Here is a 113520-nt window from a genome sequence, read left to right as displayed (position 1 = left end):
GACACGCGCGCGGCAGGGGGCAGGGCGGCGATGCTCTCCCCATCCCAGCACAATGCACCGCGGGACAATGTCTTCAGGCCCATCATGGCCTTCAACGTGGTGGACTTGCCGGCACCGTTGGCGCCCACGAGCGCGACGATCTGACCATCGCCCACCGTGAACGAGACGTCATGCACGGCTTCAAGGGGACCGTAATGTACGGCAATCTTCTGGCCTTCAAGCATGGGCATAGTCGGGGGCTCCCAGATAGGCTTCGATAACGGCTGCGTCTTGCCGAATGGCGTCGGGCGTGCCCTCAGCGATCTTCTGACCCTGCACCAGCACCACAATGCGCTGACACAACTCCATGACGAGGGCCATGTGGTGCTCGACTAGCAGCAGAGACACGTCGCGTTCACGCTGCAGGCGGCGCAACAAGCGGCCAAATTCCATGCACTCTTCGCCATTGAGGCCAGCGGCCGGTTCGTCGAGCAGTAAGATGGCGGGGCGCGTCGCGATGCCGATGGCTACGCCAAGTTTCTTCTGGTGGCCATACGCGAGGCCTCCGGCCAGTGTGTCGCGCCACGGACCGAGTCCCGTCAACTCCAGGACGTCATCCACTTCCCGGGCGATGCGCGCCAACGCCGCGCGCCGGTCAGTCGTGGTCACCATGTGGGTCCAAATCGAACCTGGCAGCGTTGAGAGCGCCCCACGATGGATATTTTCGGCGACCGTCGCCGACGGGTACACCGACGCTGATTGGAACGTACGGGCGAGGCCGTGCCGGACAATACGGCTTGGGGGGAGGCCGGTGATATCGCGATCGTGCAAGAGCACGTTGCCGGCACTCGGCGCGATAGTGCCGCTGATGAGGTTAAAGGCGGTGCTCTTGCCTGCCCCATTGGGGCCGATCAATCCCACGACTTCTTGCGCGCCGACAGCGAAGCTCAAATTCGATACGGCCTTTAGCCCGCCGAAATTCTTGGAGAGGTTACGTACTTGCAAGAGGGGTGTCATGGCGCATTCCTCCGGAATCTCCCCAGGGTCGAGGCAAGCGAAATGGGGAGGCTGGCGAGTCCCTGAGGGAGAAATCGAAGCATAAGAATCAGCGCTACACCGTAAAAGATCGTCTGCGTCTGCACGGCGCCTCGGAACAACTCCGGCAGGGGCGTCATGACAAGCGCGCCGACGAGCGGCCCCAGCAGGGCCTTGCGCCCCCCGACCACCATCATGATGATCACCGCGGTAGACAGATGAAGGCTGAACGATTCTGGCGAGATATAGCCCAGGTAGTAGGCGGTGAGCGCGCCACCAAGCCCGGCTAGGACGCCGCTGGCCGTGAAGGCAAACAATTGCGTGCCGCGAACGCTGACGCCACTGGATTCCGCTAACGCGGGATTCTCGCCAACGGTGTCAACGGCCTGGCCAGCGGGGGAACGCAGCAAGATGGCCAGCAGTGCTGTCACGCCAACCGTCACCAGTGCCACCACGGTGTAGAACGCAGGCTTGTCCTCGAGTGAATAGCCCAGGAGGGTCGCAGCGGGAATGCCGGCGATACCATTTGCGCCACCCGTGACCGTGTCCCATTCCAATAGTCCAAGCCGGACGAGCTCCCCGAACGCAAAGGTCACCAGTACGAAGTAGACGCCGGACAGCCGGAGCATGATGGCGCCCAGGAGGAACGCGCAGACGCCGCCCGCCATCATTGCTGCCACCACTGCGACGGGGAACGGTAGATTGGCGCCCATTCCGGTAAAGACGGCAACGTAGGCGCCGATCCCGACAAAGGCCCCATGGCACAGCGAAACTTGCCCAGCCCGCGAAAGGATCGTCAAGCCGCTGACGACGATGGCATTGATGCAGACGAGAATGGCCAAATGGATGGTGAAGGGGTCCCCTGCAACCAGTGGCGCAAGCGCCAGGGCGATCATGCCTGCCGCCCGCAGCAGGGTGCCGGTCCCGGTGCGCTGCAGGGCGGGTTTTGGCATGGATGGGGAAAGGATGCTTTTGCTGTCATTCATGTCAGGCCTCCGCGCGGCCCAGAAGGCCGGTGGGTCGGATCACAAGCATCGCCATGACGAGCGCGAAAATCAGGATCTCGGCAATGCTGTTGCTGAGAAAGGTGCTGGCCGCGCTCTCGGTCACGCCGAGCAGGAGGCTCGCCAGCGCTGCGCCGGGGATACTGCCAAGCCCACCCAGGATCACGACGATGAATGCCTTGAGTAGCGGTGTGGCACCGATAAAAGGTGAGACGGAGAACAACGGTGCCATCAGCGCGCCGGCTACTGCGGCCAATCCCACACCGATGCCGAAGCCCAACGGATAAATCAGGCGTGCACGCACCCCCTGCGCTGTGGCGATTTCTGTGTCCTGCACCACCGCCCGCAGCGCGCGGCCGGTACGGGAATGCCCCAGGAACAGATAGAGCGCGAGAAGCACGACGACTGAGAACCCGACCACGTACAGGCGCGACATGGGCAGCGTGACGGCACCGATCGATACATTGCCGTCAGCGACGGATGGCATGAACTGCGGGTCCGGGCCGTAGATCATGAGCGCCACAGCCTGAAGAATCATGCCCAGACCGATTGTGGCAATCATGCCGTTGAGCTCATCGTTTCGAAATGGCTTCAGTACCAGCTCCTCGACGAGCCACCCCAGAAGGACGGCCAGAACGAAGGCAATGCCAACGGCCGCGATGAAAGGCAGGTGCCAGTTCGCGACCAGCACGTAGGCGAAGAACGCGCCGAACATGTAGAACTCACCATGCGCAAAGTTGACAATGCGCATGACACCGAACACCAATGTGAAGCCAATGGCCATGAGTAGGTAAAGCAATCCGATGATGACGCCATTGACCAGTGCCTGCGCAACAAGGCTCGTTGTATCCATGGCGTTCACCGTGCATCCGTTTCACAGACGTTGACATTGCATCGGGCACGGACCACTTCCCTGCCGTCCTTTACCTCCGAGATGAAGAACGGCGATTCGATTTGGTGATCGATGCCATACTTGGCTTTGCCGCCCCAGTTCAGCGTGCCCTGGATACCCGGGTAATTCTTGATACTCTCGAGTTCCTTGCGTACGCGTTCAGAATCGGTCACCGTTCCGGCCTTCTGCATGGCGGCGAAAAGCATATTCGTGCCATCGTAGAACGCGGGGCTGAAGCCGTTCATGTTCTTCTTGTACTTTTCGCTGTAGCGTTGGGCGTAGTTGGAAACCGCTTTGTTGTCAGGATCGGTGAGGGAGCTGACCAGCATGCCCTCCGTCGCTGGCTTGCCGGCGACGGCGACGATTTCAGGCGTGGCCGGACCGCCGTTTCGCACGATCGGCCCTTTGAAGCCCAGTTCGCGCGCCTGGCGAACGATCAGCCCGGCGGTTTGCGGTGAGTTACCGTCAAGCTCGATGGCGTCGATGCCCGACGCGATCATTCGCGTCAACAACGGAACCATGTCAACGCGCTGCCGTTCGAAGAACTCCTTGGCCGACAGCGATGCGCCCGCCTTGGCGTAGGCGTTCTCGAGATCGCGCGAGATTTGCTGCCCTGACTCGTCGTTCGGGAACAGCGCCCCGACCTTCTTGAGCTTCAGGTTCTTGACGAGCCAGACGATGGACGGATACGACGTCTCCTCGGTGGTCAGATTGGGGCGGAACGAGTAAGGCTTCTCCGGGCTGAGCGCCTTGGCGGTGAAGCCCAGCGTCATTATGATGACCTTGTTGCGCTCGGTCAGGGGCGCCACGGCCAGTGCGGGTGCCGAGCCCATCGGGCCGATGATGTATTTAACCTTGTCCTCGGAGATGAGACGGTTGGCTGCGGTCACGGCATCACTGGACTGGTACTTGTCGTCGTACGGGATGACCTGCACCTTGTAGCGCTTGCCGCCCACGTCCAGGCCGCCCTTGGCGTTGACGTCATCGGCGGCCAGTTCCGCGCCATAGAGCAGGGCTTGGCCCCACGCGGCGCCGGCCCCTGAAAGCGTCACCAGCGCACCGATTTTCAGGGTTTCCTGGGCTTGGGCTAGGCAGGGAAGCAGCAGCACGGCGGGCAGCAGGCGCTTGATCGTTGCGGTTTTCATAATGTCTCCTCGTTGTGTTGTATTTGAGCGGGGGCGCACGAGATATGTGGAACGCTCAGGCCGGTGGCGCAATAGGAATCTCGATATCGAGCAGGGGTGCGTGCTGCTGGGCACCATAGACGTCGGTGTCGCCCACCGCGCCGGACGGAATCCGGCGCGGCAGCGTGGCCTTCCACGCCAAGGCAGGCGGGTATTCGGTGAACAGGACCTGCTCCACATCCACCTGGTAGAGGCTGGCGATGAGATCCGGCGTGATGACACCGGTGCTGCGAACCTGCTCGAACAGCGCAGCGTTGTCGAACATGATGTCCAGCGTGACGTGAAATGGCCCGGCGTTCTTGCTCTTGCACGCCTTGGCGATGTCCTTGAGTTTGACCATGCTTGGAGTTTCCTGGTGGCGGCGCGGATTAGACCTGCTCGTATTCGATGGGGAACATGCGCAGCGGATCGTTGATTTCCAGCACGTGCTGCAGCATGAATTCGTAGATGGGGCCTCGCTCGATGTCGGACGGGGAGAACGGGAATGCCATATTTCCCTCGCGGCACATGCGACCCGGAAAGTCGGAGTGGAGGAGCGTGACGCGTGCCAGCGAGAGCGCCGCGTTGGCAATGTCCTGAGTGCGAGCCACCACTTCAGCGATGATGCTGACCTCCACGGGCGCGGCGCTTTGTTCGGGCTCCCACGCACCCATCACCCCGTTGCGGCCGTACTGGCGAAGCACCAACCGATAGTCATCGGGACCGATGCCGAGCGCGGCGACCTTTGTGGCCGTTGCGGTGCGTACGCTGGACATGAAGCTGTCGATTTGGCTAATCAACCCAGGATCACGGGTGGCAGCCAAGGCGATCGCGCTGTAGCCGGCATGTCGGACGCCTTCCAGCTTGATGGAGTAGGGGCGCGCCAGCCACCGCATGCCGCTGATACGCACCCGTCGGTCCGTCAATGCTTCGATACGGCAGTCACTCGAGTCGACAATGCCGCCTGGTTCGTATCGGGTGATCGGGCTCGCGTTCTCGTGCAGTGCCTGCACGGCGACGGATAGTGGCGTGCAGCGCAGCTCCGGATTGAGTGGCTCGGTTTCGACAAAGTCTGGGCCGACGGTCACCATCAGGCAGTCGTGCTTCTTGGGGATGGCGGCATTGCACGCGCATTCCAGGATCTTGCCCGCGTACCATGCGGGGGCTTCGGGCAAGCCGTGATGCATGGCTAATGCCACCCATGGTGCCGGGTCAGTGCCGCGCCCACCAAGAATGACCTGTGCGCCGGCGGCAAGGGCTTGTCGATACGGTTCGGGACCCATCATCCCGACAACGCGCACTGCCTGCTCGAGTTCGGAAGCATGCAAGTCCGGCGCGCCGCCGATCGGCTTGATGTGGCCGGCGGCTAACTGCTCGAGCAGGAATGGTTTGTCCTGCTCGGCGTGAATCAGCGCCATCTTGAAATGCAGATCGTGCTCGGCGGCAATTTCGCGAATGATCTCAGCGCAAGCCTTGAGATGCGGCTCGCCGCCCGCACCGCCGCAAGTGCCGACCATCATGGGAATGCCGTTGGCGATGGCGCCACGCAGCAGCAACGAGAGATCCCGTTTCATGGCAAGGCGCGAGTTCAGCGTCTTGCCAGACCCAAGATAGTGGGGACCGGGGTCTGAGCTGCCGCCGTCAACACCAATCATGTGCGGTTTCAACGCCAGCGCGGCTTGCAACGAGCTTTCGGGAAATCCATAGCCGAGAATGCCACTGGCGGACATCATGCGTACAGTTTGCGTCATGATGACTCCCGCTCAGGCCGCAACGCGACGCCAGTCGCCTGCGCCTGGGCGCGCCATCCCCAAATTTCCGCGTAGCGTGCTATCGCCGTACTCTTTGCGGAACAGGCCACGTTTTTGCAGTTCTGGAATCACCAGGCGCACGATGTCCTCGTACGTGCCCGGCACTGACGTGGCCGACAGCACAAAGCCATCGCACGCCGTCTTGAACCACTCCTCCATCTGGTCGGCCACCTGTACGCCAGTGCCGCAGAACACGGGGCCGTCGTTAAGCGTGCCGCGGCCCGAAGCTTCAACGAAGTCCTTCACCGAAGGATTGCGCTTGCCGCTCACTTGCACGACCTTGTCGCGCAGACTTTGCCAGGACACTGCCGCTAGTTCCTCGTCAGTGAACGGTTGATCGTAGGGGCGGCCCGAGAAATCGATATTGAGGGTCTCGCCAATCATCGTCAGACCGTCGATGGGGCGAGACAGGCTGGCGATGAGTTCGCGCTGCTCCTGCGCCTGACTTTCGCTATCTGCCACGATAATCTTCAGTTCCGGAGCGACCTTGAGCGAGTCGGGATCTCGCCCGGCGTTAGCCACGCCGTCTTTCAGCGCCTGATACTGCTTTTTGCCGTTTTCCAGCGTTGGATACTTGGCGAAGACGACTTCGGCCCAGCGCGCCGCGAAGGCGAGGCCCCGGCCGCTTTGGCCGGCTTGCAGAATGACAGGATGGCCTTGCGCCGATCGAGGTACGGTGAGTGGACCGCGGGATTGGAAGAACTGCCCGACGTGGTCGAGTCGACGCACCATGTCGGGATCCGCGAACAGACCGGTCTCCTTGTCCGGATTCATCGCGCCCTCACGCCAAGTGTCCCAGTGACCCATCACCACTTCCATGAACTCGTCAGCACGGTCGTAGCGCAGGTCATGCTCCAGATGCTCTTCATGTCCGAAGTTCGCTGCCTCAGAGTCGTTCATCGACGTCACCACGTTCCAGGCCACCCGCCCCTTGGTCATCAGGTCAAGGGTGGCAAAAAGGCGAGCGACATGAAACGGCTCGTAATAGGTTGTCGAGTACGTGGCGCCCAGGCCGAGTTTTGAAGTCACCATCGCCATGGCCATCAGCACCGATGTGGGTTCGAGCTTGACTGCGCGCACCCCGTACTTCACCGTGTCACGATGGCTCGCACCGTAGATGTCGGGCATGGCCAGGCGGTCATCGAAAAACGCCATGTCGAATTTGCCGTCTTCGAGCGTGCGCGCAATGCGCTGGTAGTACTCTGGCGACAGGTAGTCGGTCATACTGGAAGGGTGCCGCCACGAGCCCACATAATTGGAGCAGTTTTGGGCTTGCAGGAAGGCGACGAGGGCCATTTGTCGAGGCGTTTTGCTCATGTTCGGTCTCTTCTCTCGGTCGAAAAACACAACGTGTTGAGAGCGCAGTATTGGCGTCGATCCTGATGTGCACAATTTCCCGGGTGTGATAGTTTTATAACGACCATGAATAAATCGACCGACCGCCCCTCGCTGACCCGTCTCGACCTTGCTGAGCTGGAGACTTTCCTTTGGGTCGTACGCGAACGCAGTTTTAGCGTCGCTGCACAGAAGTTGCATCTTTCACAGCCAGCGGTGACGAACCGAATCCGTCGGCTGGAAGACAAGCTCCGCGTGAAATTGCTGCAGCGCACGACGCGCTCCATGGAACCGACGAAGGAAGGGTTGCTGCTTAGCGAAGCGGCAGAGCAAGCGGTCAGTGGATTGCGTGATGTGCTCAAACGCTTCAACGTGGTCTCGGAGACCGAGCGAAACCGCGTAGTGGTGGCTGCCACGCCCATGTTGTCGGCAACGGTCTTGCCCCGCCTTATCCATACCTATGCGGAGCGATATCCTGACCTGCAGATTGTCTTGCGTGACCTGCCCTACGAACGGGTCATTCGCAGTGTTGTGGAAGGGCAAGCCGATATCGGCGTGACGGCGCTGGATGGCACGCCGCGTGGACTGAAGTTCCAGTCGCTTGCCGAGGAAAAGATGCTCCTGGTTGTGCCCGCAAAGCATCCGTTGGCCAGCGTGAAGACGGTCACCCTGGAAAAGCTTGTGCCCCATCGCCTCATGTTCCTAGACCGCTACGAGACGTTGCGCCAGCAGTTGGCCGAGGCTTTTCGCAAGCGTGGCGTTGATTTCGACCCGGCAAAGGCGGCGACCGTCGCAACCCTGCCAACGTTGCTCGGCATGATCGATGCGGGGCACTGCATCACGTTCTTGCCGCGTTCCATGGTGCAGAACAATGCGAAGCGAACGCGTGTGACGGTGACGGTCACCGACCTCGAGGCGTCGCGTCGCTACGGTAGCGTGGTGTTACGCAAGGCGGATTTGAGCGCTGCGGCTCAAAACTTCCAGGCGTTCCTGCGGCAGAACTTCAAGACACAACTCGAAGCACAGGACTGACTGTCCGCCGTAACGGCGCTGCCCTATTTATTACGGTTCGATATAGATCCATTCACCTCCGCAATTTGTGCCCGGCCCCGTGGCGAATCTAGACTTGGCCTGTCAAACACAAGGGAGACAGGCCATGGAGGCCATGCAGATACAGACGTCGCACATCGTTCCCGCGAACGTCGCACAGGACCTTGATAGTGTCGAAGTCGCCATCGCGGCTATTGCGCGCGGCGAGTTTGTTGTCGTCATCGATGATGAGGACCGCGAGAACGAAGGGGACCTCATCATGGCCGCGAGCGCGATGACGCCGGCCGCCATGGCCTTCATGGTCCGTCATACCAGCGGCGTCGTATGTGTGTCGATGCCAGGCAGCGTGTTGGATCGTTTGGCGCTGCCACTGATGGTCGAGGCGAACACCGAATCGTATCGTACGGCCTTTACAGTCAGTGTCGATGCGTGCGCGGGCATTACCACGGGCATCTCAGCCGCGGATCGCACGGCGACTATTCGTGCCATGGCTGATCCAACGAGTGGCCCCACGGACTTTGCACGACCGGGCCATGTTTTCCCACTGCGGAGTCGACCAGGGGGCGTCCTTGAACGCCCCGGTCACACAGAGGCGGCCCAGGACCTCGTGCAAATGGCGGGTCGAGGCATTGGCGGAGTCCTGTGCGAGGTCGTCAACGATGACGGCAGCATGGCACGTCGTGCTGACTTGATCCGATTTGCAGCAAAGCATCGTTTGACGATGATCTCCATCGCACAGTTGGTGGCGTTCCGCCGGGCCGCCGCCGCGCCAGCCAACACCCAGGCTGTTGTCCCTGCGCTTTGAAAGGACCTGCCATGAACCAAATTGACCGCCGCGAGTTGCGTCGGACGCTCGGCGCCTTCACGACTGGCGTGACCGTAGTCACTACAGTGGACGGCACCAACAAGGCGTTTGGCGTGACCGCCAACTCTTTTAACTCCGTATCGCTGGACCCACCGCTCATCTTGTGGAGCCAGTCGCTGACATCAAGCAGTTACCCGGCATTTCGAGATGCAGATCGATTTGTCGTCAATATACTGGCGGAGCACCAGATCCATGTGTCGAACCAGTTTGCTAAATCCGGCGACGACAAATTTCGGGACATCGCCGTGACGTCCGGCTTAGGCGGGGTTCCTATTATCAATGGCGCTGCCGCCTGGCTGGAATGTGAAAAGGTGGCTGCGTATCCGGGTGGAGATCATGTGGTGTACCTCGGGCGTGTAGAGCGGATGGGACGCTCGGCGCATCGGCCGTTGGCTTTTGGTGATGGTCGCTACATGGTCACCTTTGCCCATGACCTTGGTGAACTGGCCGGCGCAACCAGTCAGTCTTTGGGCTTGCCGGGCCTTGACGCCTTGCGCCTGGCCGGCGCGGCGCTGCCAGAGATCTGCGAGCAAATTGGCCAACGCACAGTAGGCCTCGCCGTATGGGGGAATTTGGGGCCAACCATTGTGCGATGGGAGCCGTCGACCGCGCCTGTCAGCCCCTATCTGCAAACAGGCGTCGTTGTGAGTCTCACGCAATCTGCAACGGGGATGGCATTTGCGGCTTTCCAGCGTCCCGAGGTTGTTGAGGAAGCCTTGCGGCGTGAACTGGGGGCAGACGACCGAGAGGCGTTCGCTGAACGACTCACTGAGGCACGTGCACACGGCTTGGCACGCGCGGTCGGTGCCGCGCCATCCGCGCGGCACAAGGTGACCGTCAATGCTTTCAGCGTTCCTGTGTTCGATGCGACCGGTGAGATGGTGATGGCATTGTCCACAACATGTCCCAGTGACCGTTTGGATCCTGAATGGACGGGGCCTGTCCCGGATGCATTGAAGGCTGCCGGGCAACGCCTCTCGCGCCAGTTGGGCCGTCGCTGAGTGCTATTGGCGCCGCCATGCGGGCTCATAGCGTTAAGGCGGCGGGTGCTTGGGAAAAACGGGAGCGATTTTGATGAGGGCATTCAACTGATGCTTGCGTTCTTCCGGGGTGGTTAAACAGTGCGCGAGACAGTAGGCGGCTCTCTCACTTCTGCTGTTGCCTACGGACTAGCCTCGCCGGTGATTGGATGATTGGATCGAGATTATGCTCGGTGCCGTCGGCTCGACGCACTCTTCATCGTACGCGATAGCGATGCGCTGCGGTACGGGCCAAACCGGCTGCTTGCCAATGTATCTGACCTGGCCAATGTCGCTCTGCGGAGCGGGAGCGGACGTCTGAATGTCCACAAACTCGACGCGTGAGGGGCGGTTGATGGCCGGTCCCGGCCGTCGGCCCACGATCACAGGCTGGCCTGGCTCAGTTGGCGGCTCGCGACCCTGAGCGGCCCTTCGCCTTTCCCGGAAGCGGACGTTCCCAGGCTGTCTACGTTGGCGCCTTATCGTTTCCCCGGCCGCACCGCAAAGCGGGCGCTTGGGCTGGGCTCGTGCATTGCTTTGTCGGGTTCGTCCCCGATTTCTTCGATCTCCCGACCAGGTGACCGCAAGCGCAAACCTCATTGATCGGCAATTCCCTAGAAAGGTAGCCAGTTGGTGTTACTGCATAAAAGAATCTTGTTCTCCAATTCATCGGGCATCTGGCAGGATGGTGGAAAACAACTGTTAGCCAGCTTGGAATGCTTTGCGGAATCCTCAATGCCTTGCTGGCGCGCAGCGGCAATGGCTGTGGGTTCTAACTTACCGAGGCGCGGGAGCAAATAGCGTTGCGTCCGCGTAAGGCGCTCTCTGTCTTCCTCCAACATTGTGGCTGTGCTCTGCCTCAAAGAGACATAGGAGGGATCGCCGGCGAGCACTTTCATATTATTTTCTCCTGCCTTAACCATCCCAGATAGAACTGGAATGCAATAGGCTGCCTTTAGGTCCGCATTATTTGGTAACGGTACTTGCGCCGTCGCGCTGACGCTCCAGACTCCCAAAACGCCAAGCGTCAGTGCCATCGGCATTGGCTTCGACGTCCTTCCGGTTCTCTCTCTCGGGAACTCTATTGTCGGTTCTGTCTTTCGTATCATGCTCTTTGCGCGCTTTGGCTGGGTTCGGGGCGGGTGCCAGTATAAATGTTGTAGGAGGCGAGGCCCAGCGCCTGGCTCCCTCTCGATAACGCTTCCAGACCAACCCTGTCAGGCTTCGGCCGACTGCCCAGGCCCGAGTGGTCAACCGTCTCTGACCGACCCCTCTGGGGCACTCGGAGCCTGAGGCAGTGTGACTGGACAGAACCAGTAAGCAGCCATCCATCGCCTGGCTCCGGAAGGATTGGAAGACTGCGGTCGGCAGCGCCGCCTAGACGTGGCCGAAGTCGCTGGCCACGCCTCCATCGCCAGTTTCGTGCGAATCTAGCTGGTCATGCAGAGCACACGCTGGTTTCAGTACCTTCCAGCGCCTGATGCGACGAGCCCCGCATCGTCAAACACGATCCGTGCGAATCGCTCGCCGATGCGCCGATGTGACGGCCCGTCCGGATGCAGTTGGTCAGGAAGAGGCAGATCGGCGAAATCCTCCGCGCCGTAGAGAACGCGTCCGTCGATGTAGTAAAGGTTGGGGTCACTGGCGGACCGCTGCTGCACGACGCGGTGCAGTTCGTCACGGATGACGGACAGCGTTAGCTTTCCCTCTTTCCGTGCGGACGGATCGCCGGTGGCGACGAACGAAAGCTTGCCCGCAGCCAATGCATTGGGATCGAATGCGCCCGGGCCGGGCGTGTCCTCGTGAATCGGGCAGTAAATCGGCGAGATGACAAGCAATGGCGTGTGCGGGTGGCCGTCGCGTATCGTATCGAGAAAACCGTGCACGGCGGGTACGAACGCGCGAACGCGCATCAGGTCCAGATTGACGAGATTGATGCCGATTTTCACGCTGATGAGGTCAGCGCGGGTATCGCGCATCGTGCGTGCCATGAAGGGGTCGAGCAAGGCGCTGCCGCCCAACCCAAGATTGATTAATTCCACCCCCCCGCGAAGCGCGGCAAGCGCGGGCCAGATCGCGGTGGGGCTTTCCGCATTGGAGCCATGGCTGATGGAACTTCCGTGATGAAGCCACACCTTGCGTCCGGTGTCGCCAATGGGTGATGCTGTCGGTTCGATGGGTGCCGTGGCGCGCAGTGCCACGAGCTCGGTGGTTTCGTTATGAGGCAGCCAAATTTCGATTGACTTGTCATAGTCGGGCAGACCCGCGAACTTGATCGTACTGACGGCCCCCGTCTGCTTTGACGCCGTGCCAGTGGACATGTCAATCGTCACGGTGTCGCCGCCGGTCGTACTGCACTGCCAGGCCAGGCGGCCGTTGACAAGCAAGTCGTACACGCCTGCCGGTCGGGGCGGTGCACCCAGGTAAACGCGCCGCGTGGGCATGACATCCAGTTCGATTTCCGTGGCCCGAGACCTGAACACTAGCCTGACGCCGGAAGGTTGGGATTCGGCCATCGCCAGTTGGGGATCGTTGCATTGCGCGCGCGCCCAGGCGGGCAGGCGATGCGGCATCACGCCGCGTCCGGTTTGCTCGATCTCGATGGCGCCGCGCAGAATTTGCTCGGTGATGGGGATGGTTACCCACGTGGCGACTGTGTTGGATGCATTGTTCATGTTAGAAAGCTTGATGTTCGTGCGCCTATTTGCGCGGCGGGCTCAGTGCGATGCGTGCCCGAGCGCGTCCATGGCAAACCGCACGATATGGTGCTGCCATTTGCGCTTCATGTCGGCCCGCACGGCTTGCATGGCCGCGATGCCGAGCCCACAAAACGCAGTAGTGACGCGCACGATCCGCTCGATATCGATGCGTTTGAGGTCGATGCCCAGGGCTTGGTAAAGAATCAGTCCGATCTCCACAAGTTGTGGATCGCCGTCGGGTTCGTTCTCGGCAATGCGGTTGGCCAGCGCGGACACGCCGGGCCATTCGTAAGTGAACTGCACGGCAGTCCTCGACGATCACCCTGTCGCGCTCGATGCCGACCGGCATGTCCTCCACACACGTCAGTAGCGCCAACATGTGCGCGCGCTGTGTCGACCGCGGCCGAGTAGATCGCCATTTTGCTTGAAAAATGATGAAGCAACCCGGCTTTCGAATAGTTGACAGCATTGGCAATTTGCTGGAGCGACGCGTGATCGAACCCATGGCGGGCAAACAGGGTTGCAGCGCGGTCAAGATGTCGGCGTTGATTTCTGACTTGGTCGGCTCGGGCATGGATTCAGTGGCGCAAAAATGAACGCGCCGATCGGCCCGCTCGCCCCTTCAAGAACGTCTGCTTCCGAGTGCGAAACGGATATGACTCATCGACGCAGAAACCGCTCTACAAGGCCAACAAAATATGCCCCCCCCCACGCAATCAGTTCATCGTTAAAGTCATAGGACGGGTTATGGACCATGCACGGTCCGTCTCCGTGTCCGGGCAGCCTGTGGTCGCCAGCGCCGTTTCCTATCAGCACATAGCAGCCCGGCCTCCGCTGCAGCATGAACGAAAAGTCTTCTGAATTCATCAGCGGCGGTACGTCAACCTGCACGCTATCGGCACCAAATAGTTCATAAATAGTCTCCACGGCGAAATCGGTCTGCTTCACATCGTTGACCAGTGGTGGATACGAGCGTTCGAATTCGAGCGTTGCAATACAGCCGAGCGCTTCGCCCGTCCCGCGCACGATTTCTTGCATGCGGCGCTCGATAAGGTCCAGCACTGCGGCATCGTGGCTACGCACTGTACCAGCGAGCCAGGCACGGTCAGGCATAACGTTGACCGCGTCGCCACCGTGCACCTGCGTGACCGACAGAACCGACGCATCGGACGGCGGCCGATTGCGCGAAACGACAGTCTGCAGTGCAAGTAGAATCTGCGCCGCACACACAAGCGGATCACTGCCGGCATCCGGCTGTGACGCGTGTGCACCGATGCCCTCAACTTCAATGCGAAAGCGATTGCTTGAGGCCATGAAGGAGCCTGCCCGTACACCGAAGTGTCCCAATGGGCGACCTGGCGAATTATGCATCGCGAAGATTGCGTCGCACGGGTAGCGCTCGAACAGGCCGTCGTCGATCATCGCCTGCGCACCGGCCTGCCCACCTTCTTCGGCGGGCTGAAAAATGCAATGGACCGTTCCGTCGAAGTCGCCATGGCGTGCAAGGTACCAGGCGGCGGCGAGTAGTGTCGCGGTGTGGCCGTCGTGACCGCAGGCGTGCATGCGTCCATCATGGAGGGAGCGGTGTGCAAAACGATTGGATTCCTGCATCGGCAGCGCATCCATGTCGGCGCGCAAGCCGATTGCACGTGTGCTGGCCCCCCGCTGCAGGGTGCCAACGACGCCCGTGCGGCCGATTCCCTCTGTCACCGCCCAGCCCCATTCACGCAACCGTTCTACCACCAGCTTTGCGGTGCGATGCTCTGCAAAGCCAAGCTCGGGGTGGGCGTGCAAGTCGCGCCGGATGCGGATGAACTCGGGGTTGTCCGCGATTGTCTCGAATGCCTGCATTACCGCACCTTCACCGTAAGGCTCCGTGCCTTTGCCTCGTCACGCTCGACTTGCTGACCAAAATGCTGACGCTCGTCAGGCCCAGAGACCTGCATGCCTATCGCCGATAGCTGCCTAATGATCTCCTTGTCTGCAAGTGCCGCGTACAGAGCACTTCGCAGCCGTGCCGCGCGATCGGCGGCCAGTCCCTTGGGCGCAAAGAGCCCCATCCAGCCTGCCGCATCGATTCCGCTGACGTGCCGGCCTTCATTAAGCGTAGGAATCTGCGGGAACTGAGGCAGCCGCTGCGACTGCGCCAGCCCTATTACCTTCAGACGCTTGGCCTGAATATGTGGCAACGCGGTACTGGGCACCATCACAGCCAGGTCCACTTGCCCGCCAAGTAGGTCATTGACGATCTGTGCTGAACCCTTGTACGGCACATGCACCATGCGCACGCCCGCGCGCGTTTCCAGGTCTTCCATGACGAGGTGCTGGAAGGTCCCAATGCCCGGACTGCCGTAGGTCAAGCTCTCAGGCTTGCTGTGCAGGCGCTCGATGATGGCGTCTATCGAATCGGCAGACAGGTCCCTGCGCGCAACAAGCAGCGACGGCGTGGAGCCAATTATGCCCACCGCCATGAAATCCTGCGGCTTATAGCGAACGCTGCGGTTGAATACGGGCGCCAGAACGACGTCATTGATCGTACCAGCCAGCAATAAGTAGCCGTCGTTTTGAGCCATCGCCACCTTGGATGCACCTAACGCCCCGCTTGCACCACCAACGTTCTCGATGACAAGAGGCTGGCCGAGTTCCTGCATAATGCGCGGCTGCAACAATCGCATGATCGCATCCACGGAGCCGCCGGCCGGGAAAGGCACGACGACCGCGACCGGCCGCTCTGGGTAAGCGCCAGCCGCCATGGCCAACGGCGCTACCACCGCAAGACTCAAAGATAGGACCATCGCGCGTCGTGTTGGCATCTTGCATTCCTCTGGTTTCCTGAGATGGCCTAGTATCAGGCTCGACGTCAATCACGCACAAATGTAATATCGACATCAGCTATTCGATATGTGAATATGTCCAGCCAATCTCCCGTGGCCCTTGCCTCCACACTGCTCAATCGCCTGCTTGCTGGTACCCGGCTGCGGCATATGCAACTTCTTGTTCGTGTGGCGGAACTTGGAAGCATCCAGCGCGCCGCGAGCGATATCGGCATGAGTCAGCCCGCAGCCACGAAGGCCGTGACAGAAATCGAGCAACTTGTCGGAATGCGGCTGTTCGAGCGCCACGCACGCGGCGTAAGACCGACTCCTGCCGGTGCCGATCTGCTGCCCTCGCTGCGCGGTCTGCTGCGCTCCGCCACTGACTGCGCCGAATCGCTCGCCGCAAGTGCCTTCGGCGGCGCGGGCCTTGTTCGAGTAGGAGCGATTACCGGAGGTGTGACGGGTGTGCTTAGCGTCGCCCTACCAACATTCACGCACCGTCATCCGCAGTTGCGCATTGAAGTTACAGAGGAATCTCGCGAGGCCGTGCAGGCGGGTCTTGCGCAAGGCTTGTTCGACGTGGCGCTTCTGCGCGCGCCGTCGTCGACCGCCGTCGGTTGGGCATTTACGCCATTGCTCGAAGATCGGATCCAGGTATGCGCGCCGCCGGATCACCCGCTATCGAGGCGGCGCATCATTCGGCCCGAGCACTTACTTGACTACGAGTGGTTGCTGCCACCACTGGGTTCGCAAATGCGGCAATCCTTCGAAGGCCTGTTCGAGCCATGTGGCTCCGTGCCGGAGCGCACGTCGGTCACTACCCGCTCGCTGCCGATGCTATTGCTTTACATGCGCGAGCGACAGGCGCTTACGATCTCGCCGCGCAGTATCGCGCAGCCTTTTACGGATGCCGGGCTCCTGCATTGCCTGCCGGTGCGAATAAGCGACGCACTACCACCCATTGGCCTGCTTGCCCCAGACCAACCGACACACCGCGGCGTGGCATTACTGTGCGACTATCTGCGCAAGGGGTAAGAAAAGAAATACGCCGACAGGTGCGCGCGGCCTCAGTGCGCATCGACCATGCTTAAGACCCGCCGAATACACGGGTCGGCGGACGCCTGCTGCTCGCGGGTGTTCTTCAGCAGGCAATCGATGAATGTGATCACTGGTCCCGGCATGGGCTCAAAGCGTCTTGTCACCAGGCAAGTCGCGCTTTCACCCAGCTCTTCTGTCAGGGGCAGGGCCGTGAAACGATCACGCATTTCATGCGTCTCGATCAGTGGCCAAGGCACGATTGTCAGCATGTCCGTGGCGCGAACAATCGCCAATGCCGCCTGGACCGACCGCGCAACGTGAAAGCGCTCCACCTTGCCACGCTGGGCCGCACGGAAGAACTCACGCAAAGCTTGCGATAGATGGCCAACTGAGCGACTCACCAGCCAGTCGTACCCCTTCAGTTTGCTCAACTCGCGTACATCGGACGCAGGATGCCCAAGCCGCCCGACCACCGCATAGGCGTAGCTGAAAAGCCTCCGGACGTCCAACACGCCTTGCTGCGATGCGTCCGGAGGCGGGCCAAGCGCGACATGCAGGCTCCCATCTCGAACGCCGGGGTACTCATCGCCGAGATGTTCGCTGATGAAGAGCTTTACATCGGGCCGCAGCGTCCGGTACTCGCGAATCGTTGCGGGCAGCACACTCTGCAGCAACCATGGCGTGACAGCCAGGCGCACGGATCCACCTGTGCTAGGGCCAAGGTGCGTCAACTCTTCACCGGCACGATGTAACTGTCCTAATACGAGCCTCGCGTGAGCCAGTAGCGTCGCTCCCGCATCGGTAGGTGCGATGCCTTGTGCGTGCCGTTCGACAAGCGGAGTACCCACCTGCAACTCCAGCTCGCGTATGGACTTGCTGACGGCGGTGGCAGACCGCTGCAACTCAAGCGCTGCCTTGCGTACGCCGCCACGGTCCACCAAGGCCACGAAGCATTCGAGCTGATGCAATTTCAAGCCAATCGTCATGCGTCTCCCCATGGCGTCAAGGCGCCTTTTCTCGTAAGTATGCAGTGTCCGAAGCATGTCGACGTGGAACAAGCGTGTCAACCAGCGGTTGACACGCCGGTTCGGGCTCGGCTTCCTGCCAAATGTCCATGTGGCTACGATTCGCTGCAATTCGCTCACCGCGGACAGGATATCTCCACAACGATCAGTGTGACGACATGCGCATCCCCACGTATCACCGCCTCGATGCACTACAACATCCCGCAACTGCCATTCTTGCCACGGCTTGTGCGTTCGCGCCATGCCCAGCGCACGCGTTGGGTGTCAGCTTGTACGGTGCAGTCGACAGCTATGTCAGCTTTGATTCCGGTGGCCGGGGCAGTTCAGTTCAGATGTCCAGCGGCGCCGGCTCGACATCGCGCTTTGGTATGACAGGCGCAGAAGACTTCGGGCGTGGCTGGTTTGCGGGATTTCGTCTCGAGTCCGGGTTAAACACCGACACCGGGACGCTGCAAAGCGCAGGCACGCTATTCAATCGCGAAGCCAACTTGTGGCTAGGCTCTCGTGAGTTCGGAATGCTCAAGCTTGGTCGGCAATTTCCGACTATCTTCCCCCTGTCGTCACAAGTGGACCCCTACGCGCTCACAAAGCTGTCGATCATATCGAACGTCGCATATGTGGCGAGCGACCTTGGGGGCAACGCCGTAGCCATAGACTCCCGAGTGCCTAGTGCCGTGAGCTACACCACTCCGAATTTAAATGGCTTCTCGGCGCAGGGACTGTACGGGTTTAACACATCGAACACCACCGGATCACCCGCTCACTACGCAGGCGGGTTGGCCCAGTATGAAGGTGGGCCACTCTACGTTGGGATCTCGGTGAATACCGTGCGCAGCGCACAATCCGACGCTACCGACCACTACGGTGCGGGCGTGGCATACCGCCTCGGCGACAACACAATTTCGCTCGGCTACAACCTCGTTGTGCCAAAGCAAGCCACCGGACACGTTGCCAACGCGTACCTGCTGGGCCTCACGCTACCCTACGGCCCACATATCATCAGGCTATCCGTGGTCGGGCGTGTGGTATCGGGCGCTGACAATCACACCGTCGCCGCGCTGCTGGGCTATGACTACCAGTTCTCCAAGCGCACCGCGCTCTACAGCCGGCTGGCCTACCTGGCCAACAGCGGCAATGCAACGTTGACGCTGGACAGCGCCCTTACCTCTGCGGGTCGCGATGTGCTGGTCAGCGCGTTTGGAATCACGCATCGGTTCTGATGCTCGGGATGGAGGGTACGGCGTCGCCGCAGTCAAGGAGCCGATTCTCTGCAGGGCGAGATGGCTTGTTGCCATGCTAAATCCGATCGTACACATATCGCCAAACACGGATCACATGCAACTTGAAATACCTTCACTCTGTTAGAGAAGCAGCCCTTTTACCAACGGTAAATCGGTGAAAGTGGATGTTACGCACTTGCCGGACTCTGGGGCACCATGCTTTATAAGCAGGCAGATCCTCTGGAAGCGCGTCTCTTGCGGGAGGAGTAGCAGTCGGCCGTGTCCGGTTGAATTGGACCTTCATACTCGCCCAGGCGAGTGGCGGCTCCTGGCCTATTTGGGGCTGGGCCCGCCGGTGCCAGTGGCGACTTGACAGTCGTTCTGAGCCACTCACGTATGCGCGGCGGCCTCGGCCTCCACGATTCTCTGTATTCGCTAGTAGCTGTCAGCTATCCTTGAAGCCGGAAGGCGCCTTACAGCGCGGTCGCGCGCCTCACCCTGTGCCTGGCTCCTCTGTGTCCGGCGGTCAGCGCCACCGCCCGCAGCATCCCCATCAGGAAGGCCCCCGCTCCTGCACAAAGCGCACGCCCGTGCCGACATTTCAGAAGAGCCTCCGCCCCGACTTTGATGCTGGCCTAAGCAGGCCCTTGTCGACTCTCACTGGCGCGCTTGATCTAGCGTAAGAGTTCCACCATCACGACATCTGTGTCGTCTAGCGCTCTCAACGTGAGCCACCTTTCACCCCTAATGGCAATGCCATCGCGTCGCGCCAGCCTGATCGGCCCTACGTCCAGTCGCCCATGATCTGCGACCAAATAAGCAGAACCGGACATCGGCAAACCGTGCTGCATCACCGTGCCTTCACGCAGCGTCGCGATACGCACCCGCGCATCGGCGTGAATAGCCAGGGCGCCGGCGCGGACATCCTCCGGATCGCCGCTCGCCAGCGTCACGAATCGGCCCTCGCGACACCCGAGCGAACACACTCGCGTCGAGCAGCGCGGCGTACCGGCCAGTGTGCGCGGACGTAGCCAGATCTGGAACTGCCTGGCGGGTAGATTTTCCTGGTTGCGCTCGGCGTGATGGATTGCGGCTCCGGCACTTATTACATGGATGGAATTTGCGACCAGACGCGCGCGATTGCCCGCGTCGTCTTCGTACGTGATGGCGCCTGAACGCACCCACGTCACGATCTCGACGTCGCGGTGCGCATGTAGGCCGAGGTTCGCGTGGGGCGCGAATTCAACGTCGTTCCATACGTGGAGCGGACCGAGTTGCGTATGGTCGTCGCGTCCGGATTCGTCCACGCTGAAATGCTGGCGCGTGTGGACATCATCGCGTGGGATGGCGCCAAGGGAAAGAAAAGGTCGATGTTCAGTCATGACGGCGTTCGGTTCGGGTACGCAGGGTGCGGCTTTGCGAGCGGCAGAGGCCGCCTCCACCGCAACCCACGGACCCTCGCTACGCTCAGATCTGCTGTTGGCCGCCATCAACAAACAATTCAACGCCGTTCACGAAGCTTGCGTCGTCCGAGGCCAGGAACAGAGCCGCGCTTGCGATCTCGCCAGGCTCGCCGAGGCGCCCCATCGGGATCTGGGCTGCCAGGTAGTCGGCGAGCCCCTGGCGCTGGGCAGTATCGTCACCGGCAAGATCCAGCAGGCCAGGGGTGCGGGTCGCTCCCGGGCTGATCGTGTTCACGCGGATTTGACGGTCCTTGAGATCCAGGATCCAATTGCGTGCGAAAGCGCGCACCGCAGCCTTCGAAGCCGCATACACGCTGAATGCCGCCGTGCCCGCGCTACCTGCCGTCGATCCCGTGAGAATCACCGATGCACCCTTGGCGAGCAGCGGTAGCGCCTTTTGCACCGTGAACAGCACACCCTTCACGTTGCGATTGAAGGTATCGTCGAAATGGTCCTCGGTAATGCTGCCGAACGACAGCATCGAACCGCCGCCGGCGTTCGCGAACAGCACGTCCAGACGGCCCTGTTCTTCCTGGATTTGCGCATACAGCGCGTCTAGGTCTCTCAGCTTCGTCGAATCGACGCGCACGCCGGTCGCCTTGCCGCCCGCTTCTTGAATGCTTTTCACGGCGGCATCGAGCTCGGCTTGACGGCGACCCGTGAGATAGACGTGTGCGCCTTCGGCGGCAAAGCGCTGAGCGGTGGCGAGGCCGATGCCGCTGGTTGCGCCGGTGATGAGGGCGATCTTGTTGTCGAGTTTGCGTGCCATGGTGTTGCTCCTTGCGTTCAGTCAGTGGGTGTTTGCGTGGGTGTTGCGTGCTGCGATGTGAGGAGAATATCGACGGCCTGACCTTTTCGAAATAGAATTGATTGCAATCCATCGTTGCAAAAATGAAAAGATGAGAGCAAATGGCGAAGCTGCCTGATTTCGAGGGACTCGCGATGTTCGCGAAGGTGGCCGAGGAGGGATCGTTCGCGGCTGCGGGGCGTGCCATGGGTGTATCGGTGGCGACGGTCTCGCGTGCCGTGGCCCGCCTGGAAGACCGGCTGGGTGCGCGGCTTTTCAACCGCACGTCGCGCCAACTGTCGCTCACCGAATTTGGCCGGACGATCTGCGACAAGGCCGGTGAGATCTATCGCCAGGCCGAGGAGGCAGAAAGCGCCGCGCGCGAGATGTCGGTGCAGCCCCGCGGACTCGTGCGCCTCGCTGCTCCGATGTCGTTCGGGCTGCGCTGGGTCGCGCCGCTGTTGCCGGGCTTCTTCCGCATGTATCCGGAGGTGTCGATCGACCTCCATCTATCCGATGCGTCGGTCGATCTGGTGGCCGATGGCTTTGACGCTGCACTGCGTATTGCTGCGCTGCCGGATTCCTCACTGGTGGCGCGGCGGTTGTGCGCGGTGACGCAATTCGTGGTGGCGTCGCCAGAGTATCTGAGGCGTGAAGGACGGCCCATGCATCCGCGCGACCTGATAGACAGGCCATGCCTCTCGTATGCGTATCGCGCGCGCAGCGATGTATGGCGCTTCACGAACGACGCAGGCGAGGAGGAACCGGTGATGCCGACGGGACCGCTGCGCGTGACGAACTCCGATGCGCTCTTGCCTACGCTGCTCGAGGGCCTTGCCATCGCAGAACTGCCTGAGTTCATCGCGGGGGAATATCTCACCGATGGCCGTCTTGAAGCGATCCTCACTGACTGGTCGCTGACAAAGGGCGGGCTTTATTTCGTCACGCCGTCGGCGCGCGCGCGACCCGCGAAAGTCGCGGCGCTGTCCGATTATTTCGCCGCGCATCTCAGCGATCCAACATGGCGATGGCCGAAATGATGCCGTGGCGCAGTTGATCGGTCGGCACCCCTCATTGCATTCACGCAATGATCGATCTCAAACGTTTCCATTTCGAAAGCATCTTCAGATCTAGTCTTGGAGGGCGAGGCTGCCAAGTGGGTGAAAAGTTGGGCTGGTGCCTACACATCGAGGGCGCAGAACCCGTTCTGCAAAATCTCGGCCAGCACGCACATTTCAGTGGGACTGCTGGAACGGGACACCGCGGGCCTTGGGCGGCGACTGTCTGTTCCAGCGAGGGTCGAACCAGCGGCGCAAGAGCAGGCCGCAGACGGTGAGGCAATGGCCGGGCGGCGGGCGCGACGCCCGCTTGCTATGGCGCAACCGCGGTCACGGCGAGCGTGGCCGATGTAACATCGCTGGTGTTGCGGATTCACACATAGCGCAGAATCATGAAAGTAAAAATGCGAGCTTCCGTCGTCTGCATTCGGGGCGAGCGGGTCTTGCTTGTTTCCAAGGATGGGCAGCGATGGGTGCTTCCGGGCGGACGGCCGGGCAAGGGCGAGACATTGGCCGACGCGGCGCTTCGCGAGCTCGAGGAGGAGACCGACTTGCAGGCACGCGGCCTGTCCTTCCTGTTCCAGGTTGTGGGCGCCACCACGGTCCACCATGTGTTCGTAGCCAACCTTGCCAAGGCGGCGGCACCCCGGCCCCTCAACGAGATCGCGTACTGTGACTGGGTGTCTCGGCATGATCTCGGGCAGCTCGGCGTGAGTCCGGCCACGCGCCGGATCGTGAGCGACGTCTTTCTCGTATGCGATCGCTAGTCGCTAAGGCACGCTGTTTGCTCTTGTCTGCCTTATCAACTGTCAGGCCATGACAGAACGCGATCAGGCACTGGGGAGAAGCCAATGAAACGGGTAATTCACCATTTCCATACCGAGCTGCCATGTCATGGTGCGCGGTACTACCTTTGCCTGGCGGGAGGGATCATTGCCGTGGCCGTCATGTACGTCTGCGTAGCGTTGGTGCGCCATACGGCCTTGGGGTGATCGGCGTCGGTGCGCTGAGGGAACGTGGCTCGAGCAAACTTGCGATCATGCGTTCTCGTTGCTGGCGTGAGATCGCTGTCTGATGTAGCACGGTAACGGTCTAAGGGAGAACTGAAGTACGGGCCGCACTTCATACCGTGACGCCTGTGGAATGTGCATCCATAGGCTGAAGAGTTATCAGCCGAAAGCCGCATTGCCGTAAAACTCATGCGCTGTACGTGTAGACAGAGTTCAATCTTGCGTCTGGCTTTCAAACTCCCAGAGTTCCCGGAGTTGGGATTCAACGCTCGCAAGGATGCTCTGTTGCTCAGACTGCGAACGAGTTCTCAAATAGGCAAGCGCTACCAACGTAAGCGGATGTACGTTGAGAGCGTCGGCGATGGAGTCGATCTTGTCGAGCGTCGGACTTTTCAATCCCCGCTCCAGGCTGCTGACATACGTCCGACTGGAGACCACGTCCAGCGCCTCTTGCGGAACTCTACGGAATCGCCTCACAGTGCGCAGCGCACTACCAAAATTCTCTCTCAGCGTCATGGGAAGAGCAGCGCAAATCCCACAATCTCGCCTCGATGAACACTATAGGGCTACAATCTATAGTGTTCAATACGTGATGGTCACGGAATGACGACTACTTTGCCGAGGGCGCTCTAAGGAGCGCCCTTCAAGAAAAGTGGCCTATTCGTTTTAAGGCATATGTTTCTGATTCAGGACGAAAATCGGTTGCCGCTTCTGTCGGCGCTGGCCGGCGACGGTGCAGGTGTGTGGGCAGTAATGGAGCAATGGACCCCCGGCGACTTACTGGTTCTCCGAGTGTCGGAGAAACGAGCTCGGGGCGTACCACGAATCGTTTGGATGGATCTCAACCGCGGCGCCGTCTCCCTACAACAGTTCCTCGATGGCACAGAGGTGTTGCGCGGCGCCGCAGTGGTAAGCACCGGTGGGGCCCGTCAGAGTGAGAACTGGTATTTGGATCCGTTGCGTGAGATACGAGTCGGGGTAAGTGAATACAGCGAAACCCACGAAGCATTCTTAACCGCCACCTATTTCACGACAACGGCCGGCCGGGAATTTTCAGTGCCGCACGGCTTTGCAACGCGCTATGCGCGGGGTCGGCGCGTCTGGCAGGCCCCGCAAACCTAGTGCGCGAATGCGATGACTGATACGCGATTTCATGATGCAATGCACTGGTCAATGTCGCCCGAGAACCACTATGGGTGGGGCAACCGCTACTTTATTGACACAGAGTTCAGCGACTTTCAGGCCCCTGAATTGCTCAGCATCGCTCTCGTTGGGGAGACCGGGATTGAGTTCTACGGTGAGCGCACGGATTTCAATCCGGAGCGCTGTAGTGACTTCGTTCGAGCGGTTGTGGTCCCGCAATTCGGTCAAATCGACGGCAGGGCGATGGTTCTGGACAGCCTAAGACAGGAACTGCGTGAGTGGGTCGCAGCCATCCCTTCCATATTCAAGCCGGTGATCTGCTACGACCATGCCGTGGACCTTGTCATGCTGCAATTTCTACTTGATGGTCAGTTGCCCCATCATTGGGCGTTCGAGAGTATCAGCGGGCGACTCAACGCAGCACGCCGGGCGGCATATTTTCGAAAGAACGGCGGCGAACATCACGCGCTGCATGACGCCCGGGCAAATGCCTACGCCTGCGGTTTCTAGTATCTTTGAGGACACCTATACGGTGCTGGCCAAGTCTCAGCTACCCGAAACGTAAAGTGATGCGTGTAGTGACAAAAAAGTCTGAGAACCAAGCCAGACGCAAACCAAGCTTTCCAGGCCAAGCGTTCTCAGACTTTATTGTCACGATTTCTCGGACTTTATTGTTCAGTCACAGTGGTGTCGTACCGGAAGAGAGTTCTGCAAGGCTTGCGAGATTCTTGGTCTATCGACCGGAAACCCATAGCCGGAGCGCCATTCCGAGTAGAAGTCCTGGCCCGAGCCATGCCAAGGATCTCAGCCCCGATGGAGAAATTTTGGCCCAGATACAAAATTCTCGCCGACGGATCAGAATTCTGCAAATGCCCATTTCAGACTCGTGGACATGCCGAACAGCGCAGAGCAAGATGCGTTCTTCAACTCAGGCAACGAGCCACCTCCACAATGAATCTGGGATGCGATCGACTCTTGCCGGCCAACAGCGGTCATCAGCGCTGTGAATGCGAATGACCGCTACGCGCGAACCTTGCGTCAGCCGTGAGCCCGTGGATGAATATCTCAGAAATTCCACAGCACACCAACCCGCACCGTACGCGGCTCGGCCGGATGGATATGGTGGTCGTTGATGCCGGTGGCCACGCCATCCGCATTGAGCGGCGAGGTTTCGCCCTTCAATAGCGACGCGTAGTAGTAGTCCATGTCGTTCACGCGCTTGCCGAACAGGTTCAACACTTCGGCAAAGACCCGCACGTCCTTCAACACGCGGTAGCCGAGCTTGAGGTTGACCAGGAACGATGACGTCGAGCGGACGCTGTTGTCCTCGATCAGCGGCCGCGGACCGAAGTAGCGGCCGCGCGCGCCCACCGACCAGCGCCCCCAGTTGTACGAGACGCCCATCGATGCCGTGGTCTGGATCGACTCGGGAATGTAGTCGCCAATATCTTCATGATCGCGGAAGCGCGCGCGCGAGAAGGCAGCGTCGGCATCGACGATCAGGCCGGCCAGCGGACCCTCGGGCGGCGCGTAGTACGCGGCCAGCTCCACTCCGCGGCGCCGGCTCGGACGGCTTGGCTCCGTGGTACCGGCATCGCCGGAGTACACGAGCTCGGAACCGATATCGAGCTGCCACAGCGATGCCGACAACTGCAGCCCCGGCGCAAAGCGCTGGGTGCGCACACCCACCTCGTAGCCTGTGGCGGGCACCAGGACGCTCACCTTCTGCGCGGCTTCGCCTGTCGCGGGATCGATGGTGGTGGTCGCGCCGCGCACATCGTTGCTATGGAAGCCGCGCCCATAGTTCAGGAACACTTCGGTGCGATCCGCCGGAGACATGATCACGCTGAACTTGGGGCCGAGGATATGATCGCTGCCATTGCCCGAGTTGGCGGGGTTGTTGCTCGCCACGTCATACCAAAACTGGTCGGCACGCAGGCCGGCGACGGTGCGCAGCCAGGGCAGCCATTCGGTGGTATTGCGGATATAGAGCGCCGCGCTGGTCTCGTTGACCTTGTCCGTGCGCACCATCTCGTAGATCTGGCGCGATTCCGAATTGGCGAGCGTGATCGGATCCAGGCGGTCGTAGCGCACCTGCACGCCCACTTCGGTTTCCGTATCGCGCTGCCCCAGCTTGCCGAACCACAAGCGCGATGCGTTGACACCCGCGGTCACGCGATTCTCGAACTGCTGGAACTGATCGCCGCGCTCCGGATTGTTCAGCGCATACGTGAAGTTGGAGAACAACTGCAGCCGGCTCTTGATGACGTAAGCGTTGGCCTTGAACAGGCCCGAGTCCAGCGGCCGCAGCCAGTCCGCCGACAGGCTGTAGCGCGACGCATAGCCACCATCGCTCGGATCGATATAACCGTAGCGGGAGATCAGTCCTTCGCTGATCGCGCGCTGCGGCACCTGATCGGTGGCATCCCAGCTATTGCGATAGGCCATCGCGGTCACGCCGATACGCTCGCCGCCGCCCAGCGGCATCGTATAGCGCAGCACGCCGTTCAGCTTGTGCACGCCCTCCGGCAAGGCCCACGGGCCATTGTTCCCCATCCATTCGAAGCCATAGAGCATGGTGCCCGGCCCGACCTCATGCGAGTTAGCCAGTACGCCACGGCGGTAGTCGTGCTGCCCCACCTCGATCTGCGCGATGCCGGCCGGCAGTTGGTACACGTAGTCCATACTGACCGCACCCGCCGCCGAGAAGTCGCCCTCCTCGGCGTAGTACGTGCCCTTCTTGTAGACAATACCGTTGACCAGTTCCGGGATCACGAAGTTGAGGTCGGTATAGCCCTGCCCATGCGCGTTGGTCCGCATGTTCACCGGCATCCCCGCCACCGTCGTGGAGAGGTCCGTACCGTGATCGAGGTTGAAGCCGCGCAGGAAATACTGGTTCGCCTTGCCGTCGCCGCTATGCTGCGTGACGATCAGCCCCGGCACCGATTCGAGCAGTTCACCCGGCCGCAGCAACGGACGGTTCTGCAGTTGCTCGCGGGTAACGAAGCCCTGATTGGCGGATACACCGGTATCGGTGGTGGTGATCTCGCCCGCTTTGGCTTGCACCTCAACGGGGGGTAATTCCTGAATGCCGCCCGCCCTGCCCAATGATGGTGCAGTCATTGCGGAGGCGGCGAGGAGGGTGGATGCAGTGGCAAAACGGCGCCGGCCCGGCGCCGAGCGGGATAAAAGCGATTGGCTCATTTTTTGTTTTATGAAATCGTATGAGGATTTAAGCAAACCTCATACCAATCCGCCAGCCCTATCCTGGAGCGCGTTCGCCCTCGTCGAGTTCAGTCGTGTTTAGCGGTCAGTCGTGGGAATGATGCGGGTGACTGTGCGGATGTCCATGCGACTCATGCCGCATCGCATCCGCCTCGGTCATGACCAGATTCAGTTGCCCCTGATGGACACCGCGCTCGCTGCTGATCGCGTTGGCCAGCTTGCGCACCGCGCTGGCCGGCCCCTTGAGGATCACGGTTTCGATGCAACGCTCGTGGTCAAGGTGGGCATGCATGGTCGAGACCGTCAGGTCGTGCCGCTCGTGCTGGATTACCGCCAGTCGCTCGACCAGGTCGCGCTCGTGATGGTTGTAGACGTAGGACAGCGTGGCCACGCATGGACCCTCGCTGTCGTTGGATTCGCGCCAACGGTCCAGATGCCGGCGCAGAATGTCGCGCACCGCTTCGGATCGGTTGTCATAGCCGTGCTCGGTGATCAGGCGGTCGAACTCCTCTGCGAGCGAGTCATCGAGGGAGATAGTGAAGCGTTCCATGTGGGGCAGCAGAAAAGCGGACGATCGGTAAAGGTATCACGGCGTCAACGCGATCCACCTTCATCGACGATAGCCCTCGAACGCTTCCTCCCAACGTCCGTTGTACACCCCATTCCCGTCGGATGAGACTCGGCACGCGGATGGCTGCGATGGGTCGACCAGAGACTGCCCGCCATGACCGCAGCCAGCCGGTCTGCTGAAGCCGGCCAGAAGCCGCCGTCCACCAACACGCACCGAAAGACCGCTCTCAGCCAAGTGCCGGCCATTCATGTCTAGCTGGTTGCCTGTTTGCGGCTGTGCCACGACGGCATCCACCGGCTACGTAACCTTTTCAGATCGCGCGCGAAAAGATTGAATTCGCGCGCCGTTCATGGCGATGCACCATAAGGCATCCAGTGGCGTCGACGGTTTCCATTACCCGCGCTCCCGGACTTCAACCACCCCTTGTAGCGAGCAATCTATGGATCGACGCGAGTTTCTCATCTCGACGGCAGCCGGAGCCCTTGCAACCACCGCTGCCGTACCGGCCGGAGCACAGCCGGCTGCTCCAGCCAATGACCGTGGCGCGCGCGAGCCGCTGGGGGGACAGCCACCCCAGGGGGCGGCCCCATCGATCAAGGATTTCGACTACCAGATCAAGTACCACCGCGCCTTTGAAGCGGTGCTTTGGAACATGCCGGCCATCGCAATCTATTCCTTCCGGCGAGCGGCGTTCACGGACCTCGGCCTCAAGGACAACGACATCATTGCCTATTCTGCGCCGGCAACGCCGAAGCTAGAGGCACTTACCGCCAACAGTTCGACACCCTACATCGCCGCCTACACGGATCTACGCAAGGGGCCGGCGGTGCTGGAAGTGCCAGTGGCCAGTGCGGAGGGCAGCTTGTACGGTCAGGTCGTTGACGCGTGGCAATTCACGATTGCCGATGTCGGGCCGTCCGGTCTCGACAAGGGCAAAGGTGGTAAGTATCTCTTTACCCCACCTGGCTACAAGGGTTCCATCCCGAAAGGCTACATCCACGTTGCCTCACCGAACTACCGCATCGCTTTGGCATTCCGATCGGTACGGGCCCCGGGCAAGTCGATCGAAGACGCCTACCATTACGCGCAGAAGCTGCGCCTGTACTACCTCTCCGAGGCCACGAGTCCGCCGCGCCAGCGATTCGTCGATCCCGCGGACCGCCGCTACGCCACGCTACCTTTCTACGACGAGCGGCATTTCGAAGACATGCACGAGATCATGAGCGTCGAGCCGGTGAAAGAGCAGGATAAGGTGATGATGGGCATGCTGACGTCACTGGGCATCGCGAAGGGCAAGCCGTTCACGCCGGACGATACGGCAAAGCGCGCGATGCGCCAGGCCGCTATCGACGCCTGGTTCTTCTTGCAGCACTGGTTCGATACCGAGATGGTCAAGCGTGTCTACTGGCCCGAGCGCCACTATGTCTCCTTGCTGCAGAGCGATGCCAACCGAAAGTTCACCTTCACCTACGACGACCGCATCGACCTGATTGAACGGGCCGCCGAGTACTTCTGGTGCACCTATATGCCCAAGGTGCTCACCGATGCGCCGGCAACTCAGTATCTGATCGCGCTTTCGGACAAGAACGGCAAATTGCTCGAGGCCGCAAAACTGTACAAGCTGGACGTCCCGCCCAATATGCCCGTCAAGCAGTTCTGGGCGCTGACCGTCTACGATCGCGCCACATTCTCGTTCATCTACAGTGACTCCAATCGCACGACCTTGTCCTCATACGATCTGGACAAGATGAAGCGAAATTCCGATGGCGGTGTGACCCTCTACGTTGGCCCGAAGGCACCGGCCGGACTAGAGTCGAACTGGATACCGACCGAAGGCAAACGACCCATGCCGACAATGCGCCTCTATGGCGCAACGGAAGCCTTGAACAACAAGACCTTCAAATTGCCGGACTTTGAGGTGATCGGCGGCTAGGTGACTGATCTCCGGCCGCGAACGGTCGTTCCTCTACTGTTCGGGAATGGCGGTGAAGGGTTGCGGATTCAACCGGTCGATGCAACACCTAGAATCTGTGTGAGCAGTGGAGGTGTTGCAAATGAAGCAGAGGCCGAGGATCTATTATTCCGAGACGCAGAAGGCACTCATGTGGGATCGCTGGCGCAAGGGTGACACGATCCATGAGATCGCCAGGCTATTTGATCGCGGGCACTCTTCAGTCCAGAGGATCTTGTCGGACGCGGGAGGCATTCGACCAGCACAACGCCATCGCGCCGCGCGAGCGTTGACGTTTGCCGAGCGTGAGGAGATATCGCGCTCGCTGGCGTTAGGGCTTTCGATTCGGGCCATTGCATCGCGGCTGAATCGCGCTCCGTCTACCATTAGCCGTGAGCTCGAGCGCAATGGCGGGCGGCAGAGCTATCGCGCGAGCCAGGCCGACGCACTGGCCTGGGAGCGAGCGCGTCGTCCGAAGCTTTGTAAGCTTGTCAGGAACCGGGTGCTGGCGCGGGTCGTCGCCGGCAAGCTGAGGCTGCAGTGGTCCCCCGAGCAGATTGCGGGCTGGCTCAAGCATGTCTATGCGGTCAACAAGGACTACCAGGTGTCACACGAGGCGATCTATCGTAGCCTTTACATTCAGGCGCGTGGCGCTTTGAAGAAGGAGTTGCTGGAGCATTTGCGGCGCTCGAGAGTCATGCGTCGGTCGCGCCAGTACACAATGAAGACTGAGGGACGCACCAACATCGCGGACGCCATCTCGATCAGTGAACGTCCTGCCACGGCCGAAGATCGTGCGATACCAGGGCACTGGGAGGGCGACCTGCTATTCGGCGACGCTAACAGCCAAATCGCAACGCTGGTTGAACGCCAGAGCCGGTTCGTGATGCTGGTGAAGACGGCTGGCAAGGATTCTGAGGCCGTGGTCAATGCGCTGATCAAGCACGTCAGGAAGCTGCCGCAGGAGCTCTACAAATCGCTGACCTGGGATCGGGGCACAGAAATGGCCGGGCACAAGCGCTTCACTGTGGCGACAAATATTCAAGTCTATTTCTGCGACCCTCAGCATCCCTGGCAACGCGGTTCGAATGAAAACATGAATGGACTGCTGAGGCAGTATTTTCCGAAGGGCACCAACCTCTCAGCATATTCGCAAGCGAAACTCAACGCCGTAGCCCGGCGACTAAACGAGCGCCCTCGCAAGACGTTGAACTTCGATACGCCGGCTGAAAGGTTTCACCAGTACGTTGCATCGACCGGTTGAATCCGCAGTCGGTTTGAGACCCTCGCGAATCCATGGCGGCAATGACCAGTCATGAGCTTTCCTCGTCAGACCATCGGGGAGTTTCGAATTAGTACGGTCTTGAGTACAAAGCTCGAGCGAATATGTTCGACGCCAGGAATGCGCGTCAGTGTCCGCGTCAGAAAGTTCTGGTACGAGCCCATGTCTGGGACGACCACGCGCAGGATGAAGTCGGCGTCGTCGGTCATGGTGAAGCAACTCATAACCTCCGGTGCGACAACAATTTCCTTCTCGAAGCCCTTGATGACAGCCTCCGACTGATTCACCAGCGTGACGGCGACGAATACATTCAGATCCCCGATCAAGGAGTTGTCCCCATCGAATGGTGATAAAGCTGTGGAAAACGCGCGACGGCCCTTTTCTGGCCGAGGTTTGCGGGCAATGCCCAACGATTAAGCAGGCCCCACGTGTGCCCTGCATTGCTCGCAGAAGCGGCCAATCCAATGCATCTCGTTGTGCACTTCACTCCACGGTCGAGTTTGCGGTGGCAAGTCGCTGTGCTACGGCCCCTCGGGTGCGAGAGGCCGCCCCCCGACGTCGGTACAAGAGTCCGCTGCACATTCATTTTTTCGCTCCGCTGACAGTGATCTATGCTAATCCCATCGAGGAAGCGGCCGGAGTTGAAAATGGTAAAACTGCGCTGGCTGGCAATTTTGCTCACGACGCTGGCAATCGTCTTGGCAGGGTGTGGTAATGGCGGCAGCGATAGTGGGGACAGTACGACCAATGCCCTGACACCACCGGCCGGTCTGGTCGAGCGCGACGAATCGCCGATCTACGCAGTGGGTGTTCCAATTGTCCCGGAAACGGTGAGCAACAGCGGGGGTGCTATTTCGCAATGTACGGTCTCTCCGCCGTTGCCGCCAGGCCTGAGCCTCAATCCCCAGGATTGCACGATCAGCGGCACGCCTACTGGCAGTAGCCACGCGACGGTTTATACGATCACGGCGACTAACGCTGCGGGCAGTACGACCACCCGGGTCGAAATCGAAGTCAAGGACGTTCCCATTGCACCAGACGGACTGGACTACCTGGACCGGTCGGTCATTTACCCGACCAATGCCCCCATCACACCCAACACGCCGCTCAGCACGGGGGGCGAAATCACACAGTACAGCGTTTCGCCGGCTTTGCCGGCGGGCCTTGCCATGGACCCTCAGACCGGCATTATCACTGGCACCCCCACAGCAGTGACCGCATCAGCGGTCTATACGGTGACGGGCACCAACAGCGTGGACAGTGTCCAGGCCCTGCTGACGATCGAAGTGGCTGCGGCGGCCGTGCCGCCGGTTGGCCTCGTCTATGTGGATCCACTTCCCGAATATATTGTTGGCGCGCCGATCACGTACAACGAGCCTGCCTATTCCGGCGGCGAAGTCACCCAGTTTTCGGTATCCCCTGCGTTGCCGGCAGGATTGAGCATCAACACGCAGAGCGGGGTCATTAGCGGCACGCCCGCTGCCGAACTGGCTCAGACGACGTTCTTCGTTACCGCCAGCAATAGCGCCGGCAGCGTTACCGCGCGGATCTCCCTTACTGTGGCCGCAGCCCAGGTCGGTCGGTGGCAACCCGCCGATGCCATGAATCTAGGGCGCTTCCGGCATACGGCCACACTGTTGCCCGACGGTCGAGTCCTGGTGGCGGCAGGGAACAGGAAGCAGGCGACCTCCTCTACCGAGTTGTTTGATCCGTCCACGAACGGCTGGACACGAACTGGCAGCCTTGCGCGGAGCCGGCAAGCGCACTCCGCCACGCTTCTACCCGACGGGCGAGTCCTGGTGGCGGGGGGATTCGGCACCGGTGGAGGGAACGCGCTCAACTCGGCCGAACTCTACGACCCCGCCACCGGCGGTTGGTCGCAGACCGGCAGCCTGGGCCAGCAGCGTGACAGCCACACCGCCACGCTGTTGCCCGATGGCCGCGTGCTGGTGGCAGGCGGCGAGGGTCAGGGAGGCAGTACGGGCGCCCTGGCGTCGGCCGAACTCTACGATCCAGCCGCGGGCACCTGGTCACCGACCGGCAATCTTGGTCAGGCGCGCAAGCAGCACACCGCCACGTTGCTGCCCGATGGCAGGGTCCTGGTAGCCGGCGGCGAAGATGCCAGCGGCGGCGCACTGGCCTCGGCCGAGCTATATGACCCCGCCACGGGCACGTGGTCGTCGACTGGCAGCATGAGCCAGGCCCGCAACGCCTATGCCGCCGCGAAACTCACCGACGGCAGGGTGCTCGCAGCCGGGGGATTCAATGGCACCCAGGCACTCGCAACCGCTGAACTTTACGATCCCACGACGGGTACGTGGTCAGCGACAGGCAGCTTGCAACAGGCACGTGACTTCCACACTGCCACGCTCCTGGCCAACGGGCGAGTGCTGGTGGCTGGCGGTACAGCCGGGAGCGACTTGTTCGTGAGCGAGATGTACGACCCCACGACTGGAAGCTGGTCCCAAGTCGGCAGTCTTGAGCAAATGCGTGAGCAACACACAGCAACGTTGCTCGCAGACGGCAGGGTCCTGGTAGCGGGCGGAATTGGACGCGGCATCTTGTCCTACACAGAACTGTTTCACTAGATTGTGAGGGCGCCAAGGTCGTGGGCCGAATCTGATCCGAGGCCGTTCCGCAGAGCGATTTAAACTGGCCGGCAAGCAACCGAAAGCTGAATTCCCTCGAGGAGGGCGAAATCATGAGCAAACTCTTCGTAGTGTCGTTCAAGGTTTTTGTCGCTAACAGGCTGAACATCGAGTCCGTTTTTGTCGGCCTATCCATTGCTCTCACACTTGCACTGCAAGGGTGCTCAACTACGCCCGGACGATTGCCAGCAGTCCCACGCGAAGTAACAAGTAATGCTGAGATTCCAGGTATGCCTGGTGTGCGCTACGCTGCGGGTGCGGATGCCCCCGGCCTGACTGAAGCGGCTTTTGACGCACTGAAGAGGGAAAGGGATTATCTCGCCCGACAGGGGCAGACTGGCCCGATGCCACCGGCGGTATATCTCGCGATTTCGGGTGGCGGTGACAACGGCGCATTTGCTGCGGGCTTGCTGAATGCATGGACGGAGACAGGAACAAGGCCAGAGTTCAAGCTGGTCACCGGCATCAGCACAGGTGCGCTGATCGCGCCTTTCGCTTTTCTCGGAGCGAAGTACGACGCGACGCTGAAGCAGGTCTACACGACTATCTCCCCGAAGGACGTCCTGGAACAGCGTAGTTTTCTCGGGGGCGTGCTAAGTGACGCGATGGCTGATAACCGACCGCTACTGACGCTGACCCGAAAATTCATGACTGAGGATCTGCTCAAGGAGATCGCAGCCGAGTACGCCAAAGGCCGCATGCTATTAGTCGCGACGACCGACCTTGATGCGCGTCGAGGAATCATTTGGGACATGGGAAAGATCGCGACCTATGGCGGTCCCAAAGCACTGGACCTGTTCATAAAGGTCTTGGTCGCTTCCACTTCAATTCCAGGCGCCTTTCCCCCAATGATGATTGACGTGGAAGTCAATGGAACCCGCTACCAGGAAATGCACGTTGATGGTGGTGTCGTGGCACAGGTATTCGCCTACCCCGCGACACTCCGTGTACAAGAGGAGGCGGCTTCGGTCGGCGTCCGCCGCGACCGCCAGCTTTACATTATTCGCAACGCTCGACTCGACGCGGACTGGGTGCAGGTGGAACGCTCTACGATGAGCATAGCCTCTCGCGCGGTCGCATCGATGATTCAAAGCCAAGGCATCGGCGATCTTTACCGCATCTACGCGACTGCCAATCGCGATGCCGTTGACTTCAATCTTGCCTTCATCCCGGCAAGCTTCAACGCTCCTCATAAAGAAGAGTTTGATACCGAATATATGCGTGCACTCTACGACACCGCCTATAAGATGGCATTGAAGGGCTACCCGTGGGCTAAGGCACCGCCCGGATTTGCTTTGCCGCGCGTCACGGCAACGGAGAAATAGCGCATTTATGGCATTGATTGGCGCGCTCCACTCCGCGATCCAGGATCTCCAGCTCGTTCCATTCTCCGCATAACTGATGCGAGCGACCTCCCGCGGGCCGAGCAAGCCTGGCGGCCAGGCGTTGCGCCTGTCCCGGTGCGGGGGCCAGGACGAAAGCGGTACACAGCTTGATGCGGGTGCGGCCGACAATACGCCCGAACTGATCTATTCATGAGGTGCAGGAACGTACTCTCTAATGACCATGTGTAGCCTCGGAAAAGAGGCGGCTATTGGCCGGACCCGGTCGTCGACACTCATTCACGAGCCGGGCCCAGCTCAATCGGCGGTTCGCGACCCAAGGGAGCCATTCAGTTGCGTTGAATCGAATGACTGCAGCGGGCCACAATCCGGCCAATGATGGACCGGCGCGAAGTGAGCCTCACTCTGGCTTACCATGCGGGATTCCAGGCGACGGGCTTTGCGCTCACAGCTATTCCGTAGCACTCAGATCTAGTTCCCGACCATTCGGACGCTGGTCAGCGGCGAGGGCGAAAACGCCCGCACCACGCCGCACTCGTCCAGCGCGCAGAAACCGTGTTGCTGAATCTCTTGCAGCACAAGCGGCGGATGGATACCGGGCATCGGTGTATCCAGGGTGAGTTGCGTGGTGATCTCTGTCTGGGGTGGTCCGAACCAGAGACGGACGACGACGGGACAGTCGAGGAGAGAACGGCCAGCCGGCAAGAGCAGAGCCCTATTGCCGTGCCGCAACACGACGATGTTCATGATGACTGCAAAAGCGGACTGTCGCGCCTGGGTTCCCGAGCCGCCCGGTTAGGGAAAGAGCCCGCCCGCGTCTGGGAGCGTCGGGCGGCCAATAACCGAGGCGCCGATTGCGAAACGCCTCGAAAATGACCTTAGTACAGCCGCTCCCGCTTTTTGAGCGGGGCGAAACGCGTGATCCCTTTCCGCGCGCGAAGGACTGCGCGCCGCCGCGCGTAGCGTGAGTCTCCATTACTCGGACGGCAAGACGCGTGCTGCGGCGCATTCGCACCCCAGGTGGTCCACCAGGGCGTAACTTGATCAATTACGTACCGTGAATTACGTACCGTGCAAGTGTGTGTGTCGAGTCTGCCGGATGGTACCGATGCGGCATTTCAACCGTACCATCCGCGGTAGGGAGAAAGCGCAAAGTGTGAAGCCACCGACTTTTACAGGACGTGGCTATATATCCGCCTTCTTGAATTCCGGCTCATCTCAGACGTATATTTATTCTGCTCAGACGAGCTCACCGGCAAAGCTATTCAATGTTTCCTGTGCTGAGGTCGCCATGTTCATCACACTGCACCGAAACGGGGCCCGCGCATTGTTCGTCCGTGCTGGCACGCCTCTTACTGAAATTCCTCGCGATGCGCTACAGTGGCTCGGCACCATCGAGACGTCAGCCGACGCAGAACTCGATGACAAGACGCCAACGTTGGGCCTCAGCCCATCGGCAGTCCTGTACGACATCACGGTCCATGGATACTGCGCACTAGATGTGCCTGAGCATATTGGCTCGCCGCCCCGTGCTGGGTCGTCGGAAATAGTTCAGTCTGGCTGACGCCTCGTCGGCCAACTTGTTGGCGATGGCAAGATCTGCGGGAGTAGGTGTCAGCACGCCCCGCGCCATGGAAAGTGCAAAAGGTTCGCCGGTGAGCCCATAGCGCCGGATTAAGGTGGCTTCGACATCCAGAATGGAAGTCATGGTCGGGTGCCTATGCCACGATTGCGCAGCGCAACACGCTGCCTCATCCTGGCACATCAGCGATCCGAAAAGCCATCATCCCGCCGTGCACACTCCCGCGGTGGGCAAGGCACAGTGCGTTCCAGCGCATGAATGTCGCTACATTGGCGGAACGGGTCATGGCATCCGCTCTCGCGCTTGTCCGGTCGGTACAGCACGTTGCCGTTCCTGTACGCGCACGAACGTCAAACGCCCACTACGTTCAAGCACCACACGTTCAATTTCGTGCAGCGTCTCTGCGTGGAAGCTCGCGCGCAGATTGGCCCGCAGGTCTTCGTCGCTCAACATGGCGCGGGCCATGCCGGCGCGGTCGAGCTTTCCTTGTCGCATAAGATCGATCGGACTGCCCCCGACGAACCGGTCGAATGCCGGAAAGCGGCTTGACAGGACGCCGACGAGGCGATGCAAGACGACGAGAGCGCCGGATGCTGCCAGCGTACCGATCACTGGGCTGGCACCGACCACGGCACGTGACAGGACGGCACCAAGTAACAGCATGATGCAGAGGTCGAATGATGTCTGCTGTGAGAACGCACGACTGCCGGCTAGTCGCAGCAGCGCCCACGCGGCAACAAAGATGAGGATAGCGCGCGCACTCATCTGCCACCAGGCGAGGTGATCGCCCTCGCCAAATATGGAAAACATGAGTTGCATGATGAAACTTCCTGAAGCGTCGACACTTGCGGTGGAAAGGGCATCTTCCATGCCAAGTTGGTATAGCTTGTGCGTAGCAGCTTCCATCTGCGCTAGTGGGTACCGTCAGATAACCCTGCCAATCTCGTACAGAAAAAATTACACGGCGGCAGATCGTTGTCGATGTAATTGTTTCGCCTCAGGAGCGCCCCGTGACCGTACCGAAAGACAAAATAGCTACGACGAAGCCAGCTCCAGAGGAATCGACATCTGCTGCATCGAACGCCGTGCGCAAAGGACAGATCAGCGGGCACGTCGATCGTGCAACATTCCGTGACCGGTTCCGCTCCCGATTCTATGACCCAGCGTACCGCAAGGAGGACGCCGCGATCGAGCGGCTCGAATCGATTGCCTGGGAGGCGTATCAAGCAGGTCGCAAGGCGCCAGTTACGGTGAAAGCCGGTCCCGGCCATGCGGACCCTGATTATGAGTTGTCGGTCGAATGGCGCGAAGCAAAGACGGCGATCGAGGCCGCGCAACGTGAACACGACGACCCTGCATCTGCATCTCGAGTACTTCTGGTAATAGCGTCATCGCGCAATGATTTCACGTGTCCTGGCGAAGTTTCGAAGTCATGGCGCCTGGCGACCCTGGCGCGGAACCGGCTACTACGAGAAGGGATGCAGGTCGATTTGCTGGATCTGAGCAGATTGACCTCCGATCCTGACCTCCAGATTCATCCGTGCAAGGGCTGCGTGTCGACAGCCATGCCCCTCTGTCACTGGCCCTGCAGTTGTTATCCCAATCATTCTCTCGGTCAGGTCAACGACTGGATGAACGCACTGTATCCTCGCTGGGTGCGTGCCCATGGCGTGATGATTGTCTCGCCAGTTTACTGGTACCAAGCCACTGGCCCGCTCAAACTGATGATGGACCGGCTCGTGTGCGCGGATGGAGGCAACCCTGACCCGAGCAGCACGCATGGCAAGCAACCTGAGGAAGCCAAGGCGCTGGAGTTGCAGGGCTGGGGCTATCCCAAACACCTGGCCGGGCGTGTCTACGGTGTCGCGGTGCATGGCGACGTCGCTGGCATTGACGGCGTGCGTCGCGCGCTATGCGACTGGCTGGACTGGATGGGGTTCATCGACGCAGGGCATTTGGCCAAGCTCGATCGATATATCGGTTACTGGCGCCCGTACGCCACCAGCCATGCCGAGCTCGATCACGATCAGGCCGTGCAACGCGAGGTGGAAAGCGTAGCCGGCGCAATGGCGGAAGCGGTTTGTCTTCGCCGGGCGGGAAAACTTGAAGCGCCTGACCGCAATGTCCCGCCCGTCCGGCAGAAGTGAGATTCGAAGGGAGGACCTGATCTTGTCCGGGGGAAAGAAGGTTTCCCGTCGGGCGTACCGGAACCACGCACGAGTGGCCTTACAATTGCGCCAACCATCAATCTTTCCCCACACTTTTGCCCTGGCGACTATGGAAAACTTGCCTGCCGCGCGGCCGTCCACCGACGTGATTCTCGACGACATCGCATCGGTGAACCGCATTGAGTCGGTTCCAACCATTCTGCAATTGGTTTGTGACGCCACCGGTATGGGCTTCTCCGCCGTAGCCCGGGTCACCGACGAGTCATGGACGGCCTGCGCCGTACATGACCGAGTGTCGTTTGGATTGCGTTCAGGCGACCATCTCGATCTGCGCACAACGCTGTGTTTTGAGTCCCGAGCGGCCCGGCAGCCCATCGTGGTGGACGACTTTGATACGCATCCCGTTTATCGGGGCCACCATACGCCCCAGATTTATGGGTTGAGAAGCTACATTTCCGTGCCCATCGTGCTTGCCGACGGCACGTATTTTGGCAATCTCTGTGCGATCGACGCCAAGCCGGCATCCGTGGCTAACTCGCGCACGCTGGCGATGTTCGAAAGCTTTGCGAGCCTTATCGCGACGCAGCTTGCCAACGACATGGTGACACAGGGTATCCACGCAGCATTGTCCCAGGAGCGTGAGACCGCCAATCTGCGCGAGCAATTCATTGCGGTGCTCGGTCATGATCTTCGAAACCCCCTTTCAGCCATCAGCTACGCCGCACAGGGGTTGGTGCTACGCAAGGAAGATCCAGCGCTCGTGAAGACGGGTCAGAAAATCCAATCAGCCGTGCAGCGCATGTCAAAGCTCATTGCGGACGTCATGGATTTCGCCCGGGGACGACTCGGTGGCGGACTACCCGTTGAGGCAGTTCTCCAAACTGACCTTGCGTCATCTTTGAATGCAGTCGTGCACGAGCTCGCGGAAACGCACCCGGGCCGGACCATACATGATGACATCCGGATTGACGTGCCAATATTGTGCGATATCGGCCGCCTGCAGCAGTTGACGTCAAACCTGGTCGCCAATGCCATTGCTTACGGTGCATCAGACGCTCCGGTGGTTGTGAATGCATACACTCGGGACGAACAACTGGTGCTGTCCGTCGCCAATGCCGGGTCGCCTATTGCCCCGGAAGATGTCGAGCGAATCTTCGAGCCATACTGGCGCCCCGCGACGCAGAGCACCGTCGGGGGTCTCGGCCTTGGGTTGTACATTTGCAATGAGATCGTCAAGGCGCACGGCGGCAAGCTACAGGTTCATTCCACACAAGAGACGGGAACGCGTTTTACGGCATCGTTGCCCATTTCTCACTGAGTCAGCGCACGAGCCCGGCATGGTTCCCCCCGGGTATTCAGGCGTGGCGATCAGATGACATGAGCCAGCCACCTGACGGGGCAATGGCTGTTCATCGTCGGTCTTGTCGGTCGCACGGAAGTCACGATTTGCTATCTGTCTGACATCGAAACACTACGGTTGTTGCTAGATTAGCCTCAAACAAACGACGGCGGCTCAGGACCTCGCGATCATGTTCAGTGACGTTTATCGCGCTGGTCTGCCAACGCTTGTTCTGCTCTCTCTCGCCTTGGGCCTACCGTTGCCCTGTACAGCGGCCGATCAGGATCCCACCAGCAGCCTTGAAGAAGTGGCCGCTGCGAGCGGCAGCGAGATATCGAAGCCGGAGGAGTCAGTCTCTGTCCACGGGCAGTCGACATACATCTGGCAGTACAAGCCATCATTCCCCGCCACCTACACCGGTCCGAAAAGTCTGCTGCCTTCAGCGGAGCATGGCTATTCGTGGTCGGCGACGTTGAGCGTCGGACTTCGTCTCTGGCATGGCGCCTCTGTCTTTCTGGATCCCGAGTTGATCCAGGGTGTTGCTTTCTCCGATTCGCAGGGACTGGGCGGCCTGGCCAACGGCGAATTGGCAAAGGCCGCCGTCGCCAACCCGACCATCTACAGGGCGCGTCTCTTCGTGCGGCAAGAGATCGCGCTGGGCACTGAAATGGCATCGGCAGAGTCCGGCTTTCATCAGCTAGCAGGCCAGCAGGCCAAGCGCCGCGTTGTGATCACGGCCGGCAATCTTTCGGTGCTGGATGTCTTCAATAGCCTCGAATACGCGCACGATCCTCGCAGCGAGTACCTCAACACCGCGTTTGCCTCCCATGCCTCCTTTGACTTCCCGGCCGACGCGCGCGGCTATACATGGGGGGCGGCAGTCGAGTACATCGATGGCGATTGGGCGGTGCGGATGGGCCGCTTCCTACAGCCGCTGGAGCCGAACGGGCTGCAGCTCGACACCAGAATCTTCGATCACTACGGCGACATGTTCGAGCTCGAGCATGGGTACATGCTATTCGGCAATGCGGGGAAGGCTCGCCTGCTGCTCTGGCGCAACCATGCCCATATGGGGGCCTTCTCCGAGGCTCTGGACCTGGCATCCCGCACCGGCAGCGCTCCCGACGTAGGGCAGGTACGGCGGGAGCACGCGAAGGTGGGTGTGGGGGTTAGCCTGGAACAGAAGGCGGGCGACTCGCTGGGGCTCTATGTCAGAGCCGATTGGGCCGATGACAAGACCGAAAGCTACGCATTTACTGAGGTCGGGCGCAGCGCTTCGGCTGGGGCGATCTTGAAGGGTGGTTATTGGCATCGAGCCATGGACAGCCTCGGCGTCGCCGTAGCCATCAATGGCCTTTCCAAGCAGCATCAGGAATACCTCGCGCGCGGTGGCCTGGGTGGCTTTCTTGGCGACGGCGCGCTTCGGTATGGCCCCGAACAGGTTTGCGAGGTGTTCTACAGCATGGCGGTACAGCGACACCTTTTTATCAGCCCAGACTTCCAGTACATCCGGCACCTGGGGTACAACCGCGACCGGGGTCCGGCACGGTTTTACGGCGTGCGGGTGCACGCTCAGTTTTGATTGCGGCCATCCAGGAGGCCACCATGGAGCAAATCGAAGCACTCGACAGTGTTAGCCCGGAGGAGAAGGAGCCGTGGTACCGGCTCATGGGACCTGGCCTCGTGACAGGGGCGGCCGACGATGATCCCAGTGGAATCGTCACCTATGCGCAGGCCGGCGCGCAGTTTGGCAACGCTCTGCTGTGGAGTGTCATCCTGACGCTGCCGCTGATGATCGCCATCCAACTCGTCTGCGCGAGGCTTGGACGGATCACGGGTAGAGGTATTGTGGCCAACATCCGGCGCCACCAGTCACGCCCGCTCGCATATGCCTTCGTAGTGCTGCTGGTGATAGCCAACACGATCAATGTCGGCGCGGACTTGGCCGCAATGGGCGATGGTCTGGCATTGGTTGTCGGTGGGCCGCGCTGGGTGTACACGCTGGTGTTTGCCGTAGCTTCACTGGTACTGCAACTTTTCGTGCCCTACCGGCAGTATTCGCGTTATCTGAGGTGGCTGAGCCTGTCGTTGCTCGTCTACGTTGCCGCGATGTTCATGCTCAAAATAGATTGGCGCGTGGCCGCCGTGGCAATCGTTTCGCCGCGTTTCGAATTCTCCAGCAGCTATGTGCTTATGGTTGTCGCGGTCCTCGGCACGACCATCAGTCCCTACTTGTTCGTATGGCAAGCCGCTTCCGAAGTGGAGGAGATGGAGGCGGACCGGAAGGCGTTGCCGCTGGAAGAGGCCCCCCGACAAGCGCGGGCGCAGCTCCGACGCATCAATGTGGATACCGTCACAGGCATGGCGGTATCGGCGATCATCGCGCTTTGCATCATGCTGACCGCGTCGTATGCGTTGCACACCATGGGCGTTCTGGATATCGACAGTTCGGCCGCAGCGGCCAAGGCACTTGAGCCAGTGGCGGGGAAATGGGCTATGCTGCTTTTTAGTCTGGGGGTAATCGGGACAGGTTTGCTGGCGGTTCCGGTCCTGGCTGGGTCCGTCGGCTATGCGGCAGCGGAAGCGATGCGTTGGAGACGTAGCCTCGAAGAGAAGCCACTTTCCGCACGACGGTTCTACGCGGTGATCGGCGTCACCATGGCGATCGGTACGGCGCTATGCTGGTTGCCCATTGAACCGGCAAAGCTGCTCGTGTGGAGCGCCGTATTCAACGGCGTCGCCGCTGCGCCAGCAATGATCGTGCTTCAGTTGATGTCTCGAAGCAAGGCCGTTGTTGGCATCTTTCGCACCCCGATTTTGGTTCATGTCATGTCGTGGCTCGCTACGGCAATGATGTGGGTCTCGTTGATGGTGATGGCCGTCCTGTCGCTATAGAAAAGCCGGCTGGAACATCCTCCGCGCTTGGTCCCCTCCACGAAGCGGTGTGACATTTTCCAAACCTCGTGACGAAATTCAGCTACCGGTCTGGCTCTACTTGTAGGAGTCTGTCCGACAGCGTTGTCAATAACTTTGGATCACTATTCCGTCAGATCCGTAATCATTGCCACTTCCATGTCTTCGTCTCAACGGTCTTCTGGGCCGCATCCCTTGGCGGAGCGCCACGATATCTTTCGCACGTTAGTCGAAACAGTCTCCGACTACGCGATTTTCCTGTTGGACCCTGATGGCATTGTCAGAAGTTGGAATCGCGGCGCGCAGCGGATCAAGGGATACGAAGCCTCCGAGATCATTGGTTCTCATTTTTCGCGGTTCTACACCGAAGAAGCGGTCGCTCGAGGCTGGCCGCAGAAAGAGCTAGAGCTGGCGATCCGGCATGGACGGCTGGAGGATGAAGGCTGGCGGGTCCGAAAGGACGGGACGCAGTTCTGGGCCAACGTCGTGATTACGCCTTTGCGTGACGAGGCGGGCGCGGTCATTGGATTTGCCAAGGTCACGCGCGACATGACGGAGAGAATGCAGGTTGCCGAGAAACTTCGAGAGCGAGAAGAGACATTCAGACTGCTGGTGCAGAACGTATATGACTATGCGATCTTCATGCTGGATCCGCGCGGCCTCGTTGTAAGCTGGAATGCCGGTGCCGCTCGCATCAAGGGCTACATGAGCGGGGAAATCGTTGGCCAACATTTTTCCAGGTTCTACCTCCCCGAGGATATCGCCGCCGACAAGCCGTCGCAGCTACTTGAGATCGCCCGCGCGAAGGGGCGGGTTCAGGAGGAAGGGTGGCGCGTCCGCAAGGATGGCTCAATGTTTTGGGCGAGCGTGACGTTGACTGCCATCTACGATGATCACCGCCAATTGCGAGGATTCGCAAAGATCACGAGGGACATGAGCGAGCGCAAACGCCTGGAAGAAGTCGAGGCGTCAGCCAGGCGAATGAACGAGTTTCTCGCAACGCTTGCACACGAGCTAAGAAATCCGCTGGCTCCGATGTTCAGTGCGACCTCCATCATGGACCTCGCGCCTGAGGATACGCCGTTGGTTCGTGCAAACCTGGGGGTAGTGGGTCGCCAACTTCGCCATCTAGCACGTCTCGTGGACGATTTGCTGGACGTTGGCCGCATTGCGGCAGGAAAGCTGGAACTGCGCAGAATGGTGATCCCGGCCAGAGAGATCGTTGCGGCTGCCATCGAAGGGAGCCGCCCGATCATCGAGGGAAAATCCCAACGGCTTCAGTGCAGTCTTGCCGATCCCGACTTCTTGGTAACGGGGGACCTCACTAGACTTGCTCAGGTGCTGCAAAACGTACTTATTAACGCCTCGAAGTTTTCCGAAGAGGGGGCGACGATTGCGTTGCGGTGTTCGATTAGTGGCCACATTGGACAAATAGAGATTGCTGATCAGGGATGTGGCATTCCAGCAGAATCTCTGGATGACATTTTCCAGTTGTTTGTCCAGGCGGCCCCACCGGGCCATGCAGGGAGCGGAGGATTGGGTATCGGGCTATCGCTTTGCCGCTCGATCATCGAGTTGCATTCTGGTTCAATCAGTGCAGCAAGCCCGGGCCCGGGGTTGGGCAGCACGTTCACCATTAGGTTACCTATTGTGACAGAAGGCGAACACCTGAATGCGCTGCCTCAGTCGGCTCCTGGCGAGTCGCTTCGTATACTTTTGGTCGACGACAACCGGGACGCTGCCGACAGCTTGGGGCTATTACTGCAAATGACCGGGCATGCCGTTGTCGTAGCCTACGATGGCGTAGCGGCGCTACGCAGCATCGCCAACTTCGTTCCGGATGTGGCACTTATCGATCTGGCTATGCCTGACATGGACGGCTTCGAACTCATCAAAGAGCTGCGCGAGTATGGAAAGCTGCAGGAAACACGCTACTACGCGTTGACAGGGTTCGGACAGGCTGGCATCAAGCAACACACCACAGAAGCGGGATTCCACGGTCATATCGTTAAGCCGATTGACATCGATGCATTGATGGAGGTGCTGCGTCAGCCCGGCTGAGGGTTCCCCTTCTCAATCGAGGCCAAGAAACCACGGAGCTAAATGAGGCCGCGACCCGCCTCGTCGAGGGCGTCAAGAATCTCCGCAAGTATCTTTCTCCCCTCGTCTATTGTTCGCGCGGTCGAGACATTTGCAACCATTCCTTCGTCGGCCAAAATCACAACGAGGTGAGGGAAATCTTGCGAGGGTGGAATATAGATGGCACCGTGCATCATCCAGTCTTCATTGCATATACGTCTGCGCGTCAGGTTCCGATAACGTACGCAAGTTGCTTGCCTGTCTATGCTGCACTTGCAGAATTCCAGCCTTAATAGCCACGTCTTGGGCAGAGTTCTAGGGTCCAGTAACGCTCTGGCGCACCGATGTCGGAAAGCTGCGCCGCGTCGAACAGCGGCAGTTGGCTCTCGTAAGCTTCCACCGCGGCCATCTTTTTGGCTTGCCAACAGGCCACCGGAAGGTGAACCGGTTCGGCAATCAGCCCGGCTTGCAACCAACTCAACAGACGACTCTGCAGGACGCCTGGCACTCTACGGTGGATGGCATCCTCATAGAACAGCCAGTGGACCGGCGGTGTGGGCGCAGCGTCCTCATCAGGGGCGCCGACGGTGCTTGGGGTGTTCAGGCGCATGAGCGTGGCGCGCAGCAACATACAGGCGTGACCGACGAGTACATGGTCGCTGTGGAACAGCCCCATCGGTGCCAGCACGGTGCCACCACGCTTAAGGGGTGACGACGCGGAGAGCCCGGTCATGATGTCTATCGCGCTACGGCGCTCGCCGTATTGCCCGTCCAGAAATTCCAACCATTCTGGCTGCGCCCCCAGCAGTTGAAGGCTACGAACGTCCTCGCCACGCCGGTTTGCCACGGCCTGCGTTCCGCTCGAAAATCCGGCCGCACGATCCCAGTCAGTCAACGCCGTTTGGAATTCCGGCATTCCAGCGAGAACAGTTACGACCACGGTGCCCTTGGAGGCCGCAATGAGTGCCCCGCAACTGAATACGGCATCATCAAGATGCGGAGAGATGACAGTCAACGGTTCTGGAAGCTGGTGGATACACATCGAGATCTCTGATGACGTCAAAGGATGGGCGCCTGCGGCCTGCGACGCAGTTTGCGGGGACTACTCCGGCGACGGAATGTCGCAATGCATGGCGAGCATTGCGAGGTGGTCGGAGAAGCCGGCGGGGGCCCGGCCATGCGCACGGGCGCTAGTTACCACGTGTGGACGGGTACTCCATGCAATCTGAGCATCAAGCGCGAGCAGGCGCTCCACCAAGGCGACATCTTCGCTGCTCGCATCAGGTGGAAAGCCGCCGGCGCGTTGATACGCGATCGAACAAACACCGAAGTTGGCCCCATGTATATGTCGGTGGCCCTCCGTGCGCTGGTAGCGTGACGCGAACGTTGCTGCGACATGTGGTGGTTGGTCGCTCCAGTCTTCCACCGTTATCAACCCGCATACGGCGTCGGCGCGCAACGACAATTGGGCCACGAGCCAGTCTGGTGCCACGCGACTGTCGGCGTCGGTGAAGGCCAGCCAGCGGGCATCGCAGGCCAGCAAATGCGTGGCGCCCGTATGACGAGCCATGCCCACGTTGCGCGCGCCGATCGGCAGGCAGATGATGTGTGCCGACACGGCATGGGACCGCGCGATGGCCAGGGAGTTGTCGCTGCAATCGTCCAGTACGACGGCCACCACGACCTCTTCCTGATTGAGTCCCGGATGCAGTGCAGCCATGCGCAAGGCGAGCAGACAGGCTTCCAGACACGCCTCCTCGTTATGCACCGGGACCACGACACCAATCATTGTATGCACTCCCGCTCGCGCAGCGGTTGCGCGTTGCGTGACCAGATTTCGAGGAGGAAGTCGGGTTCGATATGCCGGACATGGCGGTGGATTCCGCGCAGACCGGCAATTGCGGCGTGAACGTGGCGCGTGGACATCGTGCGTGCCGGGAATGGACGCAGCCAGTGGCAGGCGACGATGGTGCCAGCCGGTGTAAGGGAGTTTGCCGCCAGCATTGCAGTCCGCCGCCAGTCTTCCGGCATAAAGTAATAGCCAAGCTCACTGAGGACAACCAAGTCGAAGGTGCCTGGTGGCCACTCGCCGGGCAGATGGACAACATGTGCCTCGACATGGGATTGGTGCACCAACCGTTCCCGGGTTCGCTCGACAGCCCGTGGCACGAGGTCGACGGCCAGCAGCGTATCGCATCGCGTCGCAAGGCGTTCGGTCAGTGCACCGGTGGCGCAGCCGGCTTCCAACGCGCAGGCGTAGCGAGACTCTGGCAGCGCAGCCATCAGAATGTCGCGCTTGCGCGCTTCGTACCACAGGGTGTCGAATCCCCACGGGTCCACCTGCTGGAAGATCGGAGCAAAGTCAGCGGCCGTCATAGCGTGCTATCACGGCGCACTTCGCTTTGGCTGAGCGCGCTACCCAGCGCCGCAAGATCGCGCTCCGCATGGCTTTGCCTCAGGAACACTGGCAAGTCGGCAAAACGCGCCGCAAGTGCGGGGTCCTTACAGAGCGGCCCAGCGCCAAGCACGTTGCCGGCGCGCCGCATGACACGTTGCGCGACGGATTCCACTTCCAGGCGCACCCGCATGGCGGAGACGAAGGCGTCGGCTGTGGGATTCGCATCGATCCACGCTGCTGTCTCGCGCAACAGTGCCGCACAGGCCTGCAACTCGCAGCCCATCGCGCCAAGATGAGCCGTGGCATGCGGATCGTCACGCCTGCACACGACATCCCGGACGGCCCAGTAGAAAGGCAACACCGTGCCGTACCAGCATGCCGCGATGCCCGCGCCGCCGTGCCAGAATCCCGGGCGATCTAGATACGCGCGTGGTGCGCCGACTTGTAGCGCAGGGCAATCTAACATCTGCACGTCGATGCTGTAGGTGTCGCGCATGCCCACCGCATGCCATCCGTCACCCGTGATCGTGACGCAGGGCCCTTGCGTGTCGACGACGGCGAGGATTCTATGGTCGTTTTCGTCAACGCAGGTGACTAGCGCGTGGGACACGCCATCCGCACCGGAACACCAGGCTTTGCGACCAGTCAGTAGCAAGGGAGGCGCATCCGCGAGGCCCGTCCTCGCCCGCAGGCTAAGGACGTCGGCGTCCTTAGCCTGCTGCGCGTCCACGCGTGCATCGGGCGATTCGGCGGCCCAAACCGCCCAGCGGGTATCTGGCTCGGGCGTCGCATCGGCGAGCTCAGCGAGAATGGCCAGGGCGTCAGCATGCGCTTCAAACAGCTTGATGGCGACTGCACCCTGGGCGGCAGCGATCTTTTCGAACAATCGCCAACGGGCGATCGTGCTTCCACAGCCTGGCAATGGAATGGGGTGATGACCGACGTGCTGAGCGATGATCGCGTCGAGGGAGAATTTCGGGATGTCATGGGACAGTACTCGCATTTCCGTGCTCAGCAAGTTCCTTGCCTAGCGAAACGACAATACACTCGCCGTGCGCCTGGCACTAGCAGTAGAGGAACGTTCCACTGTGCTGTGGACTTACTGCCAATTGCGACGGAATGTGCAATCTTTACCGGGCTTCGCACAAGCGTGTCGGCTTGACAACAAGTGGGCATGCTAGCGATTGAAATCGCTTAGAGGTCACTTACGCGCATGGCATGTAGCGAGGCAGTCATCCTAGTTGGTCGGCTTACGAATTGGCATCGCTGCCAACTGGCGTAAGATGGGGTGAAGGAACTTCTTACTTTCGCAGATTCGGCGGGGGGAAGAGATGCTACTGGCTGACTTCATCTTGCGGGACATGGCGCGCATTTTGGCGGAGTGGGAGGCGTTCGCCGCGACGCTGTTGCCGGCCGCCCGGCGCATGGACTCGATGGCCTTGCGCAACGACGCACAGGAGATCCTGCAAGCGGTGGCCAAGGATCTCTCGACGCGGCAAACCAGCGACGCCCAACGCGAAAAGTCCCTGGCGTGGGCCCCGAAACCCATCGGTGCGCCAGAGACCGCTGCGCAAACGCATGCACTGTTGCGGGGGCATAGCGGCTTTAACATCAATCAGATCGTTGCCGAGTACTGGGCGCTGCGCGCGAGCGTGCTGCGATTATGGATGGCGCGACTGTGCGCTGATGGCTTCGGATCTGGAGGATGTGATCCGCTTCAACGAGGCAATTGACCAGGCCATCGTGGAGTCGATAGGCTTTTTTTGATGAGCAGGTCGAGCAGGCTCGCAATCTGTTGCTTGGCATGCTGAGGCATGATTTGCGCAGCCCACTACATACGATCCAAGTGCAAGGCGAGTGTCTGATTCGCCCGTTCGATCCCGAAGCGCAAGGGACAAACGCACATTGTCCCGGCGAACTTTCAACGCCTCCAACGCGCCAATCATAGACTCCAAGCTGCGTCGCGCCAGCGCCGCAGCTCCCCCTTCCTCTTCCAATTGGGCGACGAGTTGGCGCTGAAGAACGATCTTGGCCGAGACCTCACGAATGTATCGATCAGCGATCACAAGTGACCGAAAAGTAATTTTCGCGTCCATACAATTCCTCCAAATAGCATGGATTTTTTCAAAATAATATCGAGGCGGCAGTTCTGCGAACTAGGGTTATTACTGATCCAATCTGCGGGACTTTTCAGGAGGGCGGCTGGCATGCGCAGCGCAATCGGCGGTCGGTGAAATCAGATCTTTTCCTACACCGCTCGCTTATCCAAGTGGCTACGCTGCAAAAAATAGGAGGGAGATAGAAGTTGGCCCCGGACATTTTTCAGCACTTGCTCGCGACGGAGCGGTACGTCCTGGATGTGTCGCGAGAAGCGGAACGGCAGAGGCACTACATAGCGAAGCTGGAATCACGCGGAGGGGACGCTTCCCGCGCGCGCGTTGATCTAAAAAGCATGCGGCAAGCGCTGGCAGCATTGCGAACGGAGCGCGATCAGTCAATCAACGCGATACGCGAGATGAACAGCGCATGGAACGTCACAATTCCATCATTGCGTGACAGAGTTGAGGCAGGCGCATCGACTACCTGAGTATCGGGTGTAGGACAGACACCTACCCCGAAAGGGTGCTCCCAGGCCTAGCCGAAATCGAGCAGCATTGCCACGCTGGAAACAGCACCTTTAATCCTAAATCGTTTGCCGCGGCGCCCCTGCGCTGCGGCATTTTTTTGGTGCGCCCGGCAGGGCGCACCCACTCGAGGGTGAAAGTCCCTTACACACCCGGCAAGGGGAAGTGTTAGCCAGAGGCAAGGGTTCCCCGGGTGACTGGGGGTCTGAAGGAAGCTCGAGGCAAAGCGCTGGCCTGACGAACAGGAAGCGGATATGAGGCGACGCATTGGGGTAAGGCAGCCAAAAAGGCCAAAGCCCAGTACTTGCACGGAATGATGCGGCGTATATCCGACAGGCATAAGCGTGAAGGTGGGTGCGTCATACCCGGGGAGATCTGCATCGCTGCCATGAGTGCTACCGACATCGAGAGGTGTAGGGATGGCGGTGCAGAAGTCAGCAAAGGCCATAGTAGGTGGGCGGTTTGCCATTGAAGGGCCGAACACGAACGAGCGTGATTAGGACGACAGACCTCGATACTTACCGACGAAGCCCAAATGCACGAACGAGTGCAGCCCACAGCGGAGGAAGGCGGGCGGAACCTGCCTGGGGCCGATGGGGGTGCGGAGGCTGGTACGGCGGCTGTCGGGCAAACGAAAGCGCAGGCGCCATCGCTGATGGAAGCGGTGGTCGAGAGAAGCAACATGTGGCTGGCGTACCGGAGGGTGGTCAGCAACGGCGGCGCGGCCGGGGTGGATGCCCTGGAGGTGACGGCGTTGCGGGGCTGGCTGAAGGAGAGCTGGCCGAGCGTCAGGGCGGCGTTGCTGGCCGGTCAGTACATCCCGCAGGCGGTGCGTGCGGTGGACATCCCCAAGCCTGCGGGCGGGGTGAGGACACTGGGCACCCGACGGTGGTGGACCGGCTGATCCAGCAGGCGCTGCTGCAAGTTCTCCAACCGATCTACGAACCGGGGTTCTCCGAGTCGAGCTACGGCTTCAGGCCGGGGCGCAGCGCTCAGCAGGCGGTCTTGCAGGCACAGCGGTACGTGCAGGAGGGCCGGCGCTGGGTGGTGGACATCGACTTGGAGAAGTTCTTCGACCGGGTCAACCACGACATCCTGATGTCGCGGGTGGCGCGGCAAGTGAAGGACCCCCGGGTGCTCAAGCTGATCCGGCGGTATCTGGAAGCGGGGCTGATGCGCGGCGGGGTGGTTGAGGCAAGGGGGCAGGGCACGCCGCAAGGTGGGCCGCTGTCGCCATTGCTCTCGAACATCCTACTGACGGATTGGGACCGCGCATATCACCGAAGGCCGAAATAACATCCGCCGGCAGATTCGCTTTATCAGGCAACTACGCCTGGAGGGAATTGGCACGCGGCCCGCCGAAGCATTGCTGCGCGCCTTGCGCCAGACAGTGGCCTCTTTGCAACAACAGCGCACCATCTTGCGTCGCAAGGCAGCCAGCACTCAGTACGACAGAGTTCGCAGCGCTCAGGCACGCACTTAGCCAGTCCGTCGGTTGTGATCTATTCCGTCTCCCCAACGGAATGGTATAGCGCTGAAGTGAATGGGACAGAGGTGGTTTAGCTTGCGCCATTTACTAAATTACCGACATCATCATGTTGTGCTTAGGACACATAGCCGAGATGTGGGAGTGAATTATGAATACGTCAATCAGGCCCCTAGTTGTGGTCTATTCTGTTCCCCCTGAGGAATGGTATATCGCCGAGATCAATGGAGGCGAAGTCCTTCAGCTTGGGCCATTTGACTCACAAGCTGCGATGGATGACCTGCTACCGAATCTTTACCCGACAGAATGTACCGTGGAGCTACCAGCACAGCCTGCGAAGCTAAATGATGAGGCCGTTACAATTCTCGGCAACGCTGCACTACGCGCTGCCTTGAAACAGACCATGGGCACCTAGTCAATCCGAATCGACTGTAGGCGCCTCAGGGCGTCTCGGTCATGCCGCGCTCGCAGCGGTGAGTAAATGCGTGTGCGCGGCTCTCCCGAGACGGTGTGCGTCCTGTTCCGCCCGTTGAAAATGTGCTGCCTATGCGTACGCTTCGAAAGCAGGTTGGGACCCGGCTTGCGCCTTGCGCGCCTCACCAGTCCCTGGAGCGGCCCCTAACACTTGCCGTCCTCGATCCGGCGAAGAAGATGGCTGGTGCGGCGTTGGCGATATTGCTCGCAGCTCTACGAATGCAATCTAGGGCGGCATGCCGGCAGCCCGGTTATGGTTGTCCGCCCAGCGGCCGCAAATCACGGCCCTACGGCGTTGCCGGCCTACTAACGCTGCTTGGCCCTATTCTCAAAGTACTCCAGGATCTGCCGCTGGGTCACCTCGCCCGCCATGCCGTGGTCGATTTCGTCGAAGTACTTGAATACGTTAGGCATGCCGGCCCGAGCTTCGGCGCGGTCCAGTTTGCCATTATGGTTCTTGTCGGCGGCGCTGAAGCGCTCGACAAAGCTGCGGGTGGCTTCCGTGTCATCCTTCGGCGGCTCAGCAAATACCGGTCCTGAGAGTGCCGTCACCGCGAGAATCCAGGAGAACACCCGCATGATCGGCTCCTTCGCCGCTCGCGCGGCGACGTGAGTTGCGCTGAAAAAGATCCACCCGGGTCGAGGGGCGCTAACCGGTCGACCAGCACCCTCGTTGGGGCGCCACGAATGGGCGCGCAGTCTCAACTTAAGAGATATGCCGCGCTCCAGCGTACCACGGGAAGTGGGGGCGCCCACCAAACCGTGCGAGTGGCCTCACGGCTTGATTCGTCCAGATCCACGGCATTACTGTCCGCTCATGGCCGGGCTGAGGCAGCGCCACTGGCAATGCGTTCGCCGGACACTGGTCGTTGAGCGAGGGCGGACGAGACCTCGACTATTCAAATTGGATGGCGGGCTCCGTCGCGCCGTACGGTGAATGGGGCGGCTCAGGGGAATTGTCTTGATGGGCCGGCATCGCCTGTTCGTACTGAAGCCTTCTGGTGATCGTTGCAGACGCCGCTGCGGCCGCCATAGCGGCGATTTGTCAGCGGCTGGCCGGCGTCGGACCGATCCTGGTCTGCCGCTTTCGCGCGTGCCGGTGGGGCGTCGTGCTCCTCACGCAAGGTGCTGAAGGGTCAACGGGCGGGATGCAGCCGTCGCGCGTACATCTGACGATGGCAAGGAGATTTTTACTGCCCGGTACGGCTCCGGCCCCGCAGGTAACGGGCGTGACGCGTGCACGAGGCTGCCCAGAAACTACTTGCAGTGGCGCCCCGCGCGGCATCGGGGCAGACCCTCGGCGTGCTTATACTCACCGGGCACGGCCGTTGCGAGCAATGTGCAGATCCTTCATACACCCATATTGGGAGGCCAGGCATGAGATCCAGTAAGCTGATGGCGTTGAGTGCGGCCGCGCTCTGGATTGGCGCCGCGTATGCACAGACGGGAACAGGCGTTGGCGGGACCGGGACCGCAGGCGGCACCAGTACCATGGACAGTTCCACGTCGCCCGGCGCGAGCACGATGCCCGGCGGCACGGGTTCCGGCTCGACCGGCAATCGGGCCGGCCAGCGGGGCCGCACGAATTCGTCGGGAACCACGACCGCGCGGCCAGGCACTGGCCCCACGTACGGCAGCAACTATGGCAGTGCGACGCCAACGCCGGGCATGCCTGGAACGACGACACCGGTAGTCCCTGGAACGCCGGGAATGCCCGGCACGTCGGGCATGAATCCCGGTGACGGTCGTGCCGATGTGCCGACCGGCATGCCGCCGGGAACGGGCATGACTCCGGGCGGACGCATGCCGGGTAGCACATCAGGCAGCGGCACGACGGGGACTGGCGGAACCGGTACCATGGGCGGCGGTACGGCCGGTGGTGGCGCTCGATAACGCGTCATGGAGAACGCAATCATGAACCGGTTTCAGGACAAGGTGGTGATCGTGACCGGCGCGGGCTCCGGCATCGGGGCCGGGGCCGCGCGCAGGTTCTCGGCGGAGGGGGCGGCAGTCGTGCTGGCGGGCCGTACCCGCACCAAGCTCGACCGCGTGGCCACCGATCTGCCTCAGGACCGCACCCTCGTTCACGTGACTGATGTGAGCCAGCTCGACCAAGTCGAGGCGCTGGTGCAGGCCGCGGTGGATCGCTTCGGCAAGCTCGACGTGATGGTCAACAACGCCGGTGTGGCGTCGGAAGGCCGCGCGACCGAGGCCAGTGTCGACGATTGGCACGCGGTCATGGCGACGGATCTGGACGGCGTCTTCTTCGGCGCACGGGCGGCGTTGCCGCACCTGATTCGCACCAAGGGCTGCATCGTCAATACCGCCTCGGTGTCGGGACTCGGCGCGGACTGGAAGCTATGCTTTTATAACGCCGCCAAGGGCGGCGTGGTGAACCTGACGCGTGCGCTGGCACTGGACTATGGTCGCGACGGCGTGCGCATCAACTCGGTATGCCCGACGCTGACGCGCACGGATCTGACCACGGACATGTTCAAGGATGAGGCGCTGCTCGACAAGTTTCGCGACCGTATTGCACTGGGACGCACTGCGGAGCCTGACGATATCGCCGGGGCGATTGCCTTCCTGGCCAGCGATGACGCACGCTTCGTCACGGGCGTGAACCTGCCGGTGGATGGGGGCCTGAGCGCATCGAACGGCCAGCCGCCGCAGTAGCGCCGGGGCAGACCAGACATGACGCGACCAGACACCGACAAGGATGACAGCAAAGGAGCCGACGCTGCGCAGGACGTCCGCGGAGGGCAGGTTATCGAACAGATGCCTCGCGACGTATTCCGCCAGCGGTTTCGGGAGCATGACGATCTCGACAGGCCGTCGCGCGTGCTGCTGGTGGTCGGCGGGGCCCGCAACGATTACACCTGTCCGGGGGAAATGTCGAAGTCCTGGCGCCTAGCGGGCATCGCCCGGGCGCGCCTGGAGGCGCTGGGCATGACGGTCGATACGCTCGACCCGAGCCTGCTGGCATCCGATCATGATCTCCATATCCACCCCTGCAAGGGGTGCGTACGAGACCGCAAGCAGCGGCAGAACGAGCCGGGCTATGGCGGCGCCGGCTACTTCGGCAGCAGCGACAGCGGCGGCCAATCGTTCAATGGCGCCCAGCGCCTGTATCTGGGCGACCCCGGATATCGCGCCCATCCCACGCAGCCCGTGAACTCCGCCCGCATCGGCACAGGCGGCTATCCTGGCCCTTAGGACTATCAACGCGCCGACGACCGCATTCGGGACGATATCTGCGAGCGGCTAACGCTGCACGATGGCATCGACGTGTCCGAGGTCTCGGTTGAGGTGGAAGCTGGCATCGTGACGCTGTCCGGCACGGTCGAGGACCGCTACCAGAAGCGCCTGATCGAGGATATGGCGGATGCCGTCTTCGGCGTGCAAGACGTCGAAAACCATATCCGCGTACAACGCCGCGACTATCTCAATGACCGTGCCACGACGGACCAGTCGGAACGCACGCTCTCAGCCATTGGCGGATCCTAGATAGCGCAGACAAAGGGAATTGGCGCCGGCGTCCAGTGTGGACTACGCTGCCATATTGGCTTCAATGATCATCTACGGCCCCGCTCGCCCATGGCTCCGCCATCACATACGTCCGTGCAGCGTCGAAACGCCTTTGGCCTGCGCGGCCTGTGCACCATGGCCGTATTGTGCGTCGCCACCAGCGCGGCATCGGCGCCGCTGTCGTTCATCGATCCGGAGGATGGCCAATTCGACGCCAGCGACTACCTGCTCAAGCACAAGGGCGCGCTACCGGTGCCGATCGTCATCACGGAGCCGGCCGTTGGCTATGGGGCGGGACTCGGGTTGCTGTTTTTCTCGGAGTCGTTGGAGGAGGCACGATCCAACGAAAACGGCCCGGCGCCGCCCAACATCACGTTCGTCGGCAGCCTCCTTACGCAGAATGGCACGTGGGGCGCCTTCCTCGGACACTTCCATACATGGGATGGTGATCGGTACCGCTACCTCGGCGGGCTCGCCAAGGTCGACGCCCAATTGGACTACTTCGGCGTCCTCAACCAGCCGCGCGCTTACGAGCTGAGCGGCGCGGGGACTGTCCAGCAGTTTCTCGCACGCATAGGCGACAGCCGCTGGTATGTTGGCCCCCGCTACGTCTACTTCGATGCCACCACGACGTTCCGGCATGGGAGCAGCGCGCCCGAGCTAGGCGACATTTCGCGTGGTCAGCGCATCGGCATGGGCGCGATCGTGATCGACTACGACTCACGCGACAACATCTTTTACGCGAGTCGCGGGACGTACGCCGAACTCGAACTCCAGTTCGCCCGGCCCGGCCTCGGCAGTTCAGACAGCTTCGACCTGTACAACCTGCGCGGCTACCACTGGATGCCGATCGGCAACACGTTCGTGCTAGGCCTGAGGGGGGACAGCCGCATGTCGAGCGGCCAGACGCCGTTCTACGCACAGCCCTATGTCGATCTTCGCGGCGTGCAAAAAGGCCGCTACCAGGACCGCAATGCGCTGGTGGCAGAGGCCGAACTGCGCTGGAACGTCACTCCGCGCTGGAGCGTGCTGGGCTTCAGCGGGGTGGGCAAGGCATACGGCCACTGGAACAGTTTCAGCGACGCCCAGAACGTGGTCAGCGTTGGCGCCGGCTTTCGGTACTTGGTCGCCCGCAAGCTGGGCGTGGCGGTCGGGATCGACGTGGCCCACAGCAAGGATCAGAACGCCTTTTACATCCAGGTTGGCAGCGCTTGGCGCTAGCTAGGGCGGTTCTTCCCGGCGAAACCGTGTTCGCCGGTGACGTCGGTTTGAATGGCTGCTTGTTGAGTGGAACTGCCGCACGAATGTCCACGTGGTGCGTCAAACGAAGGTCCCTTTATGGCCGGCAAGCGCCCGCCTGCCGGCCAGAAGTATGGTTAGACTTCAGTTTGCTCAGCAATCTCCAAGGCGTCATCTACCTCAATTCCCAGATACCGGACGGTACTCTCGAGCTTTGTATGCCCGAGGAGCAGTTGGACAGCTCTCAGGTTTCTGGTCCGTCTATAGATTAGCGAGACCTTGGTTCGCCGGATTGAATGCGTCCCATAAGCGGAAGTGTCAAGGCCGATTGACGCTATCCAGCGATGGACCAACCGGGCATATTGTCGGGTCGACAGATGGGGCGACGAGCGCAAACGACTGGGGAACAAGAAGTCGCCACAGCTCAATCCCCGTGCGCGTATCCAGGCCTGGAGGCATTCCCGAGTCTGTCCAGTAATCTCAAATTGCACGGGTCGATGCGTCTTCTGTTGCATGACCGTCGCACGCATGCCAACTTGGCTTCCTACGCTGACATCTTGTACGCGGAGACGAATCAAATCGCAAGCGCGCAGCTTGCTGTCGATGGCGAGGTTGAACAACGCCAAGTCTCTCGTGCTAGCGGTGAGCTGAAGGCGCGTACGGATTGCCCAAATCTCGGACAGCTTCAGAGGAGGCTTTTGCCCCGTTAGTCTTCCCTTGTTCCACGGGGCACGGCGGCTTACAGATGGTTGGGAGGTAGTCATGACTCACTCCTGGAGTGGATGGGAGCCCATTCTGCGCCTGTGCCGGAACCTCTCAAGTGGCGGGCGCTAGTCCCACTCCGCTTCCGAAACCAACTCCGCTGACACGACGCCTTCGACGCTCATCTGGTAGAGCTTCCGATAGCACAGTGGACATGGCGCCCAGTCCAAGGCCTGGTTGCCTCCAATCTCGAAGTGCAGTTCGCGGATCCGGACGGTGACGCCGCATTTGCAGACGAGAATTTGGGTATGGTCATCCATCGCGTATCTCCATGGCAGAAAAGGGGATTACAGCATGTGACGGCCGGAGATCTCCATGGATCAGCGAGTTGCCAATCTTTCTCAGGATGCGCGCGAGGGCACAGCAGGCTCCGAAGAGCGCAAGCATAGGACCAACATTTTCGTGCGGGGGCAGTTTCGGATCTTGCCGATTCACTGATTGCCGAGATTCAATCGCCGAGCTTCTGTCCGGGACAGAGGTGGGTCTTGATGAGTCGGCGGTGACCGCCTATTCCCGCCAGCCAGCAACTGCGCTCCCAGAGGCAGGACACCGCCGCAGAGCGGTCGTTCGAAAGCAAGCGAACCGTGGCTTATGCAGCGGCGGCTGCCGTGCGCCTCTGTCCGTGCAGAAGAAATAGCGTGAGGATCGAGGCGAATCCAAGAGCCGACGACACCCAGAGCGCCCTAGCGCCCAAGGAATCGAGCAGCATGCCGAAGAGCTACGGCGCCATTGCTTGGGCGACGCGGGCCGGCACCATTAACAAGCCCTGACGGTGGCCATACCCGCCCGGCCCGAAAATAACCAGCGGCAGCGTGCCCTTGGCAATCGTGAGAATGCCGTTGCCCGCCCCGTGTAGGACGCCAAACAGGGCCGCCGCGGGCGCCCCGGCCACACCGAACGCCAATGCGCCAATGGGATGCAGCGCCGCCGCGATCCGCGCCGACAGCAAGGGGTGGACCTTGCGCAGCAGGCCGAACTCCAGGATCCGGGCACCGACTTGCGCCGGTCCGATCAGCGCGCCCATCATCACGGCCATGGCCAACGACGCCCCACCCGCCTGCAGCAGCCGCGGAAGGTGTGCGGCCATCGCTGTGCTGATCAACCAGGTCGCCGCGAAAACGAAGGTCAGCGCATAGGAAGCCGTCCGCTGCGAACGCTCGTCACCCGGGTGCGGCCGATCACTACGCGTTGATGGCACGGCTTCGCTGGGCGCATTCGCTCCGGCTGCCATCCGCGGCATGCTCAGGTTCAGGGCCAGCCCAAGCGTGAGATGCAGCGCCGACCAGGACAGGCAGGCACCGCGCCACCCGATGTGCGCCTCCATGTAGGTCGAGAGCGGCCAGCCGACCGTGCTGGCGAAGCCGGCGAGTAGTGTGATGCCGGTGATCGCGCCGCGCGAACGGTGGCCGTACAGCGCTACCAGCGTGGCGAACGCCGCTTCGTAGAGCCCGGCGCCCATGCCGATACCCAGGATCACCCAGGCGGCGAAGAGGCCCACGGCGCCCTGTGCCAGGCTAAGCCCGGCGAGTCCGATAGCAAACACAAGGCTTGTGGCCACGAGCACCGATCGTCCACCCGTGCGATCGATCATGCGGCCAGCAGCGGGCCCCAGCAATGCGGACACCACCAGTGCGACGCTGAAGGCAGCAAAGATCGTCGGCGTGGAGACACCAAGATCCTTGGCCATGGGCGTTGCGAGCATGGCGGGCAGGTAGTAGGTCGAACCCCAGGCCAGCGTCTGGGCAATCCCCAGCCTGGCGATCACGCTACTGCTCGGCTCCATGGCCATCCCGTTCCTGGTTATTCCACTTCGCTGCTGTCGGTGTCGCCGGTCTGGGCCTCGTTCTCGTGCTGCATGGCCGCCGCTGCCAGCGTCGTCGCGTTGGCGGGCGCGGCTTCCTTGCGCTCGCTGTAGCGGTCCGTCAGGTAGTCGCTGCGGTCACGCACCAGCAGCGTGAACTTGACGAGCTCTTCCATGACGTCGACCACGCGGTCGTAGTAAGACGACGGCTTCATGCGGCCGTTGCCGTCGAACTCCTGGTACGCCTTGGCCACCGACGACTGGTTCGGGATGGTCACCATGCGCATCCAGCGGCCCAGCACGCGCAGCGTATTGACGGCGTTGAACGACTGCGAGCCGCCGCACACCTGCATGACGGCCAGCGTGCGGCCTTGGGTCGGGCGAATGCCGCCGAACTCCAGCGGCAGCCAGTCGATCTGGTTCTTGAAGACGGCCGTCAGCGTGCCATGGCGCTCGGGGCTACACCAGACCTGGCCTTCCGACCACTCGGAGAGCTTGCGCAGTTCGACCACCTTGGGGTGATCAGCGGGCACGCTGTCCGCCATCGGCAGGTCGCGCGGGTCGAACACGCGGGTCTCCGCCCCGAAGTGCTGGAGAATCCGTTCGGCTTCCTGCACCAGCAGCCGGCTATAGGAAGTCTCGCGCAGCGAACCGTAGAGCAGCAGGATGCGCGGCGGGTGGGTGCTGACGCGTGGCGGTTCCAGCTTATAGAGGTCAGGCGTATCGAGCAACGCAGGGACGATATTGGGAAGATCCGCGGTCATTGGATTCTCCGCCCTTGCGCGTCGATGACAGGCTCGCCGTCTTCCTTGGTGAAGGCGCCTTGCTGCGGCGCCGGCAGGATGTCCAGCACCAGCTCCGACGGCCGGCACAGGCGCACGCCCAAATCGGTGACGACGAAGGGCCGGTTGATCAGGAGCGGATGGGCCAGCATCGCGTCCAGCAATTGGCCATCGGTCAGCGACGGGTCGGCGAGACCCAGCTCGGCATAGGGCGTGCCCTTCTCGCGGATGGCTTCGCGCACAGTGAGCCCGGCGTCGCGGATCATTGCCTGCAAGGTCTGCCGGTCGGGCGGCGTGCTCAGGTACTCGATGACGGTCGGCTCGATGCCCGCGTTGCGGATCATGGCGAGCGTGTTGCGCGATGTGCCGCAGGCGGGGCTGTGATAGATGGTGACGGTCATGGGGTATCTCAGTGCGATTCGTACCAGTGCTGCGAACGGTTGACCACGCCGACGACGAACAGCATCACGGGGACCTCGATCAGCACGCCGACGACGGTGGCGAGCGCCGCGCCCGACTGGAAACCGAACAGGCTGATGGCCGTGGCCACGGCCAGCTCGAAGAAGTTGCTTGCGCCGATCAGCGCCGATGGGCCCGCCACGCAGTGGGCGACGCCGAGCTTGCGATTGAGCAGGTAGGCCAGGCCGGAGTTCAGCAAGACCTGAATCAGGATCGGCACGGCAAGCAGCAGGATGATCAGCGGCTTCTCGACGATGGCATTGCCCTGAAAGCCGAACAGCAGCACCAGCGTCGCAAGCAGGGAGACGATCGAGTAGGGGGCGAGCGCGCCAACGACGCGCCTGTAGGTGCCGTCGCCCCGCGCCAGCAATGCCCTGCGGATGACCTGCGCGATCAGCACCGGCACCACAATGTAGAGCGCGACCGACGTGATGAGCGTGTCCCACGGCACCGTAATCGACGATAGACCCAGCAGCAGCGCGACGACGGGCGCGAAGGCCACGACCATGATCGCGTCGTTGAGTGCCACCTGCGACAGCGTGAAGTACGGATCGCCCTTGCAGAGCTGGGACCAGACAAACACCATCGCCGTGCAGGGTGCCGCCGCCAGCAGGATCAGGCCGGCGATGTAGCTGTCGAGCTGCTCGGCGGGCAGCCAGCCAGCGAATAGATGGCGCACGAAGATCCAGCCCAGCAACGCCATCGAGAACGGCTTGACCAGCCAGTTCACGAACAGCGTCACGCCGATGCCGCGCCAGTGTCCCGCGACCTGGCCCATGGCACCGAAATCGATCTTGATCAGCATCGGGATGATCATGATCCAGATCAGCACGCCGACCGGCAAGTTCACCTGTGCGACCTCCATGGCGCCAATGGCCTGAAAGACCGGTGGCAGCCATTGGCCGAGCAGGATGCCCGCCACGATGCAGAGCGCCACCCAGACGGTCAGGTAGCGCTCGAAGAAGCCAATCGCGCTGGGCTGCACGGCCCCCGCGGCCCTCTGCGCCGTGCTCATTGCCCGGCCTCCACAGGTTGCTCGCCGATGGCGCGCATCTTCTTATGGATGGCGTGATGGTCCAGTACGTGCAACGGCAGGTTCACGAACTGGCTGACGCGGGTCAGGATCTGACGGAAGACCTGATCGAACACCTTGCGCTTCTCTTCGTCCGAGCCCTGGATGGCGGCGGGGTCCATAAAGCCCCAATGTGCGGTGATGGGCGTGCCCGGCCAGATCGGGCAGACCTCGCCTGCGGCCTGGTCGCATACGGTGATGACGAAATCCATCCTGGGGGCATCGGGCAGGGCGAACTCGTCCCAGCTCTTGCTGCGCAGCCCGGACGTGTCGTAGCCGATCGACTGGCAGCGCTCGATGGCAAAGGGATTGACCGTGCCGGAGGGCTGGCTGCCGGCGCTGTAGGCGTGAAAGCGTCCCTTGCCGAGGACATTGAACAGCGCTTCGGCCATGACGCTGCGGGCGGAGTTGCCGGTGCACAGCACCAGTACGTTGAAAGTCTTGTCGGACATGTTGGTCGTTGGGTGATTGGGCGACGTTCGGGCGAGCGGGTGCCTCCTCGTATGAGGCTCGATGGGGGAGGCGGGTTAGCGAGTACTCAGCAGCAGCCGGATTCCGGCGTGCAGCAGGCGGTCTTGGCGGATGGCTTCGGCGTGACGGTCACCGGGATTGGTACACAGCACGCGGCGGCTTCGGGGGTACGGTCACGCGATTCGCCATACGTCGGCGCACCGCCGAGCGTGTGGAACGACTCCCAGGCGATCCCCGTCGGGTCGACCGACCAATGCTTGTTCGAGGTTGCGTAGCAGCAGTTCGTCTCGGACTGGGACTGCATGGGCAGGTCGGCGCTGGCGAGGCGCGCCTGCATCTCGGCAAGCTCCGCGTCGGTCTCCACCTGGATGCCCAGATGGTCCACCCCCAGCTTCTCCGTGCGATTGGAGATCGCGAAGTTCACGCGCGGGTCGTCCAGAGCCCACTTGGCGTAGTCGTCGCGGACGACGATGGGTTCGGCAGCGAACAGGGCCGAGTAGTAGCGGATGCTGGCCCGCAGATCGGCCACGCTGACATGGACGTGGAAGCGCTTCATGGTTCAGGACTCCGTGGCGACGGAACAGGAGGACACCGGCGAACACGGATTGCCGCCACAGCAGTTCTCCGTGAGATAGCCCAGCAGGGCATTCATGGTCTCGAAGCGCGCCATGTAGATGATCGAGCGGCCCTCCTGGCGGCTGGCCAGCAGACCGGCGCGGTGTAATTCCTTGAGATGGAACGACAGCGAGGACGCCGGCATCTCCATCAGTTCGGCAATGCGGCCAGCCGGCAGGCCTTCGGGGCCGGCCTGCACGAGCAGGCGGAACACAGCCAGGCGGACGGCGTGGGCGAGCGCGGCAAGCGCTTCCAGGGCGTTATCGGTTTCCATGATTCGACTATAGTCGAATCATAAGAGCGTTGCAAGCGTACTGTTGTGACGGTCGGCCTCAGCAGGCGGCTCAGCCGGTCCCATATACGGCGTCTAGTTAGCGAGGTACGTGAGACAGCGAGCAACGTGTCCTGCGTAAAGGTAGCGACCCTCAGCGTGATCTCGCAACGGCTCAAAACCGTAAGAGCAGCCTTTCGAAAATGCGCCCGCAATGGCGGTTGTTGGCCGGGATGCACCCGATCGCCAGCCAGGAACCCATCAGACTTCGGTTTGCTCCGCCATTTCGCGCGCGTCGTCTACCTCGATGCCAAGGATCTCGAACTGCACCGGCCGCTGGGTTCTCTGCTGAATCACCACCGCAAATGGCGCCGGCGATGCGCGCCAGCAGCGCATCGCCAGATAGTGGTATGATCCAAGTTCGATTGCGCTAGTCGACACCGTTCGACGTCACATGCGCCGGCCGCAAAAGATCATCAATAGAAAAGCATCAGCGGCCTGTCGGGTGTACACCCGATTCGTATAGGGCGACAGTCGCCCACAACCATCCGACCGGCGGCACGCCCGCTCCGCAACTCTCGCGCATGTACTAGGCGCACAGCTTGCGCAAGCACGGTCCATCTCACGCCAGTTCCTCCGCTGCGCTGATGCGCAGGCCGTGACACTGACTTCTGCAACGACGAGCGATTACCAGGCAAGTGCGCACAGCCCATACGGGTGGGTGTTGGAGGCTCCCTTGGGATCACACGCGCTTCCGATTAGGAAAATATTTGAAACACGACATCACTTCGTTCACCGTATCCGTGTACCCCATCCAACAAGAGCCTGGCGTATGGTTTGCAAACTACATGATCTCCGAGTACAGGGACGGTGCAGAATGCATCGTTGCAAACGTCTCAATGCGCCACGCTACGCACCACTCCGAGACCAAGGCCAAGCAAGCCGCCCACCGCGCGGGTGAAATCGTCGCCACACGCATGCGCCTGCAACAGGCTGCGCAGCGGCGGGCTGGCGACGCAGCCTGCGGCGTAAAGGGCCCTGCCGCAGACAGGAGCTCCCGTGGCTAAAGAAGAACTTGTGGAATTCGGGGGCCGAATGTCCGAAGTCCCTCCGGGCAATCGCTTCCGAGTGATCCTCGAAAATAGCTTCGAGGTCTGGGCTTACTCGTCGGGGCGGCTCAAGAAGAATCGCATTCGCATCCTCACTGATGACCGCGTCACGCTTGAAATGTCGCCATACGACCTTACGAAGGGTTGGATCAACTATCGTCACAATGCCTGAAGGGCAATAGGCCAGCGGGCATGTCGCTCTGCGCAAACTGTCTCACATTGACGCGTGATACGCCCGGAGCGCCTGGTCATGTTGACCTGGGCATTGTGGATACCCAGCGGCGTAGGATCCCTCGATCCGTTACCGTCACCATTAGTACGTTCCGCTGTTCGCACTGCGGCGCGATCTGGCGTTATCGCGAAGCGAAAGACAATGATCAACAAGGCTGGTCGCTCTTGAAAGGGGCATCGGCAAGCGAAGGCCGCTGACTGCGCCCGACAGGCGGTTTGTAAGCTGACATTCGTCCCTCTTCTCGGCCGACCCGGATACTTCAAGGTCGGGTCGTGGCCTAGTCGCCCAGCTACTGGATCTCCGGACAAGCTTTCTTCCAGTTGAGCCGCTACCCGTCGCCGGTAATGTCTTCCTTGATTTCGATGCTGACAACTCCCGTTTTGCGGTGAAGTCCTCATGCGACCGATGGACGACCGCTTTGCGCAGGCGTATGGGAGGCGCCAGGGAGACTGCTGGCTCAGGTCGAGTGCACCTCAGGCGAGTGGACCGCGCAATAGGTCGATGGTCAACTGACCCCGTTGTACCCCGGCGCGCTCGGCCGCTTCACGCGAACCGTAGGGACTGACATGGTGCAGTAGTCCCGAGAGGCGTGTGTCGCCTGACCCGGCGTGGATACTGACTTCATAGCCCCAAGGGCCGGCCGATGGCGTCGCCTCAGTGCCCTCGATAAAAACGCGCACGCGCATCACGAGACCGCGATAGGTCTGCATGGTCGTATTGATTGCATCGTTCACTTGCCTCTCCGGAAATTTTGGCCGAAGCGGCGGCTGGCCGGCGGCGCCGGAGGTGGCGAGGCAACTTCAGCCTGCGCCCGAAAGAAAAGCAGGGATGTCAGCCGTTGTCCTATACCACGCATGTTTATTTTTTGCGCGGGACATGCATGCGCAAATAAAAGCAGGCGCCGACGGAGAATCAGCGTAGAGTGGGTACCCTACCCAACGGGAGCGTGTCATGGACAATTATCCAGCAGCAAACAGCAAGGGTTTTGACCTGTACCCGCTCGTCTACAAGTACGATCCGCCGCGCGAATGGCATGAGCGACGTCCGGACCGCAGCTACAGCGCCTCGGTCGTGATTTGCCGCGAGGGGATAGCGCCGTCGGCGCAGAGCGGGCGCGTGTTCCAGGTACCGGATGCGCAGTGGGCAGACCTCGGGTCGGCCAAGCGCGCCGCCGTTCAGTACGGGGAAGACATCATCGAAGGGCGGATCACGGGCGGGTCCATCGTCGGCCTGTGAGGCGGGCTGCTGCGCCTGCAATGCGCTATCGTGTCGATGCATGTGTCAAAGCGCGTGTCGGCTCGGCACTTTCAGCACCATGTACGACAATTGATTTCCGTAGCAACAAAAAACCCCACCTCTCTTCTTGGCGGGGTTTCTCAGGCTTTGAGGTGTAGATCAGATTGGTTCAATCTTCGTTGCAGCAGGGCCCTTTTGGCCAACACCGGCGACGTAACGAACCTTTTGGCCCTCCTGGAGCGATTTGAAGCCGTTCCCTTGAACTTCTGAGAAGTGTGCGAACAAATCGTCTCCACCTGCGTCAGGCGTAATGAAGCCAAAACCCTTTGAATCGTTGAACCACTTTACAGTACCGGTTTCCATGTACGGACTCCTTAAAGTTCTCACCGAGCCAGAAATGCTGGCGAGGCATGACGATCAAGGAGAAAACTGGAGAGAAAGTGGCATTGCCGGGGCGAGCACTTAACGCTTCGAGATTACGCTTGAAGATCCTGCACTATCTCTTGTACAGGCATAACTCGTGATCGTCAATGAGTATCGTACGGCAACTGATATATGTACTCGTTGAACGTCATGACTGCCTGGTGTCTGCGGCACATCCCACTTTCCTGAGTGAGTTCGACGCACTCACGGCGGCGTACAAGCGCTAAATGGCCTGGCCCCTCCGATCGTAGTGCGCTCAATACGTGTCAAAGTCCATTAGCAATCGCTGCCGCCCGGTCGTCGTTGATTTGTTCGCTGTCGCTGGCGATAACTTGTTTGCCGGCATTGCGACAAGTAACCCCCTTGCGTGCGATGGCGCATCTTTACGATCTTTGGGTTAAGCCAGCCCATGAATAACGTCGACAGCGAACTTGCCATAGTGCAAGGCCGTCTGCTCCGCTGCTGTACAGGTGTAGTAGTCGTCGTGTTCGTCAAAGGATTCACCAAACATTCGATCATCCCTTTTCGCTGTATATCGGATGGCCATCATGTAGCTCCATTTCGGTCCCGGAGCACTTTCTCGGGAGGGCACGCATGATGCCTAGAATGTCAAAGTATGTATGAACATTCCTCGATACGCATGGCAACACCAATGGATTCGTTCGTGCATAGTGGACGCTTATTGTCATCGCATATCTTGGGTCAATATTTTTACCGTAACCGCACAGACGATTACCAGCAAGGATGTGGAATAGCTGATAGCACGAAGCCAAAAAATCCTCCTGCCTGGTGACCCGCTTCGTCGTTGGCACCATTCAAAGAAGTGCGAGAGGACAAGAAAAATAACGCTGCAGGAGTAAATTGCTACCACACCTTTTCCCCGAGATTGAACGGCAGACCCGCTGCAGTAGGCTAGTCAGCCATGCTGGCGCAGGAACGAAATAGGCAGAAGCTAGGATTGGATCGTCGGCAAGTGAATTTCCACACCTCGCATTCGATACGCAGGTATGGAACTCGCATGCGACCAGGGGTGTGCTTGTCTCCTCGCTGTCTTACAGCAACCTGTGCCTTGCAAAGTGTGGCGCAGCGAGAAGATCAAGGAGACTGCGTTGAAGAGGAGCGGCCCGTGGAAAATATTGACGGACGATTCCAAGTGTCGTGGCTACTTGAAGATCCTGCTGTGTTAGTTATATGGGAAGTTAGTTATATGGGACGACGCAGCCACAGTCAATGAAACTCTTTCAGTCTCTTTGCTGCAGTCTGGTCGGTCGTTTTTGATCGTAAGCGCTTCTAGTCAAGTATCACGCGCAGACTGGGGGCTGTCTCCAGTAGCCGTCGTTCTACAGGAGGAGAGACACTGCATAAGTCTGGACGCCTCCGCGTTGTCAAGGTTCTTGAGAGCAAAGGTCCGACCGTAGACTCGTAGCGTGGAGAGCATTTTTTCGCCAAGGAACAGTCTCAATGGAGACTGTTCCTTGGCGCGCAGCGGGTGGCGTATTGCGGTATAGGTGCGGCCGCACAATGCTGGTCTGGCCCGAGCTGTCAATTCTTGTGTCGATAGTTAATGCGCCCCTTTGTAAGGTCGTATGGCGACATTTCGAGTGTGACGCGATCACCGGCAAGCACACGTATGCGGTTCTTTTTGAGGCGTCCCGACGCATACGCCCAGATCTCCACGCCGTTCTCCAGAGTTACGCGAAAGCGATTGTCCGGCAAGACTTCCGATACTCTGCCGCCAAACTCTATTAGTTCTTCCTTGGCCAAAAACTCTCCTTTTTCTTCGTTGATTGCGTGCGTAAGCGCGAGGATGAGCTACGCGTTTTTCCCGAGACGGCACTTTCGCCGGCATCGTGCGCTCAGCTTGCTTTGCGTTGGCTTCGGAGCCGTGGGTTGCGTGGCCCATCGGCAAGTTCGCCACGACCCGCTCAGTACCGTGCCGGTATTCCGAGATCATGTAGGTTGCAAACCTGATGCCGGATTCTTGGTGTTAGATGTCAATGCTGGCACCGCGTATCTAGACGGGTGAGCATTAGAGGAGCGGATGGGACCGTGCTTGCGCAAATCTGGCGCCTCGTACATGCGCTACAGATGCGGAGCGGACGTGCCGCCGGTCGGAAGGTGGTGAGCGGTGTCGCCCAAGAAGATTCGGGTGTACACCCGGAAGGCCGCGATGTGTATTGTGATGTCTTTGCGGCTCGCACTTGGATCGTTGACGGTTGCCTGCGAGTACCAAGGAGTTTGAAGTATATCAGCTTCATGCGCCCGCCATCGATAGCGGCATTGGTGGGCAACCATATAGCTCAAGGCAACGGCGTCTGATGACACGATGGTATCCTCCAAGGTACCACGGCGCGCGCGCGTGGCACCGCGCACCTCGAATAGGTCGGCGAAGTCGGCCGCAAAACTAATGTCGATGCGCAGTCGCCGGGGGATTCGTCGAAGCTGTGTACTACCAGTCGTTCGTAGCACGTACCATTCCACAAGAACCTGGTGCGTCGTATGTGGATCAGATCGCGTTCCATCCGCAAATTGCCGTCGTGGTCCGACAAGTCCGGATTGGTCAGATCGCACGTCAACGCAGAATTGTCGTCGCTCAGTGTGGAAGACAACAGCATAGGACGAGCGCCATCGATGCTCAATTGCAGAAACGAGAGATGGCGGGTGTCGAGGTGGTAAAGCCCCTCCGGGCTTCCGGCCGAGCCAATAGCATCGCCATTGTGATCGAACAAACCGAAGGTGTCGCCATGCTTGAGTGTTCGCGGCCGACGCTCCTGCAGGGAGGAGTTGGTAGCAATATAGAACTGGGTGACATGAGGTGAGCCTACGACCAGCATCGCATCTCCGCTTGGAGGAAACGGATCGAGCGGCATGGCACCCCCGGTTAGGCAAACTCGAGCTCGTCGGGCTCGTCGCGTGGGACGGCGCGCGTGTGGCGGCGAGCCAGATTTTGGTAGATCCACACGTAGTCGCGCGCCATGCGTTCCACGGTAAAGCGCGCATCGAATGCGGCGCGTACGCCCGCACGTGGCAACTCGGTAATCCGCTGCACGGCGGCGACGGCGTCATCGACGGTTTCGACGACGTAGCCGCTCACGCCGGGGTCAATGACCTCGCATACCGATCCGCACCGGAATGCGACTACCGGGGTGCCGCACGCCATGGCCTCGATCATGACCAGGCCGAACGGCTCCGGCCACGCTATGGGGAACAGGAGGGCCGTAGCGTTGCCCAGGAACTCGGATTTCTCATCCTCACCGATCTCGCCGATGTACTCGCATCCGGGACTTTGCGCCAGCAGTGGCTGCACAATACCCTCCCAGTAGGCCCGGTCGACCTCATCAATCTTGGCGGCAAGCCTAAGTGGAAGTCCTGTTCGTACGGCAATGTTGATGGCATGATCCGGGCGCTTCTCTGGCGAAATGCGCCCGAGGAATGCGAGATAACCGCCGACAGACTTCGCGCGGTAGGCCAGCAACCCGGCAGGCAAACCGTGCAGGACCGTGCCGGCCCAATTGACGGCAGGCATGGGGGCTCGCTGAGCGGTCGAGACAGACACAAGGGGAAATTGCGCGAAGCGCGTGTAGAACGGAAGAAGATCCGCGAGGTCCAGTCGTCCATGCAATGTCGTGATAACGCGGGGTAGCAGATGCCGCAACGACGGATAATGCAACATGTCAATATGAAAATACAGCACATCGAACTCGCACGCCCGTACCAGTACGTCGTCGAGCATCAGCATGTAATAGGGCAACGGGTCGCGCATCTGCGCGCCGAGACGCAAAGCGACTTCGCAACTCGGAATCAGCCGGCGGATTCAACCGGTCGATGCAACACCTAGAATCTGTGTGAGCAGTGGAGGTGTTGCAAATGAAGCAGAGGCCGAGGATCTATTATTCCGAGACGCAGAAGGCACTCATGTGGGATCGCTGGCGCAAGGGTGACACGATCCATGAGATCGCCAGGCTATTTGATCGCGGGCACTCTTCAGTCCAGAGGATCTTGTCGGACGCGGGAGGCATTCGACCAGCACAACGCCATCGCGCCGCGCGAGCGTTGACGTTTGCCGAGCGTGAGGAGATATCGCGCTCGCTGGCGTTAGGGCTTTCGATTCGGGCCATTGCATCGCGGCTGAATCGCGCTCCGTCTACCATTAGCCGTGAGCTGGAGCGCAATGGGGGGCGGCAGAGCTATCGCGCGAGCCAGGCCGACGCACTGGCCTGGGAGCGAGCGCGTCGCCCGAAGCTTTGTAAGCTTGTCAGGAACCGGGTGCTGGCGCGGGTCGTCGCCGGCAAGCTGAGGCTGCAGTGGTCTCCCGAGCAGATTGCGGGCTGGCTCAAGCATGTCTATGCGGTCAACAAGGACTACCAGGTGTCACACGAGGCGATCTATCGTAGCCTTTACATTCAGGCGCGTGGCGCTTTGAAGAAGGAGTTGCTGGAGCATTTGCGGCGCTCGAGAGTCATGCGTCGGTCGCGCCAGTACACAATGAAGACTGAGGGACGCACCAACATCGCGGACGCCATCTCGATCAGTGAACGTCCTGCCACGGCCGAAGATCGTGCGATACCAGGGCACTGGGAGGGCGACCTGCTATTCGGCGACGCTAACAGCCAAATCGCAACGCTGGTTGAACGCCAGAGCCGGTTCGTGATGCTGGTGAAGACGGCTGGCAAGGATTCTGAGGCCGTGGTCAATGCGCTGATCAAGCACGTCAGGAAGCTGCCGCAGGAGCTCTACAAATCGCTGACCTGGGATCGGGGCACAGAAATGGCCCGGGCACAAGCGCTTCACTGTGGCGACAAATATTCAAGTCTATTTCTGCGACCCTCAGCATCCCTGGCAACGCGGTTCGAATGAAAACATGAATGGACTGCTGAGGCAGTATTTTCCGAAGGGCACCAACCTCTCAGCATATTCGCAAGCGAAACTCAACGCCGTAGCCCGGCGACTAAACGAGCGCCCTCGCAAGACGTTGAACTTCGATACGCCGGCTGAAAGGTTTCACCAGTACGTTGCATCGACCGGTTGAATCCGCACCTGGCTGTAGTCACTGAGTCGCCGCTAGCGAACAACGTCACATTGTGACCCTGGCGCACCAGTTCTTCCGTTAAATAGGAAACGATGCGCTCAGTGCCACCGTATAGACTCGGTGGGCACCACTCCGCCAGCGGAGCAATCTGTGCAATTCTCATTACTTCCCCCTGATCTGACAGCGATCTGCACAAGCAAGGTAACCAAGGCCAGGCCAGGTTCGAGGAAGCGAGGACGATCAACGGGTGGCAAGCACCTGCGTAGCATTAGCCTTCTACCACAGTAGCTCAATACGGATTGAAATTCGCCTTGTAGTTTCATGAATGGATGTTTCGTCGGACAAGGAAGCTAGCGCCGACGTGATGTGGCGAATCTACTGGGGTACTGGTCGAACAGTCAAAAATCCCGCGAGACGGCGCGCTGAGGCGGCCTCGTTCTTGCGGTGTAATGTCGGAAAATTGTATCGGCCAACTGGGCTTCGCTATTGCTCCTGGAGCCTCTACGGCCGTCGAGTCCGACGAAGGGCGACGACGGTCGGCGAACCTCTGACTGCGTCATACGAGGATTGGAATGCCGCCATGGAAATTGAGGGGATGAAAGGCGAAGCGCGCTAATGCCGGTTACCAGGTGGAGATGGCGCTTGTCGTTGCGAGCGGCAGGTCGATCCCGGCAGCCGGGTCAGATATAGGTTGGATCGCGATAAAGGGCCGCTTCGATTCGACCTTGCCGAATATGGCGGCAAACGGAATGTCGGCAGCATCCCGTCCGGTGCCAATGCGCAGCAGGCCAGTGGGAATGGACACCCCCGAAGGATCGAGGAGGTACCACCCGCCTGAAAGGAACACCTCGACCACCGCGTGAAAGTCCGGCGCGCCCAACGCAGGATCGGCGCCATAGTCCACGCTGCTGGACATACGGGCCGGAATACTCAGTGCCCGGCAGATTGCGATCATCAGATGGGAAAAGTCGCGGCATACGCCGGTGCGCTCGACAATCGTATCGATCGCCGAGGTCCGCTCATTAGTGGATCGCGAAAGAAAGCGCACATGGTTGCGCACCCACTCCCGAATCGCATACACGCGCGAATAACCCGGGCGCATGCGGCCAAACTCGCGCATGGCGAACTCCATCATGCGGTCGGATTCGCAATACCGGCTCGGCGCCAGGTACGAAAGTACATCGAAGGGGAGTTTGGAGGCGGGTACCTCCGTTAGCGACATGCAGTCGTCCAGACGGTGATCGATGTCTACTACAGTTTCATAGTGGATGGCCAGCGGGCCCTTGTTCGCACGTAGCCTGAGCAGGCGGTTGCAGAGCGGATCCGTGTAGCGAGCGACGTCAACCGGTGGTGTGAGCGCCAGACGCTCGGAGACAACAGTCTGTCTTGCGGTCTTTGCAGCTTCGATAATCAACAGAAAGTCTCCTGTGGGATCCAGGATCTCATAAGACAAGTTCACTGAGTACTGAAGGCGGTTCATTTCTGAGCTTATGCGACATGGAGGTAGAGACGATGTCTGCCTCTTAGAACGGCTCTGACCCATCCAATTTAGTGTAGCGCCAGAAGTGAGTGAGCGGTCCGTGATAGCGGGCACCGCAGAGTTGCGTGGTGTACCGCCTGCGTGCCCAATTTGTAAGGGGGTTAGGACGTGGTGCATCGCACCCCTATACTGCTAGGTGAAGTGTTTCAGAAGCTAAGTGCTTCTGGTCCGCCTATCTTCGTTTCCGGGCCTTCCCCCTCGATGACGTCTTAGAACTCATTTCAAAATGAAGACTCATCACGCTGAAGGATGCGCCAGCAAATGAGGCAGCAGGCCAACTTGAGGAAGCCTTCATGGATGTCCGCACGACGCTCGAAGCGAGTGCGCAGCCGCCGAAATGCGTGCAGCCACGCATGAGTACGCTCTACCACCCAGCGAACCTTACCCAGGCCGCTGCCGTGAGGTTCGCCGCGCCGGGCGATAGAAGTTGGGATGCCGGCAGCGTGAAGCGGCCTGCGATATTTGTCGTGGTCGTACGCGCGATCAGCGTAGATGCGGCCAGGTTTGCGCGAGGGTCGGCCTGGGCATCCTCCGATAGCCGGAATTACTTCGATCAGAGGCAGAAGTTGGGTGATGTCGTTACGGTTTGCGCCGGTCAGGATGACCGCGATCGGCGTGCCGTTCGCATCAGTGGCGACGTGGTGCTTGGAACCTGGTCGCGCGCGATCGGTGGGGTTCGGCCCTGTTTTTGGCCCGCCCCAATCGCTCGAACTGAAGAGGAATCGATGACGACGCGAGAGAAGTCGATGCGATCGGCCGCCCGTAGCTTCGCTAGCAGGATCTCATGCAACCGATCCCATACGTCGGCACTTTGCCAGTCGCGTAGCCGACGCCAACAACTGACACCGGAGCCGCAACCCATCTCGGAGGGTAACTCGTTCCAACGGATACCGCTTCTCAGCACAAACAAGATGCCGGTCAGTGCAGCCCGGTCCGACACCGGCATGCGACCCGGATACCGGAATCGTCGCGGCTTGGCCGGGGGAAGAAGCGGTTCGATCAGTGCCCACAACTCGTCGTCAATGATTGGCTTGCCCATCCCTCCGTCCTGTTGTCACAACGGATGAGGTTAACAGATTCGCTCTGAAGTTAACAGTACCCAGAAACTCTTTTTGAAACAGGTTCTTAGGACTGGTGACTCCTGAAGTCACTCATGGGGATCCCGGAAAAATTCATGCAAGATGCCACGCGGCGACCGCCGTTCGCTCAGTCCCCGAGTAGTAAAGCAAGCAAGTATTTCTCCAGGATCGATGGCGTCGACGTCTGGCGTGGAGGACTCTTGCCCGCAAGACCAATCGCAAAGCTGGTCTCTGCAATCGTTGCTGCTCTTCCACGCTTCAGGCGGGCGGAGCCGTGCACTCATCGTGATGAAGGTGCCGTAACAATTCTGAGCAATGCGATAGTGGTGGAAATGATTACCTGCTGGCAATGGAAGCTCGGTGCCCACGACGGCCAGGCTGGCCTAGCGACGGCAGTGCTGAAAAAATGGTCCACGCGTACGTTGCCATATTTCAGTCTGAGAGACACTGCCACGGCGCGACTGGCACAAGCGCGATCCGGCGATTTGGCCGGCGCCCGGCACTCGTCGCGGGACCGTGGTGTCCAGCGCCACAATCAGCCCGTCGACGGATTGCCGACCATGGACGTCAGTCAGATAGCGTACCGCGAAGAGGTTGCGATCACTGGAATTTTCGTCGGCGCGCTTGCCGCCGCCGGCGCCACGGCTGGTGCGTATGTTGGTGCCGTCATGCTTGACGCGGTGATCGGATGGTTCTGCGGATTGCTCGGCGGCAAGATCGGTCGCCTTGCACTATATGGCGTCCGAATCCCTACGTGCCGATGGTGGATCCTACTGCTCCTGACTCACATCAACTTCAATCCCTACTGGTCGTGTATTACTTCGAGAAACTTAATGGAAGGTTGAAGATGGCTATGGATCGCGTGACGGAGCACCGTGGTTTCGATATCCATGTTGATCTCAATCTGGCATCCGGGGACATGTTCGACGTCTGGTTCCAGGTTGAGGGGCCCATGAGTCCGCCAGGCGTTGCGGCGATTGGCAAGCGAATCAAAGTCTTTGGCGGGCCGTACTCCAGGCGTTGGGCTTACCTGGTGGCGGAGCTGGGAGGACGGGCCGCGGTGGACGTTATTCTTGGGCCGGATGAATGAGCGGAGGTCGTGAGCGGAGGTCAGATATGCAAAGACGCGCCACGGTTGGTGAATATGAAGTGTTGATCGAAGCGGAGCAACACCACGGTCCCATTCAGTTGGCCGGAACGGTTGGCTACGTCGTGCGCTACTCGATTGCTTGTACAGATTGCGAGCCCGTCAGAGGCGATCTTCACAGCGCACATTCCTACGATCTCGTCGACGGCGCCAACTACTTTCGTAGCGTCGATGCGGCGCTTGACTATGGAGAGGCAAATGCTCGCGATGATGTTGCTACATTGTCGCGAAAGTAAATCGGACACATTCCGGCATATCTGCATATGCTCGGTCCTCGTCGCAATAGAGCTCTAGTCCGATGGAGCATTGTGGCAACGATGAAAGCGGCAACATCGAGGAAGTGCATGCATCAATTTTCGTCACGAGCTTTCAGGGAATGCGGTGTTTCCGCGTTCCCTGAAACAGCGATCATTGTTGACGCCATCTTGGAATAGGCCATCTTCGTCCAGGTTCGGGCGAGAATTTAACTTTGGATCCACATAACATTCCAATCCACGAAGCAAGAAACAATGCACGGCGTAAGCCAATAAGGTCCGAGGTGCAAATGCAGCGAGACAAATCTTTGTTGGATAGAATCCTCTTGGCGCTGCGGGCCGAGATACAGGCATCGATGACCGATCTTCAGCTTGGCAAAGCTATTGGCAATGTCGATCCTTCTAGACTGGCCCATCATCTCCTGCTCCTGCAGGACCATGGACTGGTGGAAAAAACCCCAAATATGGCGTGGCGCCTGACGTGGAGCGGCCACGATCGAGCAGACGCCAGTCTGGCATCGTAGCGCTGCTAGCGCCAGACAGCTAACACGTTCGAGAACGCAGACATTACTAGTGTTCTCTCCCGCAATTGGCCCTCAATGATCTTCTCGCGTGTCCTGAGCCGCCAGCGTCGCGAGACTGATGCCGCTCCAATGAAGTTGGAACGCCACGCTTCTTTGCCGTTGCATCCCGACCGCGAGCGACATTCAACGGAGGTGATTGGTGATGTCAACGACCGCTATGGACTGCGCAGCCGGCATTCCAGTGTCTGTGGTGCTGGAATGTGGCTGTCCGTTTATGGCCGCTCTGAGACATCGAACTGCGGCCGTAGGGCGCGGTGGCTGGTACTCCCGCCGTAGTCCGTTATCGGCCATGAGCAGACAGTCGACGTCGCCATTGAGGTCATCGACATGCCGATCGATGCCGGCGAGAATGGTGCATTGGCTCCCGCGTGGTATCGAAAAATTGGAGGCGAAATGCCAGCAGTCGGTGGTGGGCCGTCGCCCGAGCAATGGCGCCGGATGACCAAGCCAGAGAAGGCAGTCTACTGGCTATTAGTAGGTACGGCCGTAGTGTTCATTGGGTACTTGCTTGCCTGCAAGTTCCTGGGATGGTCGGGTTTCGGGATCGATCCCGGAAAAACCGCGAAGGATCGACTAGAGCCCATCGCCGCCCGCGGGTCAGTTGCCAACTCGATCGCGCTCTTCCCGGCCACGGGCGGTCACGTCGACCTCGACGCCTAGATCGTGGACAAGTTCCTGTCTCGTCTCGAGATGAGGAAAAGCTGATGGAACACGAATTGGCCGATGATGAGTTGGCGCTGTATCGGCGAGCGGACGAAGTTCTGTTCTATGTTTGAGACCCGATTGGCGTCACAAACAGCCCCGCACGCAACGACTATTACGGGTACCTGCCCATCGCTATCTCAATGCTGCAGGATGATGGAGCGAACGCAGCAGCAATCGCCGCATACCTTGACATCGCGCGCGAGCAAGCGGCCCTCATTCTTCAGGAAGTCGTCCGCTCCAACGCCCGAAAAAACAGTTCCGACTGGACCCGCTCTCCCTGGATTTGCAGACCAGTGACAGCAGCAAGATCTGCGGGCACGCGTTGCAGTGAGAGTCCGCTCGACCGGGCGAGTATTTCAGCCTGGCAGGCGCGCTCGAGGTAGTACAGGTCGTCATACGCATGATCCAGACGCTCCCCGCATACGATGACGCCGTGGTTTGCCAGGAACACGATGTCTGCACCGGCTGCCGCGTTGGCAATGCGATCGCCTTCCGCGTGGTCCAGGGCCAAACCGTTGTAGTGCCTGTCAGACGCCACCCTGCCATGGAATCGCATCGCGTTCTGCGACAGCGTAGTGTCCAGGGCGCACTGTTGCGTCAGCGACAGCGCCGTTGCGTGCGGGGCGTGACAGTGCAGTACGACGTTTTTCTTGAGAAGGCGATGCATGGCGGCGTGAATAAACATCGCCGAGGGCTCGACTTCGTGCACGCCCGCCAGCTTCTTGCCATGACTGTCGACCAGGACGATGTCGGATTCTCCAACCTCCTGCCACATCAGCCCCCTGGGATTCAGCAGGAACGTGTCGGACTCGCCAGGGATCGCAACACTGAAGTGATTGCAGACGCCTTCACTGAGCCCGTAGCGCGCGGCTGCACGTAGCGCGAGCGCCAGTTGCCTGCGAAGGTCTTGTGCCATGGGTGAGTCGAACAGCGCCTGTGCAGCGGTCTGATCGCGGTCAGCCAGCGAAAACGGCGAGCCGGTAGGAGAGTCAAGAGGCATGGCGTGGATTCGTCAAAGAGATCATTGGGCCATCTTCCAAGGCGCTCAGCGTTGGACGCCATGGTAGTCATCTGGGCGTACCTGCCGCTCACCGGGGCGCTAGACGTCGATGCGGGTGACTGCGATGCACGCGCTATGAAGCTGAAAGCGCGCAGGATGACGCCGAGCCCCGGAAACTGGGCACCCCGCATTGGCATGCGGGGCGGATCAGTCGCGGTCAGTTCTGTGCGGCGACGGTAACGATTTCGATACGCCATGCAGGATTATTCAGCGTCGCCTGCACGGTCGCCCGGCTTGGGCACTGACCTTTCGCGACCCATTCGTCCCAGACGCTGTTCATGCCGGCGAGGTCGCTAATGTCCCTCAGGAAGATCTGGCAGGACAGAATCCGCTCCTTGCTCGAGCCGCTCTCGGCCAGCAGCTTGTCGATGGAGGCCAGCACTTCCGCCGTTTGTGCCTCGATACCTTGCTCGGTCGTCTGGCGGGGAACCTGGCCCGCCAGATAGACGGTGCCGTTGTAGATGGATGCGTCCGACAGTCGAACACCGGTGTTGAGACGTTGGATATTGCTCACGGGATTCCTTTGTTGAAGGGTTGGGTTAGACAAAGAGGGAGCCGTTACGCTGCTTGACGATGTCGAGCACGGCCTGCCGGCTGCGCTTGATCCCGGCGAGCGTCCGGCTCGCGGCCTCCTGCGCATCACCAGACACTAGTACGTCGATCATGCCTTCGTGGCCGTGCCGCCATGTGGCAGAGCGATCGCTGGCACTGATGCTCAGGTAAAGCACGCGCAGGCTTTGCTCGTGAAGTTGCTCGAGCATGAGCGCCAGGCGGCTGTTGCCGCAGGCACGACCGATGGCGACATGAAATGCGGCATTCGCCAGGAGGAACGTACGCTTGGCTTCCTTGTCGTCGAGGTCATACTCCTTGGTGCACGCATTGTTGAGTTGCACCAGCATGTCCTTGGATACGCGCCCGGCGCACAAGCGCGCAGTCTCTGGCTCGATAAGCTCTCGCGCATCGAAGATCTCGACGACATCGTTGAGCCGAAGCGGCGATACGACGTGTCCCTTCCGTGGGGCGCTGACGAGCCAGCCGGCTTCCGTCAGGCGGGTCAACGCGCTACGAATTGGTGCCTTCGTGACGCCGTACTCCTCGGCCAACGCCTTCTCGGTGACTTCCACGCCGGGCAGCAGGTCGCACGTGATGACGCGCCGCTTGATGTCGTCAAAGATCTGGCGCTGGAGTGGTCGGCTGTCGCCGGCTTCGGCGAGCGCTATCGGGTCTATGGCATTCATTGATTTGTCCTTACGCGAAACGCGAGATCGAGAACTCGCGCCAGGTTTCGGCCATGGAAGCACTCTGCGCGGCAAGCGCGACGGCGCGCCCGGTGAACGAGGCCGCCGTCAGGCCAATATGTCCATGTCCAAACGCGCAAATGATACGGTCATTGCCGGGTAGCGGCCCGATCACGGGCAGGGAATCGGGTGTACAGGGTCGATGTCCCATCCATTCCTTGCGATTGTCGGTTTGGGCAGCGGGATACACCTCTTTCAGGGTCCGCAGGAGCTGCTCGAAGCGGCGGGTTGTCGGCGCTGCGTCCAGACCGCCGATTTCAGCGGTCCCGGCGACCCTGAGCCCGCCGGCAATTGGGGTGACCAGCGTCTTGCGTTCGGCCCACATGACGTTGCGATGGGCATGGACACCGGTATCGCTCACCTGAAGGTGGTACCCGCGGTGGCTCTCCAGCGGTACCCGCCATCCCAGGCCTTGCATCAGGGTTTTGGAATGGATGCCGGCGGCCACGACAACCTGTTTGGCAACCCGTTCGCCACCCGCGGTCTTGATCACGACGTGGTCTCGCGACGGCGCGATGGCGGTCACATCCTGCTGCACGAGTTGGGCGCCGCCCTTTTCGACGCAAGCCCGCACAATGCGCTCCACGAATTGCTGTGGATTCGAGCAGTGGCCATGGCCGGGGAAATAGATCGCGTGCTTGAAGATATCCGACAAGGCGGGCTCATAGTCTCTCAGCTCGGCGGCATTCAGTACGGCTTGCTCGACGCCCAGTTCGGCCCGCGCGCGCAAACCCGCCTGTTCGTCGGCAAAGCCCTGGTCGGTGCTGTACAGGTAGAGCTGACCCACGCGATGGACGAGGTCTTCCGCACCGGCAAACTGGATGATCGGTGCGTAGTCCTCCAGGGCGTTGCGCATCATCTTGCGCACGCCTTCGGCGGCGAGGCTCGAGCGGCCGGGCGTGGCTTCATACAGGAACTTCAGCAGCCAGGGCAGGGCGGCGGGCAAACGGCGCCACAGCACTGTGACGGGGCTTGCGGGATTCACAAGCCATTCGGGCAGGTGTTTATAGATCCCCGGCATCGCGAGCGGGAAGCTGATGCCGGGGCTCAGGCCGCCCGCATTGCCAAAGGAACAGCCGAAGCCAGGCGGCTGGCGATCGATGATGGTGACCCGCCGGCCTTGCTGCACAAGGTTGAATGCCGCAGTCGCACCGATAATGCCGGCCCCGATGACGACCACGTCGTCGATGGTTGGATTCGTCATCATGCTGCGGCACCTGCGAGTTTTGCCGAACGGCGGCGGAGAAGATAGGACACGGCGATCATCAGGAGCACCGCAAGGAACAGGAGCACCGAGACGGCAGCGAGCGTCGGGCTGACCTTCAGCAGCGCGTCGTCCCACATCTGCTTGGGCAGCGTCGTAAACATGCCGCCGCTGACAAAGAGCGCGAGGGTGAGGTCATCGAACGAGGTGACAAACGCGAAGATGAACGCCGACAGAATGCCCGGGGCAATGATCGGCAACGTAATCAGGCGCAGGCGTGTCACGGTATTGGCGCCGGAGATACTTGCGGCGTTGTCCAGCCGACGGTCGTACGAACGCAGTGCCGCCGAGACCGTGATGACGACATAGGGCACGGCAAGCGCGGTATGACCGATGATCAGCGCCAGGGAAGAGCCTAGCCAGCCAAGGCGCGACAGCACATAGAAGAGGCCAAGGGCCACAATAATCCGCGGCAGGATCATCGGTGCCAGAATGGCGCCCAGTACCAACGAGCGGAGCGGCAACGTCTGGTGTGCGAACGCGAATGCCGCCGGTATGCCAATGGCGCTGGCCAGGATAGCGGTGCCCACCGCGACGCCCAGGGATCGCTGAATGGCCGTCATCCAGAGCGGCGACGCAAAGATCTCCTCATACCAGTGCAAGGTGAACCCCTGGGGTGGCCAGTCGATGAACGCACTGGTCGTGAAGGATTCGGGGATCAACAGCAACACGGGCAGGCTCAGCGCGACGATGATGACCACGGCAACTGGCCTGGCGAGGCCTTTCGCGTTCTCGGTGGCAGGGCCACCTGCGAACACCAGCCCCACGACCTTGTCGATGGCTTTGCCCGCTGCCCAGCAGACGTTGAACGCCAGGTTGCGGATCATGCCCGTGCTGGCCTTGTCGCCCGCTTTGATGCTCGACGTGTCGCCCGTCATCGTGGACAGACCGACGAGACGGTCATAGATCCAGTAGATGATGAAAGTGGCAACGAGCGTCACGACGGCCAGCGCAGCCGCCAGGCCCCAATCGAGCATCTCCTGGACCTGCTGGATGATGAGCTGCGCCATCATCGTTTGCTTGGGGGATCCCAGCAGTGCCGGCGTGATGAAGAAGCCGAGTGCCGAAATAAACGTCGAAAGCCATGCTGCGGTCACGCCCGGCGCGCTAAGCGGCAAGAACACCGTGAAGAACGTGACGCCGGGGCGCGCGCCTAGCGTATGGGCCGCCGCAAAAAGCCGCCGGTCGATGGACTCAAACACGGGCAGCATGGTGAGGATGGCCAATGGCAGCAGCACGTGAACCAGACCTACCACCACGCTGAAGTTGGTATAGAGCAACTCCATTGGTTCGCTGATCATGCCTGCGCCAAGCAGCGAACTGTTGACGACGCCGGTGCGGCCGAGAATGACGATCCACGCGATGGTGCGAACGAGGAAGCTGGTCCAGAACGGCAGCAGCACGCCGAGCCAAAGCCACTGGCGCCATCCCGGCGTAGCCCGCGCGATGGCGGCGGCTACCGGGAATCCAGCGAGCACCGCAAGCGTGGCGGCTGCCGCTGACAGGTAGAGACTCTGGATCAACACTTGCGTGTAGACCGGCGTGCTCACCAGGCGTGTGAATGAGGAATAGGAAAAGCCTGTGCTGTTGAACAGCGAGGCACCGAGCAGCATCACGACGGGGACGAACACCGTGGCCATCAGAAATGCCAGGGTAGGGGCGACCAGCGCGGGTCCGGTCCAGCGTCCACGGAGTACCGACACGTTAGACATGACCGTCTCCAAAGATAATCGCGTCGTTGGCTTCGAACGTGGCAAACGCGGCGCCCCCTGTGGCCGGCTTGACCGCCTGTGTGAGTGCGACCGAGACCATGCCGGCACCTTCAACGAGTGTCATGCGGGTGCGGGACAAAGAGCCCATGACCGTGCACTCGTCCACAGTGCAGTCAAGCTGATTGCCTGCTGTTGAGGGCGTTGCAAGCACGCGAACTGATTCTGGACGAACGAGCAATACCGCCTTCGATCCCACCTTTGCAGAGGCCGCGACACGGCCTTTCAAGGTGGTGCCGGATGCCAGTTGCAGCGTGCCGATGCCGGAGCCGGCATCCATGCTCTGCAGCGTGCCGCGAAGGCAATTCGATTCGCCCAGGAACTGGCCTGCGAACAGCGTGCGCGGGGAGAAGTAAAGGTCTTCGGGCGGGCCGACTTGCTCGATGGCCGCATTGTTCATCAAGCAAATGCGGTCGGACATCGTCATGGCCTCTTCCTGGTCGTGGGTGACATACACGACGGTGATGCCAAGCGCCTTCTGCAATTGCCTGATTTCGGCCTGCATGTGCGTACGCAGCGCCTTGTCCAGGGCGGCCAGCGGCTCGTCCATCAACACGATCGAAGGCTTGTGAACAATGGCGCGTGCCAGCGCCACGCGTTGTTGCTGGCCGCCGGATAGCTGCGTCGGAAACCGGTGCTGGATGCCGGGCAGCTTGATCAAGGCAAGGATGGCGTCCACTTCGCGCTTGATCTGTGCGGCGCCCATGCCTCGCATCCGTAACGGGAAGCCAATATTCTCGGCCACCGTCATATGGGGAAACAGCGCGTAGCTCTGGAACATCATGCCGATATCGCGGCGGTGCGGCGGCGCTAGTGTGGCGTCCTTGCGTTCGATCCAGATCTGGCCGCTGGTGGGTTGCGTCAAACCGGCAATCATCATCAGCAGCGTGGTCTTGCCCGAGCCGGACGGGCCGAGGAGCGTCACGAATTCGCCCTGTTTCACCACAAGGTCCGTTGCGGTCAGCGCATAGGTGTCGCCATAACGCTTGGAGAGGCCAGCGATGCGGAGCTTTTCGTTGCTCAGTCCGGCCGTGGCGTGCTGTCCGGACATCGTGCTTGCGTCCTGCGTGCCCGGCGTACTCGGCGTACTCGGCGTGTCAAAGCGACCGAGCGAAGTTTGATTCAAGGCTTCCATCTTCATGTCTCTTTCCGTGACGCTTTTAGGCCAGCAACCAGGTGTTGAAGGTCTCGGTCAGCTTGTCCTTGTTCTTGCCCCAGTACTTCGCGTCGATCTGGACGGCCTTGGCGATATTGTCGGGATGCGTGGGCAGCGACTTGGCTCGGACGGGATCAATGAACTTGTAGGCGTCCGGGTTGGAAGGGCCGTATGACAATCCCTTCGTGTAGATAGCCTGACGCTTGGCGTCGCACGTGAACTTGATGAACTCGCGGCAGAGGTCCGCCTTTGGGGTGCCCTTCAGAATGCAGAAGCCTTCGGTGCTCCACAGGCCCTGATTCCAGATGATCTTTACGGGTGCGCCTTCGTCGATGGCTGCCTGGGCGCGCGCGTTCCACGTCGGGCACATATCCACCTCGCCGCTTTTGAGCAGCTGCGAGGTTTGCGCGCCGCCGGTCCACCACACATTGACGTTCTTCTTGATGCGGTCCAGGTTGGCAAAAGCGGCCTTGGCGTCGAGCGGGTAAAGGGAACCGGCCGCACCGCCGCCACCGAGGAATGCTTCCTCGAGGGTGTCCTGAGGGGCGCGGCGCAGGGCGCGACGGCCCGGAAACTTCTGCACGTCCCAGAAATCCGCCCAGGACGCCGGCATCGGACGGTCCTTGAACTTGTCGGTGCGCACGGCCAGAACGGTCTGCAGCACGAGCGTGGCGATCATGTACTGACTGTTGTACTTCTCCGGAATCTCCGGCGCCTTTACGCGGACTTCTTCGAGGAAGACCCCGGTGGATGGGTCGGTCAAAACTTCCTGCGACTGGCGATTCAACAGCACCATGTCCCAAGCGTAGTTCTTCGCGTCGACCATGCCCTTGACCATGGCGGTGGGGTCGGACTGCGCAACGACCGGCACGATCTCAATGCCCGTCGCAGCCTTGAACGGTTGGTAGAACGCTTCGGCGAACGCAGCGGAGTATGGGCCGCCCGGGTCCCGAACGATGATGCGTCGATCCGCGGCAAGCGAACCCTTGTTGATGAAAGGGAACGCGAGGGCAGTAGTGCCAAGTGCCAGGTTGCGCAGTGCACGACGACGCGACGAATTGACGGCAGGGGGAATTTCGACAGGGGCGACCATAACGACTCCGTGGTTCAAATGTTTTTCACAAACGCGCTCTGACATGTCACAGTTATCGTAGACATGTCAGACGGAGGAGTCAAAGATCTTCTTATGGGTGTTTACCCGTTTAGGCGGCCGTGCGCCGACACGGTGCGCAGCACCTTCGTGGCGATAACATGGGGAGAGGGCCTACGAACGGCGATGAGCGCAGTCGTCGGTGCTGAGATGCACCATCAGGAGGCTAGCGTGCACTAAGGCGGGCGTTGCGCGCGACGCACAGCCGCTGGAAAGCGCTACGGCTGGAGAGGGCGACGAATAGGGGCGGGGAGAGCACTGCGGCTAGCGCCAGTTACCGGCCAGCGAGGCGCTGGCCGGCACCAGGGTGGCCTAGAAGAAAAAGGCGTCGGTATCCCCCGCGGTAGGCAGAATCTCGGCCGTGCCCCGCGGTGAGCGTTGATAAGTCATCAGCGCCGAATGGGCCAGGCGCGCCATCTCACGGGTAGCGGGCGAGAGTAGCTGGCCTCGACGTTTGACCAGCGCAAGCGTATCGAAGAGTGGCTCTTCAAACGACGTGTGGTGCAAGTCAGCGGGGAAGATGTCGCTAGCCATGGCGGCGCGGCAGGCGATCGTGTCGCCGATCCCCTCGGATACCAACGCCAGCGCCGAGGTCAGATACTCCACTTCGATCAGCGGCGAGATCCGGACACCCGCAATGCGTGCGCGCCCTGCAAGCTGGCGGCGCGCTGGATCGGCATCTGCGTAATGCGCGTCGTAGAGCACCAACGGCGACTCGCTGAACATCCGAATGGTCATGGGCGTCGCACACCGTTGCGCGACGGCACTGACAAAACACACCTCGTCGCGCACAAGCGGTACGACATCGAGGTCGGCATCGTCCACAGGCAACGTGACAAGGCCGGCTTCAAGGTTGCCGGACGCAACGCTGGACGCCGTTTCGGCGCTGTTTTGGCCGAGCAGTCGCATACGGACGTTGGGATACAACGTATGGAACTGCTTGGCCAGGTTAGCGCCAAGGTAGAAGTCGGCATTGCGCAGCAAGCCAAATGTCGCCGTCCCGCCGCCAAGCGCCATCATGGCCTTGACGACGCGCGCGCCTTGTTCGGCGGACGCGGTGGATTGCTCCGCGAACGGCAACAGTTGCTCGCCCGCGAACGTCAACACCAACTGCTTGTTCGCGCGGTGGAATAACTTTGTGCTGAGTTCCGCCTCCAGCCGACCAATCAAATCGGATACGCCGGGTTGGCTGATGCCCATTTCGACGGCGGCCGCGCTGAACGTTCCGAGTCGCGCGGCGCGTACAAATGCCTCAAGCTGCACAAGTGTCACAAGTAAACCTTATGGGTCGTACAAGGGTGTGTGCATTGTCGCCGAAACACACCGCCCGAGATATCCCCATAAAGGAAAAATGGCCTGGCACCCCCAAGGGCTTGCCAGGCCACGGTCCTGGAAGACCGCAGTACTAGAAGACGATAGCGAGCCTTATTCCACCAGTTCAACCGCCCAATCCGGCTTGCAGCCCTTGGCCCGCGCCGCGCGGACATCGCCCGAGCGGGCGTGACCCTCGAAGTTTTCCGCGCGCGAGGCACGGGCGCACAGCTCGCCTATCGCGCCACTTGCGGCGAGCGAGGTGATTTCCTGATAGGTCACGGTTTTGAGGAACTTGCCGACCCACAGGCCGCCCGTGTAGCGCGCGGCATTGCGCGTCGGCAGCACGTGGTTGGTGCCGATGACCTTGTCGCCGAACGATACGCAGGTGTTCTCGCCCATGAACAGCGCGCCATAGGTAGTGAGTTGTTCCAGTGCATAGCGTGGGTTCTTCGTCAGCACCTGGACGTGCTCGCTGCCATACCGGTCCGAGACGGCGAAGGCCTCTTCCATGGTGTCCGTCACGATGATTTCCCCGAAATCCCGCCATGCCGCTTCGGCCACTTCACGCGTCACCAGGTTGGACAACTGGCTATCGATTTCTTTGAGTACGGCCTCGCCGAGTGCGCGCGATGTGGTCACCAGCACGGCAGGGGAATCCGGGCCATGCTCGGCCTGGCTGATGATGTCAGTGGCCACCACGAACGGATCGGCCGACTCGTCGGCAATGATCAGCACTTCAGTCGGACCTGCAAACAGGTCGATGCCCACCTCACCAAACAGTTGGCGCTTGGCTTCGGCCACGTAGGCGTTGCCGGGTCCCGCAAGCATGTCGACGCGTGGCATGGTTTCCGTGCCAATCGCCATGGCGCCCACCGCCTGCACGCCGCCCAGCAGATAGATTTCATCCGCGCCGGCAAAATGCGCGGCCGCCACCGAAGCGTAAGGGATCTCACCACGATTCGGAGGGGTGCAGGCAATCACGCGCTTGACGCCCGCGACCTTAGCCGTCGTAATGATCATGTGCGCCGATGCCAGCAGCGGATAGCGGCCACCCGGAATATAAGCACCCACAGAATTGATCGGGATGTTTTTCTGGCCCAGGAAGACGCCCGGTTGCACTTCGGATTCGAAATCGGTGATCGACGCACGCTGCAATTGCGCAAACCGTTGCACGTTGGCCTGGGCGGTCCGGATATCGGCGATGGTCTGGGCCGGCAGGTGTGCGATGGCCGCTTCGATCTGCTCGCGCGAAAGCTTGAAGGCGTTCGGTGACCATTTATCAAACTTGTTCGACAGATCGCGCACGGCAGCGTCGCCGCGCAAGCGAATGTCGCGCAAGGCGTCTTCGACAACCTGCCGGACTTGCGGTGAAGAGGCTTCTGCAGCATTCGCCTGGACGGCTGGGGACTTGAGTTTGTATTCCATGGGATCTCCTCGAGGCTCGTCAGGGGAAAAGAGGATGGGCGGCGAGCGGTACGACGGAGATTAAAGTTGGGCTATCCATCAGACAATGGCCCATATATTATGTTTTTCATAGTGTTTACTTATGACGCCCAGAATGGACCAATCAGAACTCGACGATGTGCGTGGATTTGCCGAGCAGCTTGCAGACATCGCCAGGGAAACGGCCCGGCGGTACTTTCGAGGCGGGCTGCAGGTGTCAATCAAGGCGGACCGGTCACCGGTCACCGATGCGGATGAGGAGATCGAACGCCAGATCCGCGAGGCGATCCGCGCGCGCTATCCGCATCACGCGTTTTTCGGCGAGGAGAGCGGGGGCGCCATGCTGGACGGGCCAACCTGGGTGGTGGATCCGATTGATGGAACCAAAAGCTTTATCTGTGGCGTCCCGCTGTTTGGTTCGTTGATCGCCTTTCTGGAGAACCGCCGGCCCGTAGTGGGTGTGCTTGAGATGCCCGCGTTGGGCGAAAGGTGGGTGGGGGCTGCGGGAAGCACCGTATTCAACGGTGCGCAGTCATGCGTCAGCCGCTGTACCTCACTGCGGGAAGCCAGGCTTTTTGCCACGTCGCCGGACATGTTCGTCGGTGAATATGCCGCGGCCTTCGCGCGCATCAGCGAGTCGACCGGACTCAGGCGCTTCGGCACGGATTGTTACGCCTATGGCCTGCTTGCCTCCGGCCATTGCGACCTGGTCATCGAATCCGGCCTAAAACCCTACGATGTCATGGCGCTCATTCCGGTTATCGAGAATGCGGGCGGCTTTGTGTCTGACTGGCATGGCAGGCCTATCGACTCTGGGTTCACGGGCCAGATCGTAGCCGCTTCCACGCAAGAGTTGCACGAAGCGGCATTGGCGGTGCTGCAGGCTACTTGACCGTCACTGCGATGCTGGCCACCATTGGCCGGCTTGTGTGACGGAAAGGTGTGTCCCGCTTCGAGGAACGGCGCGTGAAGCTGCGCCTGTTCTGACCGACCCAATGCTCTCGGACTTGCGTAAGTCGCATGCCTAACCATGTCGCGGCTTGCCACCAAATTCGAGGAAGGCGGAGCGGGTGGTTGGTGGCTTCAGGTGGCGTCGATAGAAGCAGTCGTCGTGTGTGCGAGTCCGAAGAGATTGCGTGCCTCCCAGCGGACATCGCTGGCTGGCTTGAGCTTTAAGACGGCCTGACGCCCTACCGATTATCGACTCGTCCCTGCTTTAGACGGACCTGTCATCGAGGCCGTCCTCGCAGGTCGGTGCTGACTGCTGTTCGAAGGCTTCCCGCTTTCGGCTGGTGTGGTAGGGCGTCAGCACTGCGTGGGCCACCATGTCCAGCGCTGGGCGTGTGTCGCCGTTCTTGTCAGTCCATACCTTCGGTGTGAGCGTGCCAGACAGGGCAACTGAATCTCCGTCATCCAGCGCGAGCAGTGCTGCCCGCGCTTCGTCCCTAAACGCGATGACGTTGACGAACAGCGATTCGCCGTCGCCAGCGGGGGCGAGCACCTTCGTTGTGACATAGGCCTTGCCGCCTTGCCCTTGGCGCTCTACGGACTTTCCGTAGACTTTGCCACCAATCAGACCATCAATCATTCGTTACCTCGCTATCCCGGGCGGCTGCCGCCCAGGCTTCCATTGAACCTTAACCGCGCCCGCCGGTGCATGGGACAGTTGTTGATCATCACACCCTCACCGGTGTGTGCACCCGATTTCGGCGGGAGACTACCATGCTCAAACGATTTCCGGGTCCGCCACTCATCCGCCCCGCCTGCCAGTCGCATCGACCAGGAATCCGAGCCCGCCTGCAGCATGGGTGCCATCGTCGAATTGGCAATCAAACCAAGCTTAGAGAGAGAGGTGTCAGGAGAACGTCACAGACGCGACTGCCCGATGCTGGACATGCATGTCTGCAGCTACCATTGGCTTCATGAAGATACTGCTGTTTTTTGCCGTTTTTCTGGGCATGGCTTGGTGGATGTATCCGACCACCGGGAAAAATGAACACTCCGGCGGCTCAGATGGCGGTGGCGACTAAGACACTAAACTTCGCTACGCCGGCTGAGCGATTCCAACAAGCGGTTGCGTTGACCGGTTGAATCCGCAACCCAACTCGGTCCGTCGAGCCGCGTTTAGGAGACGACCGAGATTGCGGCCGAATCAGTCATTCCGTGCTGTGACGATATTGGAGATATGCGGCGTAAAACTGGGCCGTCAGATCGGCCGTGCCTGCGGCCAGCCGGGTTTGGGCCGCTCCTTAGCGGCCACTCGACTCAGATCGAATGCTGAGGCGGGCTTCACTCTGGATGCGTCATTCGTTCGATTGTCGATCCGAAGCCTGCAGTCGGGGCGCACCGTCAGTCACGGTCAACATGGGGTAAAGTCGATACTCACGCCGCTTTCTGAGTGACGCGTTATGAACGCTTTTCCTAGCTGGCCGTCTCCTCAAAGCGAGTGCGAGGGATGGAACGGTGAGATGGCGCACCGTATTGCTGCATACGACTGGCGCGATACCGAACTGGGTCCGCGCGAGACATGGTCGCGTAGTCTGAACGCGAGCATTCAGCTTCTGCTCGGCTGCCCGATGCCGCTGGTGATGTTGTGGGGAAAGGCGGGCACGATGGTCTACAACGACGCCTATGCCCGCTTTGCCGGCGGACGACATCCGTTCCTGTTGGGCAAGCCAGTGGAAGAGGGATGGCCCGAAGTCGCGGATTTCAATCGCAACATTGTGGACACCGTATTGGCCGGTGGCACGCTGTCCTATAAAGACAAGCCGCTGATACTGCATCGCCATGGGCGACCTGAGGAGGTCTGGCTGGACCTCCATTACAGCCCGGTCGTGGACGACGCCGGTGCGCCGGCGGGTGTGATTGCCATCGTCTTTGAAATCACCGAGCGCGTGTTGGCCGAGCGGCGGCGCAACGAGGCGGAGTCCGAACGAAGCAAGGCCGAGGCGGCGCTCCTTGCCCTGACGCGAACGCTGGAAGAGCGAGTGGCGCACGAGGTGCGGGCGCGCGCCAGTGCCGAGGATCGCCTACGGCAGGTGCAGAAGCTCGAAGCCGTCGGTGGGCTGACGGGTGGTGTCGCGCATGACTTCAACAACGTGTTGCAGGTCATTTCGTCGAACCTGCAGCTTTTGAGCTTTGCCGTCGCCAACGATGCAAGGCTGCAGGCGCGTATTGATGCAGCGAACGCCGCCGTGGCGCGTGGCGCCAAGCTTGCGCAGCAACTCTTGGCGTTCGCGCGTAGACAGCCCCTCAATCCTCGCGTCATCCATCCGGGCCGGTTACTTGACGCCATCGAAGAGCTACTGCGCAGGGCGGTACCCGAAAGCATTCACCTGGATGTGCTTGTGCCGCGGAATGCGTGGAATCTCTTTGCCGATGCCACGCAATTGGAGAGCGCGCTGTTGAATCTAGTGATCAACGCGCGCGATGCACTGAAGGGCACTGGATTGATTCACGTCGAGGTCGCCAACGTGAACAGCGAGGAGGATGCTCGCGCCAATGCAATCGATCTTCCACAGGGCGAGTACGTCAGGCTCTCGGTGGTCGACCAGGGAAGCGGGATGTCCGAGGAGGTCAAAGCGCGCGCGTTCGAGCCGTTTTACTCCACCAAACCGGAAGGACAGGGAACCGGTCTGGGCCTCAGTATGGTGTTTGGGTTCGTCAAGCAGAGCCACGGTCATATTGATGTGCAGACGGCTCTGAACCAAGGCACGACTGTGTCGCTCTATTTTCCGCGTACACATCGCGACGAGATATCCGAAGAAGAGCGGGAAACGGCTGGTGACCTGACTCACGAGCTAACCGTCCTTGTCGTTGAGGACAATGCCGATGTGAGGCTGGCCGCGATCGATATGTTTGCTCAACTTGGACACAAGGTCCTCTCCGCCAAGGATGGTGATGCAGCCCTTTCCGTGCTGCATGGTTCAAGGAAGATCGACCTCCTCTTCACCGATGTAGTAATGCCGGGAACGGTGCGCAGCAGCGAGCTGGCCAGGATTGCGAGCAGGCCACCTTACAATGCAAAGGTGATCTTCGCATCGGGATACACGCGGGATGTCATTTTTCACGAGGGGCGCTTGGATGAAGGCGTTGTGCTTCTCACTAAGCCCTACACAGCCGAAGAGCTGGCGCAGACTCTGAGAAAGGTCTTTGCAGGCCGGTAAGCACTGCACAACGGGGCGATGCGCGAAATTTCAGCGTTCGATGGGGCAGGAAAGGTAGGCGCACTGTTCTGTCGGTTTGACCGATCGGGTTTGACTCCGAAGCGGACATAGCTGGCATGGTTGCGAAACGACAGTTCCTGGCCGGAAACGGCCCATGATCGCCGGCGGATCGGCGCCGCTTTATGCGCCGCGATCTCAGCCAACTGAGACGGTCGATATCGACGGGGCCTCCGGCGAGCCACTACGCGATAACACGTATTCGGGGGACAGTTTTCCGGCTGCCTAGTGCTCGACCTGAAAATGTTCGATCGACTGGCCGGCATTGACGGCACGCTGTAGCCACTCTGGCAACGCCCCATGCCCGTCCCAGGCATGGCCCTGGGCGTCGCGAAACCGGACCGGTCCGGATTGAATGACAGCCGGCCGCTCGGCAAAACAGCCCGCCGCCTGTAAGTCGGCGAGGTGCAGACCAAATTTCGCCATCTGGGTCCTGATCCACAGGACGGTGTCGGCGCGCTCGCGCAGGCGCTGGGTATCAGGGTCGGGAGACAGAACTGGGGGCATGCGGGAAAAATGCGGGAGAACGGCGGAATCATGAAAGGGCGTCCGACGGCGGCTACCACCGCTTACCCGTACGCAAGGCAGATTCTAGCGTCCATTGCCAGCGCGCTCCCAGGTCGGGAAAAACCGTGCGCCAATGCTCCCCGCACGGTCAGTGCCGACCGGGATCTTGTTTCGTACTACCGCGAGCGCGGTCGGGCGCGCATCGACGATCTTTTTCCATGGACGGAGCCTGCCCGAGGCGGTTTGTAATCGCACCGTGGAAAGGCCGAGCAGGCCTGGAACTCCCCGTATCGCCCCAGTCGGGTGATGATGACGCCGACCTTGCAGACCGGGCAACGCAGTTCCTGAATCGACTCGCCTTCGGTATTGGTCATCGTCACGACCTGGTCCTGCAGCAGTTCTTCCAGGAAGCTCGACGCCTGTCCGCGGACCGTGAACAGGGCCACGCTGCGGCGTGCGCGCGTGAGGGCGACATAGAACAGGCGGCGTTCCTCGCTGAGGGGATAGGTATCCCCCGCCGGCATAGCCAGTGCCATGACCGGGTCGTCTGCCTTCAGGTTGGGAAATCCACGCCGGACCATGGCCGGCAGGACAATGTAGTCGGCCTCCGCCCCCTTGGAGCGATGGACCGTCAGAAACTCCAGGTCGATCCGCGCCCCGTAGCGGGCACGCCATTGGGGCGGCACAAAGGCGCGATCGGCGTTATAGCGGCCAAGAATGTAGACCGAGACCCTGCCATTGCGCCCCGCCGGGATGGTGCCGTCTTGCAAGCCGTTGAACAGCCGCGAGAGATGCGCGTCGATCGCGCCTTGGGTCTCGTCCTTCTGGGACACCTGGAAGGCTTCGAGGACCGGACCATGAGCCGCAGTGACGGAACGTACGCCCTTGGGGAGCTGTTCCGGATTGCGGGTGATAAAGCGACTCGATACGTCGCAAAGCGCCTGAGGGCAACGAAACGTCTGTTCGAGCTTGAGGACTTCGCAGGGCCCGAACCAGTTCCGAAAACCGGTCATCACCGACAGATCGGCGCCGGCAAACCGATTGATCGATTGCCAGTCATCGCCCACGGCAAAGAAATGCCGACCCGGTTGCCTGACCAGCGCTCGGCAGAGTCGTGCGCGGGCGCGTGACGCGTCCTGGAACTCGTCTGCCATGACGAGATCGTACTCAGGTACGTATCTTCCGGATTCAAGGTGTTCGGCGGCCTGATTGAGCATGTCTTCGAAGTCGATGCCATCCTCGGCCGCCAGCGCCGCGTCCCAGGCTTCCATGATGGGCGCGGCAATGGCCAGGAACATGCGGTGACGAAAGCGGAAGTGATCGTCAGGCATGTGATCCAAGCGCTCAAGCAGGTGTTTGGGCGTCAGGCAGTTGCTCTTGGCGTGGCAGATGAAGGTACGTACCAGCGCGATCAGGTCTGCGGCGGCCATCGGCGGTTGCCCCTGCATCGGAATCGGCCGGTCGGGATTGGGATCGAGCACGACCCCACGCGCGGTGAGCGCGTGGGACAAATGCGCAAAAAGCTCGCCCGAACGCAGTTGGTGCGAGGTCGTTTCGACCAGCGCGGTGCCGCGCCGTTGATGCTCCTGACGTTTCCAGGCAAGACTTTCCAGGTAGCGCTCGAAATGGGGGGGCGGTTCGCCCTGGCTATTCAGCGCGAGGTGCTCGTGATAGAGCTGGATGTCGGGATAGTAGAAGTCGGGCCGATACTGGCGGTATTCGTCGGTGGTCGTATCGAATTCGTAGGGCGGTTCGTACTGATAGTTGACGCCGTTATAAAACAACCAGTCCGCAATCACGCACTCCTCGCGGCTGCGTACCCGTTCGCCTTGTAAGGTGCGTACGTAGCCGACGCCGTCCCGGTCCCACTCCTCGGCAGGCGTTTCCGCGCCGAAGCTTGGCAAGTCCCGGCCGAAGACGAGGCGGAAGAGATCCCAGGCCGTGCAGAACTGCTGCGAGCTATCCTTCAGCCGGTCGACGATGCTGGCGAGCTGCCGTAGCCCCTCGGCCGTCTCGATGGCCCAGATGGGCACGTCCGGCATGCGGCCCGTTGCCTTGCCGATGATACGGCGCCCCAGGGCATGGAAGGTCCGGGCGTCCACCGCCGTGCCCGCCATGCCAATCCGACTGAACGCCCCCGTCGAGCGCTCGGCCAGTTCCTCGGCGGCCTTGGTATTGAAGGCGAGCAGCAGGATACGCGCGGGCGGGACCAGGCCACGGCGGACGGCGTAGGCCGCCTTGGCGACCATCGTGGAGGTCTTGCCGGACCCCGCTGACGCAATCACGAGCACACGGTTGTCGAAGCAGATCACGGCCCGCGCCTGCTCGTCGGTCAGGGGCTGGCTTTCCACGGCGTCGAGCAGGTCCTTTTGATCGCGTAGTTCCCGTTGCAGATGCGCTTCGTTCTCGCTCGCCCAGGCCGTCGTCCAGTTCGCGTGCCAATCGCTGATGTCCTGTCGATTTTTTGCCCGGTTCTGGGTGGGCCCAGCCTGGATCTCCGGATCGTTCAGCAGCTCGCGCAAATGCTGGTCGGTGATCGCCAGCGCAGGACGTTTGGCCAACAACACCTGCTGCTGTTCATGGGTAATCCAGCGGCGCTCGTTGCGAGACAGTTGGGTGTGCCGGGCCACGAGATCGAGCCAGCCGCGGATTTGGCTGATTGCCAAATCGAATGTGCTCTGTCGCGCCAACAGGCGTTGGGTCGCCAACACGCCGGCAACAAATGTCTCGATTTCGGCGGCACGCTGGTGGGGTAATCCCTTGAGGGACACAAGCTGGGATGCCCCAACGTGCAAAGTCAGGGTCGTCCAGATCAGGCCGCGGCGTAGTCCCACCGGCGACGCTTGCTGGATGGGGACCGCCTGCCGCCGTCCAGCCCTCACCAATGCCAGACCGTTCTCCATGGCCTCGAGCCGCCACGGCTCGCCTCGCGTTAGCAGTCTGCCCCAGTGAGAAGGCTCCCAGTGTTTCATGATGTTCGACGCTCCCAATTGCTCGCATGCTAACGGCGCATGCCCGCAGTCCGGCACTCTTGCCAGATAAGGCGAGTGCTTTGGTAGACGCGTTACCCCGCATATTTGGGCAAGCATTGCTCTGCTCTGCCTTTCACAGGTTCGGCAAGCGGGCCTAGCCGACCCGACAGCCGTTCTCCGGCGTTGTAAGGCGACTACGGCGCCAACTCCGCTTCGGTCGCCGCGTAGATATCCAGTCTGAGCTTGCCCATGATGGCGTTCTTGTATTTGTTCCCGTTCAAGTCGAAGCCGACGGCGGCGGATTTGTCCGCGTGCAGTTGTGGCAGCAGCGCCGCCACCATTTGGTGCCGGGACGGCAGACTCATCAGTCGCCGGCGCAAGTAGAACATTTCTTCCGCTAGGTCCTCATAGCGGGCATGAAGACCAAATGTTTCGAGGGAGGCGCGTGCCTTGTCAGCATGAGGCCCTGCGACGGGCTCAATCTGTATCTCGAAGTCAGACGGTTCAGCTTGACGGGTACGCGTGCCAAGCAGGAGTCCCCGTAGCGCGGCCTGTTCGACCAGCGAAAATCGAATCGATTCGGGATCGCTCAGCGGGTGAAGGTGAGGGATCGCCACGAAGTCGGTGGCGCGCTTGCACTGCGGGCCGTTGCACTTTTCGCAACAGGGTATCAGGTTCGCCAGCGTCAGGGCCAGGTACGGATACTGGGCCTTCGCGTAGAAATGATCGAGATCTGGGCGTAAGCCCTTCTTACCGCCTTTTGGCAGTTCCGTCTTGATAGAGACAAGCTGACAGTAGGGACAATATTTGTAGCGCCCCAGGCTGCAAAGCCGATAGGCCGACCACGGGCGTTGCTCCCAATCTTTCTTTTTGGAAAAATCATCGTAATTGAGATACTGCTTGATCAGCTTCTTGGCAGCAGTGCGGTCCTTTTGGGTGAGAAATGTGACCTCGAAATGCTGCACCACGGGTAGCAAATCCGCACTACGGTTCGAACACAAGCCTTCGAGATTGTGCTCAAGAAAGCTGGCCACCCGCTTGTCCATCTGACCGGCGGCGGCGTTCAGGGTGGCGATGGAGGTCTGCAACAGCGGTCGCAGGAAGCGCTGGTGGTCGAGGACAGCGTCCTGCCACACATCCGGCATATCGATAATCATGATCGATCGTCCGTGCCGATACGCCGCAGGGCATTGCGGATCATGGGGTCGCCGATTTCCTCGAGGAGGGCTGCCTCGGCCGCGCTTGCGCAGCCGTTGAGCAGGCTGGCGTGCAGTGCGTTGATTTTCTCCGCCGCGAACGAGCCAAGCGTCTGGCTGCCGAAGGAGGTGAGGGCGATCTCGTCCAGCGCCGCCGCAAAGGTCCGGCGCGGCGTCACCTTCTCGTCCAGGTTGGTGACCATGGCACTCGGGAAATCGGTCGCAATGACGGGGGAGTGCGTACTGAGGATGACTTGAAGCGTGACGAGCTCAAAATCGCCTTTCATCGCGGTAAGAAAGCGATCGAGCAGCTCAACGTAGCGCCGCTGCCAGTCGAGATGCAGGAACGCATCGCCCTCATCGATAAGCAGCAGTACGTTGCGGATGCCGCGTTGGTGCAACTGCTGGATACCGCCGCGGATGCGCGAAAACTGCTCAACCAACGCCTGCATGCCGGAACTGAGCTGGTCCCATCCGACTTGAATGGCCGAATCGGACTGACCTAGCTCGGCGGCATCGGCGTCGGAATCGATCGGAAAATGGAGGCTATCTTTGCTCACTACCATAATCCTTTGTGCACTCACGTAACGCTGGGTCTGGATCAACAATGTTTCAAACCGATCGCGTAGCATGTCGATGCCGTCGGGAGGCGATCCGTGTAACTCGCCCTCCCAGTGCAGAAAGCACGTCCCCAGATGCACTTTGTCGCGCACCGTTGAAGCCAATTTCTGCAGCGTCGCGAGCTTGATAATCGGGTCGTGTTCGCCGCCGTTTTCGTCAAACAGTTTGAGACGCAGATCGTGGATCAGCTCATTCCGGGCTTGACGCCGCTTCAGGTCAAGTTCGTCGAAATTATCGAGTTGCGTGCCGCGCGATAGCTCCTGGAAATCGTAGAGGAGTTTGTTCACGCGATGGTCGATCGACGTGTGAATCGACCGACCGGCCCCGTTCTGGGCCGCGGCAAGCAGCGCGGGCAACAATACATCGGTAAAGATCTCGCGCGTGAATGCAACGGTGGCGCGTAACGACGTCTCGACGCCCAGGTAGCCACAAATTTGCTGGAAAATGGCGACGTCGCCGATCTTGCCGCGCTCCTGTTCGCGCGGCGAAGCGTCCACCACGCGCGCACGCCGCGGCAGCCGGCGTCGGTAGGGCAAGGCTGTGAAGAAGACAACGCCACGCACGCGCCGATCGGCGGCCGTCATCCACCTGGCTTCGCTGCTGTCATCGCGACCGATCAGCATCTCAATTTCACCGCGTGATTGCACCATCATTTCGGCGATGCGCGCCAGCAGCCGGGTCTTACCAGCGCCGTTGCGCCCCAACAGAATGTGGCAGGAGTCGAAGTCAAAGAAGTCGGCGAACACGTCGCGCCGGGGCGCAATCTCGAGCGCGCGGTCGTCCACGACGACTCGGTAAATGAGGTCCATGAGGAGCAGTCCGAAAGGGGCATCACCCTGCGGCAACGCGTAGGGTTCCTAGCATAGAGGAAAGGTCTTTTTCCGCACATCAGCACGGAGAGGGGCTTGACGCACGGGGCCGCGGCGCCCGCGTTCCCAGTCGATATCTCCACGTATCGGCGCAGAATCAAATTACTTAATAGGCGCTTTTCGCGACGTCATAGAAATTCACATACCTTGATAATTACCATTATCTCGATAGCGACTTTAAGCCCGCAAAGACCACCCGCTGCGGTACGATGGAGCCTTCCAGAATTCGCCCATTTGCCGTGTCCGATCCCGTCCGCCCAGCTGATGCCGACGCCCCGAGCGACGCGCCGAGCGCCACGCTTGGCGACGGGGCCGGCCGCCGCGCACCCGTGCGCCGACGCCAGCGTGCGGCCGTCGCGCCGGCGCGCCTGCTGGGCCCGCACCACTTCGCGTTCTACCGCGGCGTGCTCGAAGGGGTTGATCTGGCCCGCCTGGCGGACCGCTATCTCGATACGGGACGCGATCTGCGCGTGGCGCGCGCGACCGTCGACTGGATCGCCGACGAGCTGGCCCGCGGCGTGCGCCGCCTGGCCACCCGGCCGGCCCGCGCCACCGCACAGCATGGGGAATCCGGGCAGGGTGGGGCGGCCGAAAACGCGAGCACGGTACGCGGATCGGGAACGCCATTGCCGCCGCGCCGCTGGAGCGAGGCGACCTGGCACGCGTTGTTTCACCCACCGGCCGGCGAGAGCGCCACGGCCCGCCAGACCCGGCGCCATCGCCAGCAGCGTGCGCTCGATCAACTCCAGCCGCTGCTTGCGGCGCGGCCGGCGGCCGACGACGCCGTCGGCGGCTGGTTCACGCCCGCCATCGCGCAGCGCCTGGAGACCGTGGGCTGGACCACCCTGGCCAAGCTGCAGGCTGGCATCGCCCAGGGCGGGGCGCGCTGGTACCGGCAGGTCGCCCGCATTGGCGAACACACCGCCCGGCGCATCGAGGCGTGGCTGGCCGAGTTCGCGACCGAGTTGGGCCCGATTCCGGCGGCGGCGCTGGTGCCGCGGCGCCGCGCCAGTGCGGCCGAGCTCGCGAGCCTGCGCCCGGCCGCGGCGATGGTGGCGCCGCTGGAGTCACTGCTGTTGCCGCCGGCCCTCGATGGCCGGCAGGGCCACAACCGCGCGGCCGTCGGCGGCGAGCAGCGCATCGCCGCCCAGACCGACCTGATGGCGATCCACGCCTGGCTCGGCGTGCATCCGCCGTTGGGCGGCCACACCTGGCGCGCGTATCGCACCCAGGCCGAACGCTTCCTGCTGTGGGCGGTCTTCGCCCGCGGCAAGGCGCTGTCCGACCTGACCGTCGAGGACTGCAGCGCCTACCTGGCCTTCCTGGCCGATCCGCAGCCCGCCGCGCAGTGGGTGGGCGCGCGCGGCACGCCGCGCTACCGCTTCGACTGGCGCCCGTTCGAGGGACCCTTGTCGCCGGGCAGCGTGCGGCAGGCCTTCACCATCGTGAAAAGCCTGTGCGCGTGGCTGGTCAGCGCCCAATACCTGCGCTACAACCCGTTCGTGCTGCTCCCCAAGCCCAAGGCGGCGGGGCAGGGTCGCATCAAGGTCGCGCGCAGCTTTACCGACGCGCAATGGCAATTCCTGCGCAGCTTCGCCGCGGGCCTGCCATCTGACGATGCCCGCACGGCACGGATGCAGTTTCTGCTGCGTTTCGCCTATGCCACCGGTCTGCGGATCTCGGAGCAGGCCCAGGTCACCGTTGGCGACCTGCGGCAGCAGGATCTGGCGCCCGACCAGCGCGGGATGTGGACGTTGTCGTTCGTGGGGAAGGGCACCCGGGCTCGCGAGGTGCACGTGCCCGCCCCGGTCATCGAGGCGCTGCGCGACTATCTGGCGGTGCGGGGCCTGGGCCGGGCGTTCGAACGCCTCCACCCGGAGACGCCGCTGATCGGCCGCGTCAAGACCGACGGCCAGGCCGGCAAGCTGTCGGTGGCGCAACTCGACGCGATCTGGAAGGGGTTCTTTGCCCAGGCGGCCGACGTGCTCGCCGTGGAGGATGCCGCCGGTGCGGGGCGCCTGGCGCAGGCCAGCGCCCACTGGCTGCGGCACACTTTCGGCTCGCACGCGATTGCACGCGGCGTCGCGCTCGATGTGGTCCAGCACCAGCTCGGCCACGCGTCGCTGGCCACGACTTCGGTCTACGTCCATGCCGAGGACGCGCGGCGCGCGCGGGAGCTCGACCAGGCTGGCATGTACTAACCGCCGGAGCCGACGTGCCCCGCTGCTCTTACCACGCCCAGGGCCATGAGCGGGGGTCGCATCGCGCGCAAGCCGCTTTCCGGCATCGGTGCGGGACAACCTCCCGCGATTCGCAACTTGAGGCAGGAGGGAGGGCCAGGCGTACTGCCCGGCCGGCTACATTAGTGGGAGTCGCTTCACTACAGCGAGGGCAGGGAATGGGGGAGGATCGCGACGCGCCGGGATGGCTGTATCCAGACCTTGGAAAACCGGCGCCATGCAGGATGAGTCGGTCCCCCAAGCGCCACAGACAACTTGGGCCGCCCATGACACGGGACGTTTCAGCGATGGCCACCGGAGAAAAAAGGAGCCTAGCCCGTCAACGTGGGGGCTGAGGGGCAATCTGCTCGCCGGAACATTGCTTGCCGATGGCTTGGCGGCCGTTGCAGTGACCGCCCCAGTCACATGGCACTGTCGCTATACTCTCGCTACACGCTCGGTATCTACACCTAAAAGAACCAAAATGTCGGCGATTTTTATCCATGTTTCAGATATCCACTTTGGGCAGGAACGGGATCACTTCCTCCACGTTCACGACGATGTCAAGGAGCAGCTGATCGAGGACGCAGCGGAGATCGTTGCCGTCCTCCCGGGCAAGGCCGCGCAAGGCATCTTGGTGACGGGCGACATCACGCAGTCCGGTACATGGGAACAATATGAAAAGGCTGGGCGCTGGCTAGATGAGCTGGCTGCCCGTATCAAGTGCCCCATCCATCGAGTACAGATGGTGCCCGGTAACCACGATCTCGACAGAAAGAAGCTCTCGACCGGGGGGGCTCAGCTATTGGACTTCATTCGTGCGGGAGGCGCGGAGGAGTACGAGAAGGTTTTCTCGAACCCCTATGACCGCGCGACGTTGCTTGCCCGGTTTGAAGACTACGACCGCTTTAGCATTGGTTATCGATGTGGCCTCGACGAGGAAGCAAAGTTTGCTTCGAATCTGCGCATTGAAATCGGTCCGGGCCGCTGGATCAGGTTTGTCCGGCTCAACTCAGCGCTGTTGTGCACGGGCGACGAGCGCGAGGAAAATCCAGAGCTGATGATCGGTTCGCGGCAGTTCACGATCCCGAAAAAGCCGGGCGAGGAGAATGTGGTCCTCGTTCATCATCCGCTGCATTGGTACAAGGATTCGGATGAAGTCCGTCGATATGTCCAAGGACGGGCCCGGGTCTTTATTTCGGGTCATGAACATAACCCCAAAGTCCACGTTCAGCCGGTCGTTGAAGGGACTGACGTCCTGATGCTAGCGGCAGGTGCGGCGGTGCCGTTCAGATCGAGCGAGACCTATACCTATACCTACAACATCATCGAGTTTGATTGGGACGAGGCGAACGACGCGTTGGCGGTGACAATGTATCCCCGTGCGTGGAACCCCGTCGAACTTTGTTTCGAAGCCGACGACAAGCGCCTGGGGGGGGAGAGTCCGCGTTTTTCATTGGGATCGCCCAATTTTCGGAAGTGCGGCAGGGCCGAGCAGCAGCCTGAACAGGCCGCTGCAAGCCAGACCAGTCCGCTATCTGAACCTGTGTTCGAAGAGGTTCCTGCGGAGACTGCTACGACTGAGGAGGGAGACGTGCCATCTACCCCACCGACTGTTGAAGGTTACGAACTAGCACTGTTACGGTTCTTCCGGGACCTCGTCGAAAGCGAGCGGCTACGAATCCTGGTCGCGCTGGATGCGATCCCCTCAGACTTTGACGAGCGGATGACACAGGGAGTGGAGCGCTTGCTGTTCGATTCGTTGGTGGAGGAGGGCAAGCTGCCAGACGTCGTGGCACAAACGGAAGAAATGATATTGAACCGGAAGGAGGGGGACGCGTGACTGACAATTTTCCAATGCACCTGCGGATCACGGGGCTGGTGCCTAGCAATGATGATGTGGATTCCCGTCGCGCGGCAGTATCCACGCTGGCGACCGCTTGGGGAAAAATAAGCGACACGGGCAAGATTGTTGGAAAGGCGGCAGCTATCGCCGACTCGTTGACCGGCGACGGAATGCCAGCGGAGGACTTGGGTGCCGAGGTTCAAAGCGCCGTGCAGAAAAAGGCTTCCGCTTTCCTGTACACGGAAAGCCCCCTTGAGGTTGGGGTATGCGCCGGCATGGCTGCATTGTCGATGATGAAGTCCGAGCCGGGGAGCACGGGCTGGCAGATTCAGGACGTTTACTCGAACGCGCTGTGGTCTGCGCTAGCGTTCCAGCCAGCTCTCAACGACTCGAAACGAGAGAACCTTCGACGCGAAGTATTGGACCGCGCGCAGCGCCGAAGCATGGAAAGCGCCGAGAAGGCGCGAGTGCGCAAGTCAGTGGAGCATACGGACCTCGTCGTGACGATAGGGGAAGAAAGCAAAGTCACGACGAACTTCAAAAAGGCGGCCCTGGAAGCGATAGAAGCGCTCCGCCAGAACGCAATTTTGGACCGCGAAGAGATTGACTTCCTCTGGTGGTCGCAATTGAGTCGTAGCAAGCTCGTCAATCGTCCATTCATGAAGATCTCCGAAGGTACTCGCCTGGTCGCATCGGGTATCGAGGCATCCAGCCATCTGCGCCGATTCCCTGCGGAAGTGCACCGCGACCTCGTGCTGCGCACGGTTGACGCGGATCCGCACCTTGACTTGGCCGAACTACTTGCGGAGATTGGCGAGGACCGGACTGCGCTTACCAACGGTATCCATGCGGAGACCATCACCAAGTGCCCGACCGTCTTTCCGCTGCTGAATGCAATCGTTACCGGGGTGGCGGAATGCCATGGCGCAAAGGAAAAGCGTACCGCCTGCAGTTGGGGGGGGCGCGCACTCGTAGAAGGTGCGCTATCGAAAATGGTGGCCTCGGGGATGCCCGGCAAATGAGCGCAGCCTGCAGCTTCGAGGGGTGCACCTTCGGTGTGACCCAGACTTGTGCACTCGAACGCGATCCCACAGTCTGTGAGCACCGCATCAAATCCGCTGCGGAAGACGCACTCAGCCCCCCCGAACGGCCTGTCGGCGATGGGGAGTCGGATATCGCTGGGTCGCCGGTGCTCCCCCCGCCCTCCGAGACCGCGACTTTTCCTTCCAGTCACACACTCGGACCGGATGCGGTGTCTCGCATGATGGCGTCCCGCTACCTTACTGTCGTCGGCATTCTAGGAGATCCTGACTCCGGGAAAACGGCGTGCCTCGTAAGCACCTATTTGCTCGTCGCCAATGCCATGCTCAAGAACTGGGCTTTTGCGGACAGCAAGAGCCTGATGGGCTTCGAAGAGATCGCACGGGGCGCGCGCGACTGGAACGAGGGGGCGCCTCCAGACCAGATGACCATGCATACGGAGATGCAAGATGAGCGTCGCGCGGGCTTCCTGCACCTTCGGCTGGTGTCCCAGACGGACGGCAGGCGAGTGGACCTAGCGCTACCGGACCTCCCGGGGGAATGGACTACCAAGCTGGTGACGAGTGCTCAGTCGGATCGGCTTGAATTCATGAAGGCGGCCGATGCCATTTGGATCGTTCTGGACGGTCGTGCGCTGGCGGACAAGGAGCGACGCCAGGGCGTGATCTCCCGGGTCGGGCAGTTGGGCGGACGGCTAAAGACCATGTTCGGCGATCGCATGCCTCGCGTAATCGTGGTGGTCACTCGCCGGGATGAAGGCGAACTTCCAGAAGCGGTATCGTCGCGCTTGGTGGCGGAGTTACAAAGAAAGGACGTCGAGGGAACGATCGTTCAAGTGGCTCCCTTTTCCGGAAAGGACGAAATCCGGGCGGGCTTTGGCATTCCTGACCTTATCGACGCAACGGTAGAATCGGGACGATCCGCACCAGAGTTTTGGCCTGATAGCGCTCCTTGCGAGAGCGAGCGTCTATTCATGAAATACAGGAGGAATGGATGAGCCATTCCGTTGTCTTGCTCGGTGGGCCCGATTCCGGAAAGACCAACTACATCGGAAGGGTGTGGCACGCACTGGACTCCAAAAAAGGGAGCCTTCAGATTGCCCAGCAGCCTGAAGACATCGCGTTCGTACTGGACGTCTCAGATCACCTCAACTCTGGCAGTTTCGCGCCTCGGACCGACCTTGCTGATGAGCGGCGCGATTTCGAAGTAGTTGTCTCAGAGGGGCCGGGCGGCACGGAGACGGCGATTGTTATCCCTGATATCTCCGGGGAGCTATGGCTCAATGCGGTCGAGCACTACGAAATTTCGACGGATTGGATGGACGAGCTTCGCCGATCCCACGGAGCACTACTGTTCGTCCGAGTCGGCTCCGAGCAGGATATTAGGCCCTTGGATTGGGTAACGTCGAAGCGCATGATGTCCAAAGTACGCATGCCGAAAGATCCGGGCCTGCCCACCCAGGTGATGTTGTGTGAACTGTTTCGATTCCTGGAAATCTCGTTGATTGACCGTCCCGATGGCGGACGCCCGCGTGTCTCCATCGTCGTAAGCGCGTGGGATCTCGTTGATCACCAGAAGTTTGCGCAAGGTCCGAAGGCATGGCTGGAGCACGAGTACCCGTTGCTGGCCGGCCGGCTCAATGATGTCGAGCGACTCGACGTTAGAGTTTTTGGCATGAGCGTTGTGGGCGGGGATTTGAAGACCGACGTCGTCTGCCGTGACGCGGTACAAGAGGGGGGGCTGGAAGGATGCGGGTGGGTAACCGTACAGGATTCCGAAGGGGCGTGGATTCGGAATGAAGATTTGACCCTGCCCATCGCCTGGGTGATCGGTTCGTGACTGTGACAGCAATCGATTGTCAAATTCATGGATATCGGCAAGGGCATCAACTGCTTGCCGGGTCCGTGCAATTGTCGAGGGAGGACCAGGCGACCATCGATCGCCTGTCGGACGTCGCGGGTCCTTTACGTCCGCGCGAGCAATTCGATCCGTATCTGACGGGCTATCCGCTGCCAAGTGGTAGCCACTATGTGTTGGCCAGAACCTGGCAAGACCTCACGGTAACTCGCGCCGGCTGTGTGCGAACCCTCAGCCTTATCATTCCAACTTCGGCCTGGGCGGCGGCGGAATCTCTTGCCCCGTTTCTGGATTTGCTCGCTCTCGATCATCTGCCAGCAGATGGTGACGCTAAGAGCATGAGGTTGTCGGGGGACGCGGGGAGCGTGCTGCCGCCTGCCTTTGAGTTCAAGGGCGAAGAACTTCTCGAGGCGCTATTTCTCGAGGATGCTCGACCAGTCGTAGTGTTTGATGCCGTCTCGCCAGATCTGGTCGCGATGCGGCTGCTCACGTCGCTATGGCCTTCCATGCGTCGGCAGTTTGCAGTATCCACTTTTGCATTATCTCCGCGGAAGGTTGGTGGTCGAGATTTCAATCTCGTTTTTGCGCCGAAGGACGCGCGGTCCAAGTTTTCGGATTGGAATGGCAGGCGGATCGACGGGCGCACGTCGCCGAAGGCGCGTCATCGATGGACCGAGACCATTGTCAGTCGTGTTTTTGAATCTGCACATCCTCGGCTAATCCCTCGAGAAGACGAAGGTATCCTCGCGGAGGACGGTGAGGCAGGTGATCAAGCGGCTTCGCTACGCGTCGCGTTGCTCTGGGACGAACTGCTAGGTAAGCTGGACTCGACGCCAACAGCGGCCCTTGGGCTGCTCGATATCGCAAACTCTGGCAAGGCGGCGCGCCAGCGCTACGCGTTGACAACGCTTGAGCCTTCCCTCGCAAACGCCATTCGTCGTGCACCGTCAGTATTGTCCCAGCAGGACGCCTGGAGCTTCCTTGCCGCAATGTCGCGCAAATTGCATGGGCGTTCGATTCCACGCGGCGTTGATGCCGTAAGGCACGCGGTAGCGGAGCTCGCCAGCCGTGCACCTGAAGGTGCAATGGCGCTGCTTTCCCAGCCGGATGATCGGGGCGTCGTATATGAACTGGTCCCCGCAATCGCAAATGGGATAGGGTCCAATTTCTCGGATCGAACGGAGCAGGCGCTTTTGGCTGCCCCACCCGAGGTGCTCGGCAACTTGGTTGCCAAAAGCAGCAAGTTAGCTGCCAAGGCGGCGGAAAGCGTGCCACTTATTGCACGCTTTAGTGAGATCTTTCCTGAGCTCGATGCCCGCCTCGCAGGGGCCGTTGGCCACACACTGCTTCCATATCTTGTACATGATTGGCAGGCTCCAGCTGCCCGGCCAATTCTGCAAAATCTTGATGACGGGGAACTCGCAGCCGAGATAAGGCATCTTGGAGTTGTCAACGACTTCGCAGCGTCGAAGATTGCAGATTTGTGTTTCCAGCGTGCTCGTGAAGTTGGAGCAAGGCACGAGCTCTTATCCGTCATTTGCAGCTTGCCGGTTTCGGAGCGTCGCAATGCATTACTCGCTCGCGCCTTGGAGCCCACAGCAGAAGACTTGGCGTGGCTGCTTCAGCAATCGGGACTGACAAGAGACGACGCCAACGGATTGGTGACCGCACTACTTCGACGTGCGGATGATCTGAAATTCGAACAGATACTCGGCGATGATCGAGTCGGCTTGGATGCTACTAGCGTCGCACTGATCGCCCCTGATCTCGCAAGGCGAGCGATCTTCGTCGATGGTGTGCCGCTCGATAATTTCGTTGGCATCGTCGAAAGTGTCTTCCCTGGAGCTGATGTTGCCGACAAAGCGACGATCGGCAAGCGTGCGCTTCAGCGCTGCCTTCGGCAACATTTCGGTGGCGATGAGCTCTCTTTTATCGCCTCAATACTTGACGGTGTTGGTGAGCGTTTGGACGGCGCGTGGGTTGCCCGACTAGGCCTAGCTGGGGAGCTTCCCGCATCCCTGGCAAGCCGCAATCTGGTGGCCTTTCGCCGTACGTCGCAGCCTGCACGGCGTCGTCTGGTAATACGGATCGTAGACTTGGCGCAGCATCTCCAGCAACGACGACAGTTCGATTTGGATGACTCTGCGGTGCAGGCATGTGCTGAGCTCATGCTCGAGGCGGAAGAAGTGGCACCGACCTCCGCGCTTACTGCCGCGGGCCAGTTGCTGCCGATGCTGATGCGGCAGAGAAATAAGCCCGTATCACCCCTAATCGTCGCGACGTTCCCATTGGTCTACGGAGAGTTGGCGAAGAAGAATGAGGTTCCCGACGTTCTAAGGTTTGTGCCTTTCTTCGATTGGGACAGGTGTAAAGCTGCGCGACAAGAGTTGGTTTTTGCCTTTATGTCATCATCTTGGCCGCCAGGCGATCTTGCACATATAGCGTGCCGTTGTCCCGACCCTGCGCGAATCATGCGCAGAACAGCGAAGGCGTATGGTGGCGAGGCGTACCTCGCCCGCGTGGCGGCGGACCTTGCGCGCCTGCCGGAAAGTTGCCGCATTACTCTTGGGCGAATGATTGCTTCCATCGCTTCAGATCGGTCCGCGAGGTACAACTGGGAAGACTGAGCCAAACAGCTTGTCGGCACAGAAGGACGTACTGGAAGCCCAGTTCGGAGAGGCTCGCTCGACTGAAGTGTCTGCCGTCATCGAAAAGGTCCGGGCGCTGACGGAAGAGTGCGGTCATCTCGACATTGACAGCATCGGAAGTCGCCGTTGCAGCCGGCCCATTGACCGTGGCCAAGGCCGTCAACGAGCAATTGCCGCCGCAGTGTCGCGATCCCAAAGCTGGCCGAATCTGGTCGGGGACGTGGCCGTGCTCCTGCTTGACTCGGAAATAACCCCAACCGATTTCTGATCACGGAGGAGTAACGCGATTCCGTCCCGCAGCGCAACGTCGCTGCGGGGTCGCCTGCACCGATGCGCAACAGAGAGACTGACAGTCTCAGACCTGATGCGTGCATCGCGCCGCATCATGCAGATCCCCGCATTGGGCATTAGAAAATCGGTGCGTGGACGCGGTAGAGACGGTGGTGGACCCGAGATCTCGGAGCGTGCATTGGTCGTAGAAAAGTGGCGCACCCCAGGCGCGATTTTCCCTTTCGGCACCATACTGAATGTACCAAGTACCGCCTCCCGTTCGTCGCTCTCAGCCGCGCGGATGACCAGTTCCAGGCGCCTCGCCGGCGGCTCCCAGGGCGAAATTTGCAGTTCGTTTAGGATGCTTCGCCGCTCTAGGTCACTGTCGTAGATATTTAACATAATGAACGTTATGTGCTTTTAAGATCACATATCATATCGATGTAAGCCGCTCCATAACGACACCACAGAAAACACCCCGCGGCACTCCCAAAAGCAGCTTGCGTCGTCGCGCTTTAAGGCTTTGAATGGCTTTATTGAAGGCGAAAGGGTCTGTTTTTCGAAGCGGATTGCATGAGTTACTACCTGGCTCCAGGCTTCGGGTCCGTGAGCCTGCCCACGCGGTACCAAATGAGGCACCAAAGCGAACCTCGAAGGGGGCAATAATGGGAAACGGTAACAATGAGGCCAACAACAGGGTGGTGGAGTTTGACAAAACTACCCTGGATATCGAGATTCTGGATAATGATGGGAAACTCGTTCGACCGGAGATCGTTGTCTTGGTCGACCCGTTGTCCCAAGGGTTGATCGACATTCAAATCATCCCGCCTGGTGCACGTCTGCAATTGGGCAAGTGAGCCCAAGTCTGAAGAAAAAAGCTTTCCACGCTTTTAAGTCGTGGACTGTTTCACAAAGCGCCTTGCAAACCGGTCTCCGAGCCTGGGCTCGGCCAGCCACTATGAAATCGCTTCGAGGCGCTCATTGCCCGTTTTGGCCTGGATTGGACGCCGCTACATCAGGCAGCTAGTCGTCCGTCCACGGAAAAGCGGAAGCGTCCAGCAGATAGGCAGATACGCGCCCGATGTCCATGGCCAAAAAGCGGGCGCCTCCAGGACGGGGCAATGTGGATAGAGGATAAACGTAAAGTTGCCATGACAAGATAGAATGCGCTCGATGGCGCATTTCTTGGTAACTTTACATTGAGTTTCTGGGTAACTTTACGTTAGAGGACTTCAGAAAGCCCGTAAAGGTCGACCCGTCGGAACCGTGATTTGACATAACAAATATTATTGCCTGCACAAAATGTAGGGGCCAAATCAGAATGTCCGCTTCCAGCCAGATCAGGATGTCCTCGGCCAATACCTATACTGGTAGCGCCTGAAGCCGTACTGGAGCGCGCCATGAAGGATCAAGGATGGATCACCATGAGTCTGCGCGCTGCCGACGTCTGGGCATCAGTGCCAGGCACGTCAGGCGGCTGGTTTTGCGGCTGCTGGAGGATGGTCACGGCGGACTGGTACCGCGAATGTCTGTCTCTACCTGCTGCATCAGGCCGTCACCGCAAAGCCGTATAGCGCGGCGGCATTGCGCCAGCGCAGTCCTTCCTCAAGGTCCGGCCGTTTCGCGAGCCATGCCATCGTTGCGCGGCATTCGTCGGCACGCGCCAGGGCTTCGTAGTTGGTCCAGGGCCAGTCGCTACCCCATAGCAGACGATCCGGTCCGGCAACCTCCGTCCATCGTGCCGTCAGTGTTGACCACAGGTCCGGACTCAACAGCCGGTATGGCGCGCTGATCTTGACCCAGAGCGGACGTCGCGCACGCACGGCACGGGCCGCGTCGAAGATCGGATCATCGACGCCCAACGGACCGGGCCGACCGAAGTGATCAAGCACAACGGGCACCGGCGTGCTGCCGAGCGCAGCATCGAGCGTGGACAGCACGGTCGCGCCGTCTCCGTTATTGGTATGGATTTCGATGTGCCAGTGCAATGCCGCGATGCGCTGGAACAGCGTGCGCCACGGCGCCGTGTCGATGCGGCGCCAGCCATCGTCGCCATACAGGTTCAGACGGATGCCGCGTACCCCGGCCGCATCAAGCTCGGCCAGTTCGGCGTCGGCCACGGATGGATCGATCACCGCCACGCCGCGAAGTCGCGCCGGCATGCGGCGCAATGCGGCCAGCATCGCTGAGTTGTCGGTGCCGAGGAAACTGGTCTGTACCACCACCCCGTAAACACTCGACTCCGCCCCGCCCACCGAGCCGGCCAAGGAGAGCCAGTCCGTGAGCGGCGCTGCGTAAGGCGGGAGATAACGCGCCGATGCCGTGCCTACGCCGGCATCGAAGACATGGAAATGGCAATCCACCAGCGTGTGACTAGTCATCATGGTCACGATTCTCCTGTGTACGGATTAGCCCCGATATGGCGGTGTAGGCCAGCCCGGATACTCTAGTCCTCTATAGGAGCTAAATCTAACACGGACACCAGATGCCAGACAATGCCATCTCCCAACTGGCCACCGCCTCGGCAGGCATGAGCCGCTACGGGCAGATTGCTGCGCAATTGCAGAACAACATTCTCACAGGCAAATGGGCGCCGGGCAGCGCCATTCCGGCCGAGAGTGCGCTGGCAAGCGAGTTCGGCATTGCGCTGGGTACGATCCGGCAGGCGATTGCGGTTCTGGTCAAGCAGGGACTGCTGGAGCGGGTGCAAGGCAAGGGCACGTTCGTGCGCACGGGGCTTTCCGGCGCCAGCATGATGCGCTTTTTCCGCTTCCGCTCGGAGGCCGATGCCGAGGCAGCCCCCACGGCAGTGCCACGCTCCGAGATCCTGTCCTGCCGCAGCGTGCGCCTGGACAAGGCAATGGCCGGGCGCTTCGGGCTCGACGCTGGCGCGCGGGGCCTGGCCATTGCACGTCGGCGCTGGGTGGCGGACACCCCGGGGCTGCTCGAATCCATCTGGCTGCCGTTGCCGCGCTGCGCGCCGCTGCAGGACACCCACGTAGCCGAATGGGGCGAACTGCTTTACCCGTTGCTGAGCCAGCGTTGCGGCATCACCGTGCACCGGGCGATGGACGAGGTGACCTTCCGGCTGCTCGATGCCGACGAAGCCGACCTGCTCGCGCTGTCGGCGTCCCACCCCTGCGCGCTAGTCACGCGCCAGGCGTTCGATATCCAGGGCCAATGCGTCGAATACCGGATGACCAGGGGCGATGCCTATGCCTTCCGCTACACGGCAGAGATCCGCTGATCTCGAGCACCAAACCAGAATTTGACGGAGACCCCTCATGCGTTACCTGATTTCCCTCTCGCTGGCCAGCATGGTCCTGCAGTCACCCGTGCTGTACGCTGCCGATTCCGCACAGCCGTGGCCTACGCGCCCGGTGACCATCGTCGTCACCTATCCGCCCGGCGGCGGCGCGGACCTGATGGCGCGGCTGATCGCGCCCGGCCTGGGGCGGGAACTCGGCCAGACAGTGATCGTGGAGAACCGGCCCGGTGCGGGCGGGCAGATCGGCGCGTCGTACGTGGCCAAGGCGGCGCCCGATGGCTACACGCTGATGGTCGATGCATCGTCCTATGCGGTGAACCCGAGCCTCTATCCGCGCCTGCCCTACGACCCCGCCAAGGCATTCCGCGCGGTGGGCGTACTGGCACGCTATCCCAATGTGCTGGTGGCCAATCCCGCCTTCCCTGCGGTCAATGTCAAGGATGTGCTGGCGCTGGCTCGGCAGAAACCGGGCACGGTGGCATTCGCATCGTCGGGCAACGGGTCGGCGCAGCACCTGTCCGGCGTGCTGTTCGAGCAGCGCGCCGGTGTTGACCTGCTTCATGTGCCCTACAAGGGCGGTGGTCCGGCGATGACCGATGTTATCGCCGGGCAGGTGCCGCTGTTCTTCGCCAACGTGGCTTCGAGTCTTCAGCACATCAAGGCGGGCAAGCTGCGGCCGCTGGCGGTGACCAGCCACAACCGCACCTCGGCCCTGCCTAATGTGCCGACCATGCAGGAAGCGGGCGTGGCGGGCTACGAGGTCTACGAATGGAACGCCGCATTCCTGCCCGCCGCCACGCCGGACGCTGTGGTGACCCGGCTGTCGGACGCGCTACAGAAAGTGATGGCCAGCACGGAGATCCGTCAGCGCGTGGCGGAACTGGGCGGCGAGGTGGTGGGAGGCCCGCCGGCCGATGCCTCACGCTTCATCGACACCCAGACGCGACTCTGGTCCAAGGTGATCAAGGACGGCAACGTCAAACCGGAATAAACGCCGCAATTCGCGCCCACTCCCCTGCGCCAGGCGCGCAGAACATTCGAACATAAGGAGACCCATGTCCATAGATCACACCCATGACGCCAATCGTCGGCACTTGCTTGGCCTGGTGGCAGCACTGGGCGCCGGGGCACTTGTCCCCACCCTGGCGCGCGCGCAGGCCTGGCCGTCCAAGACCATCCGGCTGGTGGTGCCGTTCGCGCCGGGAGGTAGCTCGGAAATCGTCGCGCGATCCACCGCTGCGGAGCTGACCAAGCTACTAGGCGTATCGGTCTTCGTCGAGAATAAGCCGGGCGGTGCGGGCAATATCGCCATGGGCGAGGTGGCACGGGCCGACGACAATCACACGCTGATCCTCGGCCATATCGGCACGCTGGCAGTCAATCCGTACATTTTTCCGAAGCTGCCATACGATCCGAACAAGGACTTCCGGGCAATTTCGCTGCTTTCCAAGGTACCGAGCCTATATGTCGTACATCCCGACGTGCCAGCTAAGAACCTCAAGGAATTCGTAGCGCTGGCCAAGAGCAAGCCGGGCAAGCTCAACTATGGCTCGGCCGGCAATGGCAGCGCTGGCCACCTGGCCTTCGAATACCTGAAGGCAACCACGGGCACCTTTATCACCCATGTGCCCTATCGCGGTAGCGGCCCGCAGATTACCGACCTGCTGTCCGGACGGCTTGATGCAGCGGCCATCGGCGCGCCGGCTATCCTGCAGTTCATCAAGACGGGCAAGGTGCGTTGCATCGCTACAGGCACCGCGCAGCGTATCCCGCAGTTGCCCGATGTGCCGACAGTGGCGGAGCAAGGCTACCCAGGCTTCGAGATGACGCAGTGGTACGGGCTGCTAGCCCCGGCGTCACTCCCCCAGCCTGCAGCCGCCAAGCTTGGCGACGCCACCATCAAGGCCGTGAAAAGTCCCACTTCGGTCGAACGGCTCAGTGCGGATGCGGCGCTCGTATCGGGCAGCACGCCAGAGGAGTTCTCTCGCTTTATCGCGGCAGAACAGCAACGCTGGAAGCCGATCGTGGCGCGCGCCGGGATCAAGCCGGACTAGACACCCCCAGGCAACGACGCGGTTACCATGCTTTCATGCTCAATGACTACATCCGCCGTTGGCGCCTGGTGCCAGAAGCCGGACCCATCTTGACCGCGCGCAGTTGCCTTCTTGCGGCGACGTGCGACGGACAGCCCGCAATGAGCGAGTACCCGTGCTGCCCCGTCTCCGTCCCACCAAGCCATGACAGCATTGCCGCGTCGCTCCTCGTCGCACAAGGCGACCTTCAACATGGCTCGCCCTCGCCCTTCAGCGTTGCGCCGCGCACCTCGTCCCTCGCGCCATGTTTCCGGCATGCTCACAATATCCAAACTGCGCAACAGTCTTTTCCAACCTGGAGGTTTATCCGCGCGGCCGGCTGCGGTAAAACCATCGTCCCGTACTCGCAAAAGACGACCCCAGTTTCGCCCCGGCCTTGGACTTCAAAACTCGCTCTCACTGGCTGCCAGCACTTTGCCGCACGCTGGCAGTGCTACCGCTACCCGTGCTGCACGCCGCCGGCCGTGCGCTAGGCCGTCTGGTCTACGCCTTGCCCGGCCGATATCGGCAGCGTCTGCGGGAGAATGCCGCGCAGGCCGGCTATCCGGATGCCAGCTTCGCGCGCCGCTCAGCCGCAGAAGCCGGCGCCATGATCCTCGAGAC

General features: G+C 60.8%; 104 protein-coding genes and 8 pseudogenes (2 of these 112 running past the window's edge). 49 read left to right on the top strand and 63 right to left on the bottom strand.

Features of this window, described 5'->3' with window-relative positions; translation table 11 throughout:
* The 8 genes in view from ACOABP_RS30275 to ACOABP_RS30240 are tightly spaced (at most 55 nt apart) and all read right to left on the bottom strand, a layout consistent with a single transcriptional unit that may run on beyond the window.
* A protein-coding gene (locus ACOABP_RS30275; protein ID WP_474230778.1) for an ABC transporter ATP-binding protein crosses the window boundary here: on the bottom strand, nt 1–230 show its start. Its footprint begins 511 nt before the window's first position; 230 of the gene's 741 nt are visible here — the first part of the coding sequence; it begins with the start codon at nt 228–230; the stop codon falls past the left edge of the window.
* On the bottom strand, nt 217–996 hold the full coding sequence (locus ACOABP_RS30270) for an ABC transporter ATP-binding protein (protein ID WP_474230776.1): 780 nt from the start codon (nt 994–996) through the stop codon (nt 217–219). Before ACOABP_RS30270 ends, ACOABP_RS30275 begins: the two co-directional genes overlap by 14 nt.
* The gene (locus ACOABP_RS30265; RefSeq protein WP_474230775.1) at nt 993–2000 is read right to left on the bottom strand and encodes a branched-chain amino acid ABC transporter permease; all 1008 of its coding nucleotides are present in this window, start codon (nt 1998–2000) and stop codon (nt 993–995) included. The genes ACOABP_RS30270 and ACOABP_RS30265 overlap by 4 nt, the downstream gene beginning before the upstream one ends.
* Nucleotide 2001: 1 nt before the next feature.
* Nucleotides 2002–2871: a branched-chain amino acid ABC transporter permease gene (locus ACOABP_RS30260; protein ID WP_101683583.1), complete on the bottom strand. Its 870-nt coding sequence runs from the start codon at nt 2869–2871 to the stop codon at nt 2002–2004.
* Between the two features lie 5 nt (nt 2872–2876).
* Nucleotides 2877–4055: an ABC transporter substrate-binding protein gene (locus tag ACOABP_RS30255; RefSeq protein ID WP_474230773.1), complete on the bottom strand. Its 1179-nt coding sequence runs from the start codon at nt 4053–4055 to the stop codon at nt 2877–2879.
* Between the two features lie 55 nt (nt 4056–4110).
* On the bottom strand, nt 4111–4434 hold the full coding sequence (locus ACOABP_RS30250; protein ID WP_474230771.1) for a DUF4387 domain-containing protein: 324 nt from the start codon (nt 4432–4434) through the stop codon (nt 4111–4113).
* Nucleotides 4435–4462: 28 nt separating this feature from the next.
* On the bottom strand, nt 4463–5824 hold the full coding sequence (locus ACOABP_RS30245) for an acyclic terpene utilization AtuA family protein (RefSeq protein ID WP_474230769.1): 1362 nt from the start codon (nt 5822–5824) through the stop codon (nt 4463–4465).
* Nucleotides 5825–5836: 12 nt separating this feature from the next.
* Nucleotides 5837–7201 carry an LLM class flavin-dependent oxidoreductase gene (locus ACOABP_RS30240; protein ID WP_474230767.1) on the bottom strand — a complete coding sequence of 455 codons (1365 nt, stop codon included), beginning with the start codon at nt 7199–7201 and terminating at the stop codon, nt 5837–5839.
* A gap of 105 nt (nt 7202–7306) precedes the next feature.
* Here ACOABP_RS30240 and ACOABP_RS30235 point away from each other — a divergent pair, with 105 nt between their 5' ends.
* The 3 genes from ACOABP_RS30235 to ACOABP_RS30225 all read left to right on the top strand — a co-directional run bounded on the left by ACOABP_RS30235 (nt 7307) and on the right by ACOABP_RS30225 (nt 10135).
* Complete coding sequence (locus ACOABP_RS30235; protein WP_474230765.1) at nt 7307–8251, top strand: LysR family transcriptional regulator; 945 nt, start codon at nt 7307–7309, stop codon at nt 8249–8251.
* A 124-nt stretch (nt 8252–8375) separates the two neighbouring features.
* On the top strand, nt 8376–9074 hold the full coding sequence (gene ribB / locus ACOABP_RS30230) for a 3,4-dihydroxy-2-butanone-4-phosphate synthase (RefSeq protein WP_474230763.1): 699 nt from the start codon (nt 8376–8378) through the stop codon (nt 9072–9074).
* Nucleotides 9075–9085: 11 nt separating this feature from the next.
* The gene (locus ACOABP_RS30225; protein WP_474230761.1) at nt 9086–10135 is read left to right on the top strand and encodes a flavin reductase; all 1050 of its coding nucleotides are present in this window, start codon (nt 9086–9088) and stop codon (nt 10133–10135) included.
* 632 nt (nt 10136–10767) lie between these two features.
* Here the strand turns inward: ACOABP_RS30225 and ACOABP_RS30220 are convergent.
* From ACOABP_RS30220 to ACOABP_RS30205, 4 genes are all read right to left on the bottom strand, one after another.
* Entirely contained in the window at nt 10768–11190 is a 423-nt protein-coding gene (locus tag ACOABP_RS30220; protein WP_474230760.1) for a hypothetical protein, read from the bottom strand.
* Between the two features lie 423 nt (nt 11191–11613).
* Nucleotides 11614–12828 (bottom strand): SGNH/GDSL hydrolase family protein, encoded by a 1215-nt coding sequence (locus tag ACOABP_RS30215; RefSeq protein WP_474230758.1) that lies wholly within the window; start codon nt 12826–12828, stop codon nt 11614–11616.
* A 42-nt stretch (nt 12829–12870) separates the two neighbouring features.
* Entirely contained in the window at nt 12871–13128 is a 258-nt protein-coding gene (locus ACOABP_RS30210; RefSeq protein WP_474230757.1) for a hypothetical protein, read from the bottom strand.
* Complete coding sequence (locus tag ACOABP_RS30205; protein WP_474231362.1) at nt 13056–13328, bottom strand: hypothetical protein; 273 nt, start codon at nt 13326–13328, stop codon at nt 13056–13058. The genes ACOABP_RS30210 and ACOABP_RS30205 overlap by 73 nt, the downstream gene beginning before the upstream one ends.
* Between ACOABP_RS30205 and ACOABP_RS30200 the strand changes: the two genes are divergently transcribed.
* The gene (locus ACOABP_RS30200) at nt 13284–13448 is read left to right on the top strand and encodes a hypothetical protein (protein ID WP_474230755.1); all 165 of its coding nucleotides are present in this window, start codon (nt 13284–13286) and stop codon (nt 13446–13448) included. The two genes, ACOABP_RS30205 and ACOABP_RS30200, sit on opposite strands and share 45 nt — an antisense overlap.
* Nucleotides 13449–13512: 64 nt before the next feature.
* Here the strand turns inward: ACOABP_RS30200 and ACOABP_RS30195 are convergent, their stop codons facing one another.
* Nucleotides 13513–14703, bottom strand: coding sequence for a M20 aminoacylase family protein (locus tag ACOABP_RS30195; RefSeq protein WP_474230753.1), 1191 nt, complete (start codon nt 14701–14703; stop codon nt 13513–13515).
* Nucleotides 14703–15665, bottom strand: coding sequence for a Bug family tripartite tricarboxylate transporter substrate binding protein (locus ACOABP_RS30190; protein ID WP_474230752.1), 963 nt, complete (start codon nt 15663–15665; stop codon nt 14703–14705). Before ACOABP_RS30190 ends, ACOABP_RS30195 begins: the two co-directional genes overlap by 1 nt.
* Before the next feature lie 96 nt (nt 15666–15761).
* Between ACOABP_RS30190 and ACOABP_RS30185 the strand changes: the two genes are divergently transcribed.
* Nucleotides 15762–16703: a LysR family transcriptional regulator gene (locus tag ACOABP_RS30185; protein ID WP_474230750.1), complete on the top strand. Its 942-nt coding sequence runs from the start codon at nt 15762–15764 to the stop codon at nt 16701–16703.
* 32 nt (nt 16704–16735) lie between these two features.
* Here the strand turns inward: ACOABP_RS30185 and ACOABP_RS30180 are convergent, their stop codons facing one another.
* Complete coding sequence (locus ACOABP_RS30180) at nt 16736–17692, bottom strand: LysR family transcriptional regulator (RefSeq protein WP_474230748.1); 957 nt, start codon at nt 17690–17692, stop codon at nt 16736–16738.
* A gap of 197 nt (nt 17693–17889) precedes the next feature.
* On the opposite strand from ACOABP_RS30180, the gene ACOABP_RS30175 reads away from it, so the two are divergent.
* Nucleotides 17890–18951 (top strand): porin, encoded by a 1062-nt coding sequence (locus ACOABP_RS30175; RefSeq protein ID WP_474230746.1) that lies wholly within the window; start codon nt 17890–17892, stop codon nt 18949–18951.
* Between the two features lie 674 nt (nt 18952–19625).
* Here ACOABP_RS30175 and ACOABP_RS30170 read toward each other — a convergent pair.
* On the bottom strand, nt 19626–20333 hold the full coding sequence (locus tag ACOABP_RS30170; protein WP_474230745.1) for a pirin family protein: 708 nt from the start codon (nt 20331–20333) through the stop codon (nt 19626–19628).
* A gap of 85 nt (nt 20334–20418) precedes the next feature.
* Nucleotides 20419–21183: an SDR family NAD(P)-dependent oxidoreductase gene (locus ACOABP_RS30165; RefSeq protein ID WP_474230743.1), complete on the bottom strand. Its 765-nt coding sequence runs from the start codon at nt 21181–21183 to the stop codon at nt 20419–20421.
* Between the two features lie 140 nt (nt 21184–21323).
* On the opposite strand from ACOABP_RS30165, the gene ACOABP_RS30160 reads away from it, so the two are divergent.
* Together ACOABP_RS30160 and ACOABP_RS30155 are read left to right on the top strand one after the other, a co-directional pair.
* A complete protein-coding gene (locus tag ACOABP_RS30160; protein WP_474230741.1) occupies nt 21324–22241 on the top strand; it encodes a LysR family transcriptional regulator in 918 nt (305 codons plus the stop codon).
* 410 nt (nt 22242–22651) lie between these two features.
* A complete protein-coding gene (locus tag ACOABP_RS30155) occupies nt 22652–23026 on the top strand; it encodes an NUDIX hydrolase (RefSeq protein ID WP_474230739.1) in 375 nt (124 codons plus the stop codon).
* Nucleotides 23027–23482: 456 nt separating this feature from the next.
* On the opposite strand, the gene ACOABP_RS30150 is transcribed toward ACOABP_RS30155, so the two are convergent.
* On the bottom strand, nt 23483–23785 hold the full coding sequence (locus ACOABP_RS30150; RefSeq protein WP_474230738.1) for a helix-turn-helix domain-containing protein: 303 nt from the start codon (nt 23783–23785) through the stop codon (nt 23483–23485).
* A gap of 318 nt (nt 23786–24103) precedes the next feature.
* Here ACOABP_RS30150 and ACOABP_RS30145 point away from each other — a divergent pair, with 318 nt between their 5' ends.
* Nucleotides 24104–24391: a hypothetical protein gene (locus tag ACOABP_RS30145; RefSeq protein ID WP_474230737.1), complete on the top strand. Its 288-nt coding sequence runs from the start codon at nt 24104–24106 to the stop codon at nt 24389–24391.
* A gap of 12 nt (nt 24392–24403) precedes the next feature.
* Nucleotides 24404–24922 (top strand): 3'-5' exonuclease family protein, encoded by a 519-nt coding sequence (locus ACOABP_RS30140; RefSeq protein ID WP_474230735.1) that lies wholly within the window; start codon nt 24404–24406, stop codon nt 24920–24922.
* Nucleotides 24923–25477: 555 nt separating this feature from the next.
* Here ACOABP_RS30140 and ACOABP_RS30135 read toward each other — a convergent pair.
* The gene (locus ACOABP_RS30135; protein ID WP_474230733.1) at nt 25478–27535 is read right to left on the bottom strand and encodes a TonB-dependent receptor; all 2058 of its coding nucleotides are present in this window, start codon (nt 27533–27535) and stop codon (nt 25478–25480) included.
* A 187-nt stretch (nt 27536–27722) separates the two neighbouring features.
* A complete protein-coding gene (gene nikR, locus ACOABP_RS30130; protein ID WP_474230731.1) occupies nt 27723–28187 on the bottom strand; it encodes a nickel-responsive transcriptional regulator NikR in 465 nt (154 codons plus the stop codon).
* Nucleotides 28188–28647: 460 nt separating this feature from the next.
* On the opposite strand from nikR, the gene ACOABP_RS30125 reads away from it, so the two are divergent.
* Both ACOABP_RS30125 and ACOABP_RS30120 read left to right on the top strand, forming a co-directional pair.
* Nucleotides 28648–30141 (top strand): DUF1254 domain-containing protein, encoded by a 1494-nt coding sequence (locus tag ACOABP_RS30125; protein WP_474230730.1) that lies wholly within the window; start codon nt 28648–28650, stop codon nt 30139–30141.
* Between the two features lie 121 nt (nt 30142–30262).
* Entirely contained in the window at nt 30263–31423 is a 1161-nt protein-coding gene (locus tag ACOABP_RS30120) for an IS30 family transposase (RefSeq protein ID WP_474230729.1), read from the top strand.
* Between the two features lie 65 nt (nt 31424–31488).
* On the opposite strand, the gene ACOABP_RS30115 is transcribed toward ACOABP_RS30120, so the two are convergent.
* Nucleotides 31489–31767 carry an Lrp/AsnC family transcriptional regulator gene (locus tag ACOABP_RS30115; RefSeq protein ID WP_474230728.1) on the bottom strand — a complete coding sequence of 93 codons (279 nt, stop codon included), beginning with the start codon at nt 31765–31767 and terminating at the stop codon, nt 31489–31491.
* 321 nt (nt 31768–32088) lie between these two features.
* Here ACOABP_RS30115 and ACOABP_RS30110 point away from each other — a divergent pair, with 321 nt between their 5' ends.
* Nucleotides 32089–34029 carry a putative Ig domain-containing protein gene (locus tag ACOABP_RS30110; protein ID WP_474230727.1) on the top strand — a complete coding sequence of 647 codons (1941 nt, stop codon included), beginning with the start codon at nt 32089–32091 and terminating at the stop codon, nt 34027–34029.
* Between the two features lie 113 nt (nt 34030–34142).
* A complete protein-coding gene (locus ACOABP_RS30105; protein ID WP_474230726.1) occupies nt 34143–35414 on the top strand; it encodes a patatin-like phospholipase family protein in 1272 nt (423 codons plus the stop codon).
* A gap of 489 nt (nt 35415–35903) precedes the next feature.
* Here the strand turns inward: ACOABP_RS30105 and ACOABP_RS30100 are convergent, their stop codons facing one another.
* The 3 genes from ACOABP_RS30100 to ACOABP_RS30090 all read right to left on the bottom strand — a co-directional run bounded on the left by ACOABP_RS30100 (nt 35904) and on the right by ACOABP_RS30090 (nt 37884).
* Entirely contained in the window at nt 35904–36179 is a 276-nt protein-coding gene (locus ACOABP_RS30100; RefSeq protein ID WP_474230724.1) for a hypothetical protein, read from the bottom strand.
* 748 nt (nt 36180–36927) lie between these two features.
* Nucleotides 36928–37140 carry a hypothetical protein gene (locus ACOABP_RS30095; RefSeq protein ID WP_474230723.1) on the bottom strand — a complete coding sequence of 71 codons (213 nt, stop codon included), beginning with the start codon at nt 37138–37140 and terminating at the stop codon, nt 36928–36930.
* A 156-nt stretch (nt 37141–37296) separates the two neighbouring features.
* Nucleotides 37297–37884: a DUF421 domain-containing protein gene (locus ACOABP_RS30090; protein WP_474230721.1), complete on the bottom strand. Its 588-nt coding sequence runs from the start codon at nt 37882–37884 to the stop codon at nt 37297–37299.
* Between the two features lie 161 nt (nt 37885–38045).
* Between ACOABP_RS30090 and ACOABP_RS30085 the strand changes: the two genes are divergently transcribed.
* From ACOABP_RS30085 to ACOABP_RS30065, 5 genes are all read left to right on the top strand, one after another.
* On the top strand, nt 38046–39161 hold the full coding sequence (locus tag ACOABP_RS30085) for a flavodoxin family protein (RefSeq protein WP_474231361.1): 1116 nt from the start codon (nt 38046–38048) through the stop codon (nt 39159–39161).
* Complete coding sequence (locus ACOABP_RS30080) at nt 39118–40500, top strand: GAF domain-containing sensor histidine kinase (RefSeq protein ID WP_474230720.1); 1383 nt, start codon at nt 39118–39120, stop codon at nt 40498–40500. The genes ACOABP_RS30085 and ACOABP_RS30080 overlap by 44 nt, the downstream gene beginning before the upstream one ends.
* A 211-nt stretch (nt 40501–40711) precedes the next feature.
* Nucleotides 40712–42103, top strand: a complete 1392-nt coding sequence (locus tag ACOABP_RS30075; protein WP_474230719.1) for a carbohydrate porin — start codon at nt 40712–40714, stop codon at nt 42101–42103.
* Nucleotides 42104–42126: 23 nt separating this feature from the next.
* Complete coding sequence (locus ACOABP_RS30070) at nt 42127–43416, top strand: Nramp family divalent metal transporter (protein ID WP_474230718.1); 1290 nt, start codon at nt 42127–42129, stop codon at nt 43414–43416.
* Between the two features lie 177 nt (nt 43417–43593).
* Nucleotides 43594–45495 carry a PAS domain-containing hybrid sensor histidine kinase/response regulator gene (locus tag ACOABP_RS30065; RefSeq protein ID WP_474230716.1) on the top strand — a complete coding sequence of 634 codons (1902 nt, stop codon included), beginning with the start codon at nt 43594–43596 and terminating at the stop codon, nt 45493–45495.
* Between the two features lie 307 nt (nt 45496–45802).
* Here the strand turns inward: ACOABP_RS30065 and ACOABP_RS30060 are convergent, their stop codons facing one another.
* The 4 genes from ACOABP_RS30060 to ACOABP_RS30045 are packed head-to-tail and all read right to left on the bottom strand — an operon-like array spanning nt 45803 to nt 48929.
* Nucleotides 45803–46555, bottom strand: coding sequence for a PIG-L deacetylase family protein (locus ACOABP_RS30060; RefSeq protein WP_474230715.1), 753 nt, complete (start codon nt 46553–46555; stop codon nt 45803–45805).
* A gap of 60 nt (nt 46556–46615) precedes the next feature.
* Nucleotides 46616–47302 (bottom strand): glycosyltransferase family 2 protein, encoded by a 687-nt coding sequence (locus tag ACOABP_RS30055; protein ID WP_474230714.1) that lies wholly within the window; start codon nt 47300–47302, stop codon nt 46616–46618.
* Complete coding sequence (locus tag ACOABP_RS30050) at nt 47299–47889, bottom strand: class I SAM-dependent DNA methyltransferase (RefSeq protein WP_474230713.1); 591 nt, start codon at nt 47887–47889, stop codon at nt 47299–47301. Before ACOABP_RS30050 ends, ACOABP_RS30055 begins: the two co-directional genes overlap by 4 nt.
* A complete protein-coding gene (locus tag ACOABP_RS30045) occupies nt 47886–48929 on the bottom strand; it encodes an acyl-CoA dehydrogenase family protein (protein WP_474230712.1) in 1044 nt (347 codons plus the stop codon). The genes ACOABP_RS30050 and ACOABP_RS30045 overlap by 4 nt, the downstream gene beginning before the upstream one ends.
* Nucleotides 48930–49242: 313 nt before the next feature.
* On the opposite strand from ACOABP_RS30045, the pseudogene ACOABP_RS30040 reads away from it, so the two are divergent.
* Both ACOABP_RS30040 and ACOABP_RS30035 read left to right on the top strand, forming a co-directional pair.
* Nucleotides 49243–49775 (top strand): annotated as a pseudogene (locus tag ACOABP_RS30040) (sensor histidine kinase); the annotation flags it as partial.
* Between the two features lie 1274 nt (nt 49776–51049).
* Nucleotides 51050–51822: pseudogene (locus ACOABP_RS30035) on the top strand (reverse transcriptase domain-containing protein); the annotation flags it as partial.
* A gap of 979 nt (nt 51823–52801) precedes the next feature.
* On the opposite strand, the gene ACOABP_RS30030 reads toward ACOABP_RS30035, so the two are convergent.
* Nucleotides 52802–53074 (bottom strand): EF-hand domain-containing protein, encoded by a 273-nt coding sequence (locus tag ACOABP_RS30030; protein WP_474230711.1) that lies wholly within the window; start codon nt 53072–53074, stop codon nt 52802–52804.
* Nucleotides 53075–54409: 1335 nt separating this feature from the next.
* Here ACOABP_RS30030 and budC point away from each other — a divergent pair.
* The 4 genes and pseudogenes from budC (at nt 54410) to ACOABP_RS30010 (ending at nt 57244) form a co-directional block, all read left to right on the top strand.
* A complete protein-coding gene (gene budC, locus ACOABP_RS30025; RefSeq protein WP_474230710.1) occupies nt 54410–55171 on the top strand; it encodes a meso-2,3-butanediol dehydrogenase in 762 nt (253 codons plus the stop codon).
* Between the two features lie 18 nt (nt 55172–55189).
* Nucleotides 55190–55522 (top strand): annotated as a pseudogene (locus ACOABP_RS30020) (NADPH-dependent FMN reductase); the annotation flags it as partial.
* A 261-nt stretch (nt 55523–55783) separates the two neighbouring features.
* On the top strand, nt 55784–56002 hold the full coding sequence (locus tag ACOABP_RS30015) for a BON domain-containing protein (RefSeq protein ID WP_474230708.1): 219 nt from the start codon (nt 55784–55786) through the stop codon (nt 56000–56002).
* Between the two features lie 156 nt (nt 56003–56158).
* Nucleotides 56159–57244 carry a BamA/TamA family outer membrane protein gene (locus ACOABP_RS30010; protein WP_474231360.1) on the top strand — a complete coding sequence of 362 codons (1086 nt, stop codon included), beginning with the start codon at nt 56159–56161 and terminating at the stop codon, nt 57242–57244.
* Between the two features lie 155 nt (nt 57245–57399).
* On the opposite strand, the gene ACOABP_RS30005 is transcribed toward ACOABP_RS30010, so the two are convergent.
* The 10 genes and pseudogenes from ACOABP_RS30005 to ACOABP_RS29960 all read right to left on the bottom strand — a co-directional run bounded on the left by ACOABP_RS30005 (nt 57400) and on the right by ACOABP_RS29960 (nt 63936).
* Nucleotides 57400–58026, bottom strand: a complete 627-nt coding sequence (locus ACOABP_RS30005) for a tyrosine-type recombinase/integrase (protein ID WP_474230707.1) — start codon at nt 58024–58026, stop codon at nt 57400–57402.
* 66 nt (nt 58027–58092) lie between these two features.
* Nucleotides 58093–58284: a hypothetical protein gene (locus ACOABP_RS30000; RefSeq protein WP_029051498.1), complete on the bottom strand. Its 192-nt coding sequence runs from the start codon at nt 58282–58284 to the stop codon at nt 58093–58095.
* A 329-nt stretch (nt 58285–58613) separates the two neighbouring features.
* Nucleotides 58614–59807, bottom strand: a pseudogene (locus ACOABP_RS29995) (MFS transporter).
* A 17-nt stretch (nt 59808–59824) separates the two neighbouring features.
* The gene (gene arsH, locus ACOABP_RS29990; RefSeq protein WP_474230706.1) at nt 59825–60589 is read right to left on the bottom strand and encodes an arsenical resistance protein ArsH; all 765 of its coding nucleotides are present in this window, start codon (nt 60587–60589) and stop codon (nt 59825–59827) included.
* Nucleotides 60586–61008 (bottom strand): arsenate reductase (glutaredoxin), encoded by a 423-nt coding sequence (gene arsC / locus ACOABP_RS29985; RefSeq protein ID WP_474230705.1) that lies wholly within the window; start codon nt 61006–61008, stop codon nt 60586–60588. The genes arsH and arsC overlap by 4 nt, the downstream gene beginning before the upstream one ends.
* Nucleotides 61009–61016: 8 nt before the next feature.
* Nucleotides 61017–62081, bottom strand: a complete 1065-nt coding sequence (gene arsB / locus ACOABP_RS29980; RefSeq protein WP_474230704.1) for an ACR3 family arsenite efflux transporter — start codon at nt 62079–62081, stop codon at nt 61017–61019.
* Nucleotides 62078–62590 carry an arsenate reductase ArsC gene (locus ACOABP_RS29975; RefSeq protein WP_474230703.1) on the bottom strand — a complete coding sequence of 171 codons (513 nt, stop codon included), beginning with the start codon at nt 62588–62590 and terminating at the stop codon, nt 62078–62080. Before ACOABP_RS29975 ends, arsB begins: the two co-directional genes overlap by 4 nt.
* 86 nt (nt 62591–62676) lie before the next feature.
* On the bottom strand, nt 62677–63165 hold the full coding sequence (locus ACOABP_RS29970) for an ArsI/CadI family heavy metal resistance metalloenzyme (protein WP_066736527.1): 489 nt from the start codon (nt 63163–63165) through the stop codon (nt 62677–62679).
* 3 nt (nt 63166–63168) lie between these two features.
* Entirely contained in the window at nt 63169–63498 is a 330-nt protein-coding gene (locus tag ACOABP_RS29965; protein ID WP_029051503.1) for an ArsR/SmtB family transcription factor, read from the bottom strand.
* A gap of 258 nt (nt 63499–63756) precedes the next feature.
* Nucleotides 63757–63936, bottom strand: a complete 180-nt coding sequence (locus ACOABP_RS29960) for a hypothetical protein (RefSeq protein WP_474230702.1) — start codon at nt 63934–63936, stop codon at nt 63757–63759.
* 329 nt (nt 63937–64265) lie between these two features.
* On the opposite strand from ACOABP_RS29960, the gene ACOABP_RS29955 reads away from it, so the two are divergent.
* Together ACOABP_RS29955 and infA (ACOABP_RS29950) are read left to right on the top strand one after the other, a co-directional pair.
* Nucleotides 64266–64562, top strand: a complete 297-nt coding sequence (locus ACOABP_RS29955; protein WP_474230701.1) for an isochorismatase — start codon at nt 64266–64268, stop codon at nt 64560–64562.
* On the top strand, nt 64555–64776 hold the full coding sequence (gene infA, locus ACOABP_RS29950; RefSeq protein WP_474230699.1) for a translation initiation factor IF-1: 222 nt from the start codon (nt 64555–64557) through the stop codon (nt 64774–64776). Before ACOABP_RS29955 ends, infA (ACOABP_RS29950) begins: the two co-directional genes overlap by 8 nt.
* Nucleotides 64777–65309: 533 nt before the next feature.
* Here the strand turns inward: infA (ACOABP_RS29950) and ACOABP_RS29945 are convergent.
* Nucleotides 65310–65570 carry a hypothetical protein gene (locus tag ACOABP_RS29945; protein WP_474230698.1) on the bottom strand — a complete coding sequence of 87 codons (261 nt, stop codon included), beginning with the start codon at nt 65568–65570 and terminating at the stop codon, nt 65310–65312.
* A gap of 217 nt (nt 65571–65787) precedes the next feature.
* Between ACOABP_RS29945 and ACOABP_RS29940 the strand changes: the two genes are divergently transcribed.
* A complete protein-coding gene (locus ACOABP_RS29940; RefSeq protein WP_474230696.1) occupies nt 65788–66072 on the top strand; it encodes a hypothetical protein in 285 nt (94 codons plus the stop codon).
* A gap of 159 nt (nt 66073–66231) precedes the next feature.
* Here the strand turns inward: ACOABP_RS29940 and ACOABP_RS29935 are convergent, their stop codons facing one another.
* From ACOABP_RS29935 to ACOABP_RS29920, 4 genes and pseudogenes are all read right to left on the bottom strand, one after another.
* Nucleotides 66232–66435 carry a cold-shock protein gene (locus tag ACOABP_RS29935; RefSeq protein ID WP_008646235.1) on the bottom strand — a complete coding sequence of 68 codons (204 nt, stop codon included), beginning with the start codon at nt 66433–66435 and terminating at the stop codon, nt 66232–66234.
* Nucleotides 66436–68037: 1602 nt separating this feature from the next.
* Nucleotides 68038–68259, bottom strand: a complete 222-nt coding sequence (gene infA, locus ACOABP_RS29930) for a translation initiation factor IF-1 (protein WP_474230694.1) — start codon at nt 68257–68259, stop codon at nt 68038–68040.
* A gap of 531 nt (nt 68260–68790) precedes the next feature.
* A pseudogene (locus ACOABP_RS29925) lies at nt 68791–69329 on the bottom strand (glycogen debranching N-terminal domain-containing protein); the annotation flags it as partial.
* Nucleotides 69330–69376: 47 nt separating this feature from the next.
* Nucleotides 69377–70300: pseudogene (locus ACOABP_RS29920) on the bottom strand (glycosyltransferase family 4 protein); the annotation flags it as partial.
* Nucleotides 70301–70362: 62 nt separating this feature from the next.
* Between ACOABP_RS29920 and ACOABP_RS29915 the strand changes: the two are divergent.
* Together ACOABP_RS29915 and ACOABP_RS29910 are read left to right on the top strand one after the other, a co-directional pair.
* The gene (locus ACOABP_RS29915; RefSeq protein WP_474230693.1) at nt 70363–71352 is read left to right on the top strand and encodes an IS30 family transposase; all 990 of its coding nucleotides are present in this window, start codon (nt 70363–70365) and stop codon (nt 71350–71352) included.
* Between the two features lie 4 nt (nt 71353–71356).
* Entirely contained in the window at nt 71357–71524 is a 168-nt protein-coding gene (locus ACOABP_RS29910) for a transposase (protein ID WP_474230692.1), read from the top strand.
* A 7-nt stretch (nt 71525–71531) separates the two neighbouring features.
* Here the strand turns inward: ACOABP_RS29910 and ACOABP_RS29905 are convergent.
* The 3 genes and pseudogenes from ACOABP_RS29905 to ACOABP_RS29895 all read right to left on the bottom strand — a co-directional run.
* Nucleotides 71532–71687: pseudogene (locus tag ACOABP_RS29905) on the bottom strand (glycosyltransferase family 4 protein); the annotation flags it as partial.
* Between the two features lie 459 nt (nt 71688–72146).
* Nucleotides 72147–73004, bottom strand: a complete 858-nt coding sequence (locus tag ACOABP_RS29900) for a transglutaminase-like domain-containing protein (protein ID WP_474230691.1) — start codon at nt 73002–73004, stop codon at nt 72147–72149.
* 281 nt (nt 73005–73285) lie between these two features.
* A protein-coding gene (locus ACOABP_RS29895) for an IS5 family transposase (RefSeq protein WP_474230689.1) occupies nt 73286–74103 on the bottom strand; the annotation gives its coding sequence in 2 pieces (ribosomal slippage) (nt 73286–73755 and nt 73755–74103; 819 coding nt in all).
* A 135-nt stretch (nt 74104–74238) separates the two neighbouring features.
* Between ACOABP_RS29895 and ACOABP_RS29890 the strand changes: the two genes are divergently transcribed.
* The 5 genes from ACOABP_RS29890 (at nt 74239) to ACOABP_RS29870 (ending at nt 76788) form a co-directional block, all read left to right on the top strand.
* A complete protein-coding gene (locus ACOABP_RS29890; protein WP_474230687.1) occupies nt 74239–74988 on the top strand; it encodes a hypothetical protein in 750 nt (249 codons plus the stop codon).
* Between the two features lie 8 nt (nt 74989–74996).
* Complete coding sequence (locus tag ACOABP_RS29885; protein ID WP_474230686.1) at nt 74997–75233, top strand: hypothetical protein; 237 nt, start codon at nt 74997–74999, stop codon at nt 75231–75233.
* A gap of 26 nt (nt 75234–75259) precedes the next feature.
* Nucleotides 75260–75526, top strand: coding sequence for a hypothetical protein (locus ACOABP_RS29880; protein ID WP_474230685.1), 267 nt, complete (start codon nt 75260–75262; stop codon nt 75524–75526).
* 308 nt (nt 75527–75834) lie between these two features.
* Complete coding sequence (locus ACOABP_RS29875; RefSeq protein ID WP_474230683.1) at nt 75835–76068, top strand: hypothetical protein; 234 nt, start codon at nt 75835–75837, stop codon at nt 76066–76068.
* A gap of 387 nt (nt 76069–76455) precedes the next feature.
* Nucleotides 76456–76788 carry a hypothetical protein gene (locus ACOABP_RS29870; RefSeq protein WP_474230682.1) on the top strand — a complete coding sequence of 111 codons (333 nt, stop codon included), beginning with the start codon at nt 76456–76458 and terminating at the stop codon, nt 76786–76788.
* A gap of 265 nt (nt 76789–77053) precedes the next feature.
* On the opposite strand, the gene ACOABP_RS29865 is transcribed toward ACOABP_RS29870, so the two are convergent.
* From ACOABP_RS29865 to hisD, 9 genes are all read right to left on the bottom strand, one after another.
* Nucleotides 77054–77749: an aldolase gene (locus ACOABP_RS29865; protein ID WP_474231359.1), complete on the bottom strand. Its 696-nt coding sequence runs from the start codon at nt 77747–77749 to the stop codon at nt 77054–77056.
* 301 nt (nt 77750–78050) lie between these two features.
* Entirely contained in the window at nt 78051–78407 is a 357-nt protein-coding gene (locus ACOABP_RS29860) for a RidA family protein (RefSeq protein ID WP_474230680.1), read from the bottom strand.
* A 25-nt stretch (nt 78408–78432) separates the two neighbouring features.
* Nucleotides 78433–79131 (bottom strand): GntR family transcriptional regulator, encoded by a 699-nt coding sequence (locus ACOABP_RS29855; protein ID WP_474230679.1) that lies wholly within the window; start codon nt 79129–79131, stop codon nt 78433–78435.
* 10 nt (nt 79132–79141) lie between these two features.
* On the bottom strand, nt 79142–80398 hold the full coding sequence (locus ACOABP_RS29850) for an NAD(P)/FAD-dependent oxidoreductase (RefSeq protein ID WP_474230677.1): 1257 nt from the start codon (nt 80396–80398) through the stop codon (nt 79142–79144).
* Nucleotides 80395–82167 carry an ABC transporter permease subunit gene (locus ACOABP_RS29845; protein ID WP_474230676.1) on the bottom strand — a complete coding sequence of 591 codons (1773 nt, stop codon included), beginning with the start codon at nt 82165–82167 and terminating at the stop codon, nt 80395–80397. The genes ACOABP_RS29850 and ACOABP_RS29845 overlap by 4 nt, the downstream gene beginning before the upstream one ends.
* Nucleotides 82160–83365 (bottom strand): ABC transporter ATP-binding protein, encoded by a 1206-nt coding sequence (locus ACOABP_RS29840; RefSeq protein ID WP_474230675.1) that lies wholly within the window; start codon nt 83363–83365, stop codon nt 82160–82162. Before ACOABP_RS29840 ends, ACOABP_RS29845 begins: the two co-directional genes overlap by 8 nt.
* Nucleotides 83366–83384: 19 nt before the next feature.
* Nucleotides 83385–84473: an ABC transporter substrate-binding protein gene (locus ACOABP_RS29835; RefSeq protein WP_474230674.1), complete on the bottom strand. Its 1089-nt coding sequence runs from the start codon at nt 84471–84473 to the stop codon at nt 83385–83387.
* Nucleotides 84474–84842: 369 nt separating this feature from the next.
* A complete protein-coding gene (locus ACOABP_RS29830; RefSeq protein ID WP_474230673.1) occupies nt 84843–85802 on the bottom strand; it encodes a LysR family transcriptional regulator in 960 nt (319 codons plus the stop codon).
* 153 nt (nt 85803–85955) lie between these two features.
* The gene (gene hisD / locus ACOABP_RS29825; RefSeq protein ID WP_474230672.1) at nt 85956–87269 is read right to left on the bottom strand and encodes a histidinol dehydrogenase; all 1314 of its coding nucleotides are present in this window, start codon (nt 87267–87269) and stop codon (nt 85956–85958) included.
* Between the two features lie 133 nt (nt 87270–87402).
* On the opposite strand from hisD, the gene ACOABP_RS29820 reads away from it, so the two are divergent.
* The gene (locus ACOABP_RS29820) at nt 87403–88179 is read left to right on the top strand and encodes an inositol monophosphatase family protein (protein WP_474230670.1); all 777 of its coding nucleotides are present in this window, start codon (nt 87403–87405) and stop codon (nt 88177–88179) included.
* A gap of 324 nt (nt 88180–88503) precedes the next feature.
* Here ACOABP_RS29820 and ACOABP_RS29815 read toward each other — a convergent pair whose 3' ends face one another.
* The gene (locus ACOABP_RS29815; protein WP_474230669.1) at nt 88504–88875 is read right to left on the bottom strand and encodes a single-stranded DNA-binding protein; all 372 of its coding nucleotides are present in this window, start codon (nt 88873–88875) and stop codon (nt 88504–88506) included.
* A gap of 310 nt (nt 88876–89185) precedes the next feature.
* On the opposite strand from ACOABP_RS29815, the gene ACOABP_RS29810 reads away from it, so the two are divergent.
* A complete protein-coding gene (locus ACOABP_RS29810) occupies nt 89186–89317 on the top strand; it encodes a hypothetical protein (protein WP_474230668.1) in 132 nt (43 codons plus the stop codon).
* A 438-nt stretch (nt 89318–89755) separates the two neighbouring features.
* A complete protein-coding gene (locus ACOABP_RS29805; protein ID WP_474230667.1) occupies nt 89756–91453 on the top strand; it encodes an ATP-binding protein in 1698 nt (565 codons plus the stop codon).
* Between the two features lie 282 nt (nt 91454–91735).
* On the opposite strand, the gene ACOABP_RS29800 is transcribed toward ACOABP_RS29805, so the two are convergent.
* From ACOABP_RS29800 to ACOABP_RS29785, 4 genes are all read right to left on the bottom strand, one after another.
* Nucleotides 91736–92017: an H-NS family nucleoid-associated regulatory protein gene (locus ACOABP_RS29800; RefSeq protein WP_474230666.1), complete on the bottom strand. Its 282-nt coding sequence runs from the start codon at nt 92015–92017 to the stop codon at nt 91736–91738.
* Nucleotides 92018–92193: 176 nt separating this feature from the next.
* Nucleotides 92194–94989: a UvrD-helicase domain-containing protein gene (locus tag ACOABP_RS29795; protein ID WP_474230664.1), complete on the bottom strand. Its 2796-nt coding sequence runs from the start codon at nt 94987–94989 to the stop codon at nt 92194–92196.
* A gap of 194 nt (nt 94990–95183) precedes the next feature.
* Entirely contained in the window at nt 95184–96146 is a 963-nt protein-coding gene (locus ACOABP_RS29790) for a hypothetical protein (RefSeq protein ID WP_474230662.1), read from the bottom strand.
* The gene (locus tag ACOABP_RS29785; RefSeq protein WP_474230661.1) at nt 96143–97615 is read right to left on the bottom strand and encodes an ATP-binding protein; all 1473 of its coding nucleotides are present in this window, start codon (nt 97613–97615) and stop codon (nt 96143–96145) included. Before ACOABP_RS29785 ends, ACOABP_RS29790 begins: the two co-directional genes overlap by 4 nt.
* 299 nt (nt 97616–97914) lie before the next feature.
* Here ACOABP_RS29785 and ACOABP_RS29780 point away from each other — a divergent pair, with 299 nt between their 5' ends.
* The 7 genes from ACOABP_RS29780 to ACOABP_RS29750 all read left to right on the top strand — a co-directional run bounded on the left by ACOABP_RS29780 (nt 97915) and on the right by ACOABP_RS29750 (nt 108413).
* The gene (locus ACOABP_RS29780; protein WP_474230659.1) at nt 97915–99876 is read left to right on the top strand and encodes a tyrosine-type recombinase/integrase; all 1962 of its coding nucleotides are present in this window, start codon (nt 97915–97917) and stop codon (nt 99874–99876) included.
* A gap of 502 nt (nt 99877–100378) precedes the next feature.
* On the top strand, nt 100379–101737 hold the full coding sequence (locus ACOABP_RS29775; RefSeq protein WP_474230658.1) for a metallophosphoesterase: 1359 nt from the start codon (nt 100379–100381) through the stop codon (nt 101735–101737).
* Nucleotides 101734–102762 carry a GTPase-associated system all-helical protein GASH gene (locus ACOABP_RS29770; RefSeq protein WP_474230656.1) on the top strand — a complete coding sequence of 343 codons (1029 nt, stop codon included), beginning with the start codon at nt 101734–101736 and terminating at the stop codon, nt 102760–102762. Before ACOABP_RS29775 ends, ACOABP_RS29770 begins: the two co-directional genes overlap by 4 nt.
* A 239-nt stretch (nt 102763–103001) precedes the next feature.
* Complete coding sequence (locus ACOABP_RS29765) at nt 103002–103778, top strand: TRAFAC clade GTPase domain-containing protein (protein WP_474230654.1); 777 nt, start codon at nt 103002–103004, stop codon at nt 103776–103778.
* Nucleotides 103775–104620, top strand: coding sequence for a TRAFAC clade GTPase domain-containing protein (locus ACOABP_RS29760; protein WP_474230653.1), 846 nt, complete (start codon nt 103775–103777; stop codon nt 104618–104620). Before ACOABP_RS29765 ends, ACOABP_RS29760 begins: the two co-directional genes overlap by 4 nt.
* Nucleotides 104617–107265: a GAP1-N1 domain-containing protein gene (locus tag ACOABP_RS29755; RefSeq protein ID WP_474230652.1), complete on the top strand. Its 2649-nt coding sequence runs from the start codon at nt 104617–104619 to the stop codon at nt 107263–107265. The genes ACOABP_RS29760 and ACOABP_RS29755 overlap by 4 nt, the downstream gene beginning before the upstream one ends.
* A 956-nt stretch (nt 107266–108221) precedes the next feature.
* The gene (locus ACOABP_RS29750; RefSeq protein ID WP_474230651.1) at nt 108222–108413 is read left to right on the top strand and encodes a hypothetical protein; all 192 of its coding nucleotides are present in this window, start codon (nt 108222–108224) and stop codon (nt 108411–108413) included.
* Nucleotides 108414–109103: 690 nt separating this feature from the next.
* Here the strand turns inward: ACOABP_RS29750 and ACOABP_RS29745 are convergent.
* A complete protein-coding gene (locus tag ACOABP_RS29745; RefSeq protein WP_474230650.1) occupies nt 109104–109940 on the bottom strand; it encodes an amidohydrolase family protein in 837 nt (278 codons plus the stop codon).
* Between the two features lie 101 nt (nt 109941–110041).
* Here ACOABP_RS29745 and ACOABP_RS29740 point away from each other — a divergent pair, with 101 nt between their 5' ends.
* The 3 genes from ACOABP_RS29740 (at nt 110042) to ACOABP_RS29730 (ending at nt 112878) form a co-directional block, all read left to right on the top strand.
* The gene (locus ACOABP_RS29740; protein WP_474230649.1) at nt 110042–110803 is read left to right on the top strand and encodes a GntR family transcriptional regulator; all 762 of its coding nucleotides are present in this window, start codon (nt 110042–110044) and stop codon (nt 110801–110803) included.
* A gap of 37 nt (nt 110804–110840) precedes the next feature.
* A complete protein-coding gene (locus ACOABP_RS29735; protein ID WP_474230648.1) occupies nt 110841–111815 on the top strand; it encodes a tripartite tricarboxylate transporter substrate binding protein in 975 nt (324 codons plus the stop codon).
* Nucleotides 111816–111879: 64 nt separating this feature from the next.
* Entirely contained in the window at nt 111880–112878 is a 999-nt protein-coding gene (locus ACOABP_RS29730) for a Bug family tripartite tricarboxylate transporter substrate binding protein (RefSeq protein ID WP_474230646.1), read from the top strand.
* Between the two features lie 140 nt (nt 112879–113018).
* On the opposite strand, the pseudogene ACOABP_RS29725 reads toward ACOABP_RS29730, so the two are convergent.
* Nucleotides 113019–113114, bottom strand: a pseudogene (locus tag ACOABP_RS29725) (aminoglycoside phosphotransferase family protein); the annotation flags it as partial.
* A gap of 206 nt (nt 113115–113320) precedes the next feature.
* On the opposite strand from ACOABP_RS29725, the gene ACOABP_RS29720 reads away from it, so the two are divergent.
* Nucleotides 113321–113520, top strand: partial view of a lysophospholipid acyltransferase family protein gene (locus ACOABP_RS29720; protein ID WP_474231358.1) — the beginning only. It continues 673 nt past the right edge of the window; only the first 200 of its 873 coding nucleotides appear in the window; it begins with the start codon at nt 113321–113323; its stop codon lies off the right edge, out of view.

The sequence above is a fragment of the Cupriavidus sp. HE11 genome, assembly GCF_056097175.1.
This window is presented reverse-complemented; position numbering and strand designations above follow the sequence as displayed.

What these genes read in the sequence shown, in the direction of transcription:
- ACOABP_RS30270 (WP_474230776.1), bottom strand. Translation starts at nt 996, where the DNA reads ATGACACCCCTCTTGCAAGTACGTAACCTCTCCAAGAATTTCGGCGGG.
- ACOABP_RS30265 (WP_474230775.1), bottom strand. Translation starts at nt 2,000, where the DNA reads ATGAATGACAGCAAAAGCATCCTTTCCCCATCCATGCCAAAACCCGCC.
- ACOABP_RS30260 (WP_101683583.1), bottom strand. Translation starts at nt 2,871, where the DNA reads ATGGATACAACGAGCCTTGTTGCGCAGGCACTGGTCAATGGCGTCATC.
- ACOABP_RS30255 (WP_474230773.1), bottom strand. Translation starts at nt 4,055, where the DNA reads ATGAAAACCGCAACGATCAAGCGCCTGCTGCCCGCCGTGCTGCTGCTT.
- ACOABP_RS30250 (WP_474230771.1), bottom strand. Translation starts at nt 4,434, where the DNA reads ATGGTCAAACTCAAGGACATCGCCAAGGCGTGCAAGAGCAAGAACGCC.
- ACOABP_RS30245 (WP_474230769.1), bottom strand. Translation starts at nt 5,824, where the DNA reads ATGACGCAAACTGTACGCATGATGTCCGCCAGTGGCATTCTCGGCTAT.
- ACOABP_RS30240 (WP_474230767.1), bottom strand. Translation starts at nt 7,201, where the DNA reads ATGAGCAAAACGCCTCGACAAATGGCCCTCGTCGCCTTCCTGCAAGCC.
- ACOABP_RS30235 (WP_474230765.1), top strand. Translation starts at nt 7,307, where the DNA reads ATGAATAAATCGACCGACCGCCCCTCGCTGACCCGTCTCGACCTTGCT.
- ribB (WP_474230763.1), top strand. Translation starts at nt 8,376, where the DNA reads ATGGAGGCCATGCAGATACAGACGTCGCACATCGTTCCCGCGAACGTC.
- ACOABP_RS30225 (WP_474230761.1), top strand. Translation starts at nt 9,086, where the DNA reads ATGAACCAAATTGACCGCCGCGAGTTGCGTCGGACGCTCGGCGCCTTC.
- ACOABP_RS30220 (WP_474230760.1), bottom strand. Translation starts at nt 11,190, where the DNA reads ATGGCACTGACGCTTGGCGTTTTGGGAGTCTGGAGCGTCAGCGCGACG.
- ACOABP_RS30215 (WP_474230758.1), bottom strand. Translation starts at nt 12,828, where the DNA reads ATGAACAATGCATCCAACACAGTCGCCACGTGGGTAACCATCCCCATC.
- ACOABP_RS30200 (WP_474230755.1), top strand. Translation starts at nt 13,284, where the DNA reads ATGATGAAGCAACCCGGCTTTCGAATAGTTGACAGCATTGGCAATTTG.
- ACOABP_RS30195 (WP_474230753.1), bottom strand. Translation starts at nt 14,703, where the DNA reads ATGCAGGCATTCGAGACAATCGCGGACAACCCCGAGTTCATCCGCATC.
- ACOABP_RS30190 (WP_474230752.1), bottom strand. Translation starts at nt 15,665, where the DNA reads ATGCCAACACGACGCGCGATGGTCCTATCTTTGAGTCTTGCGGTGGTA.
- ACOABP_RS30185 (WP_474230750.1), top strand. Translation starts at nt 15,762, where the DNA reads ATGTCCAGCCAATCTCCCGTGGCCCTTGCCTCCACACTGCTCAATCGC.
- ACOABP_RS30180 (WP_474230748.1), bottom strand. Translation starts at nt 17,692, where the DNA reads ATGACGATTGGCTTGAAATTGCATCAGCTCGAATGCTTCGTGGCCTTG.
- ACOABP_RS30175 (WP_474230746.1), top strand. Translation starts at nt 17,890, where the DNA reads ATGCGCATCCCCACGTATCACCGCCTCGATGCACTACAACATCCCGCA.
- ACOABP_RS30170 (WP_474230745.1), bottom strand. Translation starts at nt 20,333, where the DNA reads ATGACTGAACATCGACCTTTTCTTTCCCTTGGCGCCATCCCACGCGAT.
- ACOABP_RS30165 (WP_474230743.1), bottom strand. Translation starts at nt 21,183, where the DNA reads ATGGCACGCAAACTCGACAACAAGATCGCCCTCATCACCGGCGCAACC.
- ACOABP_RS30160 (WP_474230741.1), top strand. Translation starts at nt 21,324, where the DNA reads ATGGCGAAGCTGCCTGATTTCGAGGGACTCGCGATGTTCGCGAAGGTG.
- ACOABP_RS30155 (WP_474230739.1), top strand. Translation starts at nt 22,652, where the DNA reads ATGAAAGTAAAAATGCGAGCTTCCGTCGTCTGCATTCGGGGCGAGCGG.
- ACOABP_RS30150 (WP_474230738.1), bottom strand. Translation starts at nt 23,785, where the DNA reads ATGACGCTGAGAGAGAATTTTGGTAGTGCGCTGCGCACTGTGAGGCGA.
- ACOABP_RS30145 (WP_474230737.1), top strand. Translation starts at nt 24,104, where the DNA reads ATGGATCTCAACCGCGGCGCCGTCTCCCTACAACAGTTCCTCGATGGC.
- ACOABP_RS30140 (WP_474230735.1), top strand. Translation starts at nt 24,404, where the DNA reads ATGACTGATACGCGATTTCATGATGCAATGCACTGGTCAATGTCGCCC.
- ACOABP_RS30135 (WP_474230733.1), bottom strand. Translation starts at nt 27,535, where the DNA reads ATGACTGCACCATCATTGGGCAGGGCGGGCGGCATTCAGGAATTACCC.
- nikR (WP_474230731.1), bottom strand. Translation starts at nt 28,187, where the DNA reads ATGGAACGCTTCACTATCTCCCTCGATGACTCGCTCGCAGAGGAGTTC.
- ACOABP_RS30125 (WP_474230730.1), top strand. Translation starts at nt 28,648, where the DNA reads ATGGATCGACGCGAGTTTCTCATCTCGACGGCAGCCGGAGCCCTTGCA.
- ACOABP_RS30120 (WP_474230729.1), top strand. Translation starts at nt 30,263, where the DNA reads ATGAAGCAGAGGCCGAGGATCTATTATTCCGAGACGCAGAAGGCACTC.
- ACOABP_RS30110 (WP_474230727.1), top strand. Translation starts at nt 32,089, where the DNA reads ATGGTAAAACTGCGCTGGCTGGCAATTTTGCTCACGACGCTGGCAATC.
- ACOABP_RS30105 (WP_474230726.1), top strand. Translation starts at nt 34,143, where the DNA reads ATGAGCAAACTCTTCGTAGTGTCGTTCAAGGTTTTTGTCGCTAACAGG.
- ACOABP_RS30100 (WP_474230724.1), bottom strand. Translation starts at nt 36,179, where the DNA reads ATGAACATCGTCGTGTTGCGGCACGGCAATAGGGCTCTGCTCTTGCCG.
- ACOABP_RS30095 (WP_474230723.1), bottom strand. Translation starts at nt 37,140, where the DNA reads ATGACTTCCATTCTGGATGTCGAAGCCACCTTAATCCGGCGCTATGGG.
- ACOABP_RS30090 (WP_474230721.1), bottom strand. Translation starts at nt 37,884, where the DNA reads ATGGAAGATGCCCTTTCCACCGCAAGTGTCGACGCTTCAGGAAGTTTC.
- ACOABP_RS30075 (WP_474230719.1), top strand. Translation starts at nt 40,712, where the DNA reads ATGTTCAGTGACGTTTATCGCGCTGGTCTGCCAACGCTTGTTCTGCTC.
- ACOABP_RS30070 (WP_474230718.1), top strand. Translation starts at nt 42,127, where the DNA reads ATGGAGCAAATCGAAGCACTCGACAGTGTTAGCCCGGAGGAGAAGGAG.
- ACOABP_RS30065 (WP_474230716.1), top strand. Translation starts at nt 43,594, where the DNA reads ATGTCTTCGTCTCAACGGTCTTCTGGGCCGCATCCCTTGGCGGAGCGC.
- ACOABP_RS30060 (WP_474230715.1), bottom strand. Translation starts at nt 46,555, where the DNA reads ATGTGTATCCACCAGCTTCCAGAACCGTTGACTGTCATCTCTCCGCAT.
- ACOABP_RS30055 (WP_474230714.1), bottom strand. Translation starts at nt 47,302, where the DNA reads ATGATTGGTGTCGTGGTCCCGGTGCATAACGAGGAGGCGTGTCTGGAA.
- ACOABP_RS30050 (WP_474230713.1), bottom strand. Translation starts at nt 47,889, where the DNA reads ATGACGGCCGCTGACTTTGCTCCGATCTTCCAGCAGGTGGACCCGTGG.
- ACOABP_RS30030 (WP_474230711.1), bottom strand. Translation starts at nt 53,074, where the DNA reads ATGCGGGTGTTCTCCTGGATTCTCGCGGTGACGGCACTCTCAGGACCG.
- budC (WP_474230710.1), top strand. Translation starts at nt 54,410, where the DNA reads ATGAACCGGTTTCAGGACAAGGTGGTGATCGTGACCGGCGCGGGCTCC.
- ACOABP_RS30010 (WP_474231360.1), top strand. Translation starts at nt 56,159, where the DNA reads ATGGCCGTATTGTGCGTCGCCACCAGCGCGGCATCGGCGCCGCTGTCG.
- ACOABP_RS30005 (WP_474230707.1), bottom strand. Translation starts at nt 58,026, where the DNA reads ATGACTACCTCCCAACCATCTGTAAGCCGCCGTGCCCCGTGGAACAAG.
- ACOABP_RS30000 (WP_029051498.1), bottom strand. Translation starts at nt 58,284, where the DNA reads ATGGATGACCATACCCAAATTCTCGTCTGCAAATGCGGCGTCACCGTC.
- arsH (WP_474230706.1), bottom strand. Translation starts at nt 60,589, where the DNA reads ATGACCGCGGATCTTCCCAATATCGTCCCTGCGTTGCTCGATACGCCT.
- arsC (WP_474230705.1), bottom strand. Translation starts at nt 61,008, where the DNA reads ATGACCGTCACCATCTATCACAGCCCCGCCTGCGGCACATCGCGCAAC.
- arsB (WP_474230704.1), bottom strand. Translation starts at nt 62,081, where the DNA reads ATGAGCACGGCGCAGAGGGCCGCGGGGGCCGTGCAGCCCAGCGCGATT.
- ACOABP_RS29975 (WP_474230703.1), bottom strand. Translation starts at nt 62,590, where the DNA reads ATGTCCGACAAGACTTTCAACGTACTGGTGCTGTGCACCGGCAACTCC.
- ACOABP_RS29970 (WP_066736527.1), bottom strand. Translation starts at nt 63,165, where the DNA reads ATGAAGCGCTTCCACGTCCATGTCAGCGTGGCCGATCTGCGGGCCAGC.
- ACOABP_RS29965 (WP_029051503.1), bottom strand. Translation starts at nt 63,498, where the DNA reads ATGGAAACCGATAACGCCCTGGAAGCGCTTGCCGCGCTCGCCCACGCC.
- ACOABP_RS29940 (WP_474230696.1), top strand. Translation starts at nt 65,788, where the DNA reads ATGGACAATTATCCAGCAGCAAACAGCAAGGGTTTTGACCTGTACCCG.
- ACOABP_RS29935 (WP_008646235.1), bottom strand. Translation starts at nt 66,435, where the DNA reads ATGGAAACCGGTACTGTAAAGTGGTTCAACGATTCAAAGGGTTTTGGC.
- ACOABP_RS29915 (WP_474230693.1), top strand. Translation starts at nt 70,363, where the DNA reads ATGAAGCAGAGGCCGAGGATCTATTATTCCGAGACGCAGAAGGCACTC.
- ACOABP_RS29910 (WP_474230692.1), top strand. Translation starts at nt 71,357, where the DNA reads ATGAATGGACTGCTGAGGCAGTATTTTCCGAAGGGCACCAACCTCTCA.
- ACOABP_RS29900 (WP_474230691.1), bottom strand. Translation starts at nt 73,004, where the DNA reads ATGAACCGCCTTCAGTACTCAGTGAACTTGTCTTATGAGATCCTGGAT.
- ACOABP_RS29890 (WP_474230687.1), top strand. Translation starts at nt 74,239, where the DNA reads ATGCAAGATGCCACGCGGCGACCGCCGTTCGCTCAGTCCCCGAGTAGT.
- ACOABP_RS29885 (WP_474230686.1), top strand. Translation starts at nt 74,997, where the DNA reads ATGGATCGCGTGACGGAGCACCGTGGTTTCGATATCCATGTTGATCTC.
- ACOABP_RS29880 (WP_474230685.1), top strand. Translation starts at nt 75,260, where the DNA reads ATGCAAAGACGCGCCACGGTTGGTGAATATGAAGTGTTGATCGAAGCG.
- ACOABP_RS29875 (WP_474230683.1), top strand. Translation starts at nt 75,835, where the DNA reads ATGCAGCGAGACAAATCTTTGTTGGATAGAATCCTCTTGGCGCTGCGG.
- ACOABP_RS29870 (WP_474230682.1), top strand. Translation starts at nt 76,456, where the DNA reads ATGCCGATCGATGCCGGCGAGAATGGTGCATTGGCTCCCGCGTGGTAT.
- ACOABP_RS29865 (WP_474231359.1), bottom strand. Translation starts at nt 77,749, where the DNA reads ATGGCACAAGACCTTCGCAGGCAACTGGCGCTCGCGCTACGTGCAGCC.
- ACOABP_RS29855 (WP_474230679.1), bottom strand. Translation starts at nt 79,131, where the DNA reads ATGAATGCCATAGACCCGATAGCGCTCGCCGAAGCCGGCGACAGCCGA.
- ACOABP_RS29850 (WP_474230677.1), bottom strand. Translation starts at nt 80,398, where the DNA reads ATGATGACGAATCCAACCATCGACGACGTGGTCGTCATCGGGGCCGGC.
- ACOABP_RS29845 (WP_474230676.1), bottom strand. Translation starts at nt 82,167, where the DNA reads ATGTCTAACGTGTCGGTACTCCGTGGACGCTGGACCGGACCCGCGCTG.
- ACOABP_RS29840 (WP_474230675.1), bottom strand. Translation starts at nt 83,365, where the DNA reads ATGAAGATGGAAGCCTTGAATCAAACTTCGCTCGGTCGCTTTGACACG.
- ACOABP_RS29835 (WP_474230674.1), bottom strand. Translation starts at nt 84,473, where the DNA reads ATGGTCGCCCCTGTCGAAATTCCCCCTGCCGTCAATTCGTCGCGTCGT.
- hisD (WP_474230672.1), bottom strand. Translation starts at nt 87,269, where the DNA reads ATGGAATACAAACTCAAGTCCCCAGCCGTCCAGGCGAATGCTGCAGAA.
- ACOABP_RS29820 (WP_474230670.1), top strand. Translation starts at nt 87,403, where the DNA reads ATGGACCAATCAGAACTCGACGATGTGCGTGGATTTGCCGAGCAGCTT.
- ACOABP_RS29815 (WP_474230669.1), bottom strand. Translation starts at nt 88,875, where the DNA reads ATGATTGATGGTCTGATTGGTGGCAAAGTCTACGGAAAGTCCGTAGAG.
- ACOABP_RS29810 (WP_474230668.1), top strand. Translation starts at nt 89,186, where the DNA reads ATGTCTGCAGCTACCATTGGCTTCATGAAGATACTGCTGTTTTTTGCC.
- ACOABP_RS29805 (WP_474230667.1), top strand. Translation starts at nt 89,756, where the DNA reads ATGGCGCACCGTATTGCTGCATACGACTGGCGCGATACCGAACTGGGT.
- ACOABP_RS29800 (WP_474230666.1), bottom strand. Translation starts at nt 92,017, where the DNA reads ATGCCCCCAGTTCTGTCTCCCGACCCTGATACCCAGCGCCTGCGCGAG.
- ACOABP_RS29795 (WP_474230664.1), bottom strand. Translation starts at nt 94,989, where the DNA reads ATGAAACACTGGGAGCCTTCTCACTGGGGCAGACTGCTAACGCGAGGC.
- ACOABP_RS29790 (WP_474230662.1), bottom strand. Translation starts at nt 96,146, where the DNA reads ATGATTATCGATATGCCGGATGTGTGGCAGGACGCTGTCCTCGACCAC.
- ACOABP_RS29785 (WP_474230661.1), bottom strand. Translation starts at nt 97,615, where the DNA reads ATGGACCTCATTTACCGAGTCGTCGTGGACGACCGCGCGCTCGAGATT.
- ACOABP_RS29775 (WP_474230658.1), top strand. Translation starts at nt 100,379, where the DNA reads ATGTCGGCGATTTTTATCCATGTTTCAGATATCCACTTTGGGCAGGAA.
- ACOABP_RS29765 (WP_474230654.1), top strand. Translation starts at nt 103,002, where the DNA reads ATGATGGCGTCCCGCTACCTTACTGTCGTCGGCATTCTAGGAGATCCT.
- ACOABP_RS29760 (WP_474230653.1), top strand. Translation starts at nt 103,775, where the DNA reads ATGAGCCATTCCGTTGTCTTGCTCGGTGGGCCCGATTCCGGAAAGACC.
- ACOABP_RS29750 (WP_474230651.1), top strand. Translation starts at nt 108,222, where the DNA reads ATGGGAAACGGTAACAATGAGGCCAACAACAGGGTGGTGGAGTTTGAC.
- ACOABP_RS29745 (WP_474230650.1), bottom strand. Translation starts at nt 109,940, where the DNA reads ATGATGACTAGTCACACGCTGGTGGATTGCCATTTCCATGTCTTCGAT.
- ACOABP_RS29740 (WP_474230649.1), top strand. Translation starts at nt 110,042, where the DNA reads ATGCCAGACAATGCCATCTCCCAACTGGCCACCGCCTCGGCAGGCATG.
- ACOABP_RS29735 (WP_474230648.1), top strand. Translation starts at nt 110,841, where the DNA reads ATGCGTTACCTGATTTCCCTCTCGCTGGCCAGCATGGTCCTGCAGTCA.
- ACOABP_RS29730 (WP_474230646.1), top strand. Translation starts at nt 111,880, where the DNA reads ATGTCCATAGATCACACCCATGACGCCAATCGTCGGCACTTGCTTGGC.